The organism is Pseudomonas asplenii, from assembly GCF_900105475.1.
GTDB lineage: Bacteria > Pseudomonadota > Gammaproteobacteria > Pseudomonadales > Pseudomonadaceae > Aquipseudomonas > Aquipseudomonas asplenii.
Genome location: NZ_LT629777.1, coordinates 4703848 through 4819190, shown reverse-complemented (window position 1 = coordinate 4819190; position 115343 = coordinate 4703848). Strand labels below are relative to the sequence as shown.

The window sequence follows — 115343 nt, the reverse complement described above, 5'->3', positions numbered from 1 at the left end:
GTCAGTCATGCCCATAGGCACGTCCTGAACGATCGCCACCATTGGAACTGATGCCTTCAATGCTTCCGCCAATGGCGCGACCAATAGGGTCGCTGCCGGACCATTTTGCGCAGCCACTACACCCACTTTGCCACTCACACGAGCATAGGCATCAGCCATTGCACCGCCTGCGTTTTCGGTACGGTAACCAACCTGACGGATACCATATTCATGAGCAATAACGAAGAAAGCGGCAGGAATGGCTTGACCGAACACATGAGTGACATCATGACGACGCAGTGCAGCGGCAAGGACGTGAGCGGCAGTGGTGTTGGATTCTGTTGCGGCAGCTTGAGACTTATCCGCTTCTTGGGATTGTTTCACTTCGACCTCCTGAGTGCATTGCCCTAAGGCATTTGTGCGGTCCGCGTAGACGAACCTTTTTATTGGAATGCTAGCATGCAAGCTAAGCCTATACGGTTGGCGAGTCAATGCTTGGTACGTGCTAATAACTGAATACGTCGCCGCCAAAGCAATCGAATTATTCGATGTGAAATTCTAGCGTGACGATCAAACAGTAGACGGTGAGTCGATAGATTTTTTGATCTTTACCACTGCGGGGGATAGTGCAAATAGCGTAAGCACGGCGCCAGCCAGCCCTAACATCGCGATGCCGATAATTCCGAGGTTCAAGCTCCCGGTTACCGTCTTGATGTAGCCCAGGACCGGAGGGCTAACGAAGCCTGCAACGTTACCCAGCGTGCTGATAAATGCGATTCCCAATGGGGCCGATTTACGATCCAGATATCCAGGCGGTAGTGACCAAATCAAAGGCCCGCTTGCACCCGTACCAAAGCTCGCCACGGCAAAGAAGAACAGCATCCAGGGAAGCGTTTGAGCGATGGTTCCTGCCACTAAACCAAAGCTGATCAAACCGAAGCACAACACGAGATGCCACCGTCGCTCACGCAACACGTCTGAGCTCCAGCTTAATGCGATAGCCCCCACAAAACCGAAAAGCAGGGGAATCGCAGACAGGAAACCGACATCTACAAGGGAGTTCACACCAGAGTCCTTAACCATCGTGGGAAGCCAAAAAAACAACAGGTAGTTGCTGCACGCTGCGGTAAAAAACAGGTAAGCCACTAAATAGTTGACCGGGTTACAAAGAATGTTCCTCATAACGCCCTTGGAGTGCTGCTCCTCAGGAATTTCGTCCTTTGCCAGGTCTTCCTTCACCAGTCGTTTTTCGTCATCCGTCAACCAGGTCGCGTCGTCGGGGCGATCACGCAGTACGAAAAAACAAAGGATACCCAGCAAGCAAGCCGGCGCACCTTCCCCCGGTGTCAGGATAGTTGTCGCCTCTCCGAATTTTCCTGAAAACGCAGATCGGGGGCGGAAAGAGACTGTTCGTGCCGTACTATTCACCGGAACGCAAAGCCGCATTGCTCAAAATGCTGCTTCCCCCACTGAGCCTGTCGATGGCCGAGGTTGCTCGGCGCGAAGGGGTCAGCGACATGTCATTGGCCAACTGGCGCAGAAAGGCCCGCTCTGAAGGAAACGCAGTGTCCGAGAACATCCCATCGGCCCAGAACTGGACAGCCGAAGCCCAGTTTGCCGTCGTCCTTGAAACCGCCGGCTTGTCCGAAATTGAACTGGCTGAATACTGCCGTCGCAAAGGCCTGTACCCCGAGCAAATCAAGGCTTGGCGGCAAGCCTGCATCAACGGCCAGAAGGCAGACAAAGCCCAGCAAAAAGACGATCGCGAGCAAGCCCGCAAGGACAAGAAACGCATCCAGGAACTGGAGCGCGAGCTGCGCCGCAAAGACAAGGCGCTGGCTGAAACCGCCGCGTTGCTGGTGCTGCGAAAAAAGCTCAACGACTACTGGGGGATCGACAACGAGGACAACTGACCGCCTTGCCGGAACGGCAATTACTGGTGACCTGGTTGAGTGAAGCCCGGATGGCCGGCGCCCGGAAAATCAAGGCCTGCCAGGAAGTCGGTCTCTCGCTCAGAACCGTGCAGCGCTGGACTGAAACTGATGCGGTTCAGGCAGACGCCCGAACGACCACGGTACGATCCAGGCCGCGCAATGCGCTGAGCGAGGTCGAACGACAAGCGATCCTAAACGTGTGTAACAGCCCGGGCTACGGCCATTTGCCGCCGAGCCAGATCGTACCGAGGTTGGCTGATCAGCAGCTCTATCTGGCGTCGGAGTCGACGTTTTACCGGGTGCTGCGTGCGGCAGGCCAACAGCAGCATCGTGGTCGTAGCCAGCGCCCCAGGCGGCACGTGGCACCGACGACGTATGCCGCCAAAGGGCCGAACCAGGTGTGGTCGTGGGACATCACCTACCTGCCGTCTCCGGTGCGCGGAAAGTATTACTACCTGTACCTGATCGAGGATATTTACAGCCGCAAGGCCGTGGGCTGGGAGGTTTACGAAGAAGAAAGCGGTGAGAAGGCGGCTGCGCTACTGCAACGTAGCGTGATCGGCGAGCAGTGTTTGCACGAGCCACTGGTGCTGCACTCGGACAATGGAGCACCGATGAAATCGCTGACGCTGTTGAGCAAAATGCATGAGCTGGGCATCACGCCGTCACGTGGCCGACCGCGAGTGAGCAATGACAACCCGTACTCGGAATCACTGTTTCGGACGTTGAAATACTACCCGCAATGGCCGGCAGATGGCTTTGCCAGCCTGGACGCCGCACGCGCCTGGGTCAGGGACTTTATGCGTTGGTATAACCACGAGCACCGGCACAGCCGAATCCGCTTTGTGACCCCGGCCGAACGGCACCGTGGTCAGGATCATCAGATCCTGGCTCGGCGTCATGAGCTGTACGAGCAAGCCCGGGAGAGAAGCCCAGAACGCTGGTCTGGACAGACGCGAAACTGGGAGCCGATGGGTACGGTGCTGTTGAACCCTGATCGGGAGCAGCCAGTCGAGAAAAGAGCAGCATAGTTAGACGGTGACGCGACAACTACCTTGAAAAACGCCGTTGAAGGCGGGGCAAAATATCTGAAGGGGTGGCGGCGTCATCCATGAATAGCGACTCAATCATCAACAGTGGGCAGAACTGGTGCGGTGAGTCTGAATCATATTGTGGTGCTCATAAAGCTTGATTTGTTTCGTAGAGCATGTCCTTTCCAGCGATGCAGGTATCGATCCTTCCCGCCCACTTTTGGCCCCCTCCAACGGCCCTTATGGCACGGATCAGATGCATAAGTGCCACCCATTAACGCCAAGGTTTCAGCGCCTCCAAATCGCTATGCCTGTCGGCCGAGCTCCAGCAATTCAAGTCCGATCTTCCACAGCACAACATCCCGCGATGAAGGCCGACGGCAAGTGCCCCCTACTGCAACTACTGGTCAAATGGTCAGCCTGCTCCAGCCATAAGGTTGGCGAGGCTGCAAGGAAAACCGCGTGGACGTCAGACCAATTAGGCATTGTCGAACTCCCAGCATAGCTCTACTCTCCCGGCCGGCGTTCCACTCCAAGCCGAGCGCTTGATGCGCATGTCGAGAGCGTAGTGACCATTTTGGCTAGGCAGCCACGAAGCGGGGGGAGACGACATGAGCGATCAGATGATCCAAGACAACACTGAAATAACGTACTTCATTGACGAATCTGGCAATACGGGCGATCTAATTCTAGGGGGCGAAACCCTGAGTTACGGCGGGCAGCCCTACTTTGGACTGGGATGCCTTGGCATCAAAGATCTAACGCAGTTCGAGGCTGACATCAGCGCACTGAAGCTCAAGCATCGGATACAAAGCAATGATCTGAAATCGACGAAGATCTACAAAAGTAAGCCAGCCTTCATACTTGACCTAGTAAAGCTGATTGCGAACGACAAAACTCCATTTTTCATCGAGCTGGTGGAGAAGAAATTCTTTGTTGCGACAACCTAGCTCACTACTTTGTATGGCCACCTTATTTTTCCGGCCCTGACAGGCGAAATAGCAAGCCTTTCCGGACTCAAACGCGGGTTGCGTTGGAGACGACTATTACGATTTCGTGGTGCAGCCATTCGCCCAGTTGTAGAGTTTGGACAAAACATAATCCTGGGCAAGGTACTCTTGCTCCAAACGGATAATGCTTTGCTCAGATTTGATAAGACCTTCAAACAGCATACGCTCCTCCGCATGCAAACCAATAGCAGGAAGGCTCGTTGAGCGCGGCTCCTCCACGGCAAAATCCATGTGCGCCATTAAGGTCTCGTGATCCATCATCAAGGCCGTAATCCCTGGCAGTGCCTGCCGGGCGTGAGCAAGGATTGTGAGCCCCCAGCTGTCGATGTCTCCCCAATATGCTACATCCCGCTCGGCAAGCCATGGAGCGATACGCCATTGGGTGTTCCGCCCACCGCCAAAGATGGCGACTGTTTCGGGCAGTTCGGGCAAGGCGTAGCCTGGCTTGGTGTTCTCCACTACCAACACCCTGCGGCCAGGCAATGGTTGCTCAAGAAACTGTTCAAGAGGAATCTGTATTACAGAAAAGCCCCCCATTTGTTGCCTAACCTCTGGGCACAGGGGTCGAATATAGAGCCAGTTACTCGGGGTTGGCAGGCAGCCGAGCCAGGCATCCAGCCCACCGGCTTCACTCAGTTCCCCGCTGTGGATGACATCAAGCAAGGTGGTCAGCAGAGGGTTGTACGTTTCCAGAAATTTGGTATCAATCCCTTGCACAGGCACCCCCCGCAGGAAATACCCAGCCCCAATACCCTTACGCAACTGTGGCAGTACCTTAGCCATCTGCTGAGCAGTACGATGACTCATTTGCTCGACCACAAGAATCTGGCGAATAAGGGTGTCATACAGATTTCGATCCACTGCCAGCAGGGGTTCCATGAGAGCCGCCCAGATATGGGAACGCTTGACGGCTGCTGGCCCGATGGCTTCAATCAACTCTTTAACATTCCCAAGGTCAAGCCGCTCCGGTACCTCGACATCACCCACCACTCGATACCTGCGGGTTACCCACTTAACCTGACTTTGCTTGCTCCATTGCCGCCATGCATTGACCCAGTTGTGGAAGTGGTCAATGTCCATCAATGCATCGCCAGCCGCTGGTGGCTTAAGCGTCAAGCTGATCGGAAAGCGCCGCGTGCCCTGCAGTCGCCCCCGTAGATTAGTTGCGTTATCCCATTCAAGGCGCTCGACCTCGCGCATGACATCGGTTGGCAAACGCCCCCAACTGCGCATTAGAGTTGCTCCATCTGAATGCCCAGGCCTTCAGCGACCCCGGCCAATTGGGTTTGCTTAGCTTCCCGGCGTTCAGCGCTTTGCTGGTCAAGTTGATCCCAAGTGATCTGGCTCAGGCGACTTTCATGGCCATCGATCTTACGCTCGGCGATGATCAGAGAGCGGGCTGAATCACGAGCCAGGTTCAGGTTCTTGTAGGGTGTAATCAAATTGACGTGAATCTTAAGCTCACGAAATACCCGCAGCACGCGGCGACTCACCTTATCGGCAGTGTTGGAAAAGGCCTCATCCAGGAAAACGGTGCAGTACATCGGGTGCGGAGCACCATCCGGGGTCAACACATAGGCCAGACTGGCAGCCACGATGATGCCGGCAAACGACTCCTTCTCCCCACCGGACTTGCCTGAAGATGAGCGAAGCACATCACGCACGGCGCCGGTTTCCTTCACGATTTCGTTGGCATAGAACGTCATGCGGTAGCGCGAATCCAAGAGGCGTTGACTCTCCAGGTTAATGGCAGTGGCTGAATTGGTAGCCTTTTCCAGCTTGCTGATCAGACTGCAAAGCTCGAGGAACCTAGCCTCGTGATCAACGCTTGAGGCATGTTTAAGAACCGAGCCCAGTAAGGCTGTGAATTCTTTGACATGCGCGTAGTGTTCATCCTCATGTTTCAGCCGCAGGAACGTGCCGTGGTTGAACTCAGTACGCTCCAGCACTTCGTTGATAGTGGCGATACGATCCTGAATGTCCTCACGCTCGTCATCAATGGCCCGTTGCATGCGGCCCAGGGACTGGGTGGTATTGTTGTTTAGACGCTGCTGGAAGCGCTCAACCAGATCGGGCAGACCCTCGTTATTAAGCTTGTCGAGGTAGTCGATGTAATCCTGGCGCCCCTCGATAGTCGTCAACCAGTCATTGGCAACCAACGGCCACTTTGTCTTGAAACTGTTGATGATCGCGATCATGCGGCCGTTGTAGTGATTTGCTCGTTTGCCAATCGAGTTCAGTGCATCATCTAGGAACTCTCGCTGGGTTTTCTCCAGTTGATTGAGTTTATCCAGATGTTCCAAGGTAAGAATGCCAACACGCAGGGACAATGACTGGCGCACAGCGTCTGCCAAGCCTGCACTGGCAGCAAGGGCTGAGACCTGACGACTTTTGTTGGCCTGCCGGATCTCCAACTCGAACCCACCGACCGCTCTGGCATTTTGGTTTTGCGCAGTGCGGATTTCCTGGAGCTCTTTTTTAGCCAGTTCAAGCAGCGCCTTGGCCTTACTCAGATCGCTGTCCGGAGCATTGAGGGCCGCAAGGTCGTTCTTTAGGGTGTCCAGGTGTTGCTTTGCCAAGGTGACGTCAATTTGATCCCACAGGGTTTGAGCCACACGTTTCCAGATGGCCTCAGAGGCCACCAGGATGTCCATTTCCTGACGCTTTACAGATTCATCGGATCGGGCGGAATCGAGGCCTTCCCGCAGGCGCTCCCCCTCTTCCTGGAGTGCCGCCAGTCGGCTGAGGTTGTTGAATCCGAGGTACCAGTTCTTTTTATCGTCGACGCGTGTCCCGTCCTTCTTCTCAAAACGCCCCTTTTCCATGTGCACCAGGCCCTCGCGGGTCATGGAGTAAGGGGTATCATTGAGCACTTCTGTGGAATCCACACAGTGCAGGTCGAAACGCGCCAGATGGCGCTTTAGCCAGTCGCGATACGGATGTTCTTTCCATTTTAGTTTGCGTAGGAACCCGCCGCCGAGGAACTCCGGGTTGCGCTCGGTCTTGCTGACAACCTGGACACGAACATGCAGGCCGGTGTGTCGGCTGTTTACCCAGCCGGTAACCATGCGGAACTTGTCTTCGGGCACCAGCAACGTTGTCCGGTGGCCCCCAAGCGCCCGCTCAATAGCACCGCGCCAACGCGCTTCGGTACTGCGCACGTCGAGCAGCTCACCGATAAAGACGACGCCATCTTTGTTGAGTCGCAGGCTCTCAACCATTTCGTCCCGCAGGCGCTGAAACGCGGCGTCAATGTTGGAGTTGGGCCGCTTCTCAATTTCACTGATCTGGGCCTGCAGGTTCTTTATCTGTTGGGTAATGCCCGAGAGAGCGCCCCGCGACTCGCCGAAAGCATTCTTCGCATCGTCAATCTGAGCGGGTAAATCAACCAGGACAGCTTTGGCCGAAGCGATGTTGTCCCGCACGGCGCTCGCGGTAAGCGTTTCAGCAAGCCCAAGATCACGAGTGTCCTTCTGGTAGTCATGGGCCTTATTGGTCGTGGTCTGGAAGCCCCTCTCCGCATCCTCAACCTCACGCCGCAGGCTATCAAGGCGATCACCGCCCTGCTGCTGGTAGGCGTGTAAAAGCGAGGTTACACGCTCCTCATTCTGCGACACCGATTCAGCCAAACGCTTACCGTCCGACGTCAGGTCATCCAGCGAACGATCCAGATCTTCACAGCGCAGTCCCCAGAGTCGGTTGCCCTGCTCACCGAAGAATGCAGTCAACCCAGCGGCCTCTGAATTGACCTGCCCTTGCTCCTCCAAGGAACTCTCATAGTTCCGGTTATGGTCTGGCAGGATGCTCAGCACCTCCTTTTGCTGCTTAGCTGTATCCAGCTCATTGTGGACGGCGATCAGATCGTCGAATTCCTTAACAACCCCAGTAGCCAGATCGCGAACTTTGCTTGGCTCCAGCACCAGTTCACGGATCAGCGCTGTCAGGTCATCAATCTTCTTCAGACCCAATGCACGCTGCAGCAGCGCCGGCGCATTGGAGTTTTCCATGCGTAGCAGCCTAGTGAAATACTCTTGGTACGCAGAAAAACTGTTGTCGAAGTGCTTAAGCATTGGGTCGTCATCGACATACTGCTTGAGCTGGCGCACGTTGTTGGAACCAAACTGCTGCAGGAGCACTTCCAGACTGACATTCCGCTTACCTACCAGGTAGAAACGCTTGAGGTCAGTCATGGAGGCGCCGGCTTGGCGAATCCAGAACATGGAAACCAACGTTATCTCGGAGCCGTCGTCGGCCCGGTATAGGGCACGCAAGGCGGTCATGGTGGCGCCATCGCGCTTCATCAGGTTGAGGGTTTGAGAACCGTCGTGGGCTGTCCCGTAATTGCCGCGAATATAGGACATCAGGTTGCGATCTGAACGATCACCTTGCGAGGCTGCGATGTTGAATGACGTTTGCCCAGGTCGGTTGAGCAGTGCCATGTGCGCATCGATGAGCGTCGACTTACCCGCACCGTTATCACCGGTGATCAGGGTACCTTCAGGGTCGATCACTGCCGTGTGTAACCCGTGGAAGGAACCCCAGTTGTAAGCCGAGATCTCCGCTAGGCGGATCTGTCCTGTAGAGAATAGATCGCCAAAGCTGGTATTGGTCGTGTCAGACATCGTCTTCTACCTCCTGTTGACCCATCACACTCCCCCGTTCGGCCAGCAGCTGGTACTCGCTTAGCAGGGTATTCAGGAAGTCGGCATTGACCACGTACCGAATGACCGGGGTGATTTCCAATCGCTCACCGTCGCCGCGCACATTCGCCAGCAGGCGCTTTTCGCGCAGCTTAGCTATAGAGCCATTGAGGGTCTTGCGCTCAAGAGCGCTGCTGTTGGTGAGCTTCAAGAAAGGGGTCATGAGTTCGGCGATGGTGTCGACATCGATCATCACCTTGTTCTCACCAATGACTTCCCGCTCCTGGTAGTACTTGCGCAACACCAGCAGCACCAAGGTGTCGTAAAGCGGCATAGTGCGTTTTCCAACTAGGCTTGAGCCATCCTCGTCTGTCAGATCCTCGAACTCGGATTCGCTCAAGTCCTGCTCGATAAGGATAGCAATGCCTGCTTTCTGGTCTAGCGTCATACACAGCAACATGTTGGCCAGATGAGCGGCGATGAGTGCTCGGTGCTGGCAGAGCGCTTCAAAAGCCAAGCGTTTCTTTTCCGCCCGCACAACACCCGTGTTCAATAGCAGCCTCAGGGCCCGACGAGCCTCCGCTGGCATGATGTCGTGGACAACCTGTGATTCAGGTTGGACGGCCACTTCGTCAAGTTCGCCGGGCTCCTCCTGCTTTGCCAGTCCTTCTTCCCGGTGTCCTGTATCGGCCAGGGCAGTGACTGCCACCTGGCGGTAAGTGTCGAAGAGCGACGGTGCCAAAGCATCGTTGTTTTGGTCTTCACGGTTCATAGGGGAAGGCTCTCTAAATTCTCCGGGAACTGGTCGGCGCTCAGGAGTAGCACGGGAATTTTGGCACGTATGGTCTGACCTTGTCGGTCAGCGACCACCAGATGCTCGACGCCCTCGAGGGAAACCGCTTCAATGGCTTTAGCGATGCGGACAAGGGCGACCAACTCCTCAAGCCCGCCCTGAATAGGGCGCAACTCGGCGATCTGAGCCAAGCTCATCGGCCCTTGGCTTTTCAGCAGGTCGCGCATGGCTTCGGCCACCTCCTGAATCTGCACAGCCTCTAAACACTCAAGAATGGTGTCACTCACAGTGGTCTGGTTACTTTGCGGAACCACCTTGCTGGTATCCAGGCTGGCTTGCGGTTGCATCAGTCGAATGCTCGATGGCGAGCTAACCGAGAATGGCCCGCTGGCTACATATACCTTCAGTGAGGTGCGTGGGCCAATGTCTTGATCCTTAAAGGTGACTGCCAGTTTTTCCAGTTGGCGCAACACCTGCTCGACTGCCCTGCGTTCGCTCTGAGCACCAGCCTCGACAAATGCCCTGAGGCTTTCCTGGGTGCGGCGACGTATCGAAATTACCCGCTGACTTTCGCTACTCAGCTCACGCACCAGATGTGTGAGAAAACGGATTTCTTGTGCATTCAGGTGGGATCTGGCAGTCGGACGATTCAAAATTGACCGGATTTGCTCACGGAATTCTACGCTCCTGTTCTCGTCGCAGAGGAGCCTGAAAAAGCCGTCAAACGCCTGACCAGCATCGGTCTGCAAAAGTGCATCTTCATTATCGAGAAGGTTCTGGATGACCAGGCCACGACCGCCTTCCGATTCGATCATCTGAACACGGATGCTTTGGTCAAGTTGACGGATGTCATCCTCAACCCGGCGAAAATCACCGGTTAGCCCGGAGGCCATCTGGTAGACACCGCGTACTCGCTCACGCTGTTCGGCACTGGATAGCTCGGGCACGATGCCTGCTTCCAGCCGCATGACTTCTTCACTCAGTTCTGCCATCCGTTCACGCAGTACGAGCAAACGCTCTTCAGCACTCGGGTTGAGAGCGACTGCTAGGTCTCGTACAGCGTCTTGGACTCGGCGTAGGTGGGTGGCAGATGTCGTGGTATCCCTGCTCTCAAGACCCTCGACAAATCGCAGTGCCTGATGAAAGGCGTCAGTACGGGTCAGGTGGTCATCATGCTCACGCATCCAGCCGGCATGGATCCAGTTGCGCAGGTGCGAGTTGGCGTTGTCTTGCATGCCATACGCTCCCTGCCAGGTCGGCAACTCCGCCTCAAGGGCGGCTTTTGCACGTGCGAACAACACCTCTTGTTCGTCAGCAAACAGGCTGTCGATGAACGCCAGGATAATCGGTGCCGAATCTGCACGCAGCAAGCGCCAGGCAGACTGTTCACTATGCAAACGACGATAACGCGCTTGCTTCTCATACAAACTCATCGCGCCTCTCTAATAGTAGTGAGCTGCAGCATCTCTGCTCGTGGCGAGACGAACCTGGTATCCCATGCTGAGACCTCAATCCTAAAGGATTACAAACCCATCTCAATATGCCGTCCCCGGACGCTTACGTTCAGGGCCTCACCCCTAGGGCTGGTAGTCTGGTTCAGACCCTGCTGTACAAGGCCGCCGTCGCGTATTGCCGATCCTGACCTCCATCTAAGCCAATATAAGCCATGTCATGTCGTTCGGGTATTAAGGGGCTACGGGCGTCGTGAGCTTCATTTTTGAAGGGTGGCGACACGTCGAACCTACATGAAGACAGAAGAGGCTGACCAGGTTTCGGAATCCCCAAGGGCCCCCGTACCTGTTCAGAAACGGATAGAAACGCCAATCGGAAATTTCATTAAGGCGGAGAAACGTCTACGAGATTTGCTAAAAACTGTAGAAACACACCAGGCATATTCCAATAATTTGCAAATAGATGATTAGAAGTCTATATAAATCAATGGAGTAGACGATTCTATTCCTTTCGCAAACGTATCACCGCTTCTGGTGTAGCCGTCGCGAATCCCGGACACTCCTGCCCCTGATCCCCCCGCAGCCCCCAGCCCACAAGGCCTCCAGCGTCTCGGGGTTACTTCCAAACGCCAGCAAACCGTAGAAATGCGGACACTTATGCCTCCGAGCGCTTCCCGAAAACTCTTGATTCCATTGGGTCTCGTCAATAAACGCTCGTTTGAACCGTTGCTCCGGTTTTCTGCGCTATCTGGACACTCGAGTAATCTGGGGGATTTCCCAAACGCCCCCTGTAAGCCAGTAAATCCAACGCCTCCAGGTTTTTTGCATCTAATGCGGACACCTTCCTGTGCGCACGGCGAACCCCATAATCAGGACACTTTCCGTATTTTCAACGCTCAACGAGTCGCAGTTTCCATCGGAAATACACGCACCCTGAAGCCCCCAAAGACCTGCAACACCAAGCAGACAAATGCTCCAAGCCACGCGCCCCGGGCCTTACAGTAGCCCCCACAATTTCGACCCTGGAATTCAGCTCCCCGGATCCCCTTAGCGACACAGCTTTCGCACAAACGTTGAAATTAGACGCAAAGCAGACGCGAACCGAGCAGCCTGACGACGGCATGTGATACCGGAAAATCATGTGCAGGCTGATTGCTCGGCCGTGGCAGAAAGCCTCGCAAATAAACACAGCCAGCGACTCTCGGTGTACTTCAAAAGAACCGCCAGCGCAGTGTTCAGAGGCTCGCTTTAGCCGTTCGGTGCTTGTGCGACACTACTGCTGTCAGGGCGCAGACTCTTGAGCCCAGTCTGTTGCTCAACTTGGCCGCTCCCATCCAGGTAGCCAAACTTGCGCAGGTCAGGCATCAGGTGCGATGCCACCGCCGTGACGTCAACTTAGGAGACAGCCCGGGCTTTTGGCCCCGGCTGTGCGAAACACGCTCAGCCACTCAGGCGGGGCTCGCCGCTGTTTGTCTCATGCCAACGGCGCAACCGTCACATCCGTCTGGCCGTTATCATCCAGGGCTGCACGAACAAAACCCTCGGCCTTTTTGCGTTCGACGAAATCGCGCACATAGGCCGCCCCTGCTTCACGAACTCGAGGAACGGCCATTGCCTGCCGGATTGAAGTAAAAGCGCTTTCCAGTACGCGATAGGCGGGGTTGTTGGCGGCAACCTCCTCCAGCGGCTGCCTGACTCCTGCTGCCGCATCCAGAGACTGTTCGATGTACAGATCGACGGCAGCCGCCGATGTTGCCGCGCGTTCGAGCTGCGCATGCTTGAGTGTGCGAGATAGAAACAGGTCATACGCGGCGCCTTTGCCCACGGCAATGCTGACCCCGGATCGGTCGAGATCTCGAACATGCTGGTACGGCGAATCAGCGGCCACCAGATAAGTCCCCTCGATAATGACGTAAGGGGCACTGAACGCGATCTGCTCTTCGCGAACCGGTTCGATGGCTAGAAACGCCACGTTCCATACGCCCTCCTCCAGCGCGGCAAACACTTTGCCGGCGGCGTCGAAGGTGACCATTTCCAGCTGCACGTTCAGCTCCCGAGCCAACGCCTTGGCCAATTCCACCGATACGCCTTGAGGCGCACCTCCCTGCCCCTGTTGAGCCAAAACCGGGTTGCCGAAATTAATCGCGGCACGCAGCACGCCTTCTGGGGCCAGGTCTTCAAGCACTGCACGGTCGACTGAGGTCATGTATTTGCTCCGAGTACCAATTCATAAAACTTAACCCATTGGCAAGCCATGGGAAACCATCGGTCGATGCTGCTGCCTGTCATGTGGTCTAGCGAGCCTCGCGCGCAACGCCGGGCTGTTGATGCCAGCACCATCATCGGCGCCAATCTTTCCGGAATCACTACGCCGCTGGTCATCGGATTCATCATCGCGGGCACCGGTTCGTTCTATTACGCGCTGATCAACGCCGGTGCCTGGACTCACTACAGCTACGGCATCAGCGATGCCCTGGCGATTCTGACGGTGCCGGTAGTGGAACTGCACATGTCCAACATCCACGCTCGCGAAGCGTTCCGCCATCAGTCGGTGTTTGCCGAGATTGTCAAAGGCCAGATCTGCGGATTCGGAGTGGACAGTTATTTGCTGGGGATGCGTGCGGCCGCATCAGCGGTTAGCTCCTGAAATTGCAAATAGTGCTTTAAAGGTTTTACCCATTTAAGTATTTTGCAGGGATATCGGGGCGACGCACGCCCTTCTTTTTACTCGTGAAAAAGGATCTCCTGTGAGCGGACTGCGCGAACGTCAAAAAGCCGAACGGCGCCAAGCGATCAGCAAGGCTGCGGTCGAGCTGTTTGAGCGCCAGGGTTTCCAGAACACCACCATCGAACAGATCGCCAGCCAGGCCGGCGTGTCGCCACCGACGGTGTTCAAGTACTTCGGCAACAAGCAGGAAATCATCCTGGAAATCCTGCACCACGCCGATCAACGCGCGATCACCGACGCCCGCAGCCGGATCCACGAAATAGACGACCCGGTTGAGGCGCTCTGCCACCTCGAACGTCTTCTTACCGGCTATGCATTAGAAGTCATGCACCCCAGCCTGTGGCGTGAACTGCTGCCGCTTATCCTGTTCGGCGGCAATAATGAACTGCCTGCTGGCTATCGCGCCATGAACGATGCGCTCAGGGCCGAAATCAGCGAGCTGCTGCGGGAATTGCAACGGGCCGGCAAGCTGCGCCCACAACTCGATGTGGAATTGGCCGCGTTCCTGTTGAACGACTATTCGCACCTGCAGCTGTTCAGGCTGGTGAACCAGGAACACCCGGATATCGACGCGCACTCCACTCAGGTCAGGCGTATCACCGAGCTGCTGTTCTACGGCATGCAGGCCTGACAGCTTGCAAGGTCGGGCCTCAATAAAAGCGATAGCAACGAATCACCACCTGGTCGGCGCACGGGTAATGCACCAGGCCGATAAAACTTGAACGGGTGAGCCAGTCCAACCGCCCCTGGGGCACGTGGAATATCGGCGTGCAGGTGCAACGGTACTCCTCCTCAGGAATCGGCCATTGGCCGTCGCGCTCCAGCTGGCGTCCGTACTCAGTCATGGTCAGCACACCCCTGTTACGGATGTTGATCACCTCGCCTGCGTCGGTCCTCAGGCTATAGCGGGCATCCAGTTGACCGATGCCGTCCTGGCGCAAAAGAAAACAATCTTCTCCGCCCGCCAGGACCTGGCCTCTGATACCGACGCCATCGAAATCCCCGCCCACAATCGGGTAGTTGCAACGCAGGCCTTCAACGCTGGCGCCCAGCATCAAACCTGGCCCTATCGCGACGCGAAGGGTCAGCACCCACTGCAAGTCGGGGACAATATCCATCCGTTCAGTCATGGCAAACTCCAAGCCCGGCGCGCATGCACCGGGCCCTACTGATCAACGGTTGCTCTTGATGGCCGTCCAGGTACGGGTCCGGATACGCTCCGCGGCGGCCGGGACCGGCTCCAGGGCGAACAGGGTCTTGCGCGCTTCGTCCGGCACATACATGTTGGGGTTGTTGCGGATGCTGGCGTCCACCAGCGCGGTGGCGTCCTTGTTCGGATTGGGATAGCCGATTTTGTTGCTGATGCGGGCAATCACATCCGGGCGCAGGATGTAATTGATGAACGCATGGGCCTCGGCATTATCGGGCGCATTGGCCGGGATCATCATCACGTCCGCCCACATCGGTGCGCCTTCCTTGGGCAGTGCCATCTCGACCTTGACGCCCTTGCCGGCGGCATCTGCCAGTCGCGTGGCCAGTGCGACACCACCGGACCAGCCCACGCCCAGGCAGATATCACCGTTGGCCAGGTCCATGCCGTAGCGCGACGAGTTGAAGTAGGTGATGTAAGGGCGAATCTTCATCATCAAGGCCTGGGCCTGCGCATAGTCCTCGCGCTTCTGGCTATTGGGGTCAAGACCCTTGTAGTGCAAGGCAATCGGCAGGATCTCGTTGCCGGCGTCGAGGAAGCCGACGCCGCAGCTGGCAAGCTTGGCGAGGTTTTCTTCTTTGAAGATGATGTCCCAGCTGTTCATCTGCACATCAGGGCCCAGGGCTTTGCGCACCTTGTCGACGTTGTAGCCGATCAGCGTGGTGCCCCACAGGTAAGGTGCGGCGTAGCGGTTGCCGGTGTCACCCACGGCTTCCAGGGATTGCATGAACTGCGGGTCCAGGTGCTGCCAGTTCGGCAACTGCTTACGGTCCAGCGGCTGCACGGCGCCGGCCGTAATCAAGTGCCCCAGGTTGGCGCTTCCGGGGAACACCACGTCATACCCGGAGTTGCCCGTCAGCAGCTTGGACTCCATGGTTTCGGCGCTATCGAACACGTCATAAATCGGACGAATGCCGGTTTCTTCCTGGAAACTCTTGAGCACCTCGGGTGGCAGGTATTCGATCCAGTTGTAGATGCGTACGGTGCGCTCTTCAGCCAGGCAAAAACCACTGATGAGCAACGATGCGAGACTACCCAGTAAGGTGTTACGCAAAAATCTGTTCATGATCAACACACTCCAGCGCGGCCGCGATGGCTCGCAGCACTTAATAGCGATAGGTGAAATACAGTTCCAGCGCACTGAACTTCTGGTCATTGCCGAAAACCTGTTTGGCGGCTGCCAGTGGCTTGACCCAGTTATAGGACAGCGAGGTGTAGAACGACGGTGTGGGTGTCCAGTCGAGGAAAACCACACTTTCGTCAGCAAAACGCCGATCGCTGACCGGTGCGCCCATGTAGTTTTTTTCGTCCAGCCAGAACTGGTAGTGAATCGCGCCGAGGGTCAGGGTTTCGTTGAGGTGGGTCTTGAGGGAGAACTGCTGGACGTTTTCGTTGCTGTTGAACAGCAGGTAGTTGCCGACCACGTCGCCGACCAGCCATGTGCTCCAGTCGACGAAGCCTTTACTCAGCGGGTCCCAGGCTTTCTGGCGGTTATCGGTGAGGTTGCTATCACCGGAAAAACTCGCGTAGCGGTAGCCGAGGACCGGCGTCAGCGGCACGCTGCCGAACGCATAGTCGGCCTGGGCGTACCAGGCGTTGGCATCGTAGTCGACGCCCTCGCCGCTGCCGCGCTCCAGCGCGTATTCGCCATTCAGCGTCAGCGCTTCCAAACCGGGAACCTTGGCGTTCAGCGCCCGCAGGTTGTACACCTGCATCCCGTCGCGGCGGCGCGGAAGCGTGCTGCCTCTGGGGCCGAGGGCGTTGACTTTCATGGCCATCGCCCCCAGCGTTACCTGGTCATCGAGGTTGTAATCCAGGTTGACGCCGGTCATGCGGAAATCGCCCAAGTCATCATCGGTGCGCAAGGTGAAGGCCTGAGACTTCAGCGCGCCATGATCCCAGGCCAGGATCGCCGAATCCTTGAAGGCAGTTCGCGGGCCGAGCCAGTAAGCCCCATCCTTGTGCTGGTCAAGGTTACCGTCCATGACGATGAACCCCGTACCGATCATGTAGTTCTGGCGGCCGGCGGTGAGTTTCCATTCGCCGGCGCGAAAACCGCCGTAGAGTTCTTCGGCTGCGGCCTTGCCGTCGGAGCTGCGAGTGAAGCCACCCGCATCGCCATCGCCGAACGTGCTCGCAGCCACCAGGGAGCCGCCCGCCAACAGGCTGAAATCCGGTTGCAGCGCGTACTCAAGTTTGACTCCCGGCTTCAGGTAGACCTCTTGCCAGTTGATCCTGGCGCCGCCGTTTTTACCGCTGCGTGCATCAACCTGGCCGCTGCCGAAGTTGACGCCACGGGTAAACAGCGTCGCCCCGCCCACCGTGAGATTGACTTCACCCTTGAGGTTGCCGTCCTCAAAGGTGTAGCCCGCCAGCGCCACGGGGGTGGTCAAGGGTAAGCCGAGCGCTAACAGCGCTCGGGGAAAACGCTTGCTGAAAACCATACGAAGCTCCTGTGAAATTATTGTTGTTACAGGGCAGTGAATGGCGACGCAGGGCGCCGCCAACACCTGGGCAAGCCAGGTGAATAGAACGCATGACTCTTGTTGTTGGGCGTGGCTCAGTCACTCAGGTGCGCGGCGATCGCGCGCAGCATGCGCACGCTGTCGTTATCGAACGGGCTGACCGCATCGGTGAGTGATGATTGCTTGACGATCACCACGTCGGACGGTTTGTCGATGAACAGGTACTGGCCGTGAATCCCACCGGCCATCAGGGCTTGGCTGTGGTCGTTGAACACGTACCACTGGCTGCAATAGGACGCCCCCGGTGTCCAGCTGGAGAACTCCGCGTTTTGCGCGTAGACAGCCGGGTCTGAACCTGCGGCGATACGGGCCACGGTATCGGGAGACAGCAACTCGACCCCGTCGTGACGACCGTCATTTGCCAGTAGGCGACCGAAACGCGCCATGTCTCTCAAGGTGGCACTGAAACCTGCCCCGGCAACGTTACGACCCCAAGGATCGGCCATGAAATAGCCGTCGCGGTCACAACCCAAGCGACCCCAGATCGCCTCGAGCATTTGGCTGCACGCCTTACCCGAGGCGCGCTCCATGACCCACGCCAATGCTTCGGTGGTGGCTGTCACATAATGGAAAAAACCACCGTGGCGGCCGCGCTTCTTGAGAGACGGCAAGTATTGGTACAACGAATCGAACTGGGCGTATTGCGCCGGGGCAGGTTGAAAACCACAGGCATAACCATACTGCGAGCTTTCTGAATTGGGATCGTCATACACCTCGCTGTAGTCGATACCCACCGCCATGTCGAACAACTGGCGCACGGTGGCATCGCCAAACGCGCTGCCCGCCAGTTCTGGAACGTAGTACGCCGCTGGCAGTTCGGGTTTGAGCACGCCATTGGAAACCAGTTGTTCGCCCAATGTACCGATCAACGACTTGGTCACCGAAAACATGATGTGCCGGTCGCTGGCGAGTTGGCCATTGAAGTAGCGTTCGAATAACACCGTGTCGCCCTGCATCACCAGGAAGGCGTCGGTCTGGCTGGCGACAAGGTGCTCGATAACGCTGATGCTCAGCCCACATTCGCTGTCGAAAAACAGCTGATCCAGCGCTGTGGGCGCCTCCTTGAGCGGACAGGCAGGCCCTGGACCCGCCGCCACATCAATACTGGGGCGCAAGCGAGCGAGGTGACGGAAGCCCCACTGATTGAAGGGCGCACGCATCCAGTTGTGCCACGTAACCCGATGTTTCGGCTCGGCGGGGAACCCCTGCATCAGCACAGGTGCCACTCCGGTGGAGATTGACGATTCGTTGGCCTCGACGTATAGCGTCGCGAGTGAGGACGGGGTTTTATGACTCATCGGGATAACCCTGGAAATGACTCTGCATGCGAGCAGATGCCCAGAAATAATTATCCGATAATATATTTTAGTCAATAAAGTATTTTACTTTATTTTTGATTCGCCCTGACTGGGTTGTCCGGTTGAGCAGACCAGCCCTCCTCGCTTGATATTTTTCCTTACCTCAACTGGTTTCCCGGAACAACCGTGGGGTCATGCCAAACGAGGCCTTGAACGCTCGACTGAAATGAGAGCTGCTGACAAAACCCCATGACAAGGCCACATCAGTAATCGACTGATCAGACAGATCAGGATTGCGAAGATCCTCTGCGCAGCGTGTGAGCCTTCGTTGCCAGATGTATTCGCTCAGACTGCAGCCCAGCTCATCTTCAAAAAGGCGATGGAGCGTGCGTATTGAGCACCCTTCAAATGTGGCTATTTGCTCAAGAGTCAATTCTGGCTCAGCCAGACGGTCTTCGATGAAGCTTTTGATCCGATGCTTCTTGAAGTATCGGAAATCGTGTTCGAGTTTCGGGGCCGCGACGCTTTTTTCTATCAGGTTTTCGACCAGCGCCGTAATACTCTGCCCGATAGAATGAGACGAGCGGGCGTTAAGTAATGGGTAATGGCTATAAGCATCGGTGATCAGATGGTGCAACATTTTTCCAAGACCTGCCCGATTATTCAGGTGAAGGTCGGACGGCATGGCAACATCCCCTGTCAGGCCACTACACAATAACATCAGATATTCACAGCCATTGGGACTGGTCACCTCAAACGGCTTGCCGCTGTCAATCAGCATGAGTTCATCGGCAGACACGCTATGGCTGCGAGTTCCCTGGCTGAAATGGCTGATGCCGCGCATTTGAAGAATCAATAGCCACGGTGCTTCACTCGGTGTGACTGGCGCGTTGAGGCGGCGGGAAAATCGATGAGGTGTACTCACCATTCGACAGAAGTGCAAATCGCCCAGATCGCCATACTCCAAGCGTCCGGCAAAGGGCGCACCCTCCAATGGCTGAAAGCTGGTCAACTCAAGGCGTCGTACGGACTCGGGCGTTCGTCCGACATGAATGCTCATGAATTCCTGCCACTTCGTCAGTCTATCTGATCGTCCAAACTGATCAGTACTTACACAGGACAATGCGCTCATAAGACGACCTTCTCTTATTGTAGGGAGGCCAAAGGCCTCCTACTCCGAGTCTACCACCGTCACAACGGGTGTAGTGGCCATTGATTGTTAGCCAACCGCTGAATGGATCGCAGTTGTCCAGTCTGTGACTGGACAACCCCGCCGGCCACTTGCATGGGGATCGAAGGAATCTGCGTACCTGTCCGCTCTACTGTGTCGCGGCCCAGGAGCCATGCAAGGACATGCGCATGCGCAGCGGGAGTTTGATCCGAGCGATGGGCCCCGCGGCCATGTTCAAGCTGTCGAGTACCACCAGTTCCGTGGAGTGCACCGCGATGTGGTTTAACAACGCCATGACGTAGCCATCGCCTTCAGGCGCATCGGCAGAACGTGGCACGAAGATAGGCTCCTGGAAGCACTCGCTGTCTCCCGCAAACCAGCTCTCGCTCTCCCCGGTACGGACGTTCATGTGAGTCAGCAGATTGAAAAACTGAAAGGGCATCGGACCGTTGGCGGCGTTGTAAGGCTTTTCGGGATCGAAGGCGATTACAAAACCATGTTCATAGGGGCGGCCGACAAATCGGTCATCGCAACGAGGAAATTCGCAGCGAAACTCACTTAACGCAAAGGGTTCTACCTCGTCAGAGTCCGCGCTCAAGTCGAAGCTCCACCGCATCATCTGCGAGTTCAGCGTTTCCGGTGAGGGAACGAACCCGTCTGCCTGAGGGAAGAAATAGAAGATATTGCCGCTGGTAACCGGCATATCGACATGGATCAGTCCGTTCTCTTCAAAGGCATTGAGGGTATGCCCCTGGAAACCGTTGGCCGGCCCCTTGAACCAGTGTACGTCGCTGCTGCTCCCCCGGCGCGGGACGATCGCGAAAAGCTGAGGAAGATCGGGCTGCCATTCAAAGTGCTGTCCACCGCGCTGCATCCGCTCAACATCGACAGTCAGCGGGATAAGGGGAAACACCACATGGTGCTCGGTCACGGCAAAGTCATGAACCATGGCTGCGTAAGGTGCCTGAAACCATATTTCGTGTTGCAACGTGCCGTCTGGGGCGAGTTCAAAGTAAGCCAGATCGGGTGAGCCGTCGCCTTTGGCTTCATAGCTGAATGCCAACAGATTACCCGTCACCGGATCTACTTTAGGGTGTGCGGTGAATGTCTGCGCTTTGATTTGTGCATCGAAGTCATGAACACCGAGCGTCTCCAGGGTTATCGGGTCCATGGCGTAGGGAAGCGCATCCTCCTTCATGGCCAATAACACGCCGTTGTACATGAGCACCGTGGTATTGGCTGTAGTGTTGTTCTTCGCCGCTTTAGAGTCATTGGTATGCACGTTGCGGTAGATACCGTTGAGCGAACGCCCTTCACGTCGCTGCGCCATCAAACGGTCGGTTTTTACATAGCGGCGACGCAGAGAAACTCTACCGTTTTCAAAGAAGAACGCACTGACCAGGCCATCGCCATTGAAAAAAATATCCTCACCCAGCATTGGCGGATATTGCGGATCCGGGGAAACTTGATAAAACGCCCCTTTGATGTCCGCAGGCAAACTGCCCTCGATTTCCAGATCGAAAACATCGACTTCGGCGCGGCTCGGGTAATAAAGCGCACCAGAGAATTCAGGAATTTTGGGAAATTGAGCGGTCATCATATACCTCTAATGATGCATTTCGCGGTCCAGACAAAGCGTGCAGACTGAACCAGACATAAATTAATGTTTTTGATTCGGTTTTCCGTAAGGCATGCACGTGTAAATGCTCAAGTGCAGCCACACGGGTGACAACTATGCGCAGTCGACTTCCAGCACTCTCGCTGGCAGGTACCGTTGTCCTCGATTGAAGGACGCCACCATCGTGACCGCTGTGATCAGCGCAACCACATACGCTCCTGCCGCCAGCCACCCCACGGCACGAAAGTCCCCGGTTCCCACCACCAGAGCTGCAGCGAAAGGTCCCAATCCCTGTCCTACGAAAATTGCAGCATTGCCTAGCCCGGCCAGTCGGCCACTGGGGTCCAGTTCTGCGGCCATCGACAACAGATAGGGCAGGCAAAAGAACCAGACAAGATGGATCAGCCCTGCCGTCAAGGCGAAAGACAAGGCGCTCGTACCGTAGACCATCATCAGTGTCGCGATCAGTGCAGTCCCAAACCCGAAAAGTTGAGGAAACAACAGCCCTAGCCGCCGCTTGATCAGGCCCGCCAAACCAGCGCCCACGGCACCTGCCAGCACGCTGGCGCCCAAAATTGCGCCAATTTGCTCCGGTGCCAACCCGATACTTTTTCCAATGCGCTCCTGATACACCCACAGCGCGGAGTGACCAAAAAATAGCAAAGCGAACAGACTGATAAGCAGTATGGAAGTCAAGCCTATGCGGGCTACCTGCTGCTGGTTACCTGCCACTGCCCCGGCAAACCGCGCAGGAATTCGACGAATGCCAAAAGCAGCAATGACACTAGCGACACCCAACAGCAGAAAGCATGAAGCAACCCCGCCGTGCCCCAGGACCAGCGGCATGCTGGAGACCAGCAACACGCCCCAGATCAGGTTACCGATATTGATGACCGCGAATGTTGCATCCTTGGATGACCTGAGTGCGGCACTGGCATATACCACGGCCATTGCCGCCCCTCCGCCGAGGCCCGCACAAAGGCGCAGCACTACCAGTTCAACAAAGCGGTTGGCATAGCAACTTGCAATATTACTGATGATCATAAGCACAATGGCCATGAGGGCGTAACACTGTCGATTAATGCGTGGCATCAGCATAGCGCTGGCGCCACAGGCAAATGCCATCGCAATTAACTCGGAGGCAAAGACAGGCCCGATTTCATTCAAAGAGAGGCCGAGTTGATCAACAAAGGCCCCTCCAAGCATCGGTTGAATCTGCAACGTGCCCAGTGAAACCACCATAATCAGGCAGAGCGAGAGTAATGTACCCTTGCTGTCCACTTTTTGGATTGCTTGCATTATCGCGATACCTCAGACACTTCAAAGGGCGTGAGCAAAACGTACTTGTACGGAGAAATCATTCTTGGCTCGGTTTTCAACAGCGGATTCGTGATAAACGTTGAACCAGAGACCTTGCTCTTCGCTGATTTTCCAGAATACGCCCGGACCTAGACCGAGGACACGTTCACGCGAGTCCTCCAGGCGATGACCATTCACACGGTCATCAGAGATTTGTTTGAAGTAAAAGCCATTAAGTCCCACAGAAACCTTGGGAAATATTTCATAGGAAGCGGCGAAGTTCGCCCAGGCTGCTTGCCCCGCCTGAGTATCATCGACTGACTGCCCTCGGTAATCGAGAGGCCCACTGCTGGCGGGCTTATCATTTCGGAAGTTATAGAGATAGTGCAGGCGCCAGCTCACCTCCCAACGGGGTGCAGGCATTACCGTCGCAGCCCAGTAGGGATTGATAGAGTAAAAATTGGAACCCTGGTTGAAATCCTTATGTTCGTCGTATTTTCCGGTAGGCAAGATCATGTCTACGGCAAATCTTTGTGAATACACCGGACGGCCGTGCTGATCGACTATCGGGTCAAATTGAATCTGGGGCCCGGTGGTCATATCGCCCATCCCGGCACCATTGTCCTTGAGTTGCGCACCGGCCGGTCCCATGTCGGCATCAAGTGAAACCATGGGGACAAGCAGACTCCAGCCCAGATGAGCGCCCATGCCGATAGTGTTTGGTGAGTAGTAGCTGAACTGGTTTATCAGCGTGGTGACTGTCAGTTTCGGGTCGTCAAGCGCAGGGTTCTGTTTGCCCTTGGCACCCAGGAATGACTGGGCAGAGTCATACTTCAGATAGACCAGATGGCTTAACCCAGGTTGACCGGCAAAGCCGTCGTAAAAGCTGGTTCCGCCAAGGTTGAGACCTGAGGGTTCGTTGACCGACGGCGTAACAGCGAAAGCCGGCGAGGTTGAAGCGGCGAATATCGTTAGCGCAAGACTGGTGGTTGCGAATGGCTTTTTCATGATGAGCTCTATTGTTTGAATTATGAGCGATGGAGCGTGCAGCTCCGATGCCATTCAACTGTATGCACTTGATGGGTACGGAATCTTTCCCCAGAGAGACAGCCTTGCCTGAAAGCGACAACGCTGCACAACGATCACGCTGCCCCCTCCCTTTCCCCCTGAAAGTCGCATTCAGTTGCTCACGCCTTGGTAGGAGGCAGGCCTGATATCTCACCTGGAGCACCCACGCGGGGATGAGTGCAATGAGCCAAAAACACATATTTCCTGCATTTTGGGATTTTGGTGTATTTTCTCTTTACAGGATTTTTTCCTCGTAATAGATTGATCTCAGTCAACGGCACCTTCCTGCGCCAGACAATAAAAACAATAAGAGGTACGTGTGGGTGATGGGCATTTTGGTGCAAGGCGCACAGGCAGGTCTTAACGCGTTGGCCGTCGAGTTGTATCCGCAGGAAATACGCTCCACAGGCATCGGTTGGACACTGGGTATCGGGCGAGTGGGTTCCATTGCAGGGCCCGTTTGCGGAGGCATGATGCTGGCAGCCGGCTGGGTTTTGACCGAGATCCTCAGCGCTGCGTTGATCCCAGGGCTCATCGCGCTGAGCGCAATTACCCTGTTCCGACTTGCCCCCCTAAATCAGCAACAGCACGCAACGCCACAGTCTGTTCCTCATCCATGATGCAACCCAAGGCATACTCATGAAAATCGCAAGCTTCGTTTACCAAGACCGTTCCAGTTATGGCGTTGTTGAAGGTGAGCACGTCATTGACCTGGAGTCACTCAAGCTTCACTTGGGCGCAGACCTGAAAGAAGCCATCGCCCGCAATCAACTCAGCGAACTGGGTGCTGATGCGCTGAAGGACCTACCCCGCCTGGCATTGAGTGAAATCACCTTTCTGCCGGTTATTGCCAACCCCGGGAAAGTGCTCTGCATCGGGATCAACTACGCCACCCACATGCGCGAGACTGGCCGGGACACGCCGATCTACCCGATGATTTTCACCCGCTTTGCCGACAGCCAGACCGCACATCTGCAGCCCATCGTTCGCCCAATCGTTTCTCACAAGCTTGACTTCGAAGGTGAGCTGGCCGTCGTGATTGGCAAGACGGCTCGCCACGTCAAGGCGCAGAACGCTCTGGACTATGTCGCCGGCTATGCCTGCTACAACGACGGCAGCGTACGAGATTGGCAGAAGCACACCATCCAGTTCGTTCCAGGTAAAAACTTCCCGTCCACCGGCGGCTTTGGACCGTGGATGGTCACCAGTGATGAAATCGTCGATCCGCAGGATCTGGAACTGACAACTCGCCTGAACGGCGAAGCGATGCAACACACGCGCACCAGCGACATGATTTTCGACGTACGCAGGTTGATCGAGTATTGCACCGCGTTCACTGAACTGGCGCCTGGAGACGTCATTGTCAGCGGCACCACAGGTGGCGTTGGCGCATTCCGTGAGCCACCGGTCTGGATGAAGCCGGGAGATATCGTCGAAATCGAAATCGAGCGCATTGGTATCCTGCGCAACAGTATTGTAGACGAGCGTTAACATGCAAAGACCGTTTGATTCCGAAGACACCCCTGAGAACCTGATCGATAGCAAAGGCTCCAGTCTGGAGCGGATGCTGCGAATCCTCGATCTGTTCACCGAGCACCATCCCATCTGGACGGTCGATGGGATGGCTAATGCGCTAGCGTTCACACGCTCCACTGCCTACCGTTATGTCCGCGAACTGGCCGATGCCAACTTGCTGTTTCAGGTAGAGGCCGGACGCTACGCGCTCGGCGCCAGAATCATCACCTGGGATCGCCAGCTGCGCGTCAGTGATCCGCTGGTTCGTGCCGCACACTCACTGGAGTCGACCTTCCCGCAATGGGGGGACGAGCAAGCGTGGTTGGTTTGTCGGCTGTTCAAGGATCAAGTGGTCTGCGTCCATCAAAGCGGCAATCTGTCCAGCCAGGTGAGCTATTCACGAGGCTCCCCAAGACCGTTATTCATGGGGGCCACCTCAAAAGCGATCCTCGCCAATATGGGGTCGCGACACCAGAGCCAGCTGTTTCTGGAAAATCCGGATGACGTTGCCTCCAGCAACCTTGGCAAGACGTGGGAGCAGTTCAGACGCTCGCTCCAACGCTTACGCCGCCAGGGGTATGTGTTGAGTTCCAGCGAAGTGGATGCCGGCGTCTTCGGCCTGGCGGCGCCCATATTCGATGGAGACGGCAAAGTAGTCGGAAGCATCAGCTGCGTGCGCCCCAGCTCGCAACGCGAAAGCGAACAGGATGAAGCGCAGGGCCAGCAGATTCTTACCCTTGCCGATAACCTTTCACAACTCATGACCGCGCTCGCGCATAGACCAGAACTTCTGGACTGATCCCCGCGCGGTCAACGAGGGAACAAAAATGACAACCCTTACACCCGTGAATACTGACGTACTGATTATCGGTGCCGGCCCGACAGGACTCACGCTGGCCAACCTCCTCGGGCAGGCTGGCGTGCGCACCACCATCATTGATCGCAAAACCAGCACTGTGACTGAACCTCGCGCCGTCTCGATCGACGATGAGTCGCTACGAACCATGCAGGCAGCGGGACTGGATAAAGCCGTGTTGGCTGATGTTGTCCAAGGCTACGGCGTCCATTACTTCGACAAACCCGGTGGCCGCTGCTTTGGCAAGGTCGAGCCCGTCGGCAAGCAGTACGGCTATCCCAAACGCAACGCGTTCCGCCAGCCGCTGTTTGAACGTACGCTTATGCATGGGATGGAGCGTTTCCCGAGCCTGACTCAGCTTTTCTGCCATGAACTGATCGACTTTACCCAAGACGACTCAGGCGTTCTCGCTCGGATACAGAACAAGGCCGGTGAAACGGTTGAAGTGCACGCCCAGTACATGGTTGCCAGTGATGGCGGCAGAAGCCCGGTTCGCAAACAACTGGGTGTCGACATGGTGGGTTCCAGCTTCAAGTCTCGCTGGCTGGTCGTGGATCTGGATCAGGATGATGATCCGTTCTGGCAGACCCGTGTGTATTGCGATGCCGAGCGACCTGTCGTCGAAGTGCCCGGCCCCCATCAGACGCGCCGCTTTGAGTTCATGCTCAAGGATGACGAGACGGATGAGCAGATGCTCAGCGACGCCAGCCTCAGCTCTTTACTGCGACCGTTCCGGGGTGAAAAAGCTTATTCGCTGGTACGTAAAGTGGTTTACACCTTTCACGCCAGGGTTGCCTCACGTTGGCAAGCAGGTCGCGTATTTCTCGCAGGTGACGCTGCACACCTGACCCCACCCTATGCGGGCCAAGGTATGAACAGCGGCGTGCGCGATGCCCATAACATCGCATGGAAGCTGGTGGCAGTGCTGCGTGGACACATGGCCCCCAGTGCTCTGGAGAGCTATGAAAGTGAACGCCGCGATCATGCGTGGGCACTGATCAGGCTGGCATTGAATCTGGGTGTCGTCATGGCGCCTGCTTCAGCCTTGCGCGCCAAACTCATCAGCAGCACGTTCCGCTTGATCGGCCTGATTCCACCTCTGCGCGATTACTTCTTGCAGATGAAATTCAAACCCAAGCCTCGTTTTACCCAGGGCCTGGTCTTATCCCAAGGCAAGGCCGGCAACCTGCGCGCCGGCACAATGTTGCCGCAGCCGACCCTCTTCGACTCGCAAGGCAACGGCCTGCTGCTGGATGAATACATCGGGCCGGGATTTGCCTTGATTCAATTTGGCGAGTTTCCCAGTCAACGCGTGGATCACCTGCAGCACCCGCTTTGGGATCATCTGGATGCCAAGCGCATGGTGATCATTCCAAAGCATTCTGTGCCGCCGCCGCCCGTTCCGGGGTTAACGATCGTGCACGATTGCAACGGCGAGTTAAGTGAACTGTTTGCAGAGACCAGCAGCTTTGTGCTGCTCCGTCCTGACCGATACGTTGCCGCCCTGTTCAACTTGGCTCAGGAATCAGAAACAGCCCAGGCCCTCCAGTGCGTTTTGGGCATTGCAGAGATTGCAACGGTCGCCGTGGCTGCACCCCAAACCGCTCATGTCCCCGTTACTCTTTGACCACGGAGTTCTCCAGGATGACTCTTCAAACTTCGACCCCTGCTCAACTGTGCTATCTGCATCTGGCAAGCAAAGAACCTCAACGTCAGGTCGATTTCTATACGCGAATGATGGACATGAGGGCCTCACCGGAGGCAGACGGCAGCCAGGTGATGCGGGGCCCCAAACGCGCGGTAATCATTTCGCCGGCCGATCACAGCGGCCTCCTGGCCGCGGCCTACAACCTTCACTCCCACGCCAAACTGGACACGCTGCGCCAGACCCTCGTCGAACGTGGTTGCGAACTCGAACCGGTGACCTCCCCCTTGCTTGAATCGGGCGCATTTGCCATTCGGGATCCACAGGGTCGCCAGACAATATTCGGTGTAGCGCTTCCCGATCAACGTGATGAACCACAGGGCATGCCGTCGAGGCTGCAGCACGTTGTATTCCAGACAACCGAGCTTGAAGCAATCGTCGACTTTTACGTCAACACCATTGGTTTCACCATTTCCGATAACGTCGTCGACCAAGAGACCGCCCAGGTCATGGTGTGTTTCTTGCGCTCCGACGATGAACATCACTCCCTCGCCTTTTTCCGTGGCTCGAAGAATGAATGGGACCATCATTGCTACGAAACCAATGAGTGGAATGACATTCGTGATTGGGGCGACCGGTTTGCCAAGGAGCGCATCAGCATTTTCTTCGGACCCGGCCGCCATGGCCCGGGTAACAACCTGTTTTTCATGGTGGTCGATGCCGATCGAAACCGCCTTGAATTCTCCGCAGAACTTGAGTTGACGCCGGCAGACCGTGAAACCGGCGTATGGCCGCAATGTGAACACACACTGAACTCTTGGGGCCGCGCCTGGATGCGCACCTGATATTGCAAGGCATTCAACCCATTCAATTTATCGAGTTGCCTAAATGAATAACCAGACCGCACCTGCCCCATTTGCCATTCAAGGCCACCAATACATTAACGGCCACTGGAAACCAGGGCGCTCCAGCAAACGCCTGGATAATCGCAATCCCTTTAACGGCGAATTGCTGTTGGACATGCCACTCGCCTCAGTGGGCGATCTGGATGAAGCCTACCTGGCGGCCGAAAAGGCGCAGTTGGAGTGGAGTTCTCTACATGCCAGCCAAAGGGTTCTGTTGCTTGAAAAGCTTGCAATTGTCGTTTCCCAGCGCAGTGAAGAAATCATCGACTGGCTGATCAAGGAATCAGGCAGCACGCGAATCAAGGCGGGTATCGAGTGGCAAAGCACGCTGAACCTGGTCCGGGAATGCGCGAGCATGCCAATGCAAGTAGAAGGTCGGATCCTGACCAGCTACAAGCCGGGCGAACAAAGCTTTGTGTTCCGTGATCCGCTTGGCGTGGTGGGGGTGATCAGCCCTTGGAATTTTCCGCTGTACCTGAGCATGCGCTCCGTTATTCCGGCCTTGGCATTAGGCAACACCGTAGTGCTGAAACCTGCGAGTGATACCGCTGTCAGCGGTGGTTTATTGATTGCCTACCTACTCGAGGCAGCCGGCTTCCCCGCAGGTACCATCAATGTTGTGGTGGGCGCCGGATCAGAGATTGGTGACGCCTTCGTGGAGCATCGAGTCCCCAGGTTGATCTCGTTCACCGGATCTACGGATGTGGGTCGTAACGTAGGCCGCATCGCCACGGGCGGCAAGTACATCAAACGTGTTGCCCTTGAACTCGGTGGCAACGCCCCACTGGTGGTGTTAAATGATGCCGACGTTGAAGTGGCGGCCCACGCAGCCGTAGTCGGCCGGTTCCTGCACCAGGGCCAGATATGCATGAGCGTCAACCGAGTGATCGTTGATCGATCCCTCTACCCAGCCTTCGCAGAAAGGGTGGTGGACAGGGTCAGCAAGCTGAAAGTGGGTAATCCTGACGACACGGATACCGTCATTGGGCCTGTAGTCAATCAATCGCAGTTGAATGGCCTGTTACGCAAGATTGAGCAGGCACATGGCTCGGGCCTGACCCAACTGTTCGGCGCTTCAGCCCAGGGTCTATTGCTGCCCCCGCATGTTTTCGGCAACGTAAAAGCCGATGACGCTCTGGCAGCAGATGAAACCTTTGGCCCGCTGTTGCCCCTGTTGATAGCCGACGATGAAGCGCACGCCCTGCAACTTGCCAATGCCAGTGAGTATGGCTTGTCCAGTGCGGTATTCACGAAGGATATGGCGCGTGGGCTGCAATTCGCTCGTGGCATCGTCGCCGGCATGACGCACATCAACGACATCACGGTCGATGACCAGCCCAACGCCCCCTTCGGAGGAGAGAAAAACTCCGGGCTCGGGCGTTTCAACGGTCACTATGCCGTGGATGAATTTACCCGTGCGCATTGGGTCACCTGGCAGCCTGGTGGTCACCACTATCCATTTTAATGCACGACACAATCAGCCCCGGTAGGGGCTGATTGTCAGGTGTTCAGTCCCTGAACGTAGTTAGGGTTCTGTGACTAAGACAGATGATGAGACGTTTTTACCGCCGAGTGCCTTGATCAGAGACCATGATAGGGCGCCTTGCTCATCTCGATAAATATCACTGTGTGCACCTCCCCCTGTGTAAAACGCGTTGTAGGTAATCAAGGCATCCGAATTAATGTAGGTCACCTTTCTGCTAGAAGTTGGCGCTGGAGTAGTTGATCCTTTGGCATTTGCTTTTACACAGTTTATGAGATCTGAACGCTTGGAGCAGTATTCTAGGAAGCTATTTTCGCTGCCAGCATAAGTACCCCAAAGAGCTCTTTTGACGGCAGTATCGTTATTGGAAGAGGTCAAGGCTATATTCCTTGCACGGGGACATTTGTCGAGCAGGGTCCCGTCTTGGCTTTTACCCAGCAATCGGTCTGTCAAGAAGGCTCCTTGATAGTTGATAAGCAAATCCACCGTTTGCTTCGAGGATCGAGAGCCCGATCCGTCGGCTATCACTGGTCCGTCGCAAGCAGCCATGGTCGCTGCTCGCGCCCCAAAGCTATGCCCTATCGCTATGACCGGTAAGTTTACTTTAGCCAGTGTGTTGGCCTGAGGTATTGTATTTCCTAGCAGGACGCCTAACCAGGTCAAGCCGACTTCATCGGCGTCTTTTGCCTTTGTCCCGAAGCTTGTCAATTTATAAATAGGATCAAGCCATGGGCTGTTCCACTGGCTTGGCCAGGTCACGCCAATGACGAGTGGTTTAAAGAGCATTTGCTCTTCTTCACTGGCATGCTTTATCCCTCTAATTATGGAGTTTATGTTTCTGACTGCCTCCTCTTGCACAGTGTTCCAACCCATGACAACGACAACGATATGGGTATAAGCACGAGACTTGATATCGATAGTTAAATCATTTTGTAGCTTTTCCATTCCCTGCCAACCTGAGTGATACGCATCGTTAGATAGAACCTCGGGAGGGCTCTCAGAGTTGCTGTCGCAGCCACGAACAGGAGGAACCATGACATTTTTACGATAATAGGCATCGAACAAACTACAGTTCCTTTTATCACTCCCAGGAAGCTGATCACGAATAATGTGCGATACGAACATGATTTTTCCGTCATGTACTGCGGCCTGCTGGTCTCTGACCGTTTTATCTGTACTGTTCGGCTGCTCGAACGTCAGACTTTCTCCTGGCTTAAGAATCTTATCGGGATCACCTTTCTCAATCCCGACTATGTAACCACCACCGTGAAGTGCAATTTCATCAGGATAATAAACCGCCGAATGATAGTGCATGGTGATTGGGCCATCAGTCCCTAACTCCTTTTCCGCTGGTTCTAGGAGTCGGGGCGATTCGCCGCCGAAGCACCCACACAGTAAGATGGCATTAGCTGTCAGTAAATTCTTGATTACTCTACTTGTGATCATCGCCATGGGGTTCATCATCCAGTCAGATTGGATTCGACAAGAGCTGTTCGCCGCATTACTGATAGTTCCCTTGCCGCCCGATGTGCGGTAGCGGGAGCGCAGTGGCGTGCTCCGCAAAAGCAGTACGGCTGAAAGTGCCACTACTTTGCCATGGGTATAGATGACTCTTCGCACTCTGTCGACATGGCATAGCTCCAACATCTCAAATCTTTTCCCTACCCTGCGCGCCCTTGCCCCAAAGTCCTCTATCAAACTCGTGCCTCCTAGCCTGGAACCACTCGCTTCGCCGTGCGAGGGCTTCGCAAGGCTCGTAGAATCTGCTCGCTGGAACGTAAAATGGTACCTACTCGAAGATGGCGAAAAAATCCTTGCTTCGGGCTTTCTGGTGGCAACCTCGGGCACCAGGCTGGCCATCTATGAAAATGGCCGCCCCAAGATCATTCCACTGAAGGACTACAGCGTCGAAATTCTGGTTAAAAAAGAAGACGACAAGCCTGCTGCGCCGCAAGAGCACTGAGGCAACGCTGGACGTGATACAAAAACAAAGACCGTGATCAAAAGACTTATAAGGAAATATGAAAGCACTATTCATCCCGTTGCTAGGGATCTTGTCGTTCACTCAAGCAACGCTGTCCTTGGCGGACAATGACAATGGGAAAAACCTCTACCTGCAGCGGTGCGCCATGTGCCACGGAGCCGATATCAAGGCTACTGGGCCACTGGCAAAAAAGAGCATCCCCCCTACCCCGGACCTTACAACGCCTGCCTTTAAAAAGCGGCTGAATGATTATCCAGGCGTCATCGTGTCTTCGATCATACTTCGCCCCAATGGAGATTTGATTCCGAAAACCTTGAAAGAAAATGGTGTAAAGGTACCGGCGCACGCATGGACCGTTAAGGATTTTCGGGATTTGAATGAATACATGACCGCGGTGATTGCAAAAACTCGCTGATCAGGCTCTTCGGACAAAGCGGACCCGCGCCCGTTGCGGACGCAAAGAGAACCAGCCCCGTGGCGCCAGTTCGCCGTCGTGTACGATGTCCCAATGTTCCACCCAGTAGGCCAGTGCCGCAGCCAGATCGATCATCGCCATCGCGGTCCCCGGGCAGGAACGGTCGCCCAGGCCGAACGGGAAATAGGCGCCACGTGGCCATGTTGCCGAGTCCAGGAAGCGTTCCGGGCGGAACTCCAGGGGCGCCTCGAACCAGCGCGGGTCCCGATGGGTGATCCAACTGGAAACCATCACCACGTCCCCACGCTTGAGCGAATGGCCGGACACGTCGATGTCTGCCGTCACCTGTCGTGGCGCCAGGCCGTAGGCCGGAGGGTAAAGACGCAGGCATTCCTGTAGCACCGCCCTCAGCAAGGGACAGTTGCGCAGGTCACTGACCGAACGGATGGACGGCCAGTCGATGGGCGCCAGTTCGGCCCGCAGTCGCTGGCAGAGTTCCGGACGCTGCGCCAACAGCAGCAGACACCAGGTCAAAGTGACGCCAGTGGACTGGTGCGACGCCATCAGCAGGGTGCAAAGTTCATCACGCAACTCGACCAGGGGCCGAGGCGACTGCTCCGCCACCTCGTCGATCACGGCTCGCAACTGCCCCAGCGCCCAGCGTTTGCGCGGGCAGAGCTTGCTCGGGAACCAGTGCCCCAGCGGCAGACCGGTGGACATTTCCAGCAACGCCACCCGCGACAGCAGGCGAACCGCCTTGGCGATCCGGTAGGCCGCCGGCTCCAGGTCTACATCGAACAGCGCGTGACCACTGAGGGTGGCGCTGAACGCTGCCATCTCCAGGTCGAGATCATACTCGCGCCCCTCCACTATCCGCTCTGCCCACTGCGCGGCCAGTTGGCGCACATCATTGGCCGCCGGAGGAGCAATGTGTGGGCGCACCGCCTTGCGCTGTGCCTGGGCCGGCTCGCCTTCACGCATCATGAAGCTGCGCCCATTCCATTGCTTGAGCATGCACAGTGCCGGCGCCCAGCGGCGCAGGTCGTCGCGATGCTCGACCATCAGCTCGTGCACGGCTTGCGGATGGAACAGGCACCAGACACGCTGCGGGCCCATGCGCATGACGGCGACGTCCGGCTGCATCGCGTGCATTTTCTGCAGCCAGGCCAATGGGTCGCGCTGGATCTCCAGCCAATGCCGCAAGCCCGCACGGTTATCACCAACCCAGGGCAGATGGGCCAGCCGACGACGGATAGGGCAATTGGGATTGGCTTCGAGCATGCATTTTCACTCTTCAAAAGGCAGCGGCGAGCCGGACTCACGTCGGACTTCGAAAACGTTGAGCGTCATCGCCACCAGAGAGTAGTACCCATACACGCCGATCAGGTCAACCATCGCCGCTTCTCCAAACAAGGCGACGCCTTGCTCGTAGAGCGTTGCCGGCACTCGTCGAGTTTCATAGAGTGATTTCCCGATGTCGTAAACGCACTGCTCGTCTGCGCAACTGAAGACGGGGGGCTGCTGCTGTTTCAATGCCTCGATTATCGTCTCTGAAAGCCCTGCCCCTCTGGCAATCGGCTCGTGGATCTGCCATTCGGCCTGGGAGCGCCACCAGGCTGCCGTGGTCAGAATGGCGAGTTCGGTCAGACGCAATTCCAGCGCGGTGCCGTATCGGCAGAAAGCCCCCAGGCGCTGGGCATGATCCGCCAACGCAGGGCTGTGAATCCATGCCAGGAACGGACCGTCGAGGTTGCCGCGAGGCCCCTTGAGGATGTCAGCCAGCACACGTTGCTGGTCTTCGCTCATCTCGTCAGGCTGCAGGGTGGTCAGGCGCGATCGAATCTCCATCGATATCTCCGTCAAAGCCCGTTGATCGCGCTGGCTATTGCCTTCGCCAGCTTCTGTGAAATTTCGTCGACGTGGTCGGCATCGATGATGAACGGCGGTGCGAGCAGGATGTGATCGCCGAGTTTTCCGTCCACCGTACCGCCCATGGGGTAGCACATGAGGCCCTCGTTCATCGCCGCTTTCTTGATCCGCGCATGCAGTTTGAAAGCAGGATCGAAAGGCGTCTTGCTCTGCCGGTCAGTCACCAACTCGATGCCACGGAACAGGCCGCGTCCACGAATATCGCCGACATGGGGGTGATTGCCCAGGGTTTCCACCAGTCGCGATTGCAGGGCATCGCCGAGCGTTTGCACCTGGGACAACAACCCGCGCGCCTCGATGGTTTTCTGCACCGCCAAGGCCGCCGCGCACGCCGTGGCATGACCAATGTAGGTATGGCCATGCTGAAAGTACCCTGATCCATTGGCAATCGCATCGCGAATTTTTCCACTGACCATGGTCGCGCCAATCGGCTGATAGCCCGCCCCCAGGCCTTTGGCGATGGTAATCAGGTCGGCAGTGATGCCTTCCTGCTCAGCGGCAAACAACGTACCAGTACGTCCCATGCCACACATGACCTCATCGAGAATCAGTAACACGCCGTGGCGGTCACACACTTCCCGTACTTTCTTGAAATAACCCGGTACCGCCGTGACTGCGCCGAGTGTGGCACCGACCACAGGCTCAGCAATAAAGGCCATGACGTTGTCGGCACCCAGGCGCAGAATTTCAGCTTCCAGCTCTTGCGCCAATCGGGTCGCGAATTGTTCGTCGGACTCACCTTCCCGTTGCTCGCGATATGCATAGCACGGGCTGACATGGCTGACATCGATCAACAGTGGCTCGAACTGACGGCGGCGCCATTCGTTGCCACCTGCTGCCAGAGCCCCCAGGGTATTGCCGTGGTAGCTCTGGCGCCGGGCAATCACATGCTTGCGTGCGGGTTGCCCTATTTCCACGAAGTACTGTCGCGCCAACTTCAGCGCGGTCTCGACGGCCTCGGAACCTCCCGACACGAAATACACCGACTCCAACCCGGCAGGCGCACGGGCGACTAGAAAGTCAGCGAGCTCTTCCATCACGTCAGTCGTGAAGAACGAAGTGTGAGCGTAAGCCAGCTTTCCGACCTGCTGCTGGATGGCCTCTATCACCTGCGGGTCGCTGTGGCCGAGGCACGACACGGCGGCGCCGCCACTGGCATCCAGGTAACGTCGACCTGTGCTATCGATTAGATAGGGCCCTTCTCCTGAAACGGCAGTGGGATAGGTGTGATTGAAGCTGCGATGCAGAACATGACTCATGGTACCCTCCTGATGTCATGCAAATATTACTTGCATTGAAATTCTAAGCAATGGATATTTGCACGAAGTCAGTGAGAGACGTGTCGTTCGCTTCATCGGTGCCCTGCTCACTCTTCGGCATGGAGAGGCCGTCCATAAAAACCAGGGCCTAGCCCATTCATTGCTACTGCCGCTTTCCCTCGGCCCGTCAACGGCGAACCGAGCCACCCTTACTGAGGAAAGACGATGAAAAAAATTCTCAAGGCATCCCTTGCCGCCGCAGCGCTGGCCATTTGCGCTAACTCCATGGCTGCCGGCAAGGAACTGTTGATCGCTACGGATACGGCATTCGTGCCATTTGAGTTCAAACAGGGCAGTGAGTACGTGGGTTTCGATATCGATCTCTGGGCGGCGATCGCTAAAGAGATGGGCGTGACCTATCAGCTCAAGCCGATGGACTTCAACGGCATTATTCCTGCTCTGCAGACCCATAACGTGGACGCGGCGCTGGCAGGCATTACCATCAAGGAAGAGCGCAAGCAGGCCATCGACTTCTCTGACGGCTACTACGACAGCGGCTTCTTGCTGATGGTCAAGGCCGACAACGACACCATCAAAAGCGAGGCTGACATTGCTGGCAAGAGCCTGGCAGTGAAGAGCGGCACCTCAGCGGCTGACTATGCGAAAGCCAACCTCAAGGCCAAGGATCTGCGCCAGTTCCCAAACATCGATAACGCCTACCTTGAGCTACGTACCGGCCGGGTCGACGCCGCCATGCACGACACACCGAACGTCCTTTACTACATCAAGACCGCAGGTGAAGGCCAAGTCAAAACGGTAGGCACCCAGATGATGGCCCAGCAATATGGCATTGGCTTCCCTAAAGGCAGCGAACTGCGTGAACCGGTCAACGCCGCACTGAAGAAGCTTCGAGAAGATGGCACCTACGCCAAAATCTACGAAAAGTGGTTTGGCACCCAGCCTCAGTAAATCTTCCCAGCTACTTTGAGAGTTGACCGTTATGCAATTTCAATGGAGCGCCATTTGGGATGCGCTCCCCGTTCTGCTGGATGGCGCCAAACTCACACTCTGGATATCGATCCTGGGTCTGATCGGTGGCGCATTCATCGGCGTGATCGCGGGCTTTGCCCGCGCTTACGGCGGTTTCCTGAGCAGTCGGGTAGCCCTGGTATTCATCGAGCTGATCCGTGGCACGCCAATCATGGTGCAGGTGATGTTCATCTACTTCGCCTTGCCGCTGATGGTTCCCGTACGCGTTGATCCATTCAGCGCCGCCGTGTTCACCATCATGATTAACTCCGGTGCTTACATCGGCGAAATCACCAGAGGTGCGGTGCTATCGATCAACAAAGGCTTTCGCGAAGCCGGTCTGGCACTCGGCCTGTCCAGGCGCGATACGCTTCGTTACGTGATTGCGCCCCTGGCATTTCGCCGAATGATCCCCGCACTGGGTAACCAATGGATCGTCAGCATCAAGGACACCTCTCTGTTCATCGTGATCGGGGTCGCTGAGCTGACCCGTCAGGGCCAAGAGGTGATCGCCGGCAATTTCCGGGCGATGGAAGTCTGGTCTGCGGTCGCCGTGATTTATTTGATCATCACGCTGGTACTCAGTTATGTCCTGCGCCGGATGGAAGCAAGGTTGAAAATCCTATGATCAAATTCAAGAACGTTTCCAAGCATTTTGGCACTACACAGGTGCTGCACAACATCGATCTGAGCATTGCGAGCGGCGAAGTCGTGGTGATCATCGGGCCATCGGGATCGGGTAAATCGACCCTGCTGCGCTGCATCAACAAGCTGGAAGAGATCACAGAGGGAGAACTTGTCGTCGATGGCCTGAAGGTCAACGACCCCAAGGTGGACGAGCGGCTTATCCGTCAGGAAGCGGGAATGGTCTTTCAGCAATTCCACCTGTTCCCGCAGATGACTGCGTTGGAAAACGTAGCGTTCGGACCTATCCGTGTCCGTGGTGCGAGCAAAGCCGAAGCTCATGCACTAGGTCGTGAACTGTTGGCGAAGGTGGGGTTGGCCGAGCGTGCCGACCACTACCCTTCTCAACTCTCGGGCGGCCAGCAGCAACGCGTTGCAATTGCTCGCGCGCTCGCTGTCAAACCCAAAATGATGCTGTTTGACGAGCCGACCTCTGCGCTTGACCCAGAGCTGCGCCATGAAGTGCTGACCGTGATGAAGGCGCTGGCGGAAGAAGGCATGACCATGGTGATTGTGACGCACGAAGTCGATTTCGCGCGCAAAGTCGCCAGCCGTCTGATCTTCATCGACAAGGGGCGCATTGCTGAGGACGGGAAACCGCAAGAGCTGATCGCCAACCCACCCAGCCCGCGCTTGCGGGAATTTCTCCAGCACGTTTCGTAAGGGGCATAGCGATGCTCGCTCAACTTCATATTGCCGGCAGCGCATTCGACCTAGGGGTGCGCCTGGGTCAATTTGGCCGCCAGGCCGTGCACGCAAAATTGCGGCCGCTGCCTCTGTGGCAACGCCTCGCAGCGCTGGCCAACACGCCCAAGGCGCAGGAAATGCAGACGCTGGTACGCCAGATGTTCCCGCGCTACTGGCAGGAAATCGAAGGCCTGGCGGCCGGGCTTGAACTGCCTGTCGACGAAGTCTTCATGTGGAACTGCCGTGGAGACTTCGCCGGGCTTCCCAGTGTCGATGGTTGCACCACCGTGTATGGCCAGACTCTACTGGGCACTTTGATCGCCCACAACGAAGACGGCCTGCCACAGCTGCGCGGCGACTGCGCCATCGTGCATGTCACGCCCGATGACGGCGCGGCGTTCGTCAGCTTCATTTATCCGGGGTCGATTCCTGGGCACACGTTCGCGGTCAACGAATTCGGCATCGTTGCGACGGTCAACAACCTGCGGCCCAAGGATATTCCGGCAGGCCTGCCAAGGATGGTTTTGGGTCGTGCTTCACTAGAGGCCAGATCCGTCGACGAAGCCATTGCCGCCGTGTCGGTGACGCCCCGCGCGGGCGCATTCCACCATGCGTTCGCCCAAGCAGGCTCAACGCAGGTGGTGAGCGTGGAAGCTTCATCTGCCATGACCTGCGCCTTGGAAGTCAGGGGAGTCCAAGGCCACGCCAATCACATGGTCCAGGATGCACTGGGCCAGGTAGAGCAGACCGTTACGGGTAGCTCCGGATCGCGTCAACAGCGACTGGACGCACTGCTGGCCGGTACGCGTGACTTGCTGGATGAAACCAAGGCCCTTGACGTTCTGCGTGATGAGCATGATGTAACCTTGCCTATCTACCGGTGCGCGCCTGATGATCCAGATGATGAGAACACCCTGGCAACCGCAGTCTTCTCACTGACGGCCACGACTGTAGAATGGCGCGTTTACACCTGCCGTGACATTGATCGTCCCGATGTCAAAGGTGTGGTTTCCGTTTATAGGTAGTGGATATCCAAATGACTCAATCAATCGAGCAGTTGCCCGATACCGTGACCGGCCTCAAGCAGTTGCTGGCCGCCATCGAGCGGCAAGAAGTCGACATTGTGCTGGGTAGCAGTTCAACACGCGTGCTGACTTCGCTGATTGAGTCCCCACAACGCGCAGCCGTTTCATCCATCACCGAGTTGTCCGAGCAACTGGGGGTCAACGCCTCCACATTGTCGCGGTTGGCCAGGCGACTGGGCTACTCGGGCTTTAGCAAGCTGCAGGATGTCTTTCGCCGTGAGCTGACGGAGGGCCGGAGTTTTTATAGCGATCAGGCTTCCCAACTGGTGGTGGGCACTACCGATAACGGCCCTCTCAGTCAGCTGGCCCGTCTGGGACGGCAAGAAAGCGCAAACATCGCCAGCCTGATCGAGCAGATCGATGCCTCGACGTTCGATCAGGTGGTCGGTCGACTATGCAAAGCCAAGCGCGTTCGCATTCATGGGATGCGCCAGTTCAACTCCTTGGCTTTGTTCATGGCATACGGCCTGGGCATGCTGCGCCCAGACGTCAGCACCCTGGATTCCAACCGGCAAGGCGTCGCCGATGCGTTGGCTCAGCTGGACGCGGGTGATGTGCTGGTTGTGGCTAGCTGTTTCCCCTATACGCCGAGTGTTCTAGCCACCGCCGATGTGGCTGCACACCACGGTATCGAGGTCATCGCCTTGACGGACTCCGCCAGCTCACCACTGGCCAAAATAGCCAATCACAGTTTCTACGTGCCCAATCACAGCCTGTTCTTCAGCAATAGCATGTGCGGATTCATGCTTTTGTCCCAAGGCCTGCTAAGCGCTGTAGCAAGCTCATTGGGTGAATCCGCCGTAGAGGCGCTCAAGCATCGTGAGACGCTCATCTCTGAACTGGGCTCATCGTTGTAATGGCTGCCGGTAAAGTCACGCAGAGTTCGGTTTTTCCATCACATACTCAACAGCTCGGTCACCGGCAATCGATGGGTGGTCTTCAGCTCACGCAGGGAAAGGTTCGAACGAATACTTGAAACGCCTGGCAGCTTTCGCAGCACTTTTTCGACAAAGCGGCTGTAGCTATTCAAGTCCCGTGCAACCACCTCAAGTAGAAAGTCCGCCTCGCCCGTTGTGTTGTGGCAACTCAGTACCTGGGGGGCCGACTGGATAATCTTCTCAAACAGTGCCGTGGCTTCTTCACTGTGATCCGTACAAGAGATCTGAACAAAGGCCATGACGCCTAGCCCGAGTTTCTTTCGATTGAGAATGGCCTGGTAGCCCTCGATAACGCCGCATTCCTCTAAGCGTCTCTGCTTGCGCCAACAGGACGCCTCGCTGAGGGACAGTTGCTCGGCCAGCTTGACGTTCGACAGTTTGCCATCTCGCTGCAGACGATCTGATATTGCAATATCCATCTTATCAAGCTGATCAATCATGAAAGAGCCCATCAGAAATAGTCGATTTCATGGAAACTAATTTCATTTCATAAATCAAGTCAAGTGCAACTTGAAAGGTAATTTCAAGGCGTTCATTCATAATAAAAATACAGGAAATACCTCGCATCGCTCATCCCTATCCAGGTGATTTGAATGAAAGCAGTCGTCTACGAAGCCTTTTCCAAACCGCCGCGTCTGATGACCGTGGCGGATCCGACCCCGGCACGTCATGGGGTGGTTATCCAGGTGCTTGGCACCGGGGTGTGCCGCAGTGACTGGCACGGTTGGAAAGGTCATGACCCGGACATTGAGCTGCCGCATGTGCCGGGTCATGAGCTAGCGGGCATCGTGGCCGAGGTGGGCAAGGACGTCACGCGGTGGAAAGTCGGCGACCGCGTGACCGTGCCGTTCGTGGGGGGCTGTGGTGCTTGTGCGGAGTGCAACAGCGGCAACCAGCAGGTCTGCCACACGCAGTTCCAGCCGGGCTTCACCCATTGGGGATCTTTTGCCGAATACGTCGGCATCCACCAGGCCGACCTGAACCTGGTCGCACTGCCTGAAAGCATGGACTTCGCTACCGCCGCAAGCCTGGGTTGTCGCTTCGCGACCTCGTTCCGGGCCGTCGTTGACCAGGGCAAAGTCAGTGCCGGGCAGTGGGTAGCGGTTCACGGTTGCGGAGGCGTAGGCCTGTCGGCGGTGATGATTGCCCACGCCATCGGCGCGAACGTCATCGCCATCGATATTTCCCAGGAAAAACTCGAACTGGCCCGTTCGCTCGGAGCGGTTGCCACCGTGAATGCCCACGACGTCGCGAACGTCACCGAAGCCGTGCAGACAATCACTCGCGGCGGCGCCCATGTATCGCTGGATGCATTGGGGCATCCCACCACGTGCTTCAACTCCATCAACAACCTGCGCCGTCGTGGCAAACACATCCAGGTCGGACTGATGCTCGCCGATCACGCCACGCCAGCAATCCCCATGAGCAAAGTCATCGCGCACGAACTGGAGATCTACGGCAGCCACGGCATGCAAGCGCATCGTTATGACGCCATGATCGCGATGATCACCTCCGGCAAGCTGGCGCCCGAAAAACTCGTGGGGAAAACCATCAGCCTGGAGCAATCCATCGATGCGTTGATGAACATGGATCGGTTCGAAACGGCTGGGGTTACCGTTATAACGGAGTTTTAATCCCTATGATCGGCGTTTTTCAAGGTAGTTGTCGCGTCACCGTCTAACTATGCTGCTCTTTTCTCGACTGGCTGCTCCCGATCAGGGTTCAACAGCACCGTACCCATCGGCTCCCAGTTTCGCGTCTGTCCAGACCAGCGTTCTGGGCTTCTCTCCCGGGCTTGCTCGTACAGCTCATGACGCCGAGCCAGGATCTGATGATCCTGACCACGGTGCCGTTCGGCCGGGGTCACAAAGCGGATTCGGCTGTGCCGGTGCTCGTGGTTATACCAACGCATAAAGTCCCTGACCCAGGCGCGTGCGGCGTCCAGGCTGGCAAAGCCATCTGCCGGCCATTGCGGGTAGTATTTCAACGTCCGAAACAGTGATTCCGAGTACGGGTTGTCATTGCTCACTCGCGGTCGGCCACGTGACGGCGTGATGCCCAGCTCATGCATTTTGCTCAACAGCGTCAGCGATTTCATCGGTGCTCCATTGTCCGAGTGCAGCACCAGTGGCTCGTGCAAACACTGCTCGCCGATCACGCTACGTTGCAGTAGCGCAGCCGCCTTCTCACCGCTTTCTTCTTCGTAAACCTCCCAGCCCACGGCCTTGCGGCTGTAAATATCCTCGATCAGGTACAGGTAGTAATACTTTCCGCGCACCGGAGACGGCAGGTAGGTGATGTCCCACGACCACACCTGGTTCGGCCCTTTGGCGGCATACGTCGTCGGTGCCACGTGCCGCCTGGGGCGCTGGCTACGACCACGATGCTGCTGTTGGCCTGCCGCACGCAGCACCCGGTAAAACGTCGACTCCGACGCCAGATAGAGCTGCTGATCAGCCAACCTCGGTACGATCTGGCTCGGCGGCAAATGGCCGTAGCCCGGGCTGTTACACACGTTTAGGATCGCTTGTCGTTCGACCTCGCTCAGCGCATTGCGCGGCCTGGATCGTACCGTGGTCGTTCGGGCGTCTGCCTGAACCGCATCAGTTTCAGTCCAGCGCTGCACGGTTCTGAGCGAGAGACCGACTTCCTGGCAGGCCTTGATTTTCCGGGCGCCGGCCATCCGGGCTTCACTCAACCAGGTCACCAGTAATTGCCGTTCCGGCAAGGCGGTCAGTTGTCCTCGTTGTCGATCCCCCAGTAGTCGTTGAGCTTTTTTCGCAGCACCAGCAACGCGGCGGTTTCAGCCAGCGCCTTGTCTTTGCGGCGCAGCTCGCGCTCCAGTTCCTGGATGCGTTTCTTGTCCTTGCGGGCTTGCTCGCGATCGTCTTTTTGCTGGGCTTTGTCTGCCTTCTGGCCGTTGATGCAGGCTTGCCGCCAAGCCTTGATTTGCTCGGGGTACAGGCCTTTGCGACGGCAGTATTCAGCCAGTTCAATTTCGGACAAGCCGGCGGTTTCAAGGACGACGGCAAACTGGGCTTCGGCTGTCCAGTTCTGGGCCGATGGGATGTTCTCGGACACTGCGTTTCCTTCAGAGCGGGCCTTTCTGCGCCAGTTGGCCAATGACATGTCGCTGACCCCTTCGCGCCGAGCAACCTCGGCCATCGACAGGCTCAGTGGGGGAAGCAGCATTTTGAGCAATGCGGCTTTGCGTTCCGGTGAATAGTACGGCACGAACAGTCTCTTTCCGCCCCCGATCTGCGTTTTCAGGAAAATTCGGAGAGGCGACAACTATCCTGACACCGGGGGTGATCGACGACACAATAACGCCTGGATATGTTCATTGAGGCGTTTTTGAAGGCGGCTGTTGTAAACGTTGGCAGAGCCTGCGCAGACGGCCGTCACACAGGGCCCGCAAGGTTCTGCCGGCACTTCTCGCCGCGCCTCCCTACAAAAGGCGCCCTTTCTAGAACCAGCATATGGCGATGTAGTATCATCTGCACTCGGGCGTCACTCACTCCATCAAGGGATTGTCAAAATGATCTGGGTCATTCTAATTGCCGTTGTCATCATTGTGGTTTGGTGGGCGAATGCTCAGGAAAAGGCTAAAAAGAAAGCACGTGAAGCCTATCAAAGTTCGCTGGCAAGCCTCAAAGCTGACCCGCGCAATGCTGATTTGCGTCAGCAGACTTTGGCCTTGGGGCGAATCTATTCGAATCTGATGCGCGATAAAAAAGGTCAAACCGTGTTTGATGAAATCGCGCTGATGAACGACATCAACGCGGCGTGTGCCGGTGCTAGTGAACGCACGCTGGATGCTCACGTTATCCTCCCTCCAGTGAATGATATCGAAGCACGCCTGCAAAAGCTGTTGTCTCTCAAAGAGCGCAATCTTATTGATGAGGACGAATACAGCAGCCGCCGTAGAGAGATTCTTGAGTCAATCTGATCGGCTTTTGCTGTAAAACTCGCTAGTACGCATCTCGATGCAGCAAGCACAGGAGGAACATCTCCTGTGCTTTGGCTGACACTTGGCTAGCACGGCTACTCACACCAACAATTCAATTACGCTTTTGCCCCGGATTTGGTGTCTACTCTAGCCTGCCAACCTACCGCCTCCAGGGCCTCTATCAGACGCTTGCCCTGCAACGCCGGCACCTCTCGCCCATCCCCTGCCAGCATCGGCCGACCGGCCAGTAGCGCATTGATAATCGCCTCCTCCACCGCCTCGGCCGCCGCCGCGAACAGCGGCGAGATGTAATCGTTATTGACCATGTCCACCTGGGCCGTCCTGGGCAGATCGCGGCGGTTGTAATCGGCCGGCGCCAGCCCCGTATTACCCGTCGAGAACGCCAGGAAAATATCGCCACTGGAATCATCGGTGCCACCGCCCGTACGGGCGATGCCCAATGAAGCCCGCTGCGCCAGACGCTGACATTGGTGTGGCAGCAACGGCGCATCGGTGGCCAACACCACCACGATCGAGCCCATGCCCGGCGTATCCTGCTCCCCGAAAGGCGACGGCAGATCCTGTAGCCGCCGGCCGACGGGATAGCCGTCCACCCTCAGGTCGCGGCGCTGGCCATGGTTGGCCTGGACAAAGGCCCCCACGGTCCAGCCACCCTGCTCCGCCGACAATGCCCGTGACGCAGTACCGATTCCGCCCTTGAACTCATGGCAGATCATGCCGGTACCGCCACCCACGGCTCCTTCCGCCACAGGCCCGGCGCTGGCCGCCGCGAGCGCCTGGTGAACCAGCTCGGCATTCACATGCTGGCCCCAGATGTCGTTCAACACACCATCGTAGGTCTCCATCACCACCGGCATGCACCAGTAGGTCGACGTGTCCGCCAGGGTCGCATGCTCATGGGCGATCAGCGCGTCACGTACCACGCCGACACTGTGGGTGTTGGTGGTCGCAATCGGCGTCGTCAGCAAACCCGCTTCTCTAATCCATTCAAGGCCAGTGGCATCACCATTGCCGTTCAGCACATGGCAGCCGGCGAAGCATGGCTGATAACGCGCCGCTGCGACGCGTGGCTCGATGACGCTGACACCCGTGCGTACAGGTTTGCCGTCATGGACCTTGTCCAGCGTCGCGTGGCCGACCCGCACACCCGGTACGTCGGTGATTGCGTTGTGGGGCCCCGGCTTCCCCAGGCCCAGGGTGATACCAAAGTCGCGTGCTCGCATCCTGCCTCTCGCTTAAAGTTTCTGGAAAGCTGGGCTCAGCTTGCCGTAGGTGCCATAGAGCACTACAGAAGTGAACAGAATTCCCAGAATAATGAAAATATCCCGGGCAGACGCGCTACCCAGCAAGGTGATCAGCAGATACCCCGCGCCCATCACGGCGGCCAATGCCGGCAGCGGCCACAGCGGCATCCGGTACGGGTGCTCACGGTCACGGCGCCGCACGCGACTGAACAACGCGCACAGACCCACGACCAGATAGACGCACAGAATCAGCAACACGGTGAACGACGTGAGCTCCGACAGATTGGAACTGAAGGTCAAGGCAGCCGAAGGCACAGCCAGGAACAGCGTAGCCAACCACGGCGAATCCCACTTGGGATGGATACGGGTGAAGGCGCGGTTCAGGGTGGGCATCCACAGCTCATCACGGCCACTGCTGTAGATCACTCGGCCGATCTGGATCACCAGGGCGATGATGGCGTTGAACACCGACAGGAAAATCCCCGCACTGACCAGCCGCGACAGCGTTTCGTTACCGTGGGCCGTCAGCAGGTAGCCAATCGGATCCGGGCTCGCCAACATGGCTTCAAGCGACGGCGCCCCGACCAGCAGCGCCACCAGTGGAATCAACTCGATGGCCACCACCAGCACCAGTGACCACAGCACCGCCTTGGGAATGCCCCGCCCGGCGCACTTCATGTCCTCGGCCAGCAACACTGCGCCGCCATAGCCGTTGAAGGAAAACAGCGCAGTGCCCACGGCGCCAATGACCAATGCCCAGGGCGCCGCATGCAGTACCCCGTTATCGAGCGCAACCGGGCTGAGCAGGCTGGCAATCGGTTGCTGGGCATGACCGAAGCCCAACACCACGATAACCATCAACGCCGCCACCTCCAGAAGCAGACAACTGCCGGTCACCCAGGCGTTGAGCTTGATATTGAGGATGCCGAGCAGATAACTCAGGGTCACGATGACCAGCGCGACGGTCTGCCCATCGAACTGCGTGCCCAGTGCCGCGTTGAGATAGGTCGCAGCGCCGGTTGCCAGCACCGGCGGAATGAACAGCAGCATGGCCAGCACGGTGAGAAACGTGGCGTAACCGGCCATGCCACCAAAGACCCGCTTGGCGAACACGTATTCGCCGCCAGCGGCACTGTGTGCCCGGCCCAGCTCCGCGTAGCAAAGGGCAAACATCAGCGCCAGTACGCCGCCCAGAATGAACGCCCAGATCACCCCGGTACCGGCCTGGGCGATGGCAAAGGGCGCAATGACAAATACGGAACTGGCGGCGTCACCGAGGAGACGGTGATAGCGACGACATCAGGGATGCTCAGCGTGGGCTTGAGCTCAGGGGATAGCTTAGGGGGTGGCGCAGACGTCATGGTGTTCATCCTCACGTTGTTTTAGGTGTTGGAGGCAGAACCAGAAATCGATCGGTTGCGAGCTCGACGGCTCGCTTCATGGGTCTGAATCTAGGCAGATACACCCGGCTGGGCAATTCCCTCTATGGGGTACCCCGGTTGACAGCTTCGGCAAATCGGGCGCCAATGCCCTACCCGTTTCCAGGAAGCCATCGTGGACATACTTTTCAACGAAGTCGCCAGCCATACCGCATTGGCACGCACGATCGAGCAAATCGGCAGCCCGCGCTTCTGGCGACAGTTGATCCTGGTTCTGCGCCATTGGGTACCGTTCGACAATGCGCTGGCGATTCACTTCCCCTCCCAGGGCGCGCCCCACGTGCTGGAGGAATATGACGCGGCGCCGGCACCTGCGGCGGGAGAGCTGTACCTCGATGGATTGTACCTGCTGGACCCGTTCTACCAGGCCGCTCGCGAAGGCCTGGCCAGTGGTTTCTACCATCTGGAGGAAGTCGCGCCGGACCATTTCTGGCAAGCGGACTATTACCTGAACTACTTCCAGGACCATGTACTGGAGGATGAGGTGCAGTTTTTGCTGCAGCTACCGGATGGGGGGCTGTCGCTGTCGCTTGGGATGCGCCGGACGTTTGATTCGGCGGAGCTGGGAAAACTGAGCCTGATCAGCAGCTGGGTACTGGCCCTGCTCGACCAGAACTGGACCCGCATGGGCATTTCCGTACCGGTGCAGCCGCCGGCGGGTGATGCGCTGGCGAAGTTTGGTCAGGGGGTGCTGTCGGAGCGAGAGCTGGAAATCGCCCGGCTGATTCTGCGCGGGTATTCGTCGAAGGCCATGGCGCAGCGGCTGGGGATCTCGCCGGAGACCATCAAGGCGCACCGGCGGCATTTGTACGCAAAGCTGGATATTTCTTCGCAGCCGGAGCTGTTTTCGTTGTTTATTCGGGAGTTGGGGTTTGTGGAGTTGGAGGGTTCTTGAGATCGTCGCGGCCAATGTGCAGAAGTACAGGTGGCAGGAAGTGCCGTTGGAATTCGCGCCTAAACGGTATTGGCGTCGCCGACTACCAGGTCAGAATCCTGATCATCAGGTTTGGTTTTAAAAGGACTTCGAGGTGAATTTTTTCATCCAAAACCACTCTCCCGAAACATCTAGTAAATGCACGAAACGGCCTTCCGAAAACCCCTCTGTTTCCTACGCAATTCCGGCATGGGACAATATTGAGTGCGCCTTCCTCTCAGGTCTACAGTCCCAACGTCGCTGCATATTCAGCGATACGGGGTTTGCAGCCCGGGTTTGAAGAAGGCGCACATCGTCGCTAATGCGGCTTTTCTATGCTCGCGTTATGACGAGCTGTGCGCAGGAGGCTTCGGCCTGCCGGAACCTTCTTCCCGGTCTGCAAACCTGCGTTCAGCTCGTCACCTTTGCGTTTTGCAGCGTGAGATGACGGGTTCCACTCATAGAAGAAGGAGCGTCATGATGATCAAGAAAATCACCCCTGATCCACCGCCCAGCCGTGTATCCAGTCCCCAAGAAAAAGCCGACTATCGGAGAAAGGTCATGCATGACTCTCTGGCTCAGATCGGATCTCACCCCCCTCCCCAACCGTCGCCAACACCGCTCGATACTCTCTCCCACACAGCGTTCCGCACTGTCGGCGCCGACCAACCTTCAGTTGACTCGCTGTTCGCCGTTCAAGCCGGCGTCACCGCCCAAGTCGCCCTTAACCAAGTATCGCAGTTGCTCAAATCGGCCGAACTGAACGCCGATGAACTCTGCCCGCGCCTGGATGGCTTCGAACGGGATCTGCTGTTGGGGCTGATTCACTCCATCACCTTGTCCCGAACGGTCGTGGACGCCTTGCTCGACGGGTCCACAGCTACCGCGGGCAGTTGAGTAAGACAATCGGTGGCCGTGGTCTTTTGCGGCTACCGATTAGTGCCGAAGAAAGCGCCAATGATCATCGCAACCGCTTCCGCCGGAGACACCATGGCGGTGTCGACGCTGAACGGCGCGTCCTCCCACGCTTCATATTCATGCTCAAGCACCGATTGCCAGGTGGGTGGCGTCAGCCCCAGGATATCAACCTCCCTTGTTTCCACTCGGCGCTGATGTTCGTGTTTGTCGGTACAAATCACCTGGATATTGACCAACCGAACTCCGGAACGAGCGGCGATATCACTCCACGCCTTGCGGCTTTCACTGACCGGGTTCACACAGTCGACGATAACCAGGCGGCCCAGGCGCAGGTTACTCAGCGCAAGCTCATTGGCGACCCGATAACCACTGCACCCCACATCCTCTGCCAGAACGCCCGAGTTGCGAATCGCTTGCTCGATCGTGTCGATCCGCAGATAGACGGCGCCTGTTCTTTCCGCCAGCTCCTTGGCAATAGTCGTTTTGCCGGTGCCTGGGAGGCCGCTGAAGACGATGAGCATTCCCTATCCTTCGGTTGTTGGTTTGAGCTGAGACAGTTTGAATGGCATGAAACAGGTAAGCCATGGGGCGGCTTACCGTGATACCTCAGCTGAAACTCCTATGGGATTGGCATGCAAAACTCTTCTCGATGAAATCGAGGGTGTGCCAAGTAGTGATTTCGCCATGATTGGTCTTCAGTTCAAAAGCATGCGTGAGACGATTGATCCTGCCCGCAAACCTCACGAGGATTACGCGGCTCTCCTTCACCAGCAACTGCTGATAACGGTCCGAGAATAAACGAGGTGTCTTCTCGTTTTCATCACACGTTGGCCACCATTTGACGGATTCGATTCGCTTGCGTCGTAGCCAATCAAAACGACGTGGCAGCCACCATATCGCTCGGGGAATTTCATAGACAGCCAAGCTTTGTATCACTGCGGCGACCGCGCCTGGATTAAAGAAAACCAGCTTTACCAGCACTGAGTCGTCCAATTGCTCAGCGCTAATGACGTGGAAATCATTGGTGTTGCTCCGGTGGGTGGAGCGGGTCAGACGATAACTGTCCAGTTGAGTCCTTCGATTACTGATACTCAGGCCCAGCGCGGCCAAGGCAATCGCTGCGTTCAGATAGGTGATGAATACCGAGGTTTCTGAAATCTGCAGATCCATTGCGTCAAATGCTCCATTAATGCGGCGGAAAACGTATTTGGGGATGGATTATTCAATCAAGGCGTCCAGGGCCGTAGACGAGATAGATTATTGACATTAGAGGCGATCAGTCTAAGTTAACCCCATGCCCCTCTCAAACCCCACCACCCGCCGAGATCGGCCCCCAAAAATCGCCCGCGAGCACAGCGATACGCTGGAACTCTTGCTGCGCTGCGGCATGGAAAGCCTCACCGAGCAGGGGTTCGCCACCATCGGCATCGACACAGTGCTGAAACGGGTCCAGGTGCCCAAGGGCTCTTTCTACCACTACTTCGACAGCAGGGCTTTCTTGCAGGCATCACCCGATGATTCTCCTTGGATCATTTAAATACGATCGGGCTAAAAGAGGTTAGGTTATGTTCAAAGCCATTGTGGTCGACAAGCAGGATGACAATTACACCGCGCGACTCACCGACCTGGAGGAAAGCCAGCTCCCCGCCGGCAACGTCACGGTGAAAGTGGCGTACAGCACGCTGAACTACAAGGATGGCCTCGCCATCACCGGCAAGAGCCCTGTAGTGCGAAGCTTTCCCATGGTGCCGGGCATCGACCTGGCCGGCACTGTGGAGACCAGCACCGACCCGCGCTACCAGCCTGGCGACCGGGTGTTGCTCAACGGCTGGGGCGTGGGCGAAGGCCACTGGGGCGGCCTGGCACAGAAGGCCTGTCTGAATGGCGACTGGCTTATCCCCCACCCCAAGCAACTGACCGAACGCCAATCGATGGCGATCGGCACGGCTGGCTACACCGCCATGCTTTGCCTTATGGCGCTGGAACGCAGTGGATTGACGCCGGCCCATGGACCCGTGCTGGTGACAGGCGCCACGGGTGGCGTGGGGAGTTTTGCCGTGAGCCTGCTCGCGCGCCGTGGATACACGGTCATTGCCGCTACGGGCAAGGCCAGTGAGGAGGCTTACCTGAGAAGCCTGGGGGCCACGACGATCATTGATCGGGGCGAGTTGTCTGCCCCAGGTCGGCCGTTGGGCAAGGAAAAATGGGCGGCGGTCATTGATTCGGTGGGCAGCCATACGCTGGTCAATGCCTGCGCCAGCACGATGTCCGAAGGCTGGGTGGCGGCCTGCGGGCTCGCACAAGGTATGGATTTTCCGGCCACGGTCGCGCCGTTCATTCTGCGTGGCATCAGCCTGCTGGGTATCAACAGTGTGACGCAGCCCTATGCGCGCCGAGTCGAGGCGTGGGAGCGCCTGGGCAATGAACTGGACCTGGAAGCGCTGTCGATGATGACCCAGGAGGTCAGCCTGGAGGATGCGCTGCCCGCTGCCGCTGATTTGATCGCAGGGAGAATTCGCGGGCGCTTGATTGTCGATGTGAACCGCTAGATAGCGCGGGAGACGGCAGGTGCGGAACTCCAGGGGCGCAGAGGCGTGCCTGCAGCAACCATCCGCACTTGCCCTCAAGGCTGAACGGCGGCAGTGGCCTGTCTTTCCGCTTCCAGTGCGCGTGTTTCGATCACCTTCCAGATGTCGTAAGCATCGCGCAACAACAGCGCGGCACCCTGGATGAAGTGAGCCAGGTCCTCGTCATCGATCTTGCTCAGGTTCAAGCAGGTCAAGCTACCGATCATGTCCCTGCCCGCGCGCAACCGTTCATTGGCGTAGGCATACAGGTCAGGCGATGGCGCAAGGGAATCGATAAACAGGATATGCCGGTCAGTCACTGTGGGGCTGAGGGATTGATAGGCCATGGGAGACTCCGTGGGTGGCGACAGACACAACGCTGCCCGTTCATTCGCGCTCTGCCTTGTTCCTCTGTGGCACGACTTCATCGCTCCAGGGTTCGCCATCCAATGGCGCCGAACGCGCCAGCTCGGCCTCGTCAAGGCCAATACCACCGGCGATTTCATCGGCACCCACCTGACGCAGGGTGCTGTCGGCCGGTCCTTCGCCGCTACCGGGTTCGTCCGGGTCGCGGGCGCCGGTCTCGTCAAAAAGGGTGTCGGGGCTCAGGTCGTCAAGGGTGACGTTGTCTTCATGCCGGCTGTCACTCAGCGCCTCGCCACCGCTCATGCCGCTCTCGGCAACGCGGCGAGCTGGGTAGTCTGCTTCCAGTTCCCGGGCCGGGCGCTCATCGCCTGCACGCCCCTGGCGTTCATCGCGGCGTTCACTGAAATCCAGTTCATGGACGCTGCCCATGCGGTCTTCGGTATCGTCGATTTCGCTCTGGTTTTTGCGGTTCTCTGAGGTAGGCATGAGCGTTCTCCGTTTTGGATGGTGGACCATGGCGGATAGCCAGTAAGCTGGGTCCTATAACCCAGCGAACCGACTCCCACGCTATGGGCTTCATTCGGTGGACTGCCCTGCTGCGCAGATAATTCAGAGTTTTTGTCGATGCTGCCACCGAGCGGATATTTCAGAGCAGGCCAAGGCTCTCAAGGCCGCCCATGACAAGTAACGGTCACCCGTTGTCAGTGAACTGAATCCCGGAATCGCCCTTCGGCCCCGGGATTGAGTCCTGTTTACTTCTTCTCATCGTCCCTGGGGGCCTTCGCCGGGCCCTGGGGATCGACTTGCGGGTCTTCGAGATCCGGTGAGTCGGGATCAAACCCCAGATCGTGCTGGGCATTGGCCTGTTCGGATGAATGCGGGCCTTGGTTCCGTGCCGTTTTCTGTGCAGTCGAATCATGCGAGGTGCCGGTCGAGCCATCCGGCCGCTGGGCATCGTTGTCGCGCTCTTCTTCACCCTGGGTTTTTGATGGTGCCTGAGTCTCTTTTTTCATTTTCCATGCCTACCTTTGCCGTGTGATGCCGGGTAGACCGTTGCCCCTGCCGGAGTGTTCAGAATCATTTCTGCCGTAGCTCAGCCGTTGGACACACAAGCGCCGCCTAAAGCTCTGCGAGAAACGGCCGTTACCCTGAGTTCAACTCTCACTCACGGAAGCAGTGACATGGAAATAAGCAATCGCCCTCTCCCAACATTGACCCCCGGCACCCCCACTTCGCCGATTACCCTCCCGTCGTCCAGCACACCGCCGCCGCCCCTGACTGAAGCGCAGAAAGAAGCCGCGAAAAAACTCAGGGATCTCGTCAACCCGCCGGTGACGCCTCCCGTCACGGCCACGCCGGAAAAGACTTCGCTGATCGACGAAGTCGTTTAAGCCCTCGCGCGGATCCGGCTGCATCGCGGCCGGTCCATTGGCAGGCATTGCCAGGGTCCTGGTTGAGGGCCATGCGCCGCCGCGCTGCACAATATCCCGCCTCACTTCTCCTCGGGAAATACCGGCTCTCCCAGATTCAGCATCAGCCGGTTGGCCCAGGCAAAGATCGCAATCGCATGGATCAGGTCCAGCACCTGGCCATCGTCCAGCCCATGCTCACGCAATGCCTGGATATGACGGGCGTTCAGACTCGCCGGATCCAGCGTCAGATCGATGGAAAAGCGCACGATGGCCCGCTCGCGGGGCGTGGTCCCAGCAGTGGCCGGGTCGGCGAAGATCTCGCTGATTACGTCGTTGCGCTTGGCCAGTTGTTCAAAGCGTTGTGCATGGACCGAGGCGCAATACACGCAGCGATTGAGCCGCGACACCACGGTGCTCGCCAGCTCGCGCTCGGCGCGGGACAGGCCGCCGGGGGCGTACATGATCGCGTTGAACGCCTGGGAACGCTGACGCAGGATGTCCGGGTGATGCCCCAGGGTCAGGTAGTAGTCCGAGGTCTTGGCCTGCGGGTGGCTCTCTTCGAGTACCGCGATCTGCGCAGGCGTGGCGCTTTGCAGGTCGAGGGTCGGCAGCCAGGCTTTCCAGCCCAGCACTTCGTTGGTGAATCCGTTGCTGCGGATCGGTTCGCTCATCAGACGGCTCCAGCGGACGACAAGGCCGCAAGGCCAGCGGCCAGGCGGACTTGGTAGGACAGAAAGGCGATCAACTGCGCCAGTACGACAATGGCTTGCGTGCTCAAGCCCTGCTCTTGCAACACCTGCAAGGCGGCCTGGTCGCCATGTACTGGTGCTTCGATCAGCGTGCGGGTGAACCCCAGGATCGCCGCCAGGCGGCGATCGCTCAATGCGTCGAGATTGCCCGCCTCGATGCTGCCGAGGGTCGTCCTGTCGATGCCCAGCTCGTGCAGTTGGGCCAGGTAGTGCGCCGCGAGAGTCGCCTGGGGTGTCAGGCGCGCCGCGTAATACGCAACCCACAGGCGTTCGACCCGCGACAGGTCGACACCCAGGTCGTCGGCAAAGAACAGCGCCTGGCTGCCCTGGGTCGCCGCAGCGACTTTCTCCCGGGCGTGACGCACGTCATGCAAGGCGGTACCGGGCTGGATGTTCAGCAGACTGTCGAGCAGATCCGGCGCGACAGTGTTGGCAGTGATGGCAGTGATGGAGGACATGAAGGCTCCTGCAGATCGAAGACGGTCTTCGCGCAACGGCTCGCCACCGTGCGCGAAGGCTTTGGGTTCAAGGTTGCTCGGTGACCATCAGCGCGGCCGTGCGGTCGCTGACCAGCGGTTCGACCTTCAGGCCTTTGCGCGCGGCCCAGATGTTCTGGTAGTGGAACAGAGGGATGATGCCGACGTCGTCGCTGACCAGCTTCACCGAATCCTCGAGGATCTTGCGCCGCTTGGCCTCATCGAACTCGGCGGTGGAATCGAGCAGAGCCTTGTCCACCAGCGGGTTGCTGTAGCGACCCCAGTTGGAGGCGCCCTGCCCCTTGCTGCTGTCGACGGTGGTCAGGATGTTGGTCAACGCGTAGGCCGCTTCGCCAGTGCCGTTGCCCCAGGCAATCACGCTGACCGCCAGTTCGTTCTTGTTCGCCTTGCCGGCATACACCGCCCACGGCAACACTTCTAGCTGCACCTTGAGGCCGATCCGGGTCCAGAATTGCGCCACCGCCTGCATGGCTTCCGGCGCCTGCGGATAGCGGTCGCCCGGCACATGCACGGTCAGTTGGAAACCATCCGGGAAGCCGGCCTGGGCCAACAGTTCCTTGGCCTGTTTCGGGTCGTAGGGAATGTTCTTCACCTGCGGGTTGTAGCCAAAGGTATTGGCCGGCATCCACTGGTTGGCCTCGGTCACGGTGCCCTGCATGATGCGCTGGTCGATGGCCTGGCGATTGATCGCCAGCGACAGCGCCTGGCGCACCCGTACGTCGCGCAGCGGGTTCTGCGCCAAGGGTTTGCCGCTGTTGTCACGAATGAACTCGTTCGGCCCTTCGCGAAAGCTCGGCTGGATGATCAGCGCACGCAGGCCCTGGTAGGCGAAGACGTTGACGCTCGGGGTCTTGCGCAGGCGTTCGACGTCGGTCGGCGAGACCTTGTCGATCACATCGACGTCGCCGGCCAGCAGCGCTGCAGTGCGGTTGGCGGCGTTGGCGATGAAACGGAAGTCGACCTTGTCCCAGGTCGGCTTGGCGCCCCAGTAGCTGTCGTTGCGCTGGAAGATCGTGCGGTCGCCCGGCACGTAGGAGACGAAGCGATACGGCCCGGTGCCGATCAGTGCCTTGCCCGAGTTGTAGTCGGCGCTGCTGGCCGTGGCGCCGGCGTGGCGGCTGACGATGTAGATCGAGTCGACATCCGGCAGCAGGTTGGCGTTCGGCGTGCGGGTCTTGATCAGCAGGGTATGGGCATCCTTGGCCTGCACCGACTCCACGGTACGCGTGGCCCCGGCGTACGAGGCGACGCTGCCGGGCACGTTGCGCGCACGTTCGAAGGAGAAGACGAAGTCGTCGGCGGTCAGCGGCGTGCCATCCTGCCATTTGACGTCGTCGCGCAGGTCGAACTGCCAGGTGGTCGGGTCGAGCACTTTCCAGCTCTTGGCCAGGCCCGGCAGGGTCTTGTCATCGTGGCGGTTGACCAGCGATTCAAAGGCGTGCAGCGCCACCGAACGGTCGCCGGCATAGTTGTTCAGTTGCGGGTCGAGGGACGATACCGGGTCGGCGTAACCGATACGCAGGTCCTGCGCCGATACGCCGCCTGCGGCCAATAGCAGCGCCGAAGCGATCAGTGAACGAACACGTGGTTGCATGGGGAATTCCTTGTACGCAATGGCGATAAGCGCCGCGGGTGTCGATGCACCCTTTCATGGCTGCTCGTTGAGGTGACACGCACTCAGGTGGTTCGGCGAAACCTCCCTCAGCGCTGGAGCTTCCTCGCGGCAACGCGCCGTGGCGTACGGGCAGCGAGGATGGAAATGACACCCGCTGGGCGGGTTCAGCGGGCTGGGGATTTCCCCTTCGATCGCGTCATAACGGGTACTGCGGACATCGAAACGCGGAATCTGCGCCAGCAGCGCCTGGGTGTACGGGTGGTTGGCGCGGGCGAACAGCTCATCCACCGACGCACTCTCCACCACCCGGCCGAGGTACATCACAACGACGCGGTCGCACAGGTGCTCGACCACGCCCAGGTCATGGCTGATGAACAGGTAGGTCAGGCCCAGTTCGTCACGCAGGTCCATGAACAGGTTGAGGATCTGCGCCTGAATCGACACATCCAGGGCCGCCACCGACTCGTCGCACACCAGCAGTTGCGGCTGCACCGCCAGGGCCCGGGCGATCCCGATGCGCTGGCGCTGGCCGCCACTGAACTGGTGCGGATAACGCTGGCGCAACTGCGCGCTCAACCCGGCGCGTTCCAACTGGGCGCTGACGTAAGCGTCGAAGCCGCGCCTGTCGGTAAGGCCATGCAACAGCGCGCCCTCACCGACGATGCGGTCGACCCGCAGACGTGGGTTGAGGCTGGCCGACGGGTCCTGGAAGATCATCTGCACCTTCAGCCGCACCGCCTGGCGCTGCTCGGCCGTGAGGCTGTCGAGGTCCAGCCCATCGACCCGTGCACTGCCCGAGGACACCGGCAACAGCCCGGCGACCATCCGCCCGAGGGTCGACTTGCCGCAGCCGGACTCGCCGACCAGGCCGACCACTTCGCCGCGCTCGATCCGCAGGTCGACCCGGTCGACCGCGTGGGTCAGCGGCTGCGCGCGGGTCAGGCGCAGGCGTTGCAGCAGGCGCTGGATGGAATGCTCGCCGGGCGCCTGGCCAAAGGTCTTGCTGACCTGCTGCAGCTCGATGAGGGGTGTCTGATCACTGCGCATCGGCGGCTCCCGGGTGAAAACAACGGACCATTCGCCCACGGGGCATCTGCATGGCCTGCGGTTGCGTGGCACACAGCGCCGAAGCCCTGGCGCAACGGGCCGCGAAGGCGCAGCCGGCCGGCATCGACAACAGGTCCGGCGCCATCCCGGGAATCTGCTGCAGGCGCTGGCCGCGCTGGTTGCGACTCGGCAGGCTGTCGATCAGGCCTCGGGTGTAGGGATGCTGCGGCTGGTCGAGAACATCGTCGACCGTGCCCTGCTCGACGATCTGCCCGGCATACATCACCGCCACATCATCGGCCAGGCCGGCCACCACCGACAGGTCATGGGTGATCCAGATCAGCGAGGTGCCCTGCTCGCGCACCAGTTGCTGCACCTGGCTGAGAATCTGTGCCTGGATCGTCACGTCCAGGGCGGTGGTCGGCTCGTCGGCGATGATCAGGTCTGGCGAATGCAATAAGGCGATGGCAATCGCCACGCGCTGACGCATGCCGCCGGAGAGCTGGTGTGGATAGGCGCGCAAGCGTTCCTCGGGACTGGCGATGCCCATCCGCGCCAGGGTGCGGGCGGCGTGGTCGCGGGCTTCGCGCTTGCTCACCGACTGATGGGCGCGCACCGCCTCGATCATCTGCGTGTCGATGCGCAGCACCGGATTGAGGGTCATCATCGGATCCTGGAAGATCATCGCGATGCGGTTGCCCTGCAATTCACGCAGTTGCGCTGCCGAGAGCCGGGTCAGGTCACGGCCCTGGAACAGCACCTGGCCGCCGCTGATCCGCCCGGGCGCATCGACCAGGCCGAGAATGGAGAAGCCGGTGACCGACTTGCCCGAGCCCGACTCGCCCACCAGCCCGAGAATGCGCCCCGGCTGAACCCGCAGTGACACGTCTCGCACCGCCGGCAAGACACCGGCACGGGTATGGAACGAGGTGCACAGGTTGCGCAGTTCGAGCGTCGGCACGCGGGTGTTGTTCGTGGCAGCGACGAATGATGATTCAGGCAGGTTCATCGCTGCTGCCTCGGGTTCAGGACATCACGCAGGCGATCGCCTACCAGGTTGATCGCGACGATGGTGATCAGCAGCGCCAGCCCCGGAAACAGGCTGATCCAGTATTCGTTGCTGAGCATGTACTGGAAACCGTTGGCGATCAGCAGGCCCAGCGAGGGTTCGGTCACCGGCACACCGAGGCCGAGAAACGACAGGGTCGCCTCCAGGGTGATCGCCCGGGCGATCTGCAGCGCGCCGATGACGATCAGCGGCGGCAGGCAGTTGGGCAGGATGTGGCCGATGACGATCCGCCAGGCCCCAATCCCCTGCCCCCGCGCCGCATCGACATACTCCCGACGGCTTTCGGTCAGCGCCTGGCCGCGGGCGGTGCGGGCGTAGTACGCCCACTCCAGCAGCACCAGGGTCAGCATCACGTTGCCAACGCCCTTGCCCAGCCAGGCGAGGATCATCAACGCCATGAGAATCACCGGGAACGACAGCAGCAGGTCGACCAGGCGCATCAGCAAGGCATCGACCCAACCGCCGACGTAGGCCGACAGCAGGCCGAGCAAGGTGCCGATCAGCGCGGCGATCAGGGCTGAACCGATGCCGACCCACAGGCTGATACGCAGGCCGTAGATGATCGCCGAGACCAGGTCGCGGCCCTGTCCGTCGGTGCCCAGCCAGTAGGTGTAGCCGCTGTCCAGGTTGGCGCTGCCCGGTGGCAGGCGTGCGTCGAGCACGTTGAGTTGCATCAGGTCGTAGGGGTTCTGCACCACGATCCATGGCGCCAGCAACGCCACCAGGATCACCGCGAGCAACACCAGCAGGCCGGTCACGGCCGACGGCGAGGCGAGGAATTCGACCAGCACCCGGCGCCACGGCGACTCTACGGAGATGCGCTTGGTCAGGACGGCGCTCATCGGCCAGCCTCGATACGTACACGCGGATCGAGCAGGTAATACAAGCCGTCGACCACCAGGTTGAGCACCACGAAAATCACCACGACCACCATCAGATAAGCCACCACCACCGGGCGATCCAGGGTATTGATGCTGTCCAGAATCAGCTTGCCGGCGCCTGGCCAGGAGAAAATGCTTTCAGTTACCACCGCGTAGGCGATGGTCGAACCCAGTTCCATCGCCAGCACCGTCACCACCGGGATCATGGTGTTGCGCAGCACGTGCATCGTCATCACCCGCAGCGGCGACAGGCCCTTGGCCCGGGCGAACTTGACGAACTCCTGGGGCAGCACCTCGCGCACGCCGGCACGGGTCAGGCGCAGAACCAGGGAAATCTTGAACAGCGCCAGGTTCAGCGCCGGTAGCAGCAGATGCTGCAAGCCATCGAGGGTCAGCCACGACCACTGCACGCCGAACAGTTCACGGGTAGCGCCCCGTCCGCTGGCGGGCAGCCAGCCCAGGGTGATCGAGAACAGCAGGATCATCATCAGCGCGACCCAGAACGCCGGGAGCGAGAAACCGACGATGCTGCCGGCCATCATCAGTCGCGACAGCGGATGCTCCGGATACATTCCGGCGAACAACCCCAGCGGTACACCGATCAGCACCGCCAGGCACAACGCACTGAACGCCAGCTCGAACGTGGCCGGCAGGCGTTGCAGGATCAGGCGCATGGCGTCTTCGTGGTAGACGAAACTCTGCCCAAGGTTGCCGTGCACGGCGCCCTTGAGGAAGATCACGTACTGCTCCCACAGCGGTTTGTCCAGGCCCAGATGAGCAATCGCCTGCAGCCGTTCGGCCTGGTTGAGGTCTTCACCGACCAGGATGTCCATCGGGTTGCCGATGGCATTCAGGCCGACGAACACCACCAGGGTCATCAGCCAGACGACCAGCAGTGATTGGCTCAGCCGGCGCAGGGCCCCACCGATCATTGCCGCAACTCGTGGGCATCCGGCTGGCTGGGCACCCATTCATCACCCAGCAGTTCCGGCTCGGCGTAATCGCGCATGGACGCGTAGTGCAGCTCGATATCGGCATTGAACAACTCGCCCACCAGAGCCTGGGCCAGGCGCTTGGCGCCTTCGCTGATGGCCGGGATGTCACCGGAGACCGCGCCGAAGCTGAGGGCTGCGGGATAGCTGAAACAGTGGATATGGTTCAGGCCGGGACAGGCTCCGGGAGTCTTTTCCTGGAATTCGAAGCTTTTGCCCAGGTCCGGCAGTTCTGCCAGTTCCGCATCCTTCTCGTCGGCCGGAGCCTCGAACCGATCACGCCAGGTGCGGATCTGCGAGGAAAACGGCGAGAACTCCGGCCGCAGGCGGAAATCGGTACGAAAACCGGTGGCGAACACCACGAAATCGGCCTCGAACCGCGCGGTCGGCGTCTCCAGCCAGACCCCACCGGCCGGGTTTTCCTCCACGGCCACCAGCGGGCTGTCGAGCAGAAAGCGCGCCCGGCCCGATTGCGAGACCCGCAGGGTACTGCCCCGTGGCGGCGGCACCTGCTGGGTGTTGAGGTAGTTGCGCAGGCGCCATTTCCACGCCGCTGGCAGTCGCCAGTAACCGTGGGTCATGCCCGGGTTGCCTGCGCCCTTGCCCTTGTTGATGCGCGGCAGCTCGGCACGCCGGATCAGCAGATCGACCTTGGTCGCGCCGGCCTCCAACGCGGTCGCCGCACTGTCCATGGCCGACGCGCCGCCACCGATAATCGCGACCCGCTTGCCTTCGAACCATTCATTCTGCAAGCCGTCGGCCGAATGCGCCCACAGGTCATAGGGCAGCGTGCGCGCCAGGTCCGGCACCCACGGCCCGCCCAGGCCATCGCGGCCGGTGGCGAGCACCACATGCCGGGCATACAGGGACTGCGTCTGCGCGCCAGCCTGCACGGTCAGTTCCACCAGACCATCGGCACGCGGAGTCACCCGACTCACCCGGTGCTCGTTACGCACCTCCAGCGCCAGCGCCTTGCGATACCAGCGCAGGTAGTCGGCCCACTGCAGGCGCGGGATCTTGTCCAGTTGTTCCCAGGCTGGCAGGCCGAATTGCGCCTCGAACCAGGCGCGAAACGTCAGCGCCGGCAAGCCCAGGGCCGGGCCGGTCAGTTGTTTCGGCGAACGCAGGGTTTCCATGCGCGCGGTCGTCGCCCAGGGCCCTTCGAACCCGGCGGGCGCCTGATCGAAGATCACGGCCGTCACGCCCAGGTGACGCAGCTCGGCGGCCAACGCCAGGCCGGCCATGCCGCCGCCGATGATCGCCACGTCCAGCACGGCTTCGCCGGCATGCAGGCGTGGCTTGACCCAGGGTTTGGCAGGCAGATCGAGCCAGTCGAGATCCTGGCGCAGACGCGCTTCCAGGGTCGCAAGACCATTGGCGGGGGTGGTATCGGGCATGTATTCGGTACTCGGCATGGAGGTCGGGAGCACGATCCGACCTTGAATCGCATTCCTTGAAAGACCACCGCTGAATATTCAAATATGAATTCATGGCGGCCTTTAATTCGTAAACCGAATACTAAAAGGCGATTTTTATTCTCGCAAAGTACAAAAAAGCATATTTATATAACTTAAATTTCAAGCCAGGCGTAAAAGCCGGCCCCGGCATCAGCCGAGACTCGCGGCTTACTCGGCATAAATGCTCTGTAGCAGCGCGTCATGGGCCGCCGCTTCGTGCATCAGCATCTGCGGCAGAAGCCGTTGTGCCGAACGGGCGATTTCATCGATCAGCGCCCGGGCGACGTCCGACAGCGGGCTGGCGAAGGCCGAGATCAGGCCGAAGAAGAACGGGATATGGCAACCGATCGGGCGCACGACCACGCCCTCCACCGGAACGCCCCTGGCCGTGAACGGATCGACCAGGGCAATCCCCAGGCCGGCCCGGGCCATCTGCATGGCAATCAGCGAGGTATTGGTATCGAGCATGCGCGGCGTGCCACAGCCCGCGTCGAGAAACGCCTTGTCGATACGCCGCCGGAAACGGTAGGGATTGGCCATGGTGACCAATGTCTGTCGGGCCAGCAGTTCCATGGGCAACACCTCATGGGCCGCCAGCGGCGACTGCGCCGGCAGCACCGCGACGCAGGCGGCTTCGCCGATCCAGTGGATATCCAGCCCGCGGTGTTCGAGCGGCAGACTGACCGCACCGAGGTCCATGGTCTTGGACAGCACCGCCTGGACCACGTTTTCCGGCGACATGCTCTGCAACTGGATCTGCTGCGGCCGCAAGGTCTCGGGCAGGCATGACAGCGCCGCCGGCAAGAGCCCAGCCGCAAGGGCGGAAATCGCCACCAGCTTGATCTGATGGTTCTCCTCCTGAGCGATATGCTGCGCGCGCTGACGGATATTGCGAATGCCCAGCAAGGCACTCTCGACCTCGCCGTACATCATGAACGCCTTGTGCGTCGGCGTGACCTTCGGTCCGCTGCGCTCGAACAGGGCGAACCCCAGTTCCTGCTCCAGTTCCTGGATCACCCGGGTGACCGAAGGCTGCGAACGGCCGAGCATCTTCCCGGCCGCCGTGACACTGCCTGCCGACATCACCGCCGCAAACGCTTCCAACTGACGCAGATCCATACCCAGGCCTAACCCGTTACCGATATCAAGGCGGGGAAGTCTACACGCAAAAGCCAAACACGATGCCGCCAGCTCTTTGGCAAAAGAACCATCAGGCCAGAATGACGTTCGAGGCCAAATTGTACAAAGCCACACTGGCAAACAGACCGATCACCAATGAAACGAACTTATTGACCCTGTTACCCGAGAGGATGGTTGAGAAATTGCGCCCACAAAAAGCCCCCAGCCCCACCCAGACCAGCCCCACGGGAAGAATGACCAGAGAGAAAACGGCCATGAACTCAAGGTAACTTTCCACCTGCACAAAGGTCCCGACAGGGGCCACGAACGAAGCGAAGAACAGCCCTTTCGGGTTGGTCAGTGTCGCCATGAACATCGCCGAAACCGAGATGACAGAGGGTTCTCCAGACGCTTCGAGCTGTACCGAAAACCATAATTTCAGGGAGATGTAGAAGAGGAAAAGTACCGCCGCAATCTTGGTCAGCACCACGACCCATGCGTAGTCTTGCGCCAAACCATCGATGAACAGCCCCCAGGAGGTAATCTGCAGCAGATAGGCGATCCATTCGGCGAAAATCAACTTCAACGAATAGTTTCCCAGGCCCCGACTGACACCCGACTGCAACAGTAACGAGTTGGTTGGCCCCGGTATCAGCAATATGGTCAGTATTGCAATTGCAACGTAGTACATGACGCACCCCTTGAATATTCCAGAGTAGATTTATTGTCCGAGCGATTTGTTTTCAGAATCGCGATAGATGGAAAAGCCGCTTGATCGCTGCCAAGGCGTCGTCGACATAGGTAAAAATCACCGGCACCACCAGCAGGCTCAGCAGCGTCGAAGCGAGCAGGCCGCCAATCACCACCACGGCCATCGGCTGGCGAAAACTCGACTCCCCTCCCCAGCCCAATGCCGTCGGCAACATGCCCGCGCCCATGGCGATGGTGGTCATCAGAATCGGCTGGGCACGCTTGTGGCAGGCATCGATCAAGGCGTCGTAACGGCTCATGCCCTGGTCTCGGCGCGCCATGACCGCGTACTCCACCAACAGGATCGAGTTCTTGGTGACGATCCCCATCAACATCAACAAGCCGATGACTGACGCCATGGAAAAGCTCATGCCGCCGATCAGCAGTGCCAACAGGGCGCCGCCCAACGACAAGGGCAAGGCCGAGAGAATGGTGATGGGCTGCATGAAGTCGTGGAACAGCAGCACCAGCACGGAATAGATACAGAACACCCCGACCGCCATGGCCAGGCTGAAGTTGCCGAACAGTTCGGTCATCAATTGCAGCTCGCCCTGCTCCACCTGCTTCACTTGCGCGGGCAAATGTTGCATGGCCGGTAACTGCCGGGCTTCGTCCATCACCTCGCCGACATTGCGACCATTGAGTTCGATGGACAGGGTGATATTGCGCAGGCGATCGAGCCGATCGATCTGCGCCGGCCCGCTGCCCATGCTGATCTCGCCCAGTGACGCCAGCGCGATCTGCCCGTCACGGCCCTTGATCCGCAACTGGGCGATACGCTCCAGATCGGTACGTACCTGCGGCTGCATGCGTACCCGCACATCGACCTGCCGCTGGGACAGATTGACCTTGCCCAGGGACGATGAATATTCGCCATAGGTGGCCATGCGCAAGGTGTCGGCAATGTCCTGGCTGCTGATCCCTTGCTCGGCTGCCCGGACGAAATCCGGGCGCATCTGGATCTCCGGCCGTTGCACCGCCGTACTTGAAGTCACGTTGCCGATGCCCTTGAGCTGGCGTAGCTGCGGTTCGAGGGCCGCGGCGGTCCGTTCGAGCAACTGCCCATCGTCACTGGCCAGCACGATGTCCAGACGCTCGCCACTGCGGTCGCCGCCGACATTGACCCGTACCCCGGGCAAGCTGCGCAGCACTTCGCGCATCTTCGCCTCGACCTCGGATTGCTTGAGCGCGCGGTCGTGCCGAGGCAGCAGGTCGACGGTCAGGACGGCCTTGCGCTGGTCGTCGCTGGAGACCTCACCGCTGCCCACCGAGGCGAACACATGGGCCACCTCGGGGAGCGTGCGCAGGCGTGCATCGGCCTGCAAGGCCATCGCGGCGGTTTGCGCCAGGCTGCTGCCGGGCGCCAGCTCCAGGCTGAGGGTCGTGCGCGCATCATCCTGGGCGGGCAGAAAACTGGTGGGCAACAGCGGAATCAGCGCCAGCGAACCGAGCAGCAGCACACCGACCAGGGCGATGGTGGTCCCCCGTCGGCTCAGGCTGGTGTGGATCCAGCCCAGGTAACGGGTCATCAAGCGACTGTCATGCGCCGCATGCGTCTGGGCCCTGAGCAGGTAGGCCGCCATCATTGGCGTCAGCATGCGCGCCACCAGCAGGGAAAACAGCAGGGCCGCACAGGCGGTCACGCCGAACTGCCGGAACAGCTTGCCGGAAATACCGCCCATGAATGCCGTGGGCAAGAACACTGCCACCAGGGTCACGGTGGTCGCCAGCACCGCCAGGCCGATTTCGCCGGACGCCTCGATCGCCGCCTGGCGCGGACTTTTGCCCATGCGCAGGTGCCGGGCGATGTTCTCCACTTCGACGATGGCATCGTCCACCAGAATGCCGATTACCAGGGCCAGGGCCAGCAGGGAGATGCTGTTGAGGGTGAACCCGGCAAAATACATCACGCCGAAGGTGGGGATGATCGATAACGGCAGCGCCGTCGCGACCACCACAGTGGCCCGCCAGTCCCGCAGGAACCACCAGACCACCAACACCGCCAGCAACATGCCCTCGTAGAGTAGCGCCATGGAACCGCGATAGTTTTCCAGTACCGGCGCGACGCTGTTGCTTGCCTCGTCGATTCGGATATCGGCGTGCTGCCGGGCGAATTCGCGCATCGCCTGGCGCACATCCGCCGTCACTCCGACATCCGAAAAGCCCAGGGAGCGCATCACCTGGAAACCGATGACCGGTTTTCCATCACGATAGGCCCGGGTACTGCGCTCGGCATGGGTGTCGCGTACCGAGGCCAACTGCCGCAAGGCCAGCATGCGGCCGTCGCCGACGGGGATATGAATGCCACCGAGCGCCGCCGGATCGTCGAGCGCCGCCAGGATACGCAAGGCTTGCTGGCCGCTGCCCAGGTCGCCCTGGCCACCGGAGTTGTCTTTCTGCATCGCCCGCAGGCTGGCGGCCACGTCGCTCACGCTCAAGCCCAATCCCGCCATCATGGCCGGGTCGAGGTCGACCTGGACTTCCCGACTGACCCCGCCCACCCGCACGACCTTGGCCACGCCGCGAACCGCCAGGAGTTGTTTGCTCAATTCATTGTCGATGAACCACGACAAGGCCTCTTCGTTCATGCGCGGGGCCTCGACGACATAGGTCAGCAAGGCCGAGGTACTGGTGGTCAGACGCGACACCGACGGCGTATCGAGGCTGGCCGGCAACTCGGCCTTGGCGCTGTCCACCGCATTGCGCACTTCGTTGAGGGCTTCGTTGCCGTCCTTGTCGATGGCAAAGGCCACACTGAGGGTGACGCTGCCTTCGGTAATCAATGTCGTGACGTGTTGCAACAGGCGCAGCGAGGTCAGTTTGTCTTCGAGCTTGCGCGCCACCTCGGTTTCCAGTTGCTCAGGTGCCGCGCCTTCGAGTGATGCGCTGATGATCACCGTGGGCAGGTCGGTATCGGGGAAGTCCTGGATGCCAAGCCGATCCAGGCCAAACATTCCGAGCAGGGTCAGCAGCACGAACAAGAGGACTGCCGGGACCGGGTAACGAATCGACCAGGCGGAGATGTTCATCGGGCATAGGCCTGTGCTGAGACCAGAGTCACGCTGGCGCCGTCGCTGAGAAAGGCGCCACCACTGCGCACGATCCGCGCCTGCTCCGGCAGACCGGCGACGATTTCCACCATCTGCCCACGTCGGCGACCGACTTCCACTCCCTGTTGCCGGACGTGCATGTCCTCGCCCAGCACGAACACGTAGGAGCGACCGTCGCGCAACACCACGGCGGTATCCGGCACGGTCAGCGCCGTGCTGTCGGCCAGCGCGATGTAGCCGCTGGCGTACATGCCCGCCCGCGCCGAGGTGCCTGCGGGCAAGGACACATAGACCAGCGCCCGGCTGGTCTTGCTGTCCAGCACCGGCGAAACCAGCCGCACTCGTCCCTCAACCGGCACCCCGCCCGGCAGTTCCAGGTGAGCCGACTGCCCTACCCTCACCCCTTGCAGTTGCCGCGCGTCGAGTTCCGCCTGCCATTCGAGGCGACCTTCGCGGATCATCCGGAACAATTCGCTACCGGCGGCGACCACGTCCCCGAGCAATGCCTTGCGCCCGGAGATGACACCCTCGTCAACCGCCACGATGCGGGTCTGCGCGAGTCTGATCCGGGTGCTGCGCAGGTCGGCGTTCGCCGAGGCCAGATTGGCCTCGGCGGTCTGTACCTTGACCCGATACTCCTCCAATTGCTGCTCCGACAAGGCCCCACTCTGCCCGACCACCGCCGCCCGCCGCGCATTGGAACGGGCCTCTTGCAGTTGCGCAGCCGCTTGGGCCACCGAGGCCTGCTGTTTGTTTTCATCGGCCTGCACGCTGGCATCGGCCAAGGTGGCCAGCACCTGGCCCTTTTTCACCCGATCACCGATATCGGCGTTCAGGCTGGCAATACGCAAACTACCGGTCTCGGCGCTGACCAACGCTTCCTGCCAGGGAGCCAGCGCACCGCTGGCCTGCAGCACTTGCGGCCAATCTTCACGGCGCGGTTGAACTGCCTCGACACTCAGGCTGGTCGCCGTCACGGGCTCGGCCGCCGGTGCCGGCGCGGTGCGACCCAGGATCAGCCAGCCGCAAAGGGCCAACACGGCAACCGCCAGCAGGCCATGACCCATCGTCGGTCTCATGCCCCACCTCGCTTCGGTACTTCGTTCGCCAGTTCGTCACTGCCCTGCCAGCCCCCTCCGAGGGCCTTGTACAAAGCGATCCAGTAGCGCACCTGGTTCTGTTGCAGGGTGATCAGTTCGATCTGCGCCGACAACGCCGAGCGTCGGGCCAACTCACGATCCAGCAGGCTGGCATTGCCGGCCTGCCAATTGCGGTCGACGGCTTGAAAATAGCTCTGGTAACCCTCTGTGGCACGTTGCGCATCGGCCTCCGAGCGCCGTGCTGCATCCAGCCGTACCAGCGACTGCTCGACCTCCAGCACCGCCGTACGCAGGGTTTGCCGATAGGTTGCCAGGGCCGAGTCATAGTCGGCCCTGGCCGAGTCCACCGCCGCGCGGCGCTTGCCGCCATCGAACAGCGGAACATCGAGCTGTGGCCCCAGGCTCCAGGTCCGGCTGTATTGGCCGCTGGTGGTGCCGACGGCAAAGGAACCGACCAGTCCGAGGCTAGGCAGCCGATTGGCCTGGGCGGCGCCGATCCGCGCATTCGCGGCGGCCAGCTCACGTTCGCTGGAGGCCAGGTCAGGACGCTGGCGCAACAGGTTGGCGGGCACTTCGCGCACCTCCAGCAAAGCCGGTTCCGGCAGGCGGGCCGGCTGGCTGCCCAACACTGCGCGCACCTGCTCCTCATCGCTACCGGCCAGGGCCACCAGGCTCTTGAGCAGCACATCACAGGCGCTTTGCTGATTGGTCTGGGTCGCGACACTGGCGGCGGCACTGGCATCGGCCAGCGCGGCATCGGCGGCCGAAGTAAAGCCGGCCTGGTGGGACAAGCGGGTCAGGCGCGCGGTCTGCTCCTGGGATTGTGCCTGGTCGCGGTATGCATTCACCAACATCTGGCAGCCACGGTACTGGACGAAATCATCACCGACCTCGGCGGCCAGGGACACTCGGGCGTCATGCCAGTCATCGACCCGCGCCTGCAGTTCGTGACGAGAAGCCTCGTCGGTGCGGCGCAGCTTGCCGAACAGGTCCAGTTCCCAGGTGGAATCGAGGCTCGCCCCGGAAATGCCCCCGACCTTGTGCAACCCCGTCTGGCTGACACCCGCCCGCGCCTTGCTCAACCCGCCGTTGAGTTGCGGCCGGCCATCGGCCAGGCTGCCGTCCAGGGTCGCCCGGGCCTGGGCGATACGCGCCAGCGCCTGGTCCAGGGTGGGACTGTCGGCCTCGGCCAGGCGCAGCAGGGTTGCCAGTGCCGGGTCGTTGAACTGCTGCCACCAATCGTTCAACGTCACCAATGAAGCACCATGGGGCAGCGGTGCATACCAGCGACTCGCCACCTTCACCTGTGGTGGCTGGTAATCCGGGCCCAATGTACAACCACCCAGCAGCGTCGCGCAGAGCATCGACAGCAGAAAACAGGCAGTAGAGTTGGCGATCGGCATAACGCTCTCGCAGACACCTGAACACAGGTGCCAAGGGAAATGGGAAGTCAGCTCAAGACAAGGATGAGGACCGGAACCGGTGCTCGTTCACCGTGCCACAAGGTCCTTTCGTGGCCTGGATTTAACCCCAGCGACGTTGGCCTGTCTGGCGTGGGAAACGGGGACAGCCGTGACGTGCCGAAGGTGTTCGAACGCCACCTCGGCCCGCGCCTGCAGGAGCCGCTCTGGGCTCCTGCAGGGCGCGCTCGATCAATCGCGCGCCAATGCCTCGATCGGATCGAGCCGGGCGGCATTACGTGCCGGAACGAAGCCGAAAACGATACCGATCAGCGTCGAACAGATGAAGGCGGTGACAATCGAGTTCACCGAAAACACCATCTTCCACTCCTTCACCAGCAGCGAAAACACATAGCCGATCCCGAACGACAGGGTGATGCCTATGATCCCGCCGATGAGGCAGACCATCACCGCTTCCACCAGAAACTGCTGGCGGATATCCGACTGGCGCGCACCGACCGCCATGCGAATGCCGATTTCCCGGGTCCGTTCGGTCACCGACACCAGCATGATGTTCATCACCCCGATGCCCCCCACCGCCAGCGAAATCAAGGCGATCAACGACAACAGCAACGCCAGCGACTGGCTGGTCTTCTGCACCGTCTGCATCACGCTGTCGAGGTTGTAGGTGAAGAAGTCCTTGGTGCCGTGACGCTTTTCCATCAGTTTGGTGATGTTGTCCTCGACCACCTTGCTCGGCTGCCCGTCCTTGGCCCGCACGGTGATGCTGTCCAGGAAACGCTGACCCAGGACACGACCCGAGGCGGTTTCGAAGGGCATCCAGATGTTCAGGCTCTTGCTGGTGTTGAAAATGCTCTTCTTGTCCTCGGTCACGCCGATCACCGTACACGGCAGGTTATCCACCAGGATCACCTGGCCCAGCGGGTCCACCGATGGGCCGAACAGGCGATTGCGGGTGTTATGGTCGATCACCACCACCTGGGCCTGGCGTCGCGAGTCGTCATTGTTGAACGGTACCCCCGAGCCCATCTTGATGCCGCGCACCTGGAAGTAACTCGGGCTGACCCCGTTGACGCTCGCGGTCACATCGATATTGCGGTAACGCACCAGCAGGCTGCGCCCGATGTTCGGCGAGGCGCTGTCGATGTAGTACTGCGTGCCCAAGGCCGCCACATCGGACAGGGACAGGGTCTCGATGGACCCCGCCTTGTTATCGCCAAAGTCGGTACCCGGGAAAATCTCGATGGTATTGCTGCCAATCGCCTGGATGTCCTTGAGCACGTACTCCTTGGCCCCCTCGCCGATGGCGACGATGGAGACCACCGAGGTGATGCCGATGATGATCCCGAGCATGGTCAGCAAGGTGCGCATGCGGTGCGAAATCAGCGCGATCCAGGCCATGACGAAAGCCTCCTGGAACAGTGCGAAACCGGCCATCAGCCGGTTGCCCTGCTTGGGCTTGGCCGGCAGGCGCTGCGCGGCTTTTTCGCTGATCACCGGGCGATTCGGGTTGGGCCGATCACTGAGGATCTCACCGTCACGCATCTCGATGATGCGCTCGGCATGGGCTGCCACCTTGTCATCGTGGGTGACCAGGATCACCGTATGCCCGGCGGCGTTGAGTTCCAGCAGGATCTTCATCACCTCCTTGCCACTGACGCTGTCCAATGCCCCGGTGGGTTCGTCGGCGAGGATGATTTCACCGCCGTTCATCAAGGCCCGGGCGATACTGACCCGCTGCTGCTGTCCCCCTGACAACTGGCTGGGTCGATGCCCCAGATGCCCCGACAGCCCGAGGCGCTCGAGCAGTTCAAGGGCCCGGCTGGAGCGTTTGTTTTCGCCGGTGCCGGCGTAGATCGCCGGCATTTCCACGTTCTGGCTGGCCGCCAGGTGCGGCAACAGGTGATAACGCTGAAAAATGAACCCGAAGTGATCGCGGCGCAATTCCGCCAGTTCATCGTCGGTCAGGCTGCTGGTTTCACGCCCATCGACCTTGTAGCTGCCAGCGTTGGCATGATCCAGGCAACCCAGTACGTTCATCAGGGTCGACTTGCCGGAGCCCGAGGCGCCGGTTATCGCCACCAGTTCACCGGCATTGATCGTCAGGTTGATGTCATTGAGCGCGATGAAATCCTTCTCGCCGGCGACGAAACGACGGGTAATACCCTTGAGTTCCAACAGAGCTCGGCTCATGGTCAGGCTCCCGCTACCGCGGGCGTTTCGGACGGTTCACCAATGACGACCTTGTCACCTTCGGCCAGGCCCGTCTTGATCTCTACCCGCACGTTGTTGTTGATGCCGGCCTGCACGTTGCGCACCTGGGGTTGACCCTGTTCGTCGAGCACCCGCACCGGGAACGTACCATCCTTGTTCTTCTCGCCCAGGGCCGCAACCGGCACCGTCAGCACTTCCTTGGCCCGCTCACGAACGATATGCACCTGGGCGGTCATGGAAATGCGCAGGCGATGGTCCGGGTTCGGTACATCGAACAAGGCGTTGTAGAACACCGCCGTGTTCTGCTTGTTGGTACCGCTGGCCTGGGTATCCAGGAAGTTCTGCGGCGCCGGCTCGGTGCCACGCAGTTTGGCGTAATAGCGTTTGTCGGCATCACCCAGAATGGTGAAATACACCTCCTGCCCCGGACTGATATGAATCACGTCGGCTTCGGAGACCTGGGCCTTGATGGTCATGGTGTCCAGGTCGGCGAGCTTGAGGATCACCGGAGCCAGTTGCTGGGCGATCACGGTCTGGCCTTCCTGGGTCACAATGCCCACCACATCACCACTGATCGGCGCGACGATGCGGGTATAGCCCAGGTTGATCTTCGCCGTGTCGGTCTGGATGCGCGCGTTGCGCAACTGAGCATCGAGCGACAGCAGGTTGGCGTTCTGCACCTGGTAGTTGGACTCGGCAGTCTCGAAATCCTGCTTGGAGATCGCCGCATCGCTCTGCAGCCCCAGGTAGCGTTCATACACCGCCTTGGTCTGCTTGAGCTGCGCGATAGTCGCCTGACGCTGGGCCTGCAGGTTCTGTTCGTTGACCTCGGCCTGACGCAGGGCGTTCTGCAACACCACCGGATCGATTTCCGCCAGCCACTGGCCCTGCTTGACCTTGTCGCCCAGCTTCACCTTCAGCGACTTGAGCTGACCGGAAACCTGTGCGCCGACATCAACCTGCTTGATGCCTTCCAACGCACCGCTGGCCAGAACGGAGTTCTCGATGTCCGTGCGCTCGACAGTGGCGGTCAGGTATTCCGGCGGTTTGGCCGGGGCCTGGATGCTATAGAAGATGAATGCCGAAAGAACCAGCAACACCACGACTATTAACACTTTGCGAAACTTCAACTTTTTCATAAAAAGCCACAAATGAGTTGGGGGTTGACCCGGCGGCCCCGCCGCCGGGCTTGAAGAGGTTGAGTTATTGAAAGGTTCGCCACCAGCTCGCCAGATGCTGCACATGTGGCGCCTTGAGGATGGTGAAATGATTACCGGGACCACGCCAGACGGTGAGGTCCGGTGCACAACGCCGCCAGCCGCTGACCATCGCCTGCTGCTCGCGCTGGTTACCCGCGGCATCCAGCACCGGGTCATCGGCCAGCACCAGACGCACCGGACCGGTATAGATCGCCGACGGTTCGTAACGGGTGCGCAAGGCGGTACCGAAAGCCCGTACCAGCCCCCGCATCGAGTCGGGCGCCGAGCGTTGCGGCAGCAACCCGGCCCGCACCATGCCGGCATGCAGCAAGTGCATCTGGCCTGTTTCGTCCTGTGCCTCGAAGGCGGCCCGATCGATGCCCATCGACTTGCCCGCGGCCAGTTGCATGGTCTCGATCAGACGATCCAGGACGCCCATGGCCGTGTAGGGTTTGCCCACCACGCCGTTGCCACCTGGCGACTCGCTGTCGATCAGGGTCAGTGAAGCCACCTCACGACCCTGGGCGGTCAGGCGCAAGGCCATCTCGAACGCCACCCAGCCACCGAAGGAGTGACCGAGCAGGTGCACCGGTCCTTCCGGCTGCACGTTGTCGAGTGCTTGCAGATAGGCCTTGGCAGCGACTTCCACCGAGCTGTACGGCACCGTGCGGCCATCCAGCCCGCGCGGTTGCAGGCCATGGATCGGCCAATGCGGACCGAAGGCATCGGTCATGCCGATAAAGCCCGTCACGCTGTCGCCGGCTCCTGGTACACAGAACACCGGCGTGTGATCGCCGCGTCCACCCTGGATAGTCAGCAACGGCTGGTGGGCCGCGCATACCACCGGAACACGCCGGTCCAGACCCGCCAACACCGTGTTGATCGCCTGACCCAGGCCCTCGATATGCGGTGCCTGCATCAGACTCTGGTGATTGCCCGCAACCTTGACGCACTGCAACTGGCTCAGCGGCAACACGGTGTCCCAGCCCAGGTAGCCGTTGTGCGGCAGGGCGTCATGGGCCAGCTCGGTGGCGATGAACAGATGCACCGGCACGCTGATGGGGAACACGGTGTAATGGGCCTGGGCATGACCATGGGCAACCTCGCGGTCCAGGTACTGCCACAGGTCGGCGACCGCGTAGGCATCCAGTTCCGGCGCCAGCACACCCAGCTCGCGCAGGTGTTGCAGGAACCCTTCGAAATCCAGGGACGGCAGCGTTTCACGCAGTCCTTGCAGGGTCGCCAGCACCTCGGCGCACTCGCCTCGGGCGCTCCAGAACCGCTCACAGTGCTCCAGCAGATGCTGCCGGTGGGCGCTGTCCGGACTCCAGCGAGCCCTGCCCTGATCCACCAGGCGCGGCATGTAGGTGTCGATCAGACCGACGAACTCCACCTCTTCATCCAGGCCGACCAACTGAATGGCGATCTCGTAGGCCAACAGCCCACCGAACGACCAGCCGGCCAGGCGGTAAGGCCCCTGCGGCTGCACGCTGCGCATCAACTGCAACAGGCGGGTCGCCAAGCATTCCATGGTCTGCAATTGTGGCTCGCCGAGGGTGATGCCTGGCAGGCCGTAGACCGGAATGTCGCTATCGATATGCCGGCCCAATGTCGGGAAGTACAACTCCAGGCCTGTGAACTCGTGGACCAGGAACAGCGGACGTTGGCTACCGCTGGTACGCACCGGCACCAGTTGCCCCACCGAGTCGGCCTCGACCTCGCCGGTGCGGCTGTCGAGCAACGAGGCCAATGCCGCGACACTGGCGTGCTGGAACACTTGCGCCAGCGACACCGACACCCCGCTCTCGCCCAGTCGACTGACCAGGCGCACCGCCAGCAGGGAGTGGCCACCGAGGCTGAAGAAACTCTCATGCCGTCCGACCTGCTCCAGCTCCAGCACCTCGGCCCAGACTTGCGCCAGGCGAATCTCCAGGTCTCCCACAGGTGCCTCGTAGACCCGGCTCGCAAACTGGTCTGCGGTCGGTGCCGGCAAGGCCTTGACGTCCACCTTGCCGTTAAGCGTCAACGGCAAGGCCTCCAGGTGCATGAACACGCTTGGCACCATGTATTCCGGCAAATCGGCACCCAGTTGTGCCCGCAGCGTTTCGGCGTCCGGTACTTCGGCGTCGGCGTGCACGGTGTAGTAGGCCACCAGGTAGCTGTCGCCCGGGTTGTCCTCGCGTGCCACCACCACGGAGTTGCGGATGCCCTCGCACAGATGCAGGCGGCTTTCGATTTCCCCCAGTTCCACGCGGAAACCACGGACCTTCACCTGTCCATCGTTACGTGCCAGGTATTCGAGGTTGCCGTCCGGCAGCCAGCGCGCCAGGTCACCGCTGCGATAGAGTCGCGCACCGGCCTGCTCGCTGAACGGATCGTCGCTGAAGCGCTCAGCGGTCAGGTCCGGCCGGTTCAGGTAACCGAGCGCAACCCCGGTACCGCCGATGTAGATCTCACCGACCACGCCCACCGGTACCGGCTCGCGACGGGCGTCGAGCACATAGATACGCACGTTGGCGTTGGGCTTGCCGATCGGCAGGCTGAGCGTGCCAGGCAATACGTCGAAGACCTCGTAGGCAGTGGCGCAGGTTGTCGCCTCGGTCGGGCCATAGCCGTTGTACAGGCGAATACGGCTCGAATGTTCACGCACCCGGCGGAACGACGCCGGGTCGGCCCGCTCACCACCGCACATGACCATGCGCAGGCCCGCCACGGCCTCGGGGATCAACCCGGCATACAGGTTGAACAAGGCGGTGGAGCAGATCATCGCGGTCACTTCGTTGCGTTTGAGCAAGTCGGCGAAGGCCAGCGGCTCAAGCAGGACCGACGGTTCGACAATCACCGACTGCCCGCCGTTGAGCAAGGCGCCCCAGATTTCCGGACTGCTGGCATCGAATGCCGGGTTGGAGGAGAACGCCACGCGATCTTCGGCAGAGAAGTCGTAGTAGCCGTTATCCTGGACCAGCCGGACAATGCCGTTGTGCGTGACGATCACGCCTTTGGGCTGTCCGGTCGAACCGGAGGTGTAGATGATGCAGGCCGCCGTTTCTTGTGGCGTGCGCTCATCGAGTGCCGCCGGTGCTGCGTTCACCGCCAGCGTCAGCGGTTCCAGGGTATCGAGGTCAAGACGTGGCGTGCACTCGGGGGCCACCAGGTCGCTGTGGGTCAGCAACACGACGGCCTCGCTGTCCTCGAGCATGAAGCGCAGACGCTCCTGCGGGGCCAGACGGTCCAGAGCCAGATAAGCGGCCCCGCACTTGAGAGTGGCCAGCAGGCTCGTCAGCAGTTCCACCGAGCGATCCAGCAGGATCGCCACCCGGGTCCCCGACACCACACCGCGCTCGCGCAAGCGCTGGGCCAAGGCATTGGCCTGGCTGTCGAGTTCAGCGTAAGTCACCGTCCGTTCACCTTGGCGTACCGCAATCGCCAACGGCCGTGCAGCCGCATGCCCCTCGAACAACCGATGCATCAATTGACCGCGTGGGTATTCACGCGCGGTGGCGTTGAGTTCCGTCAACAGGTACTGACGCTCGACGGTATCGAGCAACGACACCTGCTCCAGCGCTTGCCGGTCATCGGCGACCATGGCTTCCAGCAGGCGCCGGAAGTAGCCCAGGTAACGGCTCATGGTGCTTTCGTCGAACAGCGCCGTGGCGTATTCCAGGGCACCGAACAGGCAGTCGCCTACTTCGGCCATGTCCAGCACCAGGTCGAACTTGGCCGTGTGGCTGGTGGCTTGCAGTCCTTGCAGGTTCATGTCGCCGAGTGCCAGATCGGCGCTCTCGTTGTTCTGCCAGGACAACATCGCCTGGAAGATCGGGCTGTGGGACAGGCTGCGTTGCGGACGGACCACCTCGACGACCTGCTCGAACGGCAGATCCTGGTTCGCTTGTGCGGCCAGGGTCTGCTGCTTGACCTGTTGCAACAGGGCTTCGACGCTCGGCGCCGCCGACAGGTCGACACGGATCGCCAGGGTATTGACGAAGAACCCGATCAGGTCTTCCACCTCGGCCCGCAGGCGGTTGGCCACCGGCGTGCCGATCACCACATCGTCCTGTCCGGCCAGGCGGCCGAGCAACGCCGCCCAGGCGGCCATCACCGTCATGAACAGGGTGCTGCCATGCCGCTGGCTCAAGGCCTTGAGGCCACGGGTCAGGTCGGCGTCGAGCACCAGGGTCAGCATGCGACCGCTGTAGTCCTGTTGCAGCGGACGTGGCCGATCGGTCGGCAAGGTCAACAAGGACGGCGCGCCAGCCAGGGTCTGCTGCCAATATTGGCGTTGTTGCTGCAGGACCTCCCCGCTCAGCCAGTTACGCTGCCACAGCGCGTAGTCGGCGTACTGCACCGGCAAGGCCGGCAGCGGATCCTTCGCGCCATGGCGGAAGGCCTCGTAGAGCAGTCCCAGCTCGCGGGTCAGCACCTCGGCGGACCAGCCATCAGAAACGATGTGGTGCATGGTCAGCAACAGCACATGGTCTTCCTCGGCCATGCAGACCAAACGTCCGCGCACCAGTGGCCCGTTGACCAGGTCGAACAGTTCTTCAGCCTCTTCGGCGGCGATGGCCAGGAGTGCCTCCTCCGCATCGGCCTGCCCGACCAGGATCTGTACTTGCAACTTGAAGCCGATATCGGCCGGGGCGATACGCTGTTCTGGGTCCTGCCCTTGCACCTGCACGAAGGTCGTGCGCAGTGCTTCGTGACGAGCGACGATGCGATCCAGTGCCCGCTTGAGGGCAGAGGCATCCAGACTACCGCGCAAGCGCAGGCCCGCCGGGATGTGATAGGCCGCGCTGCCACCCTCCAGTTGCGCGAGGAACCACAAACGCTGCTGGGCAAAGGACAATGGCAAGAACTGGTCGCGAGATACTGGCACGATCGACGGTTGCTGGCTGCCGGTCGCTTCGGCGAGTATCCGCGCCAACGCCGCCAGTTCCGGCTGGGCGAAGATGTCCGCCAGGTTCAACTCGACGCCGAGGCGTTGCCGTACCTGAGAAATCAGACGCATCGCCAGCAGCGAGTGGCCGCCCAGTTCGAAGAAGTGGTCGTGGCGCCCCACTTGCTCCAGATTGAGCAGCTCTTGCCAGATCTGCGCCAGGGCCGTTTCGGTTGCACCTTGCGGGGCGACATGCTCACGGCTGACAAACGCATCGTCCGCCGGGGCCGGCAGGGCCTTGCGGTCGAGCTTGCGGTTGGGCGTCAACGGCATGGCGTCGAGCAGCACAAAGGCGCTCGGCAGCATGTATTCGGCCAGTTGCGGCGCCAGTTCGGCACGCAAGCCGGCTGCATCCAGTCGGGACTCGGGCTGTGCGACCACATAAGCCACCAGGCGTTTTTCGCCCGGGTTGTCTTCCCGTGCGATCACCACCGCTTCCTTCACGCCGGCGCAGTTGCCCAGGCGCGATTCGATTTCGCCCAGCTCGATCCGGAAGCCCCGGACCTTGACCTGGAAGTCGTTACGGCCCAGGTACTCGATGCGACCATCGGCCATATAACGCGCCAGGTCGCCGGTCTTGTACATCCGGGCATCAGGGCTGGTGCTGAACGGATCGACCAGAAACCGCTCGGCGTTGACCTCGTCGAGGTTCAGATAACCCCGAGCCACGCCGTCGCCACCGATAAAGATTTCCCCGGTGACGCCATACGGTACCGGCTGTTGATGGGCATCGAGCAGGTAAATCCGGGTGTTGGCCATCGGTTTGCCGATGGTCGCGTTACCGCTGCCTTCACTACCAGCAACCGCATCGTGGGACACATAGGCTGCGGTGCAGGATACCGTCGCTTCTGTCGGGCCGTAGGTGTTGATCAACCGGGTATGCGCCGGGCGCACCTCATCCCAGAGCTTGAGCTTCTGTGCCGACAGCGCATCGCCAGTAACGTTGATCAGGCGCACATCGGCCAGGCGCCGGGCAGCCACCTCAGGCTGGCTGTGCCATTCGGCGGCCAGGGTGTGCCAGTGGGCTGCGGTCATGTGCAGGAAGGTCGGACGAATCCCGTAATCCTGCGTGCCTTCGCTGCCGAAGATTTCCCTACTTGGCGCCAGGGTCGCCCCGGCCATCAGGGCCGGGAAGATCTCTTCTACCGACAGGTCGAAGTTCAGGGTGTTCTGCTGCAGCACGGTGTCTGCTGGCGTCAGGCCGAACAGGCGCGCAGCGTCGACGCTGTAGTTGACCAGACCACGGTGTTCGATCATCACCCCCTTCGGATTGCCAGTGGAGCCGGAGGTGTAGATCACGTAAGCCAGGTTGCGCACGCCCAAGCCCGAAACTACGGGGTTATCGTCACGCTCGCTGAAGCCCTCGCGCTGATCGTCGTCGAGCAGCAACAACGGCAGTTCCAGTGCTGGCAGGCGATCCTGCAAGGCACGCTGGGTCAGCAGGGCCGACGGCGCACTGTCCTGGATCATGTAGGCCAGGCGTTCGGCCGGATAAGCAGGATCCAGCGGCACATAGGCCGCACCGGCCTTGAGCACACCGAGCAGGCCAACCATCATTTCCACGCCACGTTCGACGCAGATCGCCACCCGATCATCGGGGCCGATGCCCAGTTCGATCAGTTGATGGGCCAAACGGTTGGCCTCACGGTTCAGCTCGGTATAGCTCAGACGCCGGTCCTGGAAGGCCACCGCGATGGCCTCGGGTTGTACCTGGACCTTTTCCTCGAACAGGTGGTGAATCGTCTGATCCTGTGGATACGGCACGTCGGTGGCATTGAGGCCCACCAGCAAATGCTCGCGCTCCACGGCATCGAGCAATGGCACCTGCTCCAGCACTTGCCGATCATCGGCAACCATGGCTTCCAGCAGACGCTGGAAGTAGCCCAGGTAACGGCTCATGGTGCTCTCGTCGAACAGCGCCGTGGCGTACTCCAGGGCACCGAACAGGCGATCACCCACTTCGACGATGTCCAGCGTCAGGTCGAACTTGGCGGTGTCCCCGCCGATTTCGACACTTTGCAAGGCCATGTCACCGAGTGCCAGACCGACGTCCTCGTTGTTCTGCCACGACAACATCGCCTGGAAGATCGGGCTGTGGGACAGGCTGCGCTGCGGACGGACCACCTCGACCACCTGTTCGAACGGCAGATCCTGGTTCGCCTGTGCGGCCAGGGTCTGCTGCTTGACCTGTTGCAACAGGGCTTCGACGCTCGGCGCCGCCGACAGATCGACACGGATCGCCAGGGTATTGACGAAGAATCCGATCAGATCCTCCACCTCGGTACGCAGGCGGTTGGCCACCGGCGTACCGATCACCACGTCGTCCTGCCCGGCCAGGCGGCCGAGCAACGCCGCCCAGGCGGCCATCACTGTCATGAACAGGGTGCAACCATGCCGCTGGCTCAGGACCTTGAGGCCACGGGTCAGGTCGGCGTCGAGCACCAGGGTCAGCATGCGGCCGCTGTAGTCCTGTTGCAGCGGACGTGGCCGATCGGTCGGCAAGGTCAGCAAGGACGGCGCGCCGGCCAGGGTCTGCTGCCAATGCTGGCGTTGTTGCTGCAGGACATCCCCGCTCAGCCAACTGCGCTGCCACAGCGCATAGTCGGCGTATTGCACCGGCAAGGCCGGCAACGGATCCTCGGCACCCTCGCGGAAGGCCTCGTAAAGCAGACCCAACTCACGGGTCAGCACACCGGCGGACCAGCCGTCGGAGATGATGTGGTGCATGGTCACCAGCAACACATGGTCATCCTCGGCCATGCGAACCAAGCGTCCGCGCACCAACGGTCCACGTGCCAGGTCGAAACTCTCGTTGGCCTCTTCGGTGGCAATCGCCAGCAGTTGAGCTTCCGCGTCGGCCTGCCCGTCCAGCACCTGCGATTGCAGGCTGAAACCGATATCGGCCGGGGCAATGCATTGTTCAACGTCCTCGCCCTGCTGTTGGACAAAGGTGGTACGCAGCACCTCGTGGCGGGCGACGATACGATCCAGCGCCTGCTTGAGGGCCGAGTGATCCAGGCTGCCACGCAAACGCAGGCCGGCCGGGATGTGATACGCCGCGCTACCGCCGTCCAGCTGTGCGAGGAACCACAAACGCTGCTGTGCAAAGGACAATGGCAACGCCTGGTCGCGGGACACCGGCACGATCGGCGGCTGGCTGCTGCCGGCAGCCTGCGCCAATACCTGGGCCAGTGCCGCCAGCTCCGGCTGGGCAAAGAGGTCGGCCAGGTTCAACTCGACGCCGAGGCGCTGCCGCACCTGGGAAATCAGACGCATCGCCAGCAGCGAGTGACCGCCCAAATCGAAGAAGTGGTCGTGACGCCCCACTTGCTCGAGGTTGAGCAGGTTCTGCCAGATCTGCGCCAGGGCTGTTTCGAGGGTGCCTTGCGGGGCAACATGCTCACGGCTGACAAACGCATCGTCCGCCGGAGCCGGCAGGGCCTTGCGGTCGAGCTTGCGGTTGGGCGTCAGCGGCATGGCGTCAAGCAGCACGAAGGCGCTCGGCAGCATGTATTCGGCCAGTTGCGGCGCCAGTTCGGCACGCAGGCCGGCTGCATCCAGTCGGGCCTCGGGCTGTGCGACCACATAAGCCACCAGGCGTTTTTCGCCCGGGTTGTCTTCCCGTGCGATCACCACCGCTTCCTTGACCCCAGCGCAGTTGCCCAGACGCGATTCGATTTCCCCCAGTTCGATCCGGAAGCCCCGGACCTTGACCTGGAAGTCGTTACGACCCAGGTACTCGATGCGACCGTCGGCCATGTAGCGCGCCAGGTCGCCGGTCTTGTACATCCGGGCGTCAGGGTGGGTGCTGAACGGATCGACCAGGAACCGCTCGGCGTTGACTTCTTCGAGGTTCAGATAACCCCGCGCCACGCCGTCGCCACCGATAAAGATTTCCCCCGTCACGCCATACGGCACCGGTTGTTGATGGGCATCGAGCAGGTAAATCCGGGTGTTGGCCATCGGTTTGCCGATGGTCGCGTTACCGCTGCCTTCACTACCGGCAACCGCATCGTGGCTCACATAGGCTGCGGTGCAGGACACTGTGGCTTCAGTCGGACCGTAGGTGTTGATCAATCGGGTATGCGCCGGGCGCACCTCATCCCAGAGCTTGAGTTTCTGTGCCGACAGTGCATCGCCGGTAACGTTGATCAGGCGTACATCGGCCAGACGCCGTGCGGCTACTTCTGGCTGGCTGTGCCATTCGGCGGCCAGGGTGTGCCAGTGGGCTGCGGTCATGTGCAGGAAGGTCGGACGAATCCCGTAATCCTGCGTGCCTTCGCTGCCGAAGATTTCCCGGCTTGGTGCCAGGGTCGCCCCGGCCACCAGGGCTGGGAAGATTTCTTCCACCGACAGGTCGAAGTTCAGGGTGTTCTGCTGCAGCACGGTGTCTGCTGGCGTCAGACCGAACAGGCGCGCAGCGTCGACGCTGTAGTTGACCAGGCCACGGTGTTCGATCATCACCCCCTTCGGGTTGCCGGTGGAGCCGGAGGTGTAGATCACATAGGCCAGGTTGCGTACGCCCAGGTTTTCCACCACCGGGTTGTCGTCGCGTTCGCTGAAGCCCTCGCTCTGATCGTCGTCCAGCAACAACAACGGCAGTTCCAGTGCCGGCAGGCGATCCTGCAAGGCACTCTGGGTCAGCAGGGCCGACGGCGTACTGTCCTGGATCATGTAGGCCAGGCGTTCGGCCGGATAAGCAGGATCCAGTGGCACATAGGCTGCACCGGCCTTGAGCACACCGAGCAGGCCAACCATCATTTCCACGCCACGTTCGACGCAGATCGCTACCCGATCGTCAGGGCCGATGCCCAGTTCGATCAGTTGATGGGCCAGGCGGTTGGCCTCACGGTTCAGTTCGGCATAGCTCAGGCGCCGGTCCTGGAAGGCCACGGCGATGGCCTCGGGTTGTGCCTGGACCTTTTCCTCGAACAGCTGGTGAATCGTCTGATCCTGTGGGTACGGCACGTCGGTGGCATTGAGGCCCACCAGCAACTGCTCGCGCTCCACGGCATCGAGCAATGGCACCTGCTCCAGCACTTGCTGATCGTCGGCGACCATGGCCTCCAGCAGGCGCTGCAGGTAACCCAGGTAACGGCCCATGGTGCTCGCGTCAAACAGCGCGGTGGCGTATTCCAACGCGCCGAGCAGACGGCCCTGGACTTCGCCCAGGTCCAGCGAGAGGTCGAACTTGGCCAGGGTATGCCCGGCGCCGAGGCTTTCGAGGTGCAGATCGCCCAGGCTGAAATCGCCGCCGCCCATGTCCTGCCAGGTCAGCATGGCCTGGAAGATCGGGCTGTGGGACAGGCTGCGCACCGGTTTGACCACTTCCACCACCTGCTCGAACGGCAGGTCCTGATGCGCCTGGGCGCCCAGGGTGGTGGTCTTGACCTGGGCCAGCAGGTTTTTGGCTGTCGGCTGTGCGCCAAGGTCCACGCGGATCGCCAGGGTGTTGACGAACAGGCCGATCAAGTCTTCGACCTCACTGCGGGTCCGGTTGGCCACCGGCGTGCCGATCACCACTTCCTCCTGCCCGGCCAGGCGGCCGAGCAGTGCGCCCCAGGCGGCCATGACGGTCATGTACAAGGTGGTGCCGTGCCGCTGGCTGAGGGCCTTGAGGCCACGGGTCAGGTCTTCGTCGAACACCACCGGCAGCGCGGCGCCGGCATAGTCCTGCTGCGCCGGGCGCACCCGGTCGGTGGGCAGCATCAACAAAGCCGGGGCTTCGGCCAGGGCCTGTTGCCAGTAGGTGCTTTGCTGTTGCAGGCGCTCGCCGCTGAGCCAGCGTCGTTGCCACACGGCGTAGTCCAGGTAGTGCAGCGCCAGCGGGGCCAACGGATCGTCCTGACCCTGGCTGAACGCGGCATAGAGCGCGGCCAGTTCCTTGGTCAGCACGCTGATCGACCAGCCGTCGGAGACGATATGGTGCATGGTCACCAGCAGGACATGATGGTCTTCGGCCAGACGGATCAGGCGGCCGCGAATCAACGGCCCCTGTTCCAGGTCGAAGGCCAGCAGGGCTTCCTCGCTGGCCAGTGCCTGGAGCCGCGACTCGGCGTCGGCCAGCCCCTGCAGGTCGTGCAGTTGCAGGTTGAAGCCGGCGTCGGCCGAGGCAATGCGTTGCAACGGCTGTTCGTCGTCGCCCTGGATGAAGGTGGTACGCAGGCCTTCGTGACGCGCCACGATGCGCGCCAGTGCCCGTTGCAGGGCGCTGCGATCGAGCACGCCGCGCAGGCTCAGGCCGCCGGGCATGTGGTACGCGGCGCTGGCGCCTTCCATCTGGGCGAGGAACCACAGGCGCTGCTGGGCGAAGGACAACGGCCAGGCCTGGTCACGGGCCACCGGAATGATTTCCGGCAAAGTGCTGCGTCCGGCCTGGGCGATGACCCGGGCCAGGTCGGCCAGTTCGGGTTGGGCGAACAGCTCGGCCAGGCCCAGTTCGACCCCCAGTTGTTGACGGATCTGCGAGATCAGGCGCATCGCCAACAAGGAATGGCCGCCCAGTTCGAAGAACTGGTCATGCCGGCCAACCTGAGGCAAACCGAGCAGATCTTGCCAGATATGTGCCAGGGCAACTTCGAGCTCGCCCTCGGGCGCCACATAACCACGGCTGATTACCGCGTCGAGGTCCGGTGCAGGCAGGGCCTTGCGGTCCAGCTTGCCGTTCGGGGTCAACGGCAGTTTTTCCAATGCGACGTAGATGGCCGGGACCATGTACTCCGGCAGCTTTTCCTGCAGATGATGGCGCAGGCTGTCGATTTCTACCGAGGTGTGTCCCTCGGCGAGGGTGTAGTAAGCCACCAGGCGTTTATCACCCGGTACGTCTTCGCGAGCGGTGACCACCGTTTCGTGGATTGCCGGATGCTTGGCCAGACGTGCATCGATTTCGCCCAGTTCGATACGGAAACCGCGGATCTTCACCTGGTCGTCATTACGGCCCAGATATTCGATATTGCCGTCGGCCAGGTAGCGACCCAGGTCGCCGGTGCGGTACATGCACGCTGTTTTGTCCTGGCTGAACGGATCCTGCAGGAAGCGTTCGGCAGTCAGGTCGTCACGATTCAGGTAACCACGGGCTACGCCGGCACCGCCGATATAGATTTCACCCGGCACGCCCAGCGGGACGGGCTGTTGTTGCTCGTCCAGCAGGTAGAACTGGGTGTTACCGACGGGTTTGCCGATGTGCGGAGCGAAGCCGTCTTCGCGGTCCATCGCCACCCAACTGGAGTAGGTGGTGGTTTCCGAAGGGCCGTAAAGGTTGCACAGACGTTGAACACCGGTTTTCTCGAATAGAGATTCCACCAGGCTGCGCTTGAGAGCTTCGCCGGCCACGTTGACCGTGTGGACCGAACCCGGCAGGCCATCGACTTCCAACAGCGCCTTGAGTGCCGAAGGAACGGTGTTGATCAGGCCGATATCGTGCTCACCGTGTTGCAACTCCAGAACGTTTTTCACCACCTCGATGCTGCCGCCGCAAGTCAGCGGTGCAAAACACTCATAAACTGCCAAGTCGAAGTTCAGCGAGGTCGAGAACAGGGTCTTGTCCAGTGCCGCGTTATCAAACGCCGTGTGCGCCCAGGTGAGGAAGTTCACGGTGTTGCGGTGCTCGATCATCACGCCCTTGGGCAAACCGGTCGAACCCGACGTGTAGATCAGGTACGCCAGGTGAGCCGAAGTCAGATCCGGCACCTGTGGATTCTGGACGGATTCGTCCTGCCAGGTGCCCTGGTCGAGATTGATCACAGGCACCGACACGCCGGCCAGCAAGTCACGGGTAGCGTCCTGGGCCAAGACTACGGCCGGAGCACTGTCCTGCAACATGTAGGTGATTCGTTCGGCCGGATACGCCGGATCCAGCGGCAAATAAGCGCCACCCGCCTTGAGAATCGCCAGCAGCCCCACGACCATCTCGGCGCCGCGCTCGACGCAGATCCCAACTCGCGAATCCGGCTGAACACCTTGCTTGCGCAAGGCATGGGCCAAACGGTTGGCCTGCTCGTTAAGCTCGCGATAGCTGAGTTTCCTGCCCTCATGGATCACGGCCAATGCATCAGGCGTTCTCACCACCTGCGCTTCGAACAACCCATGAATGGTCTGAGCCTGCGGGTACTCCAGCGCAGTGTCGTTGAAGCCCACGAGCAATTGCTCACGCTCATCGGTCGGCACGATCGACAGACTGTTCAAGGCTGCCTGCGGCCTGTGTTCCAAGACTTCCACCAGGCTGCCCAGCGCTGCCTGCATATATTTGCCAACCCGCTGGGCGCTGATCTGTGCCACGGCCTGGATGGTGAGCATGAACGCTTCGCCCAGATCGTCGACGTTCAGGCACAACGGATAGTTGGTCCGCTCTTCCATGCTCAGGGTCTGAATACCCTGCCAGGCCGCCACGGCCTCGGACGAGGCAGCACCGCCGCCACTGTGGCGATAGTTGAACAGGGTGCTGAACAGCGGCAGCGAACTCGGCACTCCGCTGCAACGCTGAGCCAGGGACAACGAGGCATGCTCATGACCGAGCAGCTTCGAAAGCCGCAAGTGAGTGGCCTTGACCCCGGCCAGTGCGCCCTGGCTACCCACGCTGAGGCGCAGCGGCAAGGTGTTGATAAACATGCCCAGGGCCCGGTCGGTGCCCTCGCCTCCTTGCATCCGGCCCATCAGTACGGTACCGAAGACCACTTCCTCGCGGCCCGATACCCGGCCCACCACCTGAGCCCAGGCCAGGTGCGCCAGGCTCGCGGCACTCACGCCCAGTTGCCGTGCGATGACGCGCAGACGTCGGCTCAGGTCGCTGTCCAGTACCTGATGGACTTCCTCGACACCACTGCCGTCACCCTGCACATCCTGTATGCCATAAGGCAGCGTCGGCTCTTCGATATCACCGAGCATGTCGTGGAAGAACGCCTCATGCTCCTCTTCACTGACCCCCAGGCGTGCCTGGGCCACATGGTTGCGATAAGGCACCGGGACCGGCAATTGCTCGCCCTGGCCTTGCAGGCTCGCCTGCATTTCCTCCACCACCACTTCCAGCGCGGTATGGTCCAGCACCATGTGATGGAACAGCAGCATGCCCACCAGGCGCTGGTTGGCGTTGTCCTGGGCATAGGCAATACGCATCAGCGGCGCCTGGCCAACGTCCAGGCGGTAGTGACGAGGATCGAAACGCTCGTGCAACAGGGCCAGTACCTCACCGGCGCCCGGATCGACCGCCACCTCTTCCACGCTCAGTTGCGCACTGCGCCAGACCACCTGCACCGGCTGGTCGAGCCCCTCCCACGCCACGCTGGTGCGCAGAATGTCATGACGATCGACCACGTTCTGCAAGGCCTGGACGAAGCCGGCCAGACGCTCGCGGTCGTCGAACGCGAACAGCACCTGCAAGACATAGGGGTCGCCCTCATGGGCGGCCAGGTGGTGGTAGAGAATCCCTTCCTGCAACGGCGCCAGGGCGTAGATATCCTGCACATTGGCCACGCCACCCGGTACGCCGGCCACGATGCGATCGATGGCCGCCTGATCCAGATCGGCCAAGGGCAGCATGTCCGGGGTGATGCGCGTGCAGTCTGGAGTGATCAGGTTGTCCGGGATCTGGATCGCCTGCTGCCCGCCCACGGCTGCGGCCAAGGCCGCCAGCGTCGGTTGGCTGAACAGCACCCGCACATCGGCCGCCAGGCCAACCTGACGCATGCGCTCGATCAGCTTTACGGCCAGCAGCGAGTGACCGCCCAATTCGAAGAAGTGGTCATGGCGTCCCACCTGCGGCAGTTGCAGCAGCGACTGCCAGATCTCGGCAATGGCGGTTTCCACGGCACCTTCGGGCGCCGCGTAATCACGCCGTACCAATGCTTGCGCATCCGGCGCCGGCAGCGCCTTGCGGTTCAGCTTGCCATTGGTGGTCAGCGGGAAGCTGTCCAGGGCCACAAAGGCGCTTGGCACCATGTATTCAGCCAGCGACAACAACAACTGTGCACGCAGTTCGGCGGCCACCACCTCATGGCCGGCGGCGGCGATCACATAGGCCACCAGACGCTTGTCCCCCGGTTCGTCTTCGCGGGCCAGCACCACCGCCTCACGCACGCCCTCGCAGGCGGCCAACACGGCTTCAATCTCGCCCAGCTCGATGCGGAAACCGCGAATCTTCACCTGGTCATCGTTGCGGCCCAGATAATCGAGGCTGCCATCGGCCATCCAGCGGCCCAGGTCACCGGTCTTGTACAACCGCGCCAGGGGCTCCTTGCTGAACGGGTTCGGCAGGAAACGCTCGGCCGTCAGTTCGTCACGGTTCAGATAACCTCGCGCTAGGCCGGCACCGCCGACATACAACTCACCGACGACTCCCACCGGCACCGGCTCGCGCCGGCTATTGAGTACGTACAACTGCAGATCGGGGATACGCACACCGATGGGGCTGACGCCCGTCCGCTGTGCATCCGCCGCCACCAGCGGGCAGTAAGTCACGTGCACGGTGGTTTCGGTGATGCCGTACATGTTCACCAACTGGGTGCCGGCGTTGGCCACCCGGGCGTACCACGGCTTGAGCATGCCGGTTTCCAGGGCTTCGCCACCGAAAATCACCTGGCGCAGGGAGTGCCGCAAATCGCTCTCGCCCTGGGCGTTGAGCAACTGGCGGAACGCGCTCGGGGTCTGGTTGAGTACCGTCACGCCGGCATTGCACAGCAGTGCGTAGCAGTCCTCGGGCGAGCGGCTGACCAGTTGCGGCACCACCAGCAGACGCCCGCCGTGCAGCAGCGCACCCCAGATTTCCCAGACCGAGAAGTCGAAGGCGAACGAGTGGAACAACGCCCAGACATCCTGCTCGTTGAATTCGAACCAGGCCTTGGTGGCCGAGAACAGCCGCGCGACGTTGCGGTGTTCGACCATCACGCCCTTGGGCAGGCCGGTGGAACCGGAGGTGTAGATCACATAGGCCAGGTGGTTCGGGCTGATCCCGCTGACCCGTGGATTGGTACTCGGTTGGGCCTGCAACACCGGGCTGCGCAGATCCAGCCGCGGGCCGTCGAAGCTGCCAGACAGCGCCAGGCCGGCGGCATCGGCCAACACCGCCACCGGAGCACTGTCCTGCAGTTGGAAGGCAATACGCTCGGCCGGATAGGCCGGATCGATCGGCACGTAGCCGGCACCCGACTTGAGGATGCCGAGCAGGCCGACAATCATCTCCAGACTGCGCTCGACACAGATCGCCACCCGGTCATCCGGACGCACGCCCAGGGCCAGCAACTGATGGGCGACCTGGTTGGCGCGGGCATTCAGCTCGCCATAGGTCAGCGTGCGGTCTTCGTATTGCAGCGCCACGGCCTCCGGCTGCGCCACCGCCCAGGCTTCGAACGTGCGATGGATCAAGGTGTCGGCGACATACGAGGCATGCGGGGTGTTCCAGTTTTCCAGCAACTGCTGGCGCTCGCCCGCGGGCAGGATATTCACGCTGCCCAATGGCGCTTGCGGGGTGTGCTCCAGCGCCTGCACCAGGTTTTCCAGGGCGCAGTGCATATAGCCACAGATCCGCTCGGCGCCGATTTGCGCTTCGGTCATGACCGTCAGATTGAAACCCTCACCCAGGTCATTCACCGACAGGGTCAGCGGGTAGTTGGTCCGTTCTTCGCCATCCAGCGCCTGAATGCCGTCCCAGGCCGCCAGTGCCTGATCGGTGACGCTGATATCGATCTGCCGGTAATTGAGCAGCGAACTGAACAGCGGCGTCGACGCGGCCACACCGCTGCAACGCTGCGCCAGTACCAGCGAGGCATGCTCATGGGCGAGCAACCCGCTGAGTCGGGTGTGGGTGGTCTTCAGACCACTGCGCACCCCCTGCTCACCCAGTGTGACCCGCAGCGGCAAGGTGTTGATGAACATGCCCAAGGCCCGGTCGGCGCCCTCGCCGCCTTGCAGGCGACCCAGCAACACGGTGCCAAACACCACGTCATCCTTGCCTGACACGGCACCCAATACGCTGGCCCAGGCCAGGTGATACAGGCTGGCGGCGCTCACCCCGAGCTGCCGCGCCTGCAAGCGCAGGCGTCGGCTCAGATCGGCATCGACGTCCCGGCGGACTTCCTCGATGCCACGGCCGTCGCCCTGCACATCCTGCAGGCCGAATGGCAGGGTCGGCTCGTCGATATCGCCGAGCATGTCGCGGAAGAACGCTTCGTGTTCCTCGCGGCTGACTCCCAGCCAGGCCTGAGCCACATAGTTGCGATAAGGCACGGACGTCGGCAGTTGCGCCTGTCGACCGAGCATATGCGCTTCGATTTCGCCGCTGAGAATGCGCAGCGAAGTCGCATCGTCCACCAGGTGATGGAACAGCAACATGCCAACCCAGCGGTTGTTCTGCGGATCTTGCGCATAACCGATGCGCATCATCGGCGCCTGGCGGATATCCAGGCGGGTATGGCGTGGGTCCAGGCGTTCGCGCAGTTGTTCGACGATGTCGCCCTCCGCCGGGTCCAGCGCCAACTGTTCAAGGCCCAGGGTCGCTTCGCGCCAGACCACCTGCACCGGCGCATCCAGGCTTTCCCAGAGCACGGCGGTACGCAGAATATCGTGGCGTGCCACCACGCCTTGCAGAGCCTGGGCGAAACTGTGCAGGCGCTCGAGACTGTCGAAGCCGAACAGCGCGTATTGCAGGTACGGGTCACCCTCGCTCGCAGCCAGGTGGTGATACAGAATCCCTTCCTGCAACGGTGCCAGGGCGTAGATATCCTGCACATTGGCCACCCCGCCAGGCACGGCGGCCACCACGCGGTCGATATCGTCCTGGCTCAGGGACACCAGCGGCAGCATGTCCGGGGTGATGCGTTGGCAACCCTCGGGAATGCGGTTGGCCGGCACCTCGATTTTAGCCTTGCCGCCGACTGCGGCCGCGAGAGCAGCCAGGGTCGGTTGGCCGAACAGCACGCGCACATCGGCACTGAGGTCGATCTGGCGCATACGTTCGATCAGTTTTACTGCCAGCAGCGAGTGGCCGCCCAATTCGAAGAAGTGGTCATGGCGACCGACCTGCTCCAATTGCAACAGCTCCTGCCAGATCAGTGCGATGGCGACTTCGGTGTCACCCACTGGCGCTTCATAACCACGGTTGACCATCGCCGAGCGATCGGGAGCCGGCAGGGCCTTGCGATCGAGCTTGCCGTTGGCGGTCAGCGGCAAGGCTTGCAGGCTGACGAAGGCGCTTGGCAGCATGTATTCGGCCAGCGTCAGGCGCAGCTGGTTACGCAGTTGTGCAGCGTCCAGCTCGATGCCGGCGGCAGCGATGACGTAGGCCACCAGACGCTTGTCGCCCGGCTCGTCCTCGCGCACCAGCACCACGGCGTCACGCACGCCCTCGCAGGCGGCCAGTTGCGCCTCGATTTCGCCCAACTCGATCCGGAAACCGCGAATCTTCACCTGTTCGTCGTTACGGCCCAGGTACTCCAGGCTGCCATCGGCCAGCCAGCGACCGAGGTCGCCGGTGCGGTACATCCGCGCATTCGGCTCGCGACTGAACGGATTGTCGAGGAAACGCTCGGCACTGAGTTCGGCACGGTTCAGGTAGCCGCGGGCCACCCCGGCACCGCCAACATAGAGTTCGCCGACCACACCCACCGGTACCGGTTCGCGACGGGCATCGAGGACATAGAGCTGCAGGTCGGGAATCCGTTTGCCAATCGGGCTGGCGCCTACGCGCTGGGCATCTTCGGCCTGTAGCGGGTAATAGGTCACATGCACCGTGGTCTCGGTGATGCCGTACATATTCACCAGTTGCGTACTGGCGTTCACTTCTCGGGCATACCAGGGCTTGAGCATCGCCGTGTCCAGCGCTTCACCGCCAAAAATCACCTGGCGCAGCGCATGGGCCTGACCCTTCTCGCCCTGGGCGGCAATCAACTGGCGGAACGCGCTAGGCGTCTGGTTGAGCACCGTCACACCGGCGCTGCACAACAGGGCGTAGCAATCCTGCGGCGAACGACTGACCAGTTGCGGCACGATCAGCAAGCGGCCGCCATGCAGCAGCGCCCCCCAGATTTCCCAGACCGAGAAGTCGAAGGCGAACGAGTGGAACAGCGCCCAGGTGTCCTGCGCATTGAAACCGAACCAGTGGTCAGTGGCCGAAAACAGCCGCGCAACGTTCCGGTGCTCGACCATCACCCCTTTCGGCAGGCCGGTGGAGCCGGAGGTGTAGATCACATAGGCCAGGCTCGCTGGCGTCAGCCCCGGCACCTGCGGATTCTGCACGGATTCGTCCTGCAGATCGCTATCGTCGAGATTGATCAGCGGCAGATCCACCGACGGCAACGCCTCGCGCACCGCGTGTTGGCTCAGCAAGGCCACCGGGGCGCTGTCGTCCAGGGTGTAGGCCAGGCGCTCACGGGGATAGGCCGGATCCAGCGGCACGTAACCGGCGCCGGACTTGAGGATACCGAGCAGGCCGACGATCATCGCCAGACCGCGCTCGACGCAGATCGCCACCCGGTCGTCCGGGCGCACGCCCAGGGCCAGCAGGCGATGGGCAACCTGGTTGGCGCGGGCGTTGAGTTCGCCGTAGGTCAGGCTTTCATCCTGGTACACCAATGCCACGGCCTCTGGCCATTCGGCGGCGCGGGCTTCGAACTGCTGATGGATCAACGTATCGGCGGCATAAACCCCGCCCGCCTGGTTCCAGTGCTCGAGCAACTGCGCGCGCTCGCTGGCCGGCAAGATCGAAATCGTCTGTACGGCGGTCTGTGGTGCCTGTTCCAGGGCCTGGACCAAAGCCTCCAACGCGCTCTGCAGGTAGCCGCAAAGGCGTTGCGCACCAATGACCTGCGCTACCAATGCAGTGAAGTGAAAACCTTCTCCCAGGTCGTCGACGTTGAGGGTCAACGGGTAGTTGGTCCGTTCCTCGGCCCCACCCAGCACCTGCATGCCCTGCCAGGCGGTTTGCGCCTGCTCGGTCACCGTCAGGCTGCTGTGGCGATAGTTGAGCAAGGCACTGAACAACGGCAGTGGCGCGCTCACGCCGCTGCAACGCTGGGCCAATGCCAGGGAGGCGTGTTCGTGGCCGAGCAATGCGGTCAGTTCGGCGTGGGTGGTCTTGACCCCCTCGCGCACGCTTTGACCGTCCAGGGTCACTCGCAGCGGCAGGGTATTGATGAACATCCCCAAAGCCCGGTCGGCGCCATCGCCGGCCTGCATCCGGCCCAGCAGTACCGTACCGAACACCACTTGGTCACGCCCGCTGACCTGCCCCAGTACCTGGGCAAAGGCCAGGTGCACCAGGCTCGCCGCGCTCACCCCGAGCTGACGGGCCTGGGCTCGCAAACGCAAACTCAGGCCGACATCCAGCGCCAGGTGGCTCTGTTCGATTTCGCTACCGTCGCCCTGCACATCCTGCAGGCCGAACGGCAAGGTCGGTTCGTCGATATCACCGAGGCGCTCGCGGAAGAAGCGCTCATGCTCGTCCTGGCTCACACCCAGACGGGCCTGGGCCACGTAGTTGCGATAAGGCACCGCAGCGCCCAGTTGCGCCTGCTGCCCGAGCAGAGAGGCCTGCATCTCGTGCTGTACCACCTCCATCGCGGTGTGGTCCATGACCAGGTGATGGAACAGCAGCAGCGCCAGCCAGCGCTGGTTCGGCTCGTCCCAGGCCTGGACCAGGTGCAGCATCGGCGCCTGGCGGATATCCAGGCGTACCTGGCGAGGATCGAAACTGGCCTGCAACTGCTGGCCGATATCACCCCCGCGAGGATCCAGCGAACGTTCCTCGATGCTCAGCTCGGCATGCCGCCAGACCACTTGCAACGGCTCGTCGAAGCCTTCCCAGTGCATGGAGGTGCGCAGGATGTCATGCCGGTCGATGACCGATTGCAGCGCCTGAGCGAAATCATCCAGACGGGCACGGCTGTCAAACGCGTACTGCGCTTGCAGCACATAGGGGTCGCCCTCTTCGGCGCTGATATGGTGATAGAGAATCCCTTCCTGCAACGGCGCCAGCGGGTAGATATCCTGGATGTTTGCCGCACCGCCCGGCACCATGGCCACGACGCGATCGATAGCGCTCTGCTCCAACTGGATCAGCGGCAGCAGGTCCGGAGTGATGCGCTGGCAGTCCGGGGCAATCCGGTTGGCCGGAACCGCGAACTCACGGCTGGTGCCCACCGCCGCCGCCAGGGCAGCCAGGGTCGGCTGACTGAACAGCACACGTACATCGGCGCTCAAGCCGGCCTGGCGCATGCGTTCGATCAGGCTGACCGCCAGCAACGAGTGTCCACCCAGTTCGAAGAAGTGGTCGTGGCGACCGACCTGCTCGACCTTGAGCACCTCGGCCCAGATCGAGGCCAGCAGACTTTCCACTTCGCCTTGCGGGGCTTCGTAACCGCGGCTGATCAGTGCTTGTGCGTCCGGCACCGGCAGGGCCTTGCGGTCCAGTTTGCCATTGGCCGTCAACGGCAAGGCATCGAGTTGCACATAGGCCGCCGGCACCATGTACTCCGGCAGCGCGCCTTGCAGATGGTCGCGCAGGCTTTCGATGTCCAGAACGGTTGCGGAGTCTCGCGCCGTGACATAAGCCACCAGGCGCTTATTGCCCGGTTCATCTTCGCGACACAGCACCACTGCGTCCTGAACCTCGGCATGCTCGGCCAGACGCGCCTCGATTTCGCCCAGCTCGACACGGAACCCACGAATCTTCACCTGGGCGTCATTGCGTCCCAGGTAATCCAGGTTGCCATCGGCACGCCAGCGAACCAGGTCGCCAGTGCGGTACAACCGTGCATTCGGCTCTTGGCTGAACGGATCGGCGACGAATTTTTCTTCGGTCAGGTCATCCCGGTTCAGGTAACCCAGGGCCACGCCCTGCCCGCCAATGTACAGCTCGCCTTCCACCCCTTGTGGCACAAGCTGACCCTGGGCATCGAGCACATACAGACGGGTATTGCCCACTGGCCGGCCAATCGGAATTGCACCGTTGCCGACCGCAGTGATTTCGTAGGTTGCGGAGAAGGTCGTGGCTTCAGTCGGGCCGTAGCCGTTGAGCAGATGTTCGGGAGCACTGTGTGCCAGCACCCGCGCAATCACCGCCGGGTCCAGCACATCACCGCCGACGATCAGGTAGCGCAGGCGCGAGAACGCCTCGCCCAGGCCCGAAGCGTACTGATGGAACAGCCCGGCGGTCATCCACAGCACCGTCACCGAGTGTTCCAGCAACAGGCGCTGGAAGTTCACCGGCGTGAGCAGGTCATCCTGTCCGATCACCACCACGCAGCCGCCATTGAGCAGCGGCGCCCAGACATCCAGGGTACTGGCGTCGAAAGCCGGGTTGGAGGCAAATGCCACTCGGTCCTGGGCGTTGAAATCGGCATAGCCGTTGTTCAGCACCAGTCGGCTGATGGCTCGGTGTGGTACCAGCACGCCTTTTGGCGTACCGGTGGAGCCAGAGGTGTACATGATGTACGCCACGCTTTCGCTGGACTGGACAAGTCCCAGATCAGCCTGGTCGAGGTGAGACAGGTCCAGACGGTCCAGTTCTACCCGCTGCGCTGAAGTAGCCAGTGCAACCTGACTGTGGGTCAGCAGAGTTTTCGCCTGGCTGTCCTCGATCATGAATGCCTGGCGCTCGATCGGCGCATTGATATCCAGCGGTACGTAGACCGCCGCGCACTTGAGTGCCGCCAACTGGCTGACCAGCAGGTCGTGGGAGCGCTCCAGCAGAATCGCCACGCTGTCACCCGGTTGTACGCCGAGGTCGCGCAGATGGCGGGCCAGGCGGTTGGCGCGGGCGTTGAGGTCGGCGTAGCTGAGCGATACGCCGTCGTGGATGGCCGCGCATGCCTCGGGTTGCTGACGGACCAGGGCTTCGAACAGGCCATGGACGGTTTGCGTGCGTGGATAGTCGCGCTGGCTGGCATTGAAGCCCACCAGCAATTGCTCGCGTTCGGCGGCCGGCAGGATCGAAAGCTCGGACAGCGGCGTCTGGGGCGCCTGCTCCAGAGCCTCGGCCAGATTCACCAGAGCCGTGAACATGTAATCGCAGACGCGTTGTGCACCAATGCCCTGCAGTGCCAGGACACTCAGGGAGAAATCCTCGCCCAGGTCGTCCACCGACAACGTCAGCGGGTAGTTGGTGCGCTCTTCACTGCTGAGAATCTCGATGCCTTGCCAGGCCTGCAACGCCTGCTCGGAAACGCTGCCCACGGCGCTGTGCCGGTAGTTGAGCAAGGCACTGAACAGTGGCGTTGGCGCGGCCACGCCACTGCAACGTTGAGCCAGGGCCAGGGACGCATGCTCGTAGCCAAGCAACGCGGTGAGCCGCCCGTGAACCGCCTTGACCCCGACCTCTACCCCCTGCCCGCCCACGGCGACCCGCAGCGGCAAGGTATTGATAAACATGCCCAATGCCCGGTCGGCCCCCTCGCCGCCCTGCATCCGGCCCATCAACACGGTGCCGAATACCACGTCCTGTTTACCCGAGACCTGGCCCAACACCTGAGCCCAGGCCAGGTGATGCAGGCTCGCGGCGCTGACCCCCAACCGCCGGGCCAGAGCCCGCAGCCGCTGGCTCAGGGCCGATGGCAGAACAGAACTGACTTCGTCGATCAGATGACCGTCGACCTGAACATCGCGCAGGCCGAATGGCAGGGTCGGCTCATCGATATCGCCGAGCATGCCGCAAAAGAACTGCTCGTGTTCGGCCTGGCTGTTCCCCAGGCGCGCCTGGGCCACATAGTTGCGGTACGGCACCGGACTGCCCAGCTGTTCGGCCTGCCCCAGCAGATTCGCCTGGATTTCATGACGGACCACCTCCAGAGCGGTATGGTCCAGGGCCATGTGATGGAAGCGCAACATCGCCACCCAACGCTGTTGGCCCTTATCCTCGGCAAACACCAGTTGCATCAGTGGGGCCTGGGTCACGTCCAACTGCGAGTGACGGGTATCGAAGCGCTCCTTGAGCTGGCTCAGTGCCTCACCGGCATGCGGGTCCAACTCCAGGGCCTCACAGTGCAGCCGCGCCTGGCGCCAGACGACCTGGACCGGTTCGTCGAGGTCTTGCCAGAGCACGGCGGTGCGCAGGATGTCATGACGGTCGATGACCTGTTGCAGTGCCTGGGCAAAGGCGTCCAAACGCTCGCGGTTCGCCACGCTGAACAACGCGTGAAGGACGTAGGGATCGCCCTGTTCGGCGGCCAGGTGGTGATAGAGAATCCCCTCCTGCAACGGCGCCAGCGGGTAGATGTCCTGCACGTTTGCCGCACCGCCCGGCACGCTGGCGACAATCCGGTCGATCGCGGCCTGGTCGAGGCTGATCAGCGGCAGCAGGTCCGGAGTGATGTGCTCGCAGCCGGCTGGGATAGCGTTGGCCGGGACCACGATTTCACGTCCGCTACCGACGGCGCCGGCCAGGGCCGCCAGGGTCGGTTGGCTGAACAATACCCGGATGTCGGCGCTCAGGCCGGCCTGGCGCATACGCTCGATCAGGCTGACGGCCAGCAGTGAGTGGCCGCCCAGTTCGAAGAAATGGTCATGGCGACCGACCTGCGCAACACCCAGCAGTTTTTGCCAGATCTCGGCGAGGGCGATTTCGGTTTCACCTTGTGGCGCTTCGTAGCCACGGCGGTTCAATGCGTCGAGGTCCGGCGCTGGCAAGGCCTTGCGGTCCAGCTTGCCGTTCGGCGTCAGCGGCAGTTTTTCCAGTGCGACGTAGATGGCCGGGACCATGTACTCCGGCAGTTTTTCCTGCAGATGACGGCGCAGGCTGTCGATGTCCACCGAAGTATGCCCTTCGGCCAGGGTGTAGTAAGCCACCAGGCGTTTGTCGCCTGGTACATCCTCGCGAGCGGTGACCACCGTTTCGTGGATTGCTGGGTGTTTCGCCAGGCGGGCATCGATCTCGCCCAGTTCGATACGGAAACCACGGATTTTCACCTGGTCGTCGTTACGGCCCAGGTATTCGATATTGCCGTCGGCCAGGTAACGGCCCAGGTCGCCAGTACGGTACATGCGCGCCGTTTGATCCTGTCTGAACGGATCCTGGAGGAAACGCTCGGCGGTCAGGTCGTCACGGTTCAAGTAGCCACGGGCCACACCGGCACCGCCGATGTAGATCTCACCCGGCACGCCCAGTGGAACAGGCTGTTGTTGCTCGTCCAGCAGGTAGAACTGAGTGTTGCCCACCGGTTTGCCGATGTGCGGGGCGAAGCCGTCTTTGCGATCCATCGCCACCCAACTGGAGTAGGTGGTGGTTTCCGAAGGGCCGTAGAGGTTGCACAGACGTTGAACACCGGTTTTCTCGAATAGAGATTCCACCAGGCTGCGCTTGAGGGCTTCGCCGGCCACGTTGACGGTGTGGACCGAACCCGGCAGGCCATCTACCTCCAACAGCGCCTTGAGCGCTGAAGGAACCGTGTTGATCAAGCCGATATCGTGCTCGCCGTGTTGCAGTTCCAGAACGTTTTTCACCACCTCGATGCTGCCCCCAGACGTCAGCGGGGCAAAACACTCATACACCGCCAGGTCGAAGTTCAACGAGGTAGAAAACAGGGTCTTGGCCAGCGCGGCGTTATCAAACGCTGTATGTGCCCAGGTCAGGAAGTTCACGGTGTTGCGGTGTTCGATCATCACGCCCTTGGGCAACCCGGTCGAGCCCGAGGTGTAGATCAGGTAGGCCAAGTGCGCCGAAGTCAGCCCCGGTACCTCGGGATTCTGGACGGATTCGTCCTGCCAGGTGCCCTGGTCGAGATTGATCACAGGCACCGACACGCCAGCCAGCAACTCCTGAGTGGCTGTCTGCGCCAAGACGACCGCCGGGGCACTGTCCTGCAGCATGTAGGCAATCCGTTCCGCCGGGTAAGCCGGATCCAGCGGCACATAAGCACCGCCCGCCTTGAGAATCGCCAGCAGCCCCACAACCATCTCGGCGCCACGCTCGACGCAGATCCCCACCCGTGAATCCGGCTGCACACCTTGCTTGCGCAGGGCATGGGCCAGGCGGTTGGACTGTTCGTTAAGCTCGCGGTAGCTGAGTTTCTGATCGTTATGCACTACAGCCAAAGCATCCGGGGTGTTCAGCACCTGCGCCTCGAACAACCCATGAATCGTCTGCGCCTGCGGATACTCCAGCGCAGTGTCGTTGAAACCCACCAGCAACTGCTCACGCTCGTGTGCCGAGAGAATCGACAAACTTTGCAGCGACGCTTGCGGCGTATGTTCCAGCGCCTCCAGCAACTGCTCCAACGCCGTGTGCATATAGCCACACACCCGCTGCGCGCCAATGGCCGAAGCCACCAACGCGGTCAATTTGAAGCCTTCGCCCAGGTCATCGACGTTCAAGGTCAGCGGGTAGTTGGTGCGTTCTTCACCACTGAGGGCATGAATACCGCTCCAGGCCTGCAGGGCCTGTTCGGTCACAGTACCCACGGCACTGTGGCGGTAGTTGAGCAAGGCACTGAACAGCGGCGCCGGCGCAGCCACACCACTGCAGCGTTGAGCCAGAGCCAGTGACGCATGCTCATGTCCCAGCAACGCGGTGAGGCGCGCATGGGTCGCCTTGACCCCGGCGCGCGCACCCTGCCCGCCCACGGCGACCCGCAGCGGCAGAGTATTGATAAACATGCCCAAGGCCCGGTCGGCACCCTCACCGCCCTGCATCCGGCCCATCAATACCGTGCCGAACACCACGTCCTGCCGGCCCGAGACCTTGCCCAGCACCTGGGCCCAGGCCAGGTGCATCAGGCTCGCGGCGCTGACCCCCAACTGCCGGGCCTGGGCACGCAGGCCCAAATCCAGGCGGCGGTCCAACGCCAGGCTGACTTCCTCGATATCACGACCATCGCCCTGCACATCCTGCAGGCCGAACGGCAGCGTCGGTTCGTCCACCTCGCCGAGCATATCGCGGAAAAATACTTCGTGATCGGCCTGGCTGACGCCCAGGCGCGCCTGGGCCACATAGTTGCGATACGGCACCGGCACCGACAAGGTCTCGGCCTCGCCCAGCAACCAGGCCTGCATTTCATGCTGCACCACCTCCATCGCCATATGGTCCAGGGCCATGTGATGGAACAACAGCATCGCGACGATCCGCTGGTTGAGCGGGTCTTCGGCATAGGCCACCCGCATCAGCGGTGCCTGAGTCACATCCAGGCGATAATGCCGCGGGTCGAAACGACTGTGCAGTTGCGCGCCGATATCGCCGGCTGCCGGGTCGAGTTCGAGTGCATCGAGGTGCAGCCGTGCCTGGCGCCAGACCACTTGTACTGGCGAGTCCAGGCCTTGCCAGACCACGCCGGTACGCAGGATGTCATGGCGATCGATCACCATTTGCAGGGCCTGGACAAACGCCGCCAGTCGTTCGTGATTGTCAAAGGCGAACTGCGTCTGCAAGACGTAGGGGTCACCCTGCTCCGCCGCCAGGTGGTGATAGAGAATCCCCTCCTGCAACGGTGCCAGCGGGTAGATATCCTGTACGTTGGCCATGCCGCCCGGCACGCTCGCCACCACCCGGTCGATCTGCGCCTGGGTCAGGCTGACCAGCGGCAACAGCTCCGGGGTGATTCGCTCGCAGTCGGGCGCGATCAGGTTGGCCGGTACGCAAATCTCACGCCCGCCACCCACGGCGGCAGCCAGCGCGGCCAGGGTCGGCTGGCTGAACAGTACACGCACATCGGCGCTCAGGCCCAACTGACGCATGCGTTCGATCAGGCTGACGGCCAGTAGCGAATGCCCACCCAGTTCGAAGAAATGGTCATGCCGGCCCACCCGCTCGACTTTGAGCAACTCGCTCCACAATTGCGCCAGGGTGGTTTCCACTTCGCCCTCGGGGGCATGGAACTCACGGCTGGCATAGGCGTCGGCATCCGGCACCGGCAAGGCCCGGCGATCCAGCTTGCCGTTGGCGGTCAGCGGGAAGGACGGCAGAATCATGAAGGCGCTCGGCACCATGTATTCGGCCAGGGACGCTGCCAGCTCGCTGCGCAACTGCGCCGCCGACAAGGCGCTACCGTCTTCGCCGACCAGGTAGGCCACCAGGCGCTTGTGCCCCGGTTCGTCCTGGCGAGCCAGAACCACCGCCTCCTTGACGCCGTCGCACGCCGCCAGGCGGGCTTCGATTTCACCCAGCTCGATACGGAAACCGCGGATCTTCACCTGATCGTCGTTACGCCCCAGGTACTCGACAACACCGTCCGCGTTCCAGCGCGCGAGGTCGCCAGTGCGATACATCAGTGCCCCTGGCTGGTCGCTGAACGGGTCGGCGATAAATTGGGTGGCGTTCAGTTCCGGCCGGTTCAGATACCCCTTGGCCACCCCCTGCCCACCGATGTACAGCTCACCGGCCACGCCCACCGCCACGGGTTGGCGCAACGCATCGAGCACATACACCTGACTGTTGCCGATCGGCCGGCCGATGGGAATACCGCCGTGACCGACCGCAGTGATTTCATGGGTCGTGGAGAAGGTGGTGGCTTCGGTCGGACCGTAGCCGTTGAGCAGGTGCTCAGGGGCACCTTCGGCCAGTACCCGGGCGATCACCGCCGGGTCCAGCACATCACCACCGACGATCAGGTAGCGCAACCGTGCGAATGCTTCCATCAGACCGCCAGCGTACTGATGGAACAGCCCGGCAGTCATCCACAACACGCTGACCGATTGTGCCAACAGCAGTGCGCGGAAATCCTCCAGGGACAGCAACACCGACTGCTCCACCACTACCACGCAACCGCCATTGAGCAGCGGCGCCCAGACATCCAGGGTACTGGCGTCGAAGGCCGGGTTGGAGGCAAACGCCACGCGGTCCCGGGCGTTGAAATCGGCGTAACCGTTGTTGATCACCAGGCGGCTGACAGCCCGATGCGGCACCAGTACCCCTTTGGGCGTGCCGGTGGAGCCGGAGGTGTACATGACGTATGCCACCGACTCGGCGGACGAGAGCGGCGCCGGATTGGGCACCTCTGCATCCAGCTCCAACCCGTCCAGATCCACCCGCTCGATACCTTCAGGCACTGCGCTGGTAAGGCGGGTCAATACCTGCCGTGCCGCGCTGTCGTGCAACATGAACGCCTGGCGCTCGGCGGGAGCATTGATATCCAGCGGCACATAGGCCGCGCCACACTTGAGAATCGCCAACTGACCCGCCAGCAGGTCGAAGGAACGCTCCAGCAACAGCCCCACGCGATCACCCGGCTGTACGCCGAGATCGCTCAGATGCTTAGCCAGGGCATTGGCCCGGTTGTTGAGCTGCCGATAGGTCAGCTGCTGTTCATCCAGGACCACGGCAAGCGCATCGGGCCGCGCCGCTACCTGCTCCTCGAACAGTTCCACCAGGCTGCTGCCACGTGGATAGTCACGCGCCGTGGAATTGAAGCCGTACACCACTTGCTGGCGCTCGGCCGGTGGAAGGATTGCCAGATCCTGCAACGGTGTCTGTGGCGCTTGCTCCAAGGCTTCGACCAGCGCAGCCAGGGCCGCTACCATATAGTCGCCGACGCGCTGCGCACCGATCTCCACCAGGGTCTGGACGGCCAGGCTGAACGCCTCGCCAAAGTCATCCACCGACAGCGTAATCGGATAGGTGCTTTGTTCGCCGCCGCCCAGGCTCTGCAAGCCGGCCCAGGCCTGCAGCGCCTCTGCCGAAGCCTGTGCCCCGGCGGCACTGTGGCGATAGTTGAGCAGCGAGCTGAACAACGGCGCCGGCGCGGCCACGCCGCTGCAACGTTGGGCCAGGGCCAGGGAAGCATGCTCATGTCCCAGCAAGGCGGTCAGCCGCGCGTGGGTGCTCTTGACCCCTTCACGGACCGCGTGACCTTCGAGTTTCACTCGCAACGGCAAGGTATTGATGAACATCCCCAGCGCCCGGTCGGCACCCTCGCCTCCTTGCATCCGGCCCATCAGCACGGTACCGAACACCACATCGGACTTGCCCGACACCGCGCCCACCACCCGTGCCCAGGCCAGGTGATGCAGGCTCGCGGCGCTGACGCCCAACTGTCGGGCCTGGGCGCGCAGACGCTGGCTCAGATCGGCCGCGACGGGAATATGGACTTCTTCGATCTGCGGACTGCCATCCGGGATCTCGACCACACCAAACGGCAGCGTCGGTTCATCGACGTCCGCCAGCATGTCGCGGAAAAAGCCTTCATGGGCATCGGCCCCGGCCCCGAGCCGGACCTGCGCCACATAGTTGCGATAAGGTACCGCCTCGGGCAAGGCGTGGCCTTGGCCCAGCAGGTAGGCCTGCATTTCGTGCTGCACCAGTTCCAGCGCGGCATGGTCGATGGCAATGTGATGGAACAACAGGATCGCCACCCAACGCCCATTGGCCCGGTCTTCGGCGCACGCCAGTCGCATCAGCGGGGCCTGGCGCAGATCCAGGCGGTAATGCCGGGGGTCGAAACGCTCACACAACCGGGCTTCGATATCACCGTCGGCAGAGGCCAGATCGACTTCCTCCACCGCCAGCGTCGCCTGACGCAATACCACCTGCACCGGTTCGTCGAGCCCCTCCCAGACCATCGCCGTGCGCAAGATATCGTGCCGTTCGATCACCGCTTGCAGGGCCTGGGCGAAATCATCGAGACGTTCACGGCTATCCGCGCCGAACAGCGCCCGCAACACATAGGGGTCGCCCTGGCCGGCGGCCAGGTGATGATAGAGAATGCCTTCCTGCAGGGGCGCCAGCGGGTAGATGTCCTGGACGTTGCCCGCACCACCGGGCACCGCCTCGACAATCCGATCGATCGTGGCCTGATCGAGGTTGGCCAGCGGCAACATCTGCGGGGTAATACGCAAGGCCGGGCTCAGCCACTCTCCACCGTTTCGAGCCACCAGCTTGAGCAGTTCCGCCTTGTGCACGACAAGGCTATCGAATACAGCACTGTCAAGGCTGTCATCGTCACCGAGAATCACTAGATCGTCTTCTTCCAGTTGAAGACCGATCGCGTGCATGGAAAGAACTGCCATCAATTCGCTGAAGTGCATCGAATAACCTGCTGTTTATCATTTCGGAGAGGGTTGAAGACCCAAATGCTCGGTGTCGGAGACAGCGTTGACGCGATAAAAATAGAAGTGGCTTCGAGGTTCGAAGACGGCACGGGAACTCGGGTGCAGGCCTGACCGGACTCGTGGCGGCAAAGGCTCACGATCCACTGATACAGGCCAAATATCCCCATTCGCCATGCTCCCCACAGGCCTCGAAAATTAGAGCATCCACCGGGGACTGTCTGTCATGGGAAGCAGGGACAAGCCCTGCTCCCGAGAGGAGCCGAGCCATTCGGAATGTCGCGAAGGGGAACAGGAGGGAAAGACCACGGCCCGACCGATTGCCGATCGGTCGGGCCGTGGTCGATGCTTCAGAAACGGCGTTTGCGGTTAAGCGTCGGCACCTTCGCCTGCGGTACCTCCACCCGTTGTGTCGTCCCCACCGACGCGGCCACCTGGGCCAGCGTCGGCTGACCGAACAGCACCCGCACATCGGCGTCCAGGTTTGCCTGACGCATGCGCTCGATCAGGCTGACCGCCAACAGCGAGTGCCCGCCCAACTCGAAGAAGTGGTCATGACGCCCCACTCGCTCGACCTGGAGCAGATCGGCCCAGAGTGCCGCCAGCCTGATCTCGGTTTCGCCCACCGGAGCCTCGTAGGCACGCGAGGCGTAGGCATTGCTATCCGGAGCCGGCAAGGCCTTGCGGTCCAGCTTGCCGTTGGGCGTCAGTGGCAACGCGTCAAGCGGCACATAGGCAGCCGGCAGCATGTAGTCCGGCAACAGTCCTTGCAGATAAGCCCGCAGACTGCCGCTATCCGGCACAACACGGGTGTTGACCGGCGTGAAGTACGCCACCAGACGGGTTTCTCCCGGCACGTCCTCGCGAGCCATCACGACCGCTTCCCGCACCTCGGGGTGCTTGGCCAGGCGCGCATCGATTTCGCCCAGTTCGATGCGGAAACCACGGATCTTCACCTGGTCGTCGTTACGGCCCAGGTATTCGATATTGCCGTCGGCCAGATAGCGACCCAGGTCGCCAGTGCGGTACATGCGAGCCGTTGTGTCCTGGCTGAATGGATCCTGGAGGAAACGTTCGGCAGTCAGGTCATCACGGTTCAGGTAACCACGGGCTACGCCGGCACCGCCGATATAGATTTCACCCGGTACGCCTAGTGGAACGGGCTGTTGTTGCTCGTCCAGCAGGTAGAATTGGGTGTTGCCCACCGGTTTGCCGATATGTGGAGCGAAGCCTTCTTCGCGATCCATCGCCACCCAACTGGAGTAGGTGGTGGTTTCCGAAGGGCCGTAGAGGTTGCACAGGCGTTGGACGCCGGTTTTCTCGAACAGCGATTCCACCAGGCTGCGTTTCAGCGCTTCGCCGGCCACGTTGACCGTGTGCACTGTTTTTGGCAGACCATCGACCTCCAACAACGCCTTGAGCGCAGAAGGAACCGTGTTGATCAAGCCGATATCGTGCTCACCGTGTTGCAGTTCCAGAACGTTTTTCACCACCTCGATGCTGCCGCCGCAAGTCAGCGGTGCAAAACACTCATAAACCGCCAGGTCGAAGTTCAGCGAGGTCGAGAACAGGGTCTTGTCCAGCGCGGCGTTATCGAACGCCGTATGTGCCCAAGTCAGGAAGTTCACGGTGTTGCGGTGTTCGATCATCACGCCCTTGGGCAAACCGGTCGAACCCGACGTGTAGATCAGGTATGCCAGGTGCGCCGAAGTCAGACCCGGTACCTGTGGATTCTGGACGGATTCGTCCTGCCAAGTGCCCTGATCGAGATTGATCACAGGCACCGATACGCCGGCCAGCAGCTCACGGGTAGCGTTCTGAGCCAAGACCACGGCCGGGGCACTGTCCTGCAGCATGTAGGCAATGCGTTCCGCCGGGTAAGCCGGATCCAGCGGCACATAAGCGCCACCTGCCTTGAGAATCGCCAGCAATCCCACAACCATCTCGCTGCCACGCTCGACACAGATACCCACTCGCGAATCCGGCTGCACACCTTGCTTGCGCAGGGCATGGGCCAAACGGTTGGCCTGTTCGTTAAGCTCGCGGTAGCTGAGCTTCCTGCCCTCATGGATCACCGCCAGCGCATCCGGGGTGTTCCCCACCTGCGCTTCGAACAACCCATGAATGGTCTGTGCCTGCGGGTACTCCAGCGCGGTGTCGTTGAGCCCGAACAACAACTGCTCAAGCTCCGTCACCGGCAGCACCGACAGCCGTGCCAACGGAATGTCTGCACGCTGTTCCAGGGCACCGGCCAGACTTTCCAGCGCCGCCTGCATATAGCCGCAGACACGCCGTGCATCGATACCGGCAACCGCCTGAGCGGTCAGGCTGAAGCCCACGCCGTCATCGTCCACCGACAGGGTCAGCGGATAGTTGGTACGCTCGGCCCCGCCCTGGCTTTCGATACCCTGCCAGGTATCGAGGACCTGCTGGCTGACTTCACCGCCACCATGGCGATAGTTGAGCAAGGTGCTGAACAGTGGCGTCGGGGCCGGTACCCCGCTGCAACGCTGAGCCAACGCCAGGGAGGCATGCTCATGGCCAAGCAGCGCGGTCAAGCGGCCATGGGCGGCCTTGAGCGCGGCCCGGGTGTCCAGTTCGCCCAGGTCCAGACGGAGTGGCAAGGTGTTGATGAACATCCCCAGTGCCCGCTCGGCACCCTCGCCGCCTTGCATCCGGCCCAGCAACACGGTGCCGAACACCACTTTTTCGCGCTGACACAACCGTCCCAGTACCAGCCCCCAAGCCAGGTGCGCCAGGCTCGCCGGGCTGACACCGGCCTGCCGGGCTCGAAGACGCAGGCGTCGGGACAGATCTGCGGTCAGGCCCAGATGAGCCTCGGTGATCGCCTGCTCCGTGCCACGAATCTCCTGCTGTTCGAACGGCAGGGTCGGCTCATCGACATCGCCGAGCATCGTGCGGAAGAACGCTTCATGCTCCTGCTGGCTGATACCCAGGCGCGCCTGGGCCACATAGTTGCGATACGGTACGGCCGGTGCCAGCGACTCCGCCTGGCCACGCAGGAACGCCTGCATTTCCTGTTGCACCACCGCGAGGGTGGTGTGGTCGATAGCGATATGATGGAACAGCAAGATCCCCACCCAACGCCCGCCAGACGCCTCTTCACTGACGGCCAGGTGCAGCAACGGTGCCTGTTGCAAATCGAGGCGGTAGTGCGTCGGCGCGAAGCGTTGCAGCAGTTGCGCCGACAGCGCTCCGTCGCGCGGGTCGAGCCCGAGTGTCTCGACCTCCAGCCGCGCATGACGCCAGACCACTTGCAACGGTGCCTCAAGCCCTTCCCAGGCGATCGATGTACGCAGCACATCGTGGCGCTCTATCACACGTTGCAGTGCCTGGATGAAGTCGTCCAAACGGCTGTGGCTGTCGAAGCTGAACTGCGATTGCAGTACATAGGGGTCACCTTCACCGGCGGACAGGTGATGGAACAGGATGCCCTCCTGCAACGGCGACAACGGATAGATATCCTGCACGTTCGCTGCACCGCCCGGCACGTTCGCCACCACCCGGTCGATCTGCGCCTGGGTCAGGCTGACCAGCGGCAACAGCTCTGGGGTGATGTACTCACAATCCTCGGGAATCAGATTGGCCGGTACCTCGACTTCGCTACTGCCACCGACTGCCGCTGCCAGCGCCGCCAAGGTCGGCTGGCCGAGCAGCACACGGACATCGGCGCCCAGACCGGCTTGACGCATCCGCTCGATCAGCGTGACCGCCAACAGTGAATGCCCTCCCAGCTCGAAGAAATGATCGTTGCGCCCCACCCGCTCGACCTTGAGCAAGTCGGCCCAGATGGCGGCCAGGCGCTCTTCGGTCAGGCCTTGCGGCGCCTCGTATTCGCGGCTGAATGCCGAGCCGTCCGGTGCCGGCAGTGCCTTGCGGTCGACTTTGCAGTTGGGCGTCAACGGCAACGCTTCGAGTTGCAGGTAAGCCGTCGGGATCATGTACTCCGGCAGCGCGCCTTGCAGATGCTCGCGCAGGTCCTGAATCTCCAGCACATTTTGCGGCTGGCGTGGCGTGAAATAGGCCGCCAGGCGTTTCTCACCCGGGTTGTCTTCGCGCGCCACCACCACACAATCCTTGATCCCGGGATACGTGGCGAGACGGGCCTCGATTTCGCCCAGTTCGATGCGGAAACCGCGAATCTTCACCTGGTCGTCGTTACGCCCCAGGTATTCGACCGTGCCATCCGCCAGGTAGCGCGCCAGGTCGCCGGTACGGTACATGCGCCCGTCATTGAACGGGTCGTCGAGGAAACGTTCGGCGGTCAGGTCGTCGCGGTTCAGGTAGCCGCGGGCCACTTGCACTCCTCCGATGTACAGCTCGCCCGCGACGCCCAGCGGCACCGGCTGCCGGTTGTCGTCCAGCAGGTAGAGCCGCGTGTTGTCCATCGGTTTGCCGATCGGCACCATGGCCGAATCGCCGTGTTCATCGACGCGCGCGACACAGGCCCAGATCGTCGCCTCCGTCGGACCGTAGAGGTTCCACAACTCACGGCTGCGCGCCAGCAGCTCGCGGGCCAGGTTGCGCGGCAGGGCTTCGCCACCGCAGAAGATCCGCAGGTCCTGCTTGCCGGTCCAGCCACTGTTGACCAGCATTTGCCAGGTGGCCGGAGTCGCCTGCATCGCGGTGATCCGCTGCTCATCGAGCAGGCGCTGCAAGTGCAGGGCATCCACGGTCGCCTCGCGGGAAGCCAGGACCACGCAGGCGCCGTTGACCAGGGTCAGGTACAGCTCGAGCGCGGCGATGTCGAAGGAGATCGTGGTGACCGCCAGCAAGCGATCCTGCGGCGCAAGACCGAGTTCGCGGCCCATGGCGTGGAGGAAGTTGCTCAAGGCCCGATGGCTGATCTGCACGCCCTTCGGCAACCCGGTGGAACCGGAGGTGTAGATGACATAGGCCAGGTGTTCCGGGTGCAGTGCATTGCGCAGGTCGGCTGGCGCCGGGTTCTGCTCGGACTGCGCGTGGAAGCCTTCGCGTGCGGCCAGTTCGGGGTCGAGCAACAGTACCGGCACGCTGCCGGTTGGCAGGAACGACTGCAAGGCTTGCTGGGTGAGAATCGCCGCTGGGGCGCTGCTCTCCAGCATGTAGGTCAGGCGATCGCGCGGGAAGTACGGATCCAGCGGCACATAGGCAGCACCGGCCTTGAGGATGCCCAGCAGCCCGGCGAGCATTTGCACACTGCGGTCGACACAGATCGCCACCCGGTCATCCGGGCCTACGCCCAGCTCGATCAGGCGATGGGCGATGCGGTTGGCCTGGCGGTTAAGCGCCTCATAACTCAGGCTGCCCTGCTCGTCGACGACGGCAACCGAATCGCCACACTTCGCGACGCGGGCTTCGAAGAGTGCGTGCAGGGGCAGGTCCAGCGGGTAGTCGACCGTGGTGGCATTGAAGCCCTCCAGCAACAGCTGGCGCTCCTCGTCCGGCAACACCGGCAGTGTCTGCAACGGCGTGGCGCTGCCTTGTTCCAGTGCTTCGACCAGGCTGAGCAAGGCCTGCTGCATATAGACACAGATTCGCTTGGCCGCGATCACGGGAGCGGTCTGGGCGGTCAACAGGAGATCTTCACCCAGGTCGTCGACGTTGAGGGTCAACGGATAGTTGGTCCGTTCCTCGCCACTCAGCGACTGCATACCCTGCCAGGCGCTCTGGGCCTGCTCGGTCACGGTCAGGCTGCTGTGGCGATAGTTGAGCAAGGCGCTGAACAGCGGCGTCGGCGCGGCCACGCCACTGCAACGCTGGGCCAGTGCCAGGGAGGCATGTTCGTGGCCAAGCAATGCAGTCAATTCGGCGTGAGTGGTCCTGACCCCTTCGCGAGCGCTTCGACCGCCGAGGGCCACGCGCAACGGCAAGGTGTTGATAAACATGCCCAAGGCCCGGTCGGCGCCCTCACCGCCCTCCATCCGGCCCATCAATACGGTACCGAAGACCACATCGTCGCGAGCCGAAACCCGGCCCAGCACAGTGGCCCAAGCCAGGTGCACCAGGCTCGCCACACTCACCCCCGCCTGCCGGGCCTGAACCCGCAAGCGTTGGCCCAGGGCCACACCCACGGCCAGGTGGGCCTCCTCGATGCCCTGTCCATCGCCCTGGACCTGCTGCAAGCCGAACGGCAGGGTCGGCTCGTCGATATCACCCAGGCGTTCACGGAAGAAGCGTTCGTGCTCTTCCTGGCTCACGCCCAGGCGCGCCTGGGCCACATAGTTGCGATAGGGGATCGGCGTTCCCAGTTGCGCCTGCTGCCCCAGCAGGTAGGCCTGCATCTCATGTTGCAGCACCTCCATCGCGGTGTGGTCCATTGCCAGATGGTGGAACAGCAGCATCGCCAGCCAGCGCTGGTTCGGCTCATCCCAGGCCTGAATCAGATGCAGCATCGGCGCCTGGCGAATATCCAGGCGATTATGCCGGGCGTCGAAGCGCTGATGCAGTTGGGCCGCCACATCACCGTTCTGCGGGTCCACCTCAAGGCTTTCACGCACCAGCGCGGCCTGGCGCCAGACCACCTGCACCGGTTCGTCCAAGCCTTCCCAGACCAGCGCGGTGCGCAGGATGTCATGGCGCTGGATCACAAACTGCAAGGCCGTGACGAAATCGTCCAGACGCGCCAGGTTATCGAAGGCAAACTGCGCTTGCAGCAAATAGGGATCGCCACGTTCAGCGCTGATATGGTGATAGAGGATACCCGCCTGCAACGGCGCCAGGGCGTAGATATCCTGGACGTTGGCAACACCACCCGGCACCGTGGCCACGATCCGCTCGATGGCGGCCTGGTCGAGGCTGATCAGCGGCAGCATGGCCGGAGTAATCTGCTCGCAGTCTGCCGGAATGATATTGGCCGGCACCCGGATTTCGCGACCGCTACCCACCGCCGCCGCCAGGGCGGCCAGGGTCGGCTGGCTGAACAGCACGCGTACATCGGCGCTCAAACCGGCCTGGCGCATGCGTTCGATCAGGCTGACCGCCAGCAACGAGTGTCCACCCAGTTCGAAGAAGTGGTCGTGGCGACCGACCTGCTCGACCTTGAGCACCTCGGCCCAGATCGAGGCCAGCAGACTTTCCACTTCGCCTTGTGGGGCTTCGTAACCGCGGCTGATCAGCGCTTGTGCGTCCGGCACCGGCAGGGCCTTGCGATCCAGCTTGCCGTTGGCCGTCAACGGCAAGGCATCGAGCTGCACATAGGCCGCCGGCACCATGTATTCCGGCAGCGCGCCTTGCAGATGGTCGCGCAGGCTTTCGATTTCCAGAACGGTTTCGGACTCGCGCGCCGTGAAATAAGCCACCAGGCGCTTATTGCCCGGCTCATCTTCGCGACACAGCACCACTGCGTCCTGAACCTCGGCATGCTCGGCCAGACGCGCCTCGATTTCGCCCAGTTCGACACGGAACCCACGAATCTTCACCTGGGCGTCATTGCGTCCCAGGTAATCGAGGTTGCCGTCGGCACGCCAGCGAACCAGGTCGCCAGTGCGGTACAACCGTGCATTCGGCTCTTGGCTGAACGGATCGGCGACGAATTTTTCTTCGGTCAGGTCATCCCGGTTCAGGTAACCCAGGGCCACGCCCTGCCCGCCAATGTACAGCTCGCCTTCCACCCCTTGTGGCACAAGCTGACCCTGGGCATCGAGCACATACAGACGGGTATTGCCCACTGGCCGGCCAATCGGAATTGCACCGTTGCCGACCGCAGTGATTTCGTAGGTTGCGGAGAAGGTCGTGGCTTCAGTCGGGCCGTAGCCGTTGAGCAGATGTTCGGGAGCACTGTGTGCCAGCACCCGCGCAATCACCGCCGGGTCCAGCACATCACCGCCGACGATCAGGTAGCGCAGGCGCGAGAACGCCTCGCCCAGGCCCGAAGCGTACTGATGGAACAGCCCGGCGGTCATCCACAGCACCGTCACCGAGTGTTCCAGCAACAGGCGCTGGAAGTTCACCGGCGTGAGCAGGTCATCCTGTCCGATCACCACCACGCAGCCGCCATTGAGCAGCGGCGCCCAGACATCCAGGGTACTGGCGTCGAAAGCCGGGTTGGAGGCAAATGCCACTCGGTCCTGGGCGTTGAAATCGGCATAGCCGTTGTTCAGCACCAGTCGGCTGATGGCTCGGTGTGGTACCAGCACGCCTTTTGGCGTACCGGTGGAGCCAGAGGTGTACATGATGTACGCCACGCTTTCGCTGGACTGGACAAGTCCCAGATCAGCCTGGTCGAGGTGAGACAGGTCCAGACGGTCCAGTTCTACCCGCTGCGCTGAAGTAGCCAGTGCAACCTGACTGTGGGTCAGCAGAGTTTTCGCCTGGCTGTCCTCGATCATGAATGCCTGGCGCTCGATCGGCGCGTTGATGTCCAACGGTACGTAGACCGCCGCGCACTTGAGTGCCGCCAACTGGCTGACCAGCAGGTCGTGGGAGCGCTCCAGCAGAATCGCCACGCTGTCACCCGGTTGTACGCCGAGGTCGCGCAGATGGCGGGCCAGGCGGTTGGCCCGGGTGTTGAGGTCGGCGTAGCTGAGCGATACGCCGTCGTGGATGGCCGCGCATGCCTCGGGGTGCTGACGGACCAGGGCTTCGAACAGGCCATGAACGGTTTGCGTGCGTGGGTAGTCGCGCTGGCTGGCATTGAAGCCCACCAGCAATTGCTCGCGTTCGGCGGCCGGCAGGATCGAAAGCTCGGACAGCGGCGTCTGGGGCGCCTGCTCCAGGGCTTCGACCAGATGGATCAACACCGTTTGCATATAGCCGCAGACCCGCTGCGCACCGATACCCGCGACAGCCTGCACACTCAGGCTGAAGTCTTCGCCCAGGTCATCGACGTTCAAGATCAACGGGTAGTTGGTCCGCTCTTCGCCGCCAAGGGTCTGGATACCCTGCCAGGCCTGCACGGCCTGCTCGGAAACACTGCCCACGGCGCTGTGCCGGTAGTTGAGCAAGGCGCTGAACAAGGGTGTCGGTGCGGCCACGCCACTGCAACGCTGGGCCAGGGCCAGGGAGGCATGTTCGTGACCGAGCAGCGCGGTGAGCCGCGCGTGGGTCGCCTTGACCCCGGCGCTTACACCTTGTTCGCCCACGGCGACCCGCAGCGGCAAGGTATTGATAAACATCCCCAGCGCCCGTTCGGCGCCCTCACCGCCCTGCATCCGCCCCATCAGCACGGTGCCGAACACCACATCCTGCCTGCCCGAGACCTGCCCCAGTAGCTGAGCCCAGGCCAGGTGATGCAGGCTCGCAGCACTGACGCCCAGGCGCCGGGCCTGGGTCCGCAGGCGCAGGGCCAGTGGACGGTCCAGCGCCAGGCTGCTTTCTTCGATATCGCGACCATCGCCCTGCACATCCTGCAAGCCGAACGGCAGAGTCGGCTCTTCCACTTCGCCCAGCATCTCGCGGAAAAAGGCTTCGTGCTCGGCCTGGCTCACGCCCAGTCGGGCCTGGGCCACGTAGTTGCGGTAGGACACCGGCACCGCCAGGGTTTCTGTCTCGCCGAGCAGCCAGGCCTGCATTTCATCGCGCACCACCTCAAGGGCGGTATGGTCCAGGGCCATATGATGGAACAGCAATATCGCGATGATCCGGCTATTGAGCGGATCTTCTGCATAGGCCACCCGCATCAACGGCGCCTGACCGATCTCCAGGCGATAGTGACGCGGGTCGAAACGGCTGTGCAGTTGTGCGCCGATATCACCAGCCGACGGGTCGAGTTCGAGCGCTTCAAGATGCAACCGCGCCTGACGCCAAACCACCTGCACGGGCGATTCCAAGGCCTCCCAGACCACCCCGGTGCGCAGAATGTCATGGCGATCGATCACACTTTGCAAGGCCTGGACGAAGGCATCCAGGCGCTCGCGATCAGCAAAGGCGAACTGTGTCTGGAGGACGTAAGGGTCCCCCTGCTCAGCCGCCAGATGGTGATAGAGAATGCCTTCCTGCAGTGGCGCCAGCGGGTAGATGTCCTGCACGTTTGCCGCACCGCCCGGCACGCTGGCGACAATCCGGTCGATGGCGGCCTGATCGAGGCTGATCAACGGCAGCAGGTCCGGAGTGATGTGCTCGCAGCCGGCTGGGATAGCGTTGGCCGGGACCACGATTTCACGTCCGCCCCCCACCGCAGCGGTCAGCGCTGCGAGGGTTGGCTGACTGAACAGCACGCGCACATCGGCACTCAGACCGACCTGGCGCATGCGTCCGATCAGGCTGACCGCCAGCAGCGAGTGACCGCCCAGCTCGAAGAAGTGATCGTGACGACCCACCTGAGGGACACCCAGCAACTCCTGCCAGAGAGTGGCGATCAGCGTTTCGGTTTCACCTTGCGGCGCTTCGTAGCCCAGGCTGACCAGCGCGCTGCCTTGTGGTGCTGGCAGGGCTTTGCGGTCGAGCTTGCCGTTCGGCGTCAGTGGCAGTTTTTCCAGTGCGACGTAAATGGCCGGGACCATGTACTCCGGCAGCTTTTCCTGCAGATGACGGCGCAGGCTGTCGATTTCTACCGAGGTGTGTCCCTCGGCCAGGGTGTAGTAAGCCACCAGGCGCTTGTCGCCCGGCACGTCTTCGCGAGCGGTGACCACGGCTTCGTGGATTGCTGGGTGTTTCGCCAGGCGCGCATCGATTTCGCCCAGTTCGATGCGGAAACCACGGATCTTCACCTGGTCGTCGTTACGGCCCAGGTATTCGATATTGCCGTCGGCCAGGTAACGGCCCAGGTCGCCAGTGCGGTACATACGTGCCGTTGTGTTCTGGCTGAATGGATCCGGGAGGAAACGTTCGGCGGTCAGGTCATCACGGTTCAGATAACCTCGGGCTACACCGGCACCGCCGATGTAGATTTCACCCGGCACGCCCAGCGGGACGGGCTGTTGGTGTTCGTCGAGCAGGTAGAACTGGGTGTTGCCGACGGGTTTACCGATATGCGGCGCGAAGCCGTCTTCGCGGTCCATCGCTACCCAACTGGAGTAGGTGGTGGTTTCCGAAGGGCCATAGAGGTTGCACAGGCGCTGGACACCGGTTTTCTCGAACAGCGATTCCACTAGGCTGCGTTTCAGCGCTTCGCCAGCCACGTTGACCGTGTGCACTGTTTTTGGCAGACCATCGACTTCCAAAAGCGCCTTGAGCGCCGAAGGAACCGTGTTGATCAAGCCGATATCGTGTTCGCCGTGTTGCAGTTCCAGAACGTTCTTCACCACCTCGATGCTGCCGCCGGACGTCAGCGGTGCAAAACACTCATAAACTGCCAAGTCGAAGTTCAGCGAGGTCGAGAACAGGGTCTTGTCCAGCGCGGCGTTATCAAACGCCGTGTGCGCCCAGGTCAGGAAGTTCACGGTATTACGGTGCTCGATCATCACGCCCTTGGGCAAACCGGTCGAACCCGAGGTATAGATCAGGTACGCCAGGTGAGCCGAAGTCAGACCCGGTACCTGTGGATTCTGGACAGATTCGTCCTGCCAGGTGCCTTGGTCGAGATTGATCACTGGCACCGACACGCCGGCCAGCAACTCTTGAGTCGCGGTCTGCGCCAAGACGACCGCCGGGGCGCTGTCTTGCAGCATGTAGGCAATGCGTTCCGCCGGGTAAGCAGGATCCAGCGGCACATAAGCACCACCTGCCTTGAGAATCGCCAGCAAGCCCACAACCATCTCGCTGCCGCGCTCGACACAGATCCCCACTCGCGAATCCGGCTGCACGCCTTGCTTGCGCAGGGCATGGGCCAGGCGGTTGGACTGTTCGTTAAGCTCGCGATAGCTGAGTTTCCTGCCCTCATGGATCACGGCCAATGCATCAGGCGTTCTCACCACCTGCGCTTCGAACAAGCCATGAATGGTCTGCGTCTGCGGATACTCCAGCGCAGTGTCGTTGAAGCCCACCAACAACTGCTCGCGCTCGGCGGCCGGCAAAATCGACAGGCCACTCAGTGGCGCCTCGGAATCCTGCTCCAGAGCATCCAGCAGTTGCTCCAGCGCCGCCTCCATATAGGCGCAAACCCGCATGGCGCCAACCTCGGCACTGACTTGCGCATTCAGGCTGAAGCCGTCGCCCAGGTCATCGATGTTCAAGGTCAACGGGTAGTTGGTGCGTTCTTCGCTACCGAGGCTATCGATGCCTTGCCACGCGTGCAGGGCCTGCTCGGAAACACTGCCCACGGCACTGTGCCGGTAGTTGAGCAACGCGCTGAACAGCGGCGCCGGTGCGGCCACGCCACTGCAGCGTTGAGCCAGGGCCAGGGACGCATGCTCATGCCCCAGCAACGCGGTCAGCCACGCATGGGTCGCCTTGACCCCGGCACGCACACCCTGCCCACC

66 protein-coding genes and 2 pseudogenes (2 of these 68 only partly in view) are annotated in these 115343 nt (G+C 60.7%); 23 read left to right on the top strand and 45 right to left on the bottom strand.

The features are described from left to right. Together BLU37_RS21305 and BLU37_RS21300 are read right to left on the bottom strand one after the other, a co-directional pair. Positions 1-363 carry the 5' end (the start) of an acetolactate synthase catalytic subunit gene (locus tag BLU37_RS21305; RefSeq protein WP_090208619.1) on the bottom strand. 1416 nt of this gene lie to the left of the window's left edge, so 363 of the gene's 1779 nt are visible here — the first part of the coding sequence; its start codon is at positions 361-363; the stop codon falls past the left edge of the window. A 186-nt stretch (positions 364-549) separates the two neighbouring features. Continuing rightward, positions 550-1299: an MFS transporter gene (locus BLU37_RS21300; protein WP_232000367.1), complete on the bottom strand. Its 750-nt coding sequence runs from the start codon at positions 1297-1299 to the stop codon at positions 550-552. 92 nt (positions 1300-1391) lie between these two features. Between BLU37_RS21300 and BLU37_RS21295 the strand changes: the two genes are divergently transcribed. Further along, a protein-coding gene (locus BLU37_RS21295; protein ID WP_090207373.1) for an IS3 family transposase occupies positions 1392-2944 on the top strand; the annotation gives its coding sequence in 2 pieces (ribosomal slippage) (positions 1392-1854 and positions 1854-2944; 1554 coding nt in all). Positions 2945-3555: 611 nt separating this feature from the next. Then, positions 3556-3894, top strand: a complete 339-nt coding sequence (locus tag BLU37_RS21290) for a DUF3800 domain-containing protein (RefSeq protein WP_157696397.1) — start codon at positions 3556-3558, stop codon at positions 3892-3894. 96 nt (positions 3895-3990) lie between these two features. On the opposite strand, the gene BLU37_RS21285 is transcribed toward BLU37_RS21290, so the two are convergent. The 5 genes from BLU37_RS21285 to BLU37_RS21265 form a co-directional block, all read right to left on the bottom strand. Continuing rightward, on the bottom strand, positions 3991-5187 hold the full coding sequence (locus tag BLU37_RS21285) for a DUF3322 domain-containing protein (RefSeq protein ID WP_090208613.1): 1197 nt from the start codon (positions 5185-5187) through the stop codon (positions 3991-3993). Continuing rightward, positions 5187-8576 (bottom strand): ATP-binding protein, encoded by a 3390-nt coding sequence (locus BLU37_RS21280; RefSeq protein WP_090208610.1) that lies wholly within the window; start codon positions 8574-8576, stop codon positions 5187-5189. The genes BLU37_RS21285 and BLU37_RS21280 overlap by 1 nt, the downstream gene beginning before the upstream one ends. Beyond that, positions 8569-9366, bottom strand: a complete 798-nt coding sequence (locus BLU37_RS21275; RefSeq protein ID WP_090208607.1) for a DUF4194 domain-containing protein — start codon at positions 9364-9366, stop codon at positions 8569-8571. The genes BLU37_RS21280 and BLU37_RS21275 overlap by 8 nt, the downstream gene beginning before the upstream one ends. Next, positions 9363-10820 carry a DUF3375 domain-containing protein gene (locus BLU37_RS21270; RefSeq protein WP_005886897.1) on the bottom strand — a complete coding sequence of 486 codons (1458 nt, stop codon included), beginning with the start codon at positions 10818-10820 and terminating at the stop codon, positions 9363-9365. The genes BLU37_RS21275 and BLU37_RS21270 overlap by 4 nt, the downstream gene beginning before the upstream one ends. Positions 10821-12312: 1492 nt before the next feature. Further along, positions 12313-13044, bottom strand: a complete 732-nt coding sequence (locus BLU37_RS21265) for a transporter substrate-binding domain-containing protein (RefSeq protein ID WP_090208604.1) — start codon at positions 13042-13044, stop codon at positions 12313-12315. Positions 13045-13110: 66 nt separating this feature from the next. On the opposite strand from BLU37_RS21265, the gene BLU37_RS29535 reads away from it, so the two are divergent. After that, positions 13111-13485: a type II 3-dehydroquinate dehydratase gene (locus tag BLU37_RS29535; RefSeq protein WP_232000366.1), complete on the top strand. Its 375-nt coding sequence runs from the start codon at positions 13111-13113 to the stop codon at positions 13483-13485. 100 nt (positions 13486-13585) lie between these two features. After that, the gene (locus tag BLU37_RS21255) at positions 13586-14197 is read left to right on the top strand and encodes a TetR/AcrR family transcriptional regulator (RefSeq protein ID WP_090208601.1); all 612 of its coding nucleotides are present in this window, start codon (positions 13586-13588) and stop codon (positions 14195-14197) included. 19 nt (positions 14198-14216) lie between these two features. Here the strand turns inward: BLU37_RS21255 and BLU37_RS21250 are convergent, their stop codons facing one another. From BLU37_RS21250 to BLU37_RS21215, 8 genes are all read right to left on the bottom strand, one after another. Beyond that, positions 14217-14696, bottom strand: a complete 480-nt coding sequence (locus BLU37_RS21250; protein ID WP_090208599.1) for a DUF3237 domain-containing protein — start codon at positions 14694-14696, stop codon at positions 14217-14219. Between the two features lie 42 nt (positions 14697-14738). Continuing rightward, complete coding sequence (locus BLU37_RS21245) at positions 14739-15842, bottom strand: polyamine ABC transporter substrate-binding protein (protein ID WP_090208596.1); 1104 nt, start codon at positions 15840-15842, stop codon at positions 14739-14741. 40 nt (positions 15843-15882) lie between these two features. After that, positions 15883-17220, bottom strand: a complete 1338-nt coding sequence (locus BLU37_RS21240) for an alginate export family protein (RefSeq protein ID WP_090208593.1) — start codon at positions 17218-17220, stop codon at positions 15883-15885. A 116-nt stretch (positions 17221-17336) separates the two neighbouring features. Then, the gene (locus tag BLU37_RS21235) at positions 17337-18599 is read right to left on the bottom strand and encodes a serine hydrolase domain-containing protein (RefSeq protein ID WP_090208591.1); all 1263 of its coding nucleotides are present in this window, start codon (positions 18597-18599) and stop codon (positions 17337-17339) included. 163 nt (positions 18600-18762) lie between these two features. After that, positions 18763-19731, bottom strand: coding sequence for a helix-turn-helix domain-containing protein (locus BLU37_RS21230; RefSeq protein ID WP_172833042.1), 969 nt, complete (start codon positions 19729-19731; stop codon positions 18763-18765). 187 nt (positions 19732-19918) lie between these two features. Then, positions 19919-21367: a carotenoid oxygenase family protein gene (locus tag BLU37_RS21225; RefSeq protein WP_090208585.1), complete on the bottom strand. Its 1449-nt coding sequence runs from the start codon at positions 21365-21367 to the stop codon at positions 19919-19921. Positions 21368-21502: 135 nt separating this feature from the next. Continuing rightward, a complete protein-coding gene (locus tag BLU37_RS21220; protein ID WP_090208582.1) occupies positions 21503-22687 on the bottom strand; it encodes an MFS transporter in 1185 nt (394 codons plus the stop codon). 21 nt (positions 22688-22708) lie between these two features. Beyond that, positions 22709-23695 (bottom strand): SphA family protein, encoded by a 987-nt coding sequence (locus BLU37_RS21215; RefSeq protein ID WP_408003616.1) that lies wholly within the window; start codon positions 23693-23695, stop codon positions 22709-22711. A 699-nt stretch (positions 23696-24394) separates the two neighbouring features. Between BLU37_RS21215 and BLU37_RS21205 the strand changes: the two genes are divergently transcribed. The 5 genes from BLU37_RS21205 to BLU37_RS21185 are packed head-to-tail and all read left to right on the top strand — an operon-like array spanning position 24395 to position 30141. Further along, positions 24395-25246 carry a fumarylacetoacetate hydrolase family protein gene (locus BLU37_RS21205; protein WP_090208576.1) on the top strand — a complete coding sequence of 284 codons (852 nt, stop codon included), beginning with the start codon at positions 24395-24397 and terminating at the stop codon, positions 25244-25246. A gap of 1 nt (position 25247) precedes the next feature. After that, positions 25248-26069, top strand: coding sequence for an IclR family transcriptional regulator (locus tag BLU37_RS21200; protein ID WP_019362346.1), 822 nt, complete (start codon positions 25248-25250; stop codon positions 26067-26069). 28 nt (positions 26070-26097) lie between these two features. Continuing rightward, positions 26098-27753 carry a bifunctional 3-(3-hydroxy-phenyl)propionate/3-hydroxycinnamic acid hydroxylase gene (locus BLU37_RS21195; RefSeq protein WP_172833041.1) on the top strand — a complete coding sequence of 552 codons (1656 nt, stop codon included), beginning with the start codon at positions 26098-26100 and terminating at the stop codon, positions 27751-27753. A 17-nt stretch (positions 27754-27770) separates the two neighbouring features. Next, positions 27771-28616 carry a VOC family protein gene (locus tag BLU37_RS21190; RefSeq protein ID WP_090208571.1) on the top strand — a complete coding sequence of 282 codons (846 nt, stop codon included), beginning with the start codon at positions 27771-27773 and terminating at the stop codon, positions 28614-28616. A 43-nt stretch (positions 28617-28659) separates the two neighbouring features. Then, entirely contained in the window at positions 28660-30141 is a 1482-nt protein-coding gene (locus tag BLU37_RS21185; protein ID WP_090208567.1) for an aldehyde dehydrogenase family protein, read from the top strand. A 60-nt stretch (positions 30142-30201) separates the two neighbouring features. Here the strand turns inward: BLU37_RS21185 and BLU37_RS29095 are convergent, their stop codons facing one another. After that, positions 30202-31611, bottom strand: coding sequence for an alpha/beta hydrolase (locus tag BLU37_RS29095; protein ID WP_157696396.1), 1410 nt, complete (start codon positions 31609-31611; stop codon positions 30202-30204). 154 nt (positions 31612-31765) lie between these two features. Between BLU37_RS29095 and BLU37_RS21175 the strand changes: the two genes are divergently transcribed. Continuing rightward, entirely contained in the window at positions 31766-32122 is a 357-nt protein-coding gene (locus tag BLU37_RS21175) for a hypothetical protein (protein WP_090208561.1), read from the top strand. Positions 32123-32180: 58 nt separating this feature from the next. Then, positions 32181-32558: a c-type cytochrome gene (locus BLU37_RS21170; protein WP_090208558.1), complete on the top strand. Its 378-nt coding sequence runs from the start codon at positions 32181-32183 to the stop codon at positions 32556-32558. Here the strand turns inward: BLU37_RS21170 and BLU37_RS21165 are convergent, their stop codons facing one another. From BLU37_RS21165 to BLU37_RS21155, 3 genes are read right to left on the bottom strand one after another with little or no spacing between them, the layout of a single operon-like run. Then, positions 32559-33839 carry a cytochrome P450 gene (locus BLU37_RS21165; RefSeq protein ID WP_090208555.1) on the bottom strand — a complete coding sequence of 427 codons (1281 nt, stop codon included), beginning with the start codon at positions 33837-33839 and terminating at the stop codon, positions 32559-32561. Positions 33840-33845: 6 nt separating this feature from the next. Next, on the bottom strand, positions 33846-34406 hold the full coding sequence (locus BLU37_RS21160) for a carboxymuconolactone decarboxylase family protein (protein WP_090208552.1): 561 nt from the start codon (positions 34404-34406) through the stop codon (positions 33846-33848). Between the two features lie 11 nt (positions 34407-34417). Beyond that, positions 34418-35746 carry an aspartate aminotransferase family protein gene (locus BLU37_RS21155; RefSeq protein ID WP_090208548.1) on the bottom strand — a complete coding sequence of 443 codons (1329 nt, stop codon included), beginning with the start codon at positions 35744-35746 and terminating at the stop codon, positions 34418-34420. 225 nt (positions 35747-35971) lie between these two features. On the opposite strand from BLU37_RS21155, the gene glnH reads away from it, so the two are divergent. The 5 genes from glnH to BLU37_RS21130 are packed head-to-tail and all read left to right on the top strand — an operon-like array spanning position 35972 to position 40088. Beyond that, complete coding sequence (glnH, locus tag BLU37_RS21150) at positions 35972-36715, top strand: glutamine ABC transporter substrate-binding protein GlnH (protein ID WP_090208545.1); 744 nt, start codon at positions 35972-35974, stop codon at positions 36713-36715. A 31-nt stretch (positions 36716-36746) separates the two neighbouring features. Then, positions 36747-37403, top strand: a complete 657-nt coding sequence (gene glnP / locus BLU37_RS21145; protein ID WP_010446158.1) for a glutamine ABC transporter permease GlnP — start codon at positions 36747-36749, stop codon at positions 37401-37403. Then, the gene (gene glnQ / locus BLU37_RS21140) at positions 37400-38122 is read left to right on the top strand and encodes a glutamine ABC transporter ATP-binding protein GlnQ (RefSeq protein ID WP_090208542.1); all 723 of its coding nucleotides are present in this window, start codon (positions 37400-37402) and stop codon (positions 38120-38122) included. The genes glnP and glnQ overlap by 4 nt, the downstream gene beginning before the upstream one ends. An 11-nt stretch (positions 38123-38133) precedes the next feature. Beyond that, positions 38134-39171, top strand: a complete 1038-nt coding sequence (locus tag BLU37_RS21135; RefSeq protein ID WP_090208538.1) for a C45 family autoproteolytic acyltransferase/hydolase — start codon at positions 38134-38136, stop codon at positions 39169-39171. Positions 39172-39182: 11 nt separating this feature from the next. Then, positions 39183-40088, top strand: a complete 906-nt coding sequence (locus BLU37_RS21130) for a MurR/RpiR family transcriptional regulator (protein ID WP_010446155.1) — start codon at positions 39183-39185, stop codon at positions 40086-40088. A gap of 38 nt (positions 40089-40126) precedes the next feature. Here BLU37_RS21130 and BLU37_RS21125 read toward each other — a convergent pair whose 3' ends face one another. Continuing rightward, the gene (locus BLU37_RS21125; RefSeq protein ID WP_090210984.1) at positions 40127-40609 is read right to left on the bottom strand and encodes an Lrp/AsnC family transcriptional regulator; all 483 of its coding nucleotides are present in this window, start codon (positions 40607-40609) and stop codon (positions 40127-40129) included. A 153-nt stretch (positions 40610-40762) separates the two neighbouring features. On the opposite strand from BLU37_RS21125, the gene BLU37_RS21120 reads away from it, so the two are divergent. Then, complete coding sequence (locus BLU37_RS21120; RefSeq protein WP_090208534.1) at positions 40763-41803, top strand: zinc-dependent alcohol dehydrogenase family protein; 1041 nt, start codon at positions 40763-40765, stop codon at positions 41801-41803. Between the two features lie 47 nt (positions 41804-41850). Here the strand turns inward: BLU37_RS21120 and BLU37_RS21115 are convergent. Next, positions 41851-43403, bottom strand: a protein-coding gene (locus tag BLU37_RS21115; RefSeq protein ID WP_090207373.1) for an IS3 family transposase whose coding sequence is annotated in 2 segments (ribosomal slippage) — positions 41851-42941 and positions 42941-43403 — 1554 coding nt in all. Because the reading frame shifts where the segments join, the coding sequence is not laid out codon by codon here. 304 nt (positions 43404-43707) lie between these two features. Here BLU37_RS21115 and BLU37_RS21110 point away from each other — a divergent pair. Then, positions 43708-44118 carry a hypothetical protein gene (locus tag BLU37_RS21110; RefSeq protein WP_090208530.1) on the top strand — a complete coding sequence of 137 codons (411 nt, stop codon included), beginning with the start codon at positions 43708-43710 and terminating at the stop codon, positions 44116-44118. Positions 44119-44234: 116 nt separating this feature from the next. Here BLU37_RS21110 and BLU37_RS21105 read toward each other — a convergent pair whose 3' ends face one another. Both BLU37_RS21105 and BLU37_RS21100 read right to left on the bottom strand, forming a co-directional pair. After that, entirely contained in the window at positions 44235-45362 is a 1128-nt protein-coding gene (locus BLU37_RS21105) for a DmpA family aminopeptidase (RefSeq protein ID WP_090208527.1), read from the bottom strand. Between the two features lie 12 nt (positions 45363-45374). Beyond that, positions 45375-46744: pseudogene (locus BLU37_RS21100) on the bottom strand (APC family permease). Between the two features lie 193 nt (positions 46745-46937). Here BLU37_RS21100 and BLU37_RS21095 point away from each other — a divergent pair. Both BLU37_RS21095 and BLU37_RS21090 read left to right on the top strand, forming a co-directional pair. Next, positions 46938-47717: a helix-turn-helix transcriptional regulator gene (locus BLU37_RS21095; protein WP_090208521.1), complete on the top strand. Its 780-nt coding sequence runs from the start codon at positions 46938-46940 to the stop codon at positions 47715-47717. A 498-nt stretch (positions 47718-48215) separates the two neighbouring features. Next, positions 48216-48632 carry a DUF6124 family protein gene (locus tag BLU37_RS21090; RefSeq protein WP_090208518.1) on the top strand — a complete coding sequence of 139 codons (417 nt, stop codon included), beginning with the start codon at positions 48216-48218 and terminating at the stop codon, positions 48630-48632. Positions 48633-48664: 32 nt separating this feature from the next. Here the strand turns inward: BLU37_RS21090 and BLU37_RS21085 are convergent, their stop codons facing one another. Together BLU37_RS21085 and BLU37_RS21080 are read right to left on the bottom strand one after the other, a co-directional pair. Continuing rightward, a complete protein-coding gene (locus BLU37_RS21085; protein WP_090208515.1) occupies positions 48665-49174 on the bottom strand; it encodes an AAA family ATPase in 510 nt (169 codons plus the stop codon). 85 nt (positions 49175-49259) lie between these two features. Continuing rightward, positions 49260-49823 carry a hypothetical protein gene (locus BLU37_RS21080; protein WP_090208511.1) on the bottom strand — a complete coding sequence of 188 codons (564 nt, stop codon included), beginning with the start codon at positions 49821-49823 and terminating at the stop codon, positions 49260-49262. A gap of 124 nt (positions 49824-49947) precedes the next feature. Here BLU37_RS21080 and BLU37_RS21075 point away from each other — a divergent pair, with 124 nt between their 5' ends. Both BLU37_RS21075 and acuI read left to right on the top strand, forming a co-directional pair. Next, positions 49948-50190: a TetR/AcrR family transcriptional regulator gene (locus BLU37_RS21075; RefSeq protein ID WP_090208506.1), complete on the top strand. Its 243-nt coding sequence runs from the start codon at positions 49948-49950 to the stop codon at positions 50188-50190. Between the two features lie 28 nt (positions 50191-50218). Next, the gene (gene acuI, locus BLU37_RS21070; protein WP_090208502.1) at positions 50219-51202 is read left to right on the top strand and encodes an acrylyl-CoA reductase (NADPH); all 984 of its coding nucleotides are present in this window, start codon (positions 50219-50221) and stop codon (positions 51200-51202) included. A gap of 74 nt (positions 51203-51276) precedes the next feature. Here the strand turns inward: acuI and BLU37_RS21065 are convergent, their stop codons facing one another. The 3 genes and pseudogenes from BLU37_RS21065 to BLU37_RS29530 all read right to left on the bottom strand — a co-directional run. Next, positions 51277-51567, bottom strand: a complete 291-nt coding sequence (locus BLU37_RS21065; protein WP_090208499.1) for a hypothetical protein — start codon at positions 51565-51567, stop codon at positions 51277-51279. A 40-nt stretch (positions 51568-51607) separates the two neighbouring features. Next, on the bottom strand, positions 51608-52072 hold the full coding sequence (locus BLU37_RS21060) for a hypothetical protein (RefSeq protein ID WP_010446126.1): 465 nt from the start codon (positions 52070-52072) through the stop codon (positions 51608-51610). A 266-nt stretch (positions 52073-52338) separates the two neighbouring features. Beyond that, positions 52339-52479: pseudogene (locus BLU37_RS29530) on the bottom strand (DUF6021 family protein); the annotation flags it as partial. Between the two features lie 288 nt (positions 52480-52767). On the opposite strand from BLU37_RS29530, the gene BLU37_RS29090 reads away from it, so the two are divergent. Next, on the top strand, positions 52768-52977 hold the full coding sequence (locus BLU37_RS29090; protein ID WP_157581058.1) for a hypothetical protein: 210 nt from the start codon (positions 52768-52770) through the stop codon (positions 52975-52977). A 101-nt stretch (positions 52978-53078) separates the two neighbouring features. Here BLU37_RS29090 and BLU37_RS21050 read toward each other — a convergent pair whose 3' ends face one another. From BLU37_RS21050 to BLU37_RS20970, 17 genes are all read right to left on the bottom strand, one after another. Next, positions 53079-53669: a peroxidase-related enzyme gene (locus BLU37_RS21050; protein WP_090208496.1), complete on the bottom strand. Its 591-nt coding sequence runs from the start codon at positions 53667-53669 to the stop codon at positions 53079-53081. Then, positions 53669-54205: a CMD domain-containing protein gene (locus BLU37_RS21045; protein WP_172833040.1), complete on the bottom strand. Its 537-nt coding sequence runs from the start codon at positions 54203-54205 to the stop codon at positions 53669-53671. Before BLU37_RS21045 ends, BLU37_RS21050 begins: the two co-directional genes overlap by 1 nt. Positions 54206-54272: 67 nt before the next feature. Then, the gene (locus tag BLU37_RS21040; protein WP_010446120.1) at positions 54273-55838 is read right to left on the bottom strand and encodes an ABC transporter substrate-binding protein; all 1566 of its coding nucleotides are present in this window, start codon (positions 55836-55838) and stop codon (positions 54273-54275) included. Positions 55839-55892: 54 nt separating this feature from the next. Beyond that, the gene (locus BLU37_RS21035) at positions 55893-56906 is read right to left on the bottom strand and encodes an ABC transporter ATP-binding protein (protein ID WP_019362416.1); all 1014 of its coding nucleotides are present in this window, start codon (positions 56904-56906) and stop codon (positions 55893-55895) included. Continuing rightward, a complete protein-coding gene (locus BLU37_RS21030; RefSeq protein WP_090208494.1) occupies positions 56896-57915 on the bottom strand; it encodes an ABC transporter ATP-binding protein in 1020 nt (339 codons plus the stop codon). The genes BLU37_RS21035 and BLU37_RS21030 overlap by 11 nt, the downstream gene beginning before the upstream one ends. Continuing rightward, positions 57912-58817, bottom strand: coding sequence for an ABC transporter permease (locus BLU37_RS21025; protein ID WP_090208491.1), 906 nt, complete (start codon positions 58815-58817; stop codon positions 57912-57914). The genes BLU37_RS21030 and BLU37_RS21025 overlap by 4 nt, the downstream gene beginning before the upstream one ends. Then, positions 58814-59788 carry an ABC transporter permease gene (locus BLU37_RS21020; RefSeq protein WP_010446110.1) on the bottom strand — a complete coding sequence of 325 codons (975 nt, stop codon included), beginning with the start codon at positions 59786-59788 and terminating at the stop codon, positions 58814-58816. Before BLU37_RS21020 ends, BLU37_RS21025 begins: the two co-directional genes overlap by 4 nt. Beyond that, positions 59785-61245 (bottom strand): FAD/NAD(P)-binding protein, encoded by a 1461-nt coding sequence (locus tag BLU37_RS21015; RefSeq protein ID WP_090210982.1) that lies wholly within the window; start codon positions 61243-61245, stop codon positions 59785-59787. The genes BLU37_RS21020 and BLU37_RS21015 overlap by 4 nt, the downstream gene beginning before the upstream one ends. 228 nt (positions 61246-61473) lie before the next feature. Further along, the gene (locus BLU37_RS21010; protein ID WP_019362420.1) at positions 61474-62424 is read right to left on the bottom strand and encodes a LysR family transcriptional regulator; all 951 of its coding nucleotides are present in this window, start codon (positions 62422-62424) and stop codon (positions 61474-61476) included. 91 nt (positions 62425-62515) lie between these two features. After that, positions 62516-63115, bottom strand: a complete 600-nt coding sequence (locus BLU37_RS21005; protein WP_090208489.1) for a LysE family translocator — start codon at positions 63113-63115, stop codon at positions 62516-62518. A 52-nt stretch (positions 63116-63167) separates the two neighbouring features. Then, complete coding sequence (locus BLU37_RS21000) at positions 63168-66203, bottom strand: efflux RND transporter permease subunit (protein ID WP_090208486.1); 3036 nt, start codon at positions 66201-66203, stop codon at positions 63168-63170. Then, positions 66200-67291 (bottom strand): efflux RND transporter periplasmic adaptor subunit, encoded by a 1092-nt coding sequence (locus BLU37_RS20995; protein ID WP_090208483.1) that lies wholly within the window; start codon positions 67289-67291, stop codon positions 66200-66202. Before BLU37_RS20995 ends, BLU37_RS21000 begins: the two co-directional genes overlap by 4 nt. Positions 67292-67299: 8 nt before the next feature. After that, positions 67300-68727, bottom strand: a complete 1428-nt coding sequence (locus tag BLU37_RS20990) for an efflux transporter outer membrane subunit (RefSeq protein ID WP_090208480.1) — start codon at positions 68725-68727, stop codon at positions 67300-67302. 249 nt (positions 68728-68976) lie between these two features. Then, positions 68977-70938 carry a MacB family efflux pump subunit gene (locus tag BLU37_RS20985; protein WP_090208477.1) on the bottom strand — a complete coding sequence of 654 codons (1962 nt, stop codon included), beginning with the start codon at positions 70936-70938 and terminating at the stop codon, positions 68977-68979. 2 nt (positions 70939-70940) lie between these two features. Continuing rightward, positions 70941-72098 (bottom strand): macrolide transporter subunit MacA, encoded by a 1158-nt coding sequence (gene macA, locus BLU37_RS20980; RefSeq protein WP_026007688.1) that lies wholly within the window; start codon positions 72096-72098, stop codon positions 70941-70943. Positions 72099-72162: 64 nt separating this feature from the next. Beyond that, positions 72163-103023, bottom strand: a complete 30861-nt coding sequence (locus BLU37_RS20975) for a non-ribosomal peptide synthetase (protein WP_090208474.1) — start codon at positions 103021-103023, stop codon at positions 72163-72165. 371 nt (positions 103024-103394) lie between these two features. Beyond that, on the bottom strand, positions 103395-115343 hold the 3' portion of the coding sequence (locus BLU37_RS20970) for a non-ribosomal peptide synthetase (RefSeq protein WP_090208471.1). It continues 4431 nt past the right edge of the window; the window shows 11949 of its 16380 coding nt (coding positions 4432-16380); its start codon lies off the right edge, out of view; it ends in the stop codon at positions 103395-103397.

Excerpts from the sequence above, each read along its gene's own strand:
- BLU37_RS21185 (WP_090208567.1), top strand. The coding sequence starts at position 28,660 with ATGAATAACCAGACCGCACCTGCCCCATTTGCCATTCAAGGCCACCAA.
- BLU37_RS21065 (WP_090208499.1), bottom strand. The coding sequence starts at position 51,567 with ATGGCCTATCAATCCCTCAGCCCCACAGTGACTGACCGGCATATCCTG.
- BLU37_RS21270 (WP_005886897.1), bottom strand. The coding sequence starts at position 10,820 with ATGAGTTTGTATGAGAAGCAAGCGCGTTATCGTCGTTTGCATAGTGAA.
- BLU37_RS21160 (WP_090208552.1), bottom strand. The coding sequence starts at position 34,406 with ATGGAGATTCGATCGCGCCTGACCACCCTGCAGCCTGACGAGATGAGC.
- BLU37_RS20985 (WP_090208477.1), bottom strand. The coding sequence starts at position 70,938 with ATGAGCCGAGCTCTGTTGGAACTCAAGGGTATTACCCGTCGTTTCGTC.
- BLU37_RS21085 (WP_090208515.1), bottom strand. The coding sequence starts at position 49,174 with ATGCTCATCGTCTTCAGCGGCCTCCCAGGCACCGGCAAAACGACTATT.
- BLU37_RS29095 (WP_157696396.1), bottom strand. The coding sequence starts at position 31,611 with ATGGCGATGATCACAAGTAGAGTAATCAAGAATTTACTGACAGCTAAT.
- BLU37_RS21035 (WP_019362416.1), bottom strand. The coding sequence starts at position 56,906 with ATGCGCAGTGATCAGACACCCCTCATCGAGCTGCAGCAGGTCAGCAAG.
- BLU37_RS21175 (WP_090208561.1), top strand. The coding sequence starts at position 31,766 with ATGACTCTTCGCACTCTGTCGACATGGCATAGCTCCAACATCTCAAAT.
- BLU37_RS21120 (WP_090208534.1), top strand. The coding sequence starts at position 40,763 with ATGAAAGCAGTCGTCTACGAAGCCTTTTCCAAACCGCCGCGTCTGATG.
- BLU37_RS21125 (WP_090210984.1), bottom strand. The coding sequence starts at position 40,609 with ATGATTGATCAGCTTGATAAGATGGATATTGCAATATCAGATCGTCTG.
- BLU37_RS21170 (WP_090208558.1), top strand. The coding sequence starts at position 32,181 with ATGAAAGCACTATTCATCCCGTTGCTAGGGATCTTGTCGTTCACTCAA.
- BLU37_RS21165 (WP_090208555.1), bottom strand. The coding sequence starts at position 33,839 with ATGCTCGAAGCCAATCCCAATTGCCCTATCCGTCGTCGGCTGGCCCAT.
- BLU37_RS21285 (WP_090208613.1), bottom strand. The coding sequence starts at position 5,187 with ATGCGCAGTTGGGGGCGTTTGCCAACCGATGTCATGCGCGAGGTCGAG.
- BLU37_RS21230 (WP_172833042.1), bottom strand. The coding sequence starts at position 19,731 with ATGAGCGCATTGTCCTGTGTAAGTACTGATCAGTTTGGACGATCAGAT.
- BLU37_RS21040 (WP_010446120.1), bottom strand. The coding sequence starts at position 55,838 with ATGCAACCACGTGTTCGTTCACTGATCGCTTCGGCGCTGCTATTGGCC.
- BLU37_RS21220 (WP_090208582.1), bottom strand. The coding sequence starts at position 22,687 with ATGCAAGCAATCCAAAAAGTGGACAGCAAGGGTACATTACTCTCGCTC.
- BLU37_RS21135 (WP_090208538.1), top strand. The coding sequence starts at position 38,134 with ATGCTCGCTCAACTTCATATTGCCGGCAGCGCATTCGACCTAGGGGTG.
- BLU37_RS21200 (WP_019362346.1), top strand. The coding sequence starts at position 25,248 with ATGCAAAGACCGTTTGATTCCGAAGACACCCCTGAGAACCTGATCGAT.
- BLU37_RS21015 (WP_090210982.1), bottom strand. The coding sequence starts at position 61,245 with ATGCCCGATACCACCCCCGCCAATGGTCTTGCGACCCTGGAAGCGCGT.
- BLU37_RS21155 (WP_090208548.1), bottom strand. The coding sequence starts at position 35,746 with ATGAGTCATGTTCTGCATCGCAGCTTCAATCACACCTATCCCACTGCC.
- BLU37_RS21225 (WP_090208585.1), bottom strand. The coding sequence starts at position 21,367 with ATGACCGCTCAATTTCCCAAAATTCCTGAATTCTCTGGTGCGCTTTAT.
- BLU37_RS20990 (WP_090208480.1), bottom strand. The coding sequence starts at position 68,727 with ATGCCGATCGCCAACTCTACTGCCTGTTTTCTGCTGTCGATGCTCTGC.
- glnQ (WP_090208542.1), top strand. The coding sequence starts at position 37,400 with ATGATCAAATTCAAGAACGTTTCCAAGCATTTTGGCACTACACAGGTG.
- BLU37_RS21105 (WP_090208527.1), bottom strand. The coding sequence starts at position 45,362 with ATGCGAGCACGCGACTTTGGTATCACCCTGGGCCTGGGGAAGCCGGGG.
- BLU37_RS21280 (WP_090208610.1), bottom strand. The coding sequence starts at position 8,576 with ATGTCTGACACGACCAATACCAGCTTTGGCGATCTATTCTCTACAGGA.
- BLU37_RS21290 (WP_157696397.1), top strand. The coding sequence starts at position 3,556 with ATGAGCGATCAGATGATCCAAGACAACACTGAAATAACGTACTTCATT.
- BLU37_RS21050 (WP_090208496.1), bottom strand. The coding sequence starts at position 53,669 with ATGAGCGAACCGATCCGCAGCAACGGATTCACCAACGAAGTGCTGGGC.
- BLU37_RS21130 (WP_010446155.1), top strand. The coding sequence starts at position 39,183 with ATGACTCAATCAATCGAGCAGTTGCCCGATACCGTGACCGGCCTCAAG.
- BLU37_RS21240 (WP_090208593.1), bottom strand. The coding sequence starts at position 17,220 with ATGGTTTTCAGCAAGCGTTTTCCCCGAGCGCTGTTAGCGCTCGGCTTA.
- BLU37_RS21090 (WP_090208518.1), top strand. The coding sequence starts at position 48,216 with ATGATCAAGAAAATCACCCCTGATCCACCGCCCAGCCGTGTATCCAGT.
- BLU37_RS21075 (WP_090208506.1), top strand. The coding sequence starts at position 49,948 with ATGCCCCTCTCAAACCCCACCACCCGCCGAGATCGGCCCCCAAAAATC.
- BLU37_RS21190 (WP_090208571.1), top strand. The coding sequence starts at position 27,771 with ATGACTCTTCAAACTTCGACCCCTGCTCAACTGTGCTATCTGCATCTG.
- glnP (WP_010446158.1), top strand. The coding sequence starts at position 36,747 with ATGCAATTTCAATGGAGCGCCATTTGGGATGCGCTCCCCGTTCTGCTG.
- BLU37_RS29535 (WP_232000366.1), top strand. The coding sequence starts at position 13,111 with ATGCTGCTGCCTGTCATGTGGTCTAGCGAGCCTCGCGCGCAACGCCGG.
- BLU37_RS21275 (WP_090208607.1), bottom strand. The coding sequence starts at position 9,366 with ATGAACCGTGAAGACCAAAACAACGATGCTTTGGCACCGTCGCTCTTC.
- BLU37_RS21205 (WP_090208576.1), top strand. The coding sequence starts at position 24,395 with ATGAAAATCGCAAGCTTCGTTTACCAAGACCGTTCCAGTTATGGCGTT.
- acuI (WP_090208502.1), top strand. The coding sequence starts at position 50,219 with ATGTTCAAAGCCATTGTGGTCGACAAGCAGGATGACAATTACACCGCG.
- BLU37_RS29090 (WP_157581058.1), top strand. The coding sequence starts at position 52,768 with ATGGAAATAAGCAATCGCCCTCTCCCAACATTGACCCCCGGCACCCCC.
- glnH (WP_090208545.1), top strand. The coding sequence starts at position 35,972 with ATGAAAAAAATTCTCAAGGCATCCCTTGCCGCCGCAGCGCTGGCCATT.
- BLU37_RS21235 (WP_090208591.1), bottom strand. The coding sequence starts at position 18,599 with ATGAGTCATAAAACCCCGTCCTCACTCGCGACGCTATACGTCGAGGCC.
- BLU37_RS21030 (WP_090208494.1), bottom strand. The coding sequence starts at position 57,915 with ATGAACCTGCCTGAATCATCATTCGTCGCTGCCACGAACAACACCCGC.
- BLU37_RS21110 (WP_090208530.1), top strand. The coding sequence starts at position 43,708 with ATGATCTGGGTCATTCTAATTGCCGTTGTCATCATTGTGGTTTGGTGG.
- BLU37_RS21060 (WP_010446126.1), bottom strand. The coding sequence starts at position 52,072 with ATGCCTACCTCAGAGAACCGCAAAAACCAGAGCGAAATCGACGATACC.
- BLU37_RS21010 (WP_019362420.1), bottom strand. The coding sequence starts at position 62,424 with ATGGATCTGCGTCAGTTGGAAGCGTTTGCGGCGGTGATGTCGGCAGGC.
- BLU37_RS21250 (WP_090208599.1), bottom strand. The coding sequence starts at position 14,696 with ATGACTGAACGGATGGATATTGTCCCCGACTTGCAGTGGGTGCTGACC.
- BLU37_RS20995 (WP_090208483.1), bottom strand. The coding sequence starts at position 67,291 with ATGGGTCATGGCCTGCTGGCGGTTGCCGTGTTGGCCCTTTGCGGCTGG.
- BLU37_RS21195 (WP_172833041.1), top strand. The coding sequence starts at position 26,098 with ATGACAACCCTTACACCCGTGAATACTGACGTACTGATTATCGGTGCC.
- BLU37_RS21000 (WP_090208486.1), bottom strand. The coding sequence starts at position 66,203 with ATGAACATCTCCGCCTGGTCGATTCGTTACCCGGTCCCGGCAGTCCTC.
- BLU37_RS21045 (WP_172833040.1), bottom strand. The coding sequence starts at position 54,205 with ATGTCCTCCATCACTGCCATCACTGCCAACACTGTCGCGCCGGATCTG.
- BLU37_RS21005 (WP_090208489.1), bottom strand. The coding sequence starts at position 63,115 with ATGTACTACGTTGCAATTGCAATACTGACCATATTGCTGATACCGGGG.
- BLU37_RS21265 (WP_090208604.1), bottom strand. The coding sequence starts at position 13,044 with ATGACCTCAGTCGACCGTGCAGTGCTTGAAGACCTGGCCCCAGAAGGC.
- BLU37_RS21215 (WP_408003616.1), bottom strand. The coding sequence starts at position 23,695 with ATGAAAAAGCCATTCGCAACCACCAGTCTTGCGCTAACGATATTCGCC.
- macA (WP_026007688.1), bottom strand. The coding sequence starts at position 72,098 with ATGAAAAAGTTGAAGTTTCGCAAAGTGTTAATAGTCGTGGTGTTGCTG.
- BLU37_RS21245 (WP_090208596.1), bottom strand. The coding sequence starts at position 15,842 with ATGAACAGATTTTTGCGTAACACCTTACTGGGTAGTCTCGCATCGTTG.
- BLU37_RS21025 (WP_090208491.1), bottom strand. The coding sequence starts at position 58,817 with ATGAGCGCCGTCCTGACCAAGCGCATCTCCGTAGAGTCGCCGTGGCGC.
- BLU37_RS21020 (WP_010446110.1), bottom strand. The coding sequence starts at position 59,788 with ATGATCGGTGGGGCCCTGCGCCGGCTGAGCCAATCACTGCTGGTCGTC.
- BLU37_RS21080 (WP_090208511.1), bottom strand. The coding sequence starts at position 49,823 with ATGGATCTGCAGATTTCAGAAACCTCGGTATTCATCACCTATCTGAAC.
- BLU37_RS20975 (WP_090208474.1), bottom strand. The coding sequence starts at position 103,023 with ATGCACTTCAGCGAATTGATGGCAGTTCTTTCCATGCACGCGATCGGT.